General features: G+C 50.2%; 94 protein-coding genes and 2 tRNA genes (1 of these 96 only partly in view). 42 read left to right on the forward strand and 54 right to left on the reverse strand.

Going from position 1 to position 115,343, the window contains the following annotated elements:
• Positions 1–356 precede the first annotated feature (356 nt).
• Complete coding sequence (locus J3P35_RS14220) at positions 357–1,475, reverse strand: glycoside hydrolase family 43 protein (protein ID WP_210465241.1); 1,119 nt, start codon at positions 1,473–1,475, stop codon at positions 357–359.
• Here J3P35_RS14220 and J3P35_RS14225 point away from each other — a divergent pair.
• The 3 genes from J3P35_RS14225 (at position 1,469) to J3P35_RS14235 (ending at position 4,848) form a co-directional block, all read left to right on the forward strand.
• Positions 1,469–1,750, forward strand: a complete 282-nt coding sequence (locus tag J3P35_RS14225; protein WP_210465242.1) for a hypothetical protein — start codon at positions 1,469–1,471, stop codon at positions 1,748–1,750. The two genes, J3P35_RS14220 and J3P35_RS14225, sit on opposite strands and share 7 nt — an antisense overlap.
• Positions 1,751–1,970: 220 nt before the next feature.
• Positions 1,971–3,911 carry a glycoside hydrolase family 2 protein gene (locus tag J3P35_RS14230; RefSeq protein WP_210465243.1) on the forward strand — a complete coding sequence of 647 codons (1,941 nt, stop codon included), beginning with the start codon at positions 1,971–1,973 and terminating at the stop codon, positions 3,909–3,911.
• A 172-nt stretch (positions 3,912–4,083) separates the two neighbouring features.
• Positions 4,084–4,848, forward strand: coding sequence for an MBL fold metallo-hydrolase (locus J3P35_RS14235; RefSeq protein WP_210465244.1), 765 nt, complete (start codon positions 4,084–4,086; stop codon positions 4,846–4,848).
• Between the two features lie 137 nt (positions 4,849–4,985).
• Here J3P35_RS14235 and J3P35_RS14240 read toward each other — a convergent pair whose 3' ends face one another.
• Positions 4,986–5,372, reverse strand: a complete 387-nt coding sequence (locus tag J3P35_RS14240) for a hypothetical protein (protein WP_210465245.1) — start codon at positions 5,370–5,372, stop codon at positions 4,986–4,988.
• 167 nt (positions 5,373–5,539) lie between these two features.
• Entirely contained in the window at positions 5,540–5,863 is a 324-nt protein-coding gene (locus J3P35_RS22010) for a hypothetical protein (protein ID WP_246850217.1), read from the reverse strand.
• Positions 5,864–6,101: 238 nt separating this feature from the next.
• Here J3P35_RS22010 and J3P35_RS14250 point away from each other — a divergent pair, with 238 nt between their 5' ends.
• From J3P35_RS14250 to J3P35_RS14260, 3 genes are all read left to right on the forward strand, one after another.
• Positions 6,102–7,229: a transglutaminase domain-containing protein gene (locus J3P35_RS14250; protein ID WP_210465246.1), complete on the forward strand. Its 1,128-nt coding sequence runs from the start codon at positions 6,102–6,104 to the stop codon at positions 7,227–7,229.
• A gap of 134 nt (positions 7,230–7,363) precedes the next feature.
• Positions 7,364–9,832 carry a prolyl oligopeptidase family serine peptidase gene (locus tag J3P35_RS14255; protein ID WP_210465247.1) on the forward strand — a complete coding sequence of 823 codons (2,469 nt, stop codon included), beginning with the start codon at positions 7,364–7,366 and terminating at the stop codon, positions 9,830–9,832.
• Between the two features lie 155 nt (positions 9,833–9,987).
• On the forward strand, positions 9,988–10,431 hold the full coding sequence (locus J3P35_RS14260; protein WP_210465248.1) for a hypothetical protein: 444 nt from the start codon (positions 9,988–9,990) through the stop codon (positions 10,429–10,431).
• 96 nt (positions 10,432–10,527) lie between these two features.
• Here the strand turns inward: J3P35_RS14260 and J3P35_RS14265 are convergent, their stop codons facing one another.
• The 6 genes from J3P35_RS14265 to J3P35_RS14290 form a co-directional block, all read right to left on the reverse strand.
• Positions 10,528–11,571 (reverse strand): ferredoxin--NADP reductase, encoded by a 1,044-nt coding sequence (locus J3P35_RS14265; RefSeq protein ID WP_210465249.1) that lies wholly within the window; start codon positions 11,569–11,571, stop codon positions 10,528–10,530.
• A 258-nt stretch (positions 11,572–11,829) separates the two neighbouring features.
• Complete coding sequence (locus J3P35_RS14270; RefSeq protein WP_210465250.1) at positions 11,830–14,331, reverse strand: outer membrane beta-barrel family protein; 2,502 nt, start codon at positions 14,329–14,331, stop codon at positions 11,830–11,832.
• A 526-nt stretch (positions 14,332–14,857) separates the two neighbouring features.
• Entirely contained in the window at positions 14,858–15,595 is a 738-nt protein-coding gene (locus J3P35_RS14275; RefSeq protein WP_210465251.1) for a head GIN domain-containing protein, read from the reverse strand.
• Between the two features lie 6 nt (positions 15,596–15,601).
• Entirely contained in the window at positions 15,602–15,979 is a 378-nt protein-coding gene (locus tag J3P35_RS14280; RefSeq protein ID WP_210465252.1) for a GntR family transcriptional regulator, read from the reverse strand.
• A 16-nt stretch (positions 15,980–15,995) separates the two neighbouring features.
• Positions 15,996–16,772 carry a hypothetical protein gene (locus J3P35_RS14285; RefSeq protein ID WP_210465253.1) on the reverse strand — a complete coding sequence of 259 codons (777 nt, stop codon included), beginning with the start codon at positions 16,770–16,772 and terminating at the stop codon, positions 15,996–15,998.
• Positions 16,756–17,610 (reverse strand): ABC transporter ATP-binding protein, encoded by an 855-nt coding sequence (locus J3P35_RS14290; protein ID WP_210465254.1) that lies wholly within the window; start codon positions 17,608–17,610, stop codon positions 16,756–16,758. The genes J3P35_RS14285 and J3P35_RS14290 overlap by 17 nt, the downstream gene beginning before the upstream one ends.
• A gap of 319 nt (positions 17,611–17,929) precedes the next feature.
• Here J3P35_RS14290 and msrA point away from each other — a divergent pair, with 319 nt between their 5' ends.
• On the forward strand, positions 17,930–18,655 hold the full coding sequence (msrA, locus tag J3P35_RS14295) for a peptide-methionine (S)-S-oxide reductase MsrA (RefSeq protein WP_210465255.1): 726 nt from the start codon (positions 17,930–17,932) through the stop codon (positions 18,653–18,655).
• A gap of 421 nt (positions 18,656–19,076) precedes the next feature.
• On the opposite strand, the gene J3P35_RS14300 is transcribed toward msrA, so the two are convergent.
• The 8 genes from J3P35_RS14300 to J3P35_RS14335 form a co-directional block, all read right to left on the reverse strand.
• Complete coding sequence (locus tag J3P35_RS14300) at positions 19,077–19,397, reverse strand: peptide-methionine (R)-S-oxide reductase (RefSeq protein WP_210465256.1); 321 nt, start codon at positions 19,395–19,397, stop codon at positions 19,077–19,079.
• Positions 19,366–19,845, reverse strand: coding sequence for an AAA family ATPase (locus J3P35_RS14305; protein ID WP_210465257.1), 480 nt, complete (start codon positions 19,843–19,845; stop codon positions 19,366–19,368). Before J3P35_RS14305 ends, J3P35_RS14300 begins: the two co-directional genes overlap by 32 nt.
• A 15-nt stretch (positions 19,846–19,860) precedes the next feature.
• Complete coding sequence (locus J3P35_RS14310) at positions 19,861–20,244, reverse strand: methionine-R-sulfoxide reductase (RefSeq protein ID WP_210465258.1); 384 nt, start codon at positions 20,242–20,244, stop codon at positions 19,861–19,863.
• Positions 20,245–20,567: 323 nt separating this feature from the next.
• On the reverse strand, positions 20,568–21,230 hold the full coding sequence (locus tag J3P35_RS14315) for a DUF5025 domain-containing protein (RefSeq protein WP_210465259.1): 663 nt from the start codon (positions 21,228–21,230) through the stop codon (positions 20,568–20,570).
• A 51-nt stretch (positions 21,231–21,281) separates the two neighbouring features.
• Positions 21,282–21,662 (reverse strand): PH domain-containing protein, encoded by a 381-nt coding sequence (locus tag J3P35_RS14320; protein ID WP_210465260.1) that lies wholly within the window; start codon positions 21,660–21,662, stop codon positions 21,282–21,284.
• Positions 21,663–21,666: 4 nt separating this feature from the next.
• Positions 21,667–22,062 (reverse strand): hypothetical protein, encoded by a 396-nt coding sequence (locus J3P35_RS14325; RefSeq protein WP_210465261.1) that lies wholly within the window; start codon positions 22,060–22,062, stop codon positions 21,667–21,669.
• A gap of 417 nt (positions 22,063–22,479) precedes the next feature.
• Positions 22,480–23,946, reverse strand: a complete 1,467-nt coding sequence (locus J3P35_RS14330) for a carbohydrate-binding protein (RefSeq protein WP_246850218.1) — start codon at positions 23,944–23,946, stop codon at positions 22,480–22,482.
• A 5-nt stretch (positions 23,947–23,951) separates the two neighbouring features.
• The gene (locus tag J3P35_RS14335; RefSeq protein ID WP_210465263.1) at positions 23,952–24,113 is read right to left on the reverse strand and encodes a PH domain-containing protein; all 162 of its coding nucleotides are present in this window, start codon (positions 24,111–24,113) and stop codon (positions 23,952–23,954) included.
• 142 nt (positions 24,114–24,255) lie between these two features.
• Between J3P35_RS14335 and J3P35_RS14340 the strand changes: the two genes are divergently transcribed.
• Positions 24,256–26,349, forward strand: a complete 2,094-nt coding sequence (locus J3P35_RS14340; RefSeq protein WP_246850219.1) for a S9 family peptidase — start codon at positions 24,256–24,258, stop codon at positions 26,347–26,349.
• An 18-nt stretch (positions 26,350–26,367) separates the two neighbouring features.
• On the opposite strand, the gene J3P35_RS14345 is transcribed toward J3P35_RS14340, so the two are convergent.
• The 4 genes from J3P35_RS14345 to J3P35_RS14360 form a co-directional block, all read right to left on the reverse strand.
• Positions 26,368–27,873 (reverse strand): serine hydrolase, encoded by a 1,506-nt coding sequence (locus tag J3P35_RS14345; RefSeq protein ID WP_210465264.1) that lies wholly within the window; start codon positions 27,871–27,873, stop codon positions 26,368–26,370.
• Positions 27,874–27,976: 103 nt separating this feature from the next.
• Positions 27,977–28,903: a GlxA family transcriptional regulator gene (locus J3P35_RS14350; RefSeq protein WP_210465265.1), complete on the reverse strand. Its 927-nt coding sequence runs from the start codon at positions 28,901–28,903 to the stop codon at positions 27,977–27,979.
• A 264-nt stretch (positions 28,904–29,167) separates the two neighbouring features.
• Positions 29,168–31,147, reverse strand: a complete 1,980-nt coding sequence (locus J3P35_RS14355) for a S41 family peptidase (protein ID WP_210465266.1) — start codon at positions 31,145–31,147, stop codon at positions 29,168–29,170.
• A gap of 197 nt (positions 31,148–31,344) precedes the next feature.
• Entirely contained in the window at positions 31,345–31,713 is a 369-nt protein-coding gene (locus tag J3P35_RS14360; protein WP_210465267.1) for a hypothetical protein, read from the reverse strand.
• A gap of 312 nt (positions 31,714–32,025) precedes the next feature.
• Between J3P35_RS14360 and J3P35_RS14365 the strand changes: the two genes are divergently transcribed.
• The gene (locus J3P35_RS14365; RefSeq protein ID WP_210465268.1) at positions 32,026–33,867 is read left to right on the forward strand and encodes a glycoside hydrolase family 15 protein; all 1,842 of its coding nucleotides are present in this window, start codon (positions 32,026–32,028) and stop codon (positions 33,865–33,867) included.
• 143 nt (positions 33,868–34,010) lie between these two features.
• On the opposite strand, the gene J3P35_RS22125 is transcribed toward J3P35_RS14365, so the two are convergent.
• Together J3P35_RS22125 and dnaB are read right to left on the reverse strand one after the other, a co-directional pair.
• On the reverse strand, positions 34,011–34,661 hold the full coding sequence (locus J3P35_RS22125) for a TlpA family protein disulfide reductase (RefSeq protein WP_210465269.1): 651 nt from the start codon (positions 34,659–34,661) through the stop codon (positions 34,011–34,013).
• A 311-nt stretch (positions 34,662–34,972) separates the two neighbouring features.
• Entirely contained in the window at positions 34,973–36,547 is a 1,575-nt protein-coding gene (gene dnaB / locus J3P35_RS14375) for a replicative DNA helicase (protein ID WP_210465270.1), read from the reverse strand.
• Positions 36,548–37,005: 458 nt separating this feature from the next.
• Between dnaB and J3P35_RS14380 the strand changes: the two genes are divergently transcribed.
• On the forward strand, positions 37,006–38,388 hold the full coding sequence (locus tag J3P35_RS14380; RefSeq protein ID WP_210465271.1) for a UDP-N-acetylmuramate--L-alanine ligase: 1,383 nt from the start codon (positions 37,006–37,008) through the stop codon (positions 38,386–38,388).
• 10 nt (positions 38,389–38,398) lie between these two features.
• Positions 38,399–39,220, forward strand: coding sequence for a 3'-5' exonuclease (locus tag J3P35_RS14385; protein ID WP_210465272.1), 822 nt, complete (start codon positions 38,399–38,401; stop codon positions 39,218–39,220).
• A 143-nt stretch (positions 39,221–39,363) separates the two neighbouring features.
• Here the strand turns inward: J3P35_RS14385 and J3P35_RS14390 are convergent, their stop codons facing one another.
• The 6 genes from J3P35_RS14390 to J3P35_RS14415 form a co-directional block, all read right to left on the reverse strand.
• A complete protein-coding gene (locus J3P35_RS14390) occupies positions 39,364–39,858 on the reverse strand; it encodes an XrtX-associated membrane protein (RefSeq protein ID WP_210465273.1) in 495 nt (164 codons plus the stop codon).
• Positions 39,851–40,399, reverse strand: a complete 549-nt coding sequence (gene xrtX, locus J3P35_RS14395) for an exosortase X (protein ID WP_210465274.1) — start codon at positions 40,397–40,399, stop codon at positions 39,851–39,853. The genes J3P35_RS14390 and xrtX overlap by 8 nt, the downstream gene beginning before the upstream one ends.
• Positions 40,400–40,500: 101 nt before the next feature.
• Positions 40,501–41,322 carry a hypothetical protein gene (locus J3P35_RS14400; protein ID WP_210465275.1) on the reverse strand — a complete coding sequence of 274 codons (822 nt, stop codon included), beginning with the start codon at positions 41,320–41,322 and terminating at the stop codon, positions 40,501–40,503.
• A gap of 24 nt (positions 41,323–41,346) precedes the next feature.
• The gene (locus J3P35_RS14405) at positions 41,347–41,607 is read right to left on the reverse strand and encodes a PID-CTERM protein-sorting domain-containing protein (protein WP_210465276.1); all 261 of its coding nucleotides are present in this window, start codon (positions 41,605–41,607) and stop codon (positions 41,347–41,349) included.
• A gap of 63 nt (positions 41,608–41,670) precedes the next feature.
• Complete coding sequence (locus tag J3P35_RS14410) at positions 41,671–44,919, reverse strand: T9SS type A sorting domain-containing protein (protein ID WP_210465277.1); 3,249 nt, start codon at positions 44,917–44,919, stop codon at positions 41,671–41,673.
• A gap of 1,070 nt (positions 44,920–45,989) precedes the next feature.
• Positions 45,990–46,778, reverse strand: coding sequence for a M48 family metallopeptidase (locus tag J3P35_RS14415; RefSeq protein ID WP_210465278.1), 789 nt, complete (start codon positions 46,776–46,778; stop codon positions 45,990–45,992).
• Positions 46,779–47,020: 242 nt separating this feature from the next.
• On the opposite strand from J3P35_RS14415, the gene J3P35_RS14420 reads away from it, so the two are divergent.
• The 12 genes from J3P35_RS14420 to J3P35_RS14475 all read left to right on the forward strand — a co-directional run bounded on the left by J3P35_RS14420 (position 47,021) and on the right by J3P35_RS14475 (position 59,954).
• Positions 47,021–47,632 (forward strand): fumarylacetoacetate hydrolase family protein, encoded by a 612-nt coding sequence (locus J3P35_RS14420; RefSeq protein WP_210465279.1) that lies wholly within the window; start codon positions 47,021–47,023, stop codon positions 47,630–47,632.
• Positions 47,619–49,535, forward strand: coding sequence for a M23 family metallopeptidase (locus J3P35_RS14425; RefSeq protein ID WP_246850220.1), 1,917 nt, complete (start codon positions 47,619–47,621; stop codon positions 49,533–49,535). The genes J3P35_RS14420 and J3P35_RS14425 overlap by 14 nt, the downstream gene beginning before the upstream one ends.
• Before the next feature lie 172 nt (positions 49,536–49,707).
• Positions 49,708–50,154: a thioredoxin-dependent thiol peroxidase gene (gene bcp, locus J3P35_RS14430; protein WP_210465280.1), complete on the forward strand. Its 447-nt coding sequence runs from the start codon at positions 49,708–49,710 to the stop codon at positions 50,152–50,154.
• 144 nt (positions 50,155–50,298) lie between these two features.
• Positions 50,299–51,156, forward strand: a complete 858-nt coding sequence (locus J3P35_RS14435) for a transketolase (protein ID WP_210465281.1) — start codon at positions 50,299–50,301, stop codon at positions 51,154–51,156.
• A gap of 54 nt (positions 51,157–51,210) precedes the next feature.
• Entirely contained in the window at positions 51,211–52,605 is a 1,395-nt protein-coding gene (locus J3P35_RS14440; RefSeq protein WP_210465282.1) for a vWA domain-containing protein, read from the forward strand.
• Between the two features lies 1 nt (position 52,606).
• Complete coding sequence (locus J3P35_RS14445) at positions 52,607–53,563, forward strand: transketolase family protein (protein ID WP_210465283.1); 957 nt, start codon at positions 52,607–52,609, stop codon at positions 53,561–53,563.
• Between the two features lie 178 nt (positions 53,564–53,741).
• Entirely contained in the window at positions 53,742–54,281 is a 540-nt protein-coding gene (locus J3P35_RS14450; protein ID WP_210465284.1) for an RNA polymerase sigma factor, read from the forward strand.
• Between the two features lie 56 nt (positions 54,282–54,337).
• Positions 54,338–54,760, forward strand: coding sequence for a hypothetical protein (locus tag J3P35_RS14455; protein ID WP_210465285.1), 423 nt, complete (start codon positions 54,338–54,340; stop codon positions 54,758–54,760).
• Positions 54,761–54,770: 10 nt separating this feature from the next.
• Positions 54,771–55,226, forward strand: a complete 456-nt coding sequence (locus tag J3P35_RS14460) for a hypothetical protein (RefSeq protein ID WP_210465286.1) — start codon at positions 54,771–54,773, stop codon at positions 55,224–55,226.
• Between the two features lie 878 nt (positions 55,227–56,104).
• Positions 56,105–57,298, forward strand: a complete 1,194-nt coding sequence (locus tag J3P35_RS14465; protein ID WP_210465287.1) for an aspartate aminotransferase family protein — start codon at positions 56,105–56,107, stop codon at positions 57,296–57,298.
• Positions 57,299–57,459: 161 nt separating this feature from the next.
• Positions 57,460–59,217 carry an SLC13 family permease gene (locus J3P35_RS14470; protein ID WP_210465288.1) on the forward strand — a complete coding sequence of 586 codons (1,758 nt, stop codon included), beginning with the start codon at positions 57,460–57,462 and terminating at the stop codon, positions 59,215–59,217.
• 104 nt (positions 59,218–59,321) lie between these two features.
• A complete protein-coding gene (locus J3P35_RS14475; RefSeq protein ID WP_210465289.1) occupies positions 59,322–59,954 on the forward strand; it encodes a hypothetical protein in 633 nt (210 codons plus the stop codon).
• A 9-nt stretch (positions 59,955–59,963) separates the two neighbouring features.
• Here J3P35_RS14475 and J3P35_RS14480 read toward each other — a convergent pair whose 3' ends face one another.
• Positions 59,964–60,395 carry a tellurite resistance TerB family protein gene (locus J3P35_RS14480; protein WP_210465290.1) on the reverse strand — a complete coding sequence of 144 codons (432 nt, stop codon included), beginning with the start codon at positions 60,393–60,395 and terminating at the stop codon, positions 59,964–59,966.
• 301 nt (positions 60,396–60,696) lie between these two features.
• Between J3P35_RS14480 and pfkA the strand changes: the two genes are divergently transcribed.
• From pfkA to J3P35_RS14495, 3 genes are all read left to right on the forward strand, one after another.
• Positions 60,697–61,668 (forward strand): 6-phosphofructokinase, encoded by a 972-nt coding sequence (gene pfkA, locus J3P35_RS14485; protein WP_210465291.1) that lies wholly within the window; start codon positions 60,697–60,699, stop codon positions 61,666–61,668.
• 108 nt (positions 61,669–61,776) lie between these two features.
• On the forward strand, positions 61,777–62,520 hold the full coding sequence (locus J3P35_RS14490; RefSeq protein WP_210465292.1) for a hypothetical protein: 744 nt from the start codon (positions 61,777–61,779) through the stop codon (positions 62,518–62,520).
• A gap of 136 nt (positions 62,521–62,656) precedes the next feature.
• Complete coding sequence (locus J3P35_RS14495) at positions 62,657–63,709, forward strand: aldo/keto reductase (RefSeq protein ID WP_210465293.1); 1,053 nt, start codon at positions 62,657–62,659, stop codon at positions 63,707–63,709.
• Between the two features lie 116 nt (positions 63,710–63,825).
• Here the strand turns inward: J3P35_RS14495 and miaA are convergent, their stop codons facing one another.
• Together miaA and J3P35_RS14505 are read right to left on the reverse strand one after the other, a co-directional pair.
• Positions 63,826–64,752 carry a tRNA (adenosine(37)-N6)-dimethylallyltransferase MiaA gene (gene miaA, locus J3P35_RS14500; protein ID WP_210465294.1) on the reverse strand — a complete coding sequence of 309 codons (927 nt, stop codon included), beginning with the start codon at positions 64,750–64,752 and terminating at the stop codon, positions 63,826–63,828.
• Positions 64,752–65,834 carry a glycosyltransferase gene (locus tag J3P35_RS14505; protein ID WP_210465295.1) on the reverse strand — a complete coding sequence of 361 codons (1,083 nt, stop codon included), beginning with the start codon at positions 65,832–65,834 and terminating at the stop codon, positions 64,752–64,754. Before J3P35_RS14505 ends, miaA begins: the two co-directional genes overlap by 1 nt.
• A 138-nt stretch (positions 65,835–65,972) precedes the next feature.
• Here J3P35_RS14505 and J3P35_RS14510 point away from each other — a divergent pair, with 138 nt between their 5' ends.
• The 5 genes from J3P35_RS14510 to J3P35_RS14530 are packed head-to-tail and all read left to right on the forward strand — an operon-like array spanning position 65,973 to position 74,245.
• On the forward strand, positions 65,973–71,237 hold the full coding sequence (locus tag J3P35_RS14510; RefSeq protein ID WP_210465296.1) for a PAS domain S-box protein: 5,265 nt from the start codon (positions 65,973–65,975) through the stop codon (positions 71,235–71,237).
• A 2-nt stretch (positions 71,238–71,239) separates the two neighbouring features.
• Positions 71,240–71,617 carry a response regulator gene (locus J3P35_RS14515; protein ID WP_210465297.1) on the forward strand — a complete coding sequence of 126 codons (378 nt, stop codon included), beginning with the start codon at positions 71,240–71,242 and terminating at the stop codon, positions 71,615–71,617.
• Between the two features lie 26 nt (positions 71,618–71,643).
• Complete coding sequence (locus tag J3P35_RS14520; RefSeq protein WP_210465298.1) at positions 71,644–71,922, forward strand: hypothetical protein; 279 nt, start codon at positions 71,644–71,646, stop codon at positions 71,920–71,922.
• On the forward strand, positions 71,919–72,680 hold the full coding sequence (locus J3P35_RS14525) for an MBL fold metallo-hydrolase (RefSeq protein WP_210465299.1): 762 nt from the start codon (positions 71,919–71,921) through the stop codon (positions 72,678–72,680). Before J3P35_RS14520 ends, J3P35_RS14525 begins: the two co-directional genes overlap by 4 nt.
• 2 nt (positions 72,681–72,682) lie before the next feature.
• On the forward strand, positions 72,683–74,245 hold the full coding sequence (locus J3P35_RS14530) for an NFACT RNA binding domain-containing protein (protein ID WP_210465300.1): 1,563 nt from the start codon (positions 72,683–72,685) through the stop codon (positions 74,243–74,245).
• Positions 74,246–74,337: 92 nt separating this feature from the next.
• Here the strand turns inward: J3P35_RS14530 and J3P35_RS14535 are convergent, their stop codons facing one another.
• Positions 74,338–74,766, reverse strand: a complete 429-nt coding sequence (locus J3P35_RS14535; protein ID WP_210465301.1) for a response regulator — start codon at positions 74,764–74,766, stop codon at positions 74,338–74,340.
• A 124-nt stretch (positions 74,767–74,890) separates the two neighbouring features.
• Positions 74,891–74,973, reverse strand: a tRNA-Leu gene (locus J3P35_RS14540).
• Between the two features lie 1,699 nt (positions 74,974–76,672).
• On the opposite strand from J3P35_RS14540, the gene J3P35_RS14545 reads away from it, so the two are divergent.
• The 3 genes from J3P35_RS14545 (at position 76,673) to J3P35_RS14555 (ending at position 79,879) form a co-directional block, all read left to right on the forward strand.
• Positions 76,673–77,476 carry a DUF1206 domain-containing protein gene (locus J3P35_RS14545; protein WP_246850221.1) on the forward strand — a complete coding sequence of 268 codons (804 nt, stop codon included), beginning with the start codon at positions 76,673–76,675 and terminating at the stop codon, positions 77,474–77,476.
• A 164-nt stretch (positions 77,477–77,640) separates the two neighbouring features.
• Entirely contained in the window at positions 77,641–78,570 is a 930-nt protein-coding gene (locus J3P35_RS14550) for a PhzF family phenazine biosynthesis protein (RefSeq protein WP_210465302.1), read from the forward strand.
• Positions 78,571–78,589: 19 nt separating this feature from the next.
• A complete protein-coding gene (locus tag J3P35_RS14555) occupies positions 78,590–79,879 on the forward strand; it encodes a metal-dependent hydrolase family protein (RefSeq protein ID WP_246850222.1) in 1,290 nt (429 codons plus the stop codon).
• Positions 79,880–79,967: 88 nt separating this feature from the next.
• Here the strand turns inward: J3P35_RS14555 and J3P35_RS14560 are convergent, their stop codons facing one another.
• The 4 genes from J3P35_RS14560 to J3P35_RS14575 all read right to left on the reverse strand — a co-directional run bounded on the left by J3P35_RS14560 (position 79,968) and on the right by J3P35_RS14575 (position 83,455).
• Positions 79,968–80,855, reverse strand: coding sequence for a TolB family protein (locus tag J3P35_RS14560; RefSeq protein ID WP_210465303.1), 888 nt, complete (start codon positions 80,853–80,855; stop codon positions 79,968–79,970).
• A 182-nt stretch (positions 80,856–81,037) separates the two neighbouring features.
• Positions 81,038–81,736: a DUF2461 domain-containing protein gene (locus J3P35_RS14565; protein ID WP_210465304.1), complete on the reverse strand. Its 699-nt coding sequence runs from the start codon at positions 81,734–81,736 to the stop codon at positions 81,038–81,040.
• Between the two features lie 331 nt (positions 81,737–82,067).
• Positions 82,068–82,907 carry an anti-sigma factor gene (locus J3P35_RS14570; protein ID WP_210465305.1) on the reverse strand — a complete coding sequence of 280 codons (840 nt, stop codon included), beginning with the start codon at positions 82,905–82,907 and terminating at the stop codon, positions 82,068–82,070.
• Positions 82,908–82,909: 2 nt separating this feature from the next.
• A complete protein-coding gene (locus tag J3P35_RS14575; protein WP_246850224.1) occupies positions 82,910–83,455 on the reverse strand; it encodes an RNA polymerase sigma factor in 546 nt (181 codons plus the stop codon).
• 210 nt (positions 83,456–83,665) lie between these two features.
• Here J3P35_RS14575 and J3P35_RS14580 point away from each other — a divergent pair, with 210 nt between their 5' ends.
• Positions 83,666–85,045 carry an NAD-dependent succinate-semialdehyde dehydrogenase gene (locus J3P35_RS14580; RefSeq protein ID WP_210465306.1) on the forward strand — a complete coding sequence of 460 codons (1,380 nt, stop codon included), beginning with the start codon at positions 83,666–83,668 and terminating at the stop codon, positions 85,043–85,045.
• Here J3P35_RS14580 and J3P35_RS14585 read toward each other — a convergent pair.
• Positions 85,036–85,728, reverse strand: coding sequence for a YdcF family protein (locus J3P35_RS14585; RefSeq protein WP_210465307.1), 693 nt, complete (start codon positions 85,726–85,728; stop codon positions 85,036–85,038). The genes J3P35_RS14580 and J3P35_RS14585 overlap by 10 nt on opposite strands.
• A gap of 163 nt (positions 85,729–85,891) precedes the next feature.
• Positions 85,892–86,131: a DUF2905 domain-containing protein gene (locus J3P35_RS14590; RefSeq protein ID WP_246850226.1), complete on the reverse strand. Its 240-nt coding sequence runs from the start codon at positions 86,129–86,131 to the stop codon at positions 85,892–85,894.
• 347 nt (positions 86,132–86,478) lie between these two features.
• Between J3P35_RS14590 and kdsB the strand changes: the two genes are divergently transcribed.
• The gene (gene kdsB, locus J3P35_RS14595) at positions 86,479–87,228 is read left to right on the forward strand and encodes a 3-deoxy-manno-octulosonate cytidylyltransferase (protein WP_210465308.1); all 750 of its coding nucleotides are present in this window, start codon (positions 86,479–86,481) and stop codon (positions 87,226–87,228) included.
• Between the two features lie 81 nt (positions 87,229–87,309).
• Here the strand turns inward: kdsB and J3P35_RS14600 are convergent, their stop codons facing one another.
• The 3 genes from J3P35_RS14600 to gap all read right to left on the reverse strand — a co-directional run bounded on the left by J3P35_RS14600 (position 87,310) and on the right by gap (position 89,741).
• Entirely contained in the window at positions 87,310–87,654 is a 345-nt protein-coding gene (locus J3P35_RS14600) for a translation initiation factor (protein ID WP_210465309.1), read from the reverse strand.
• Positions 87,655–87,658: 4 nt separating this feature from the next.
• A complete protein-coding gene (locus tag J3P35_RS14605; RefSeq protein ID WP_210465310.1) occupies positions 87,659–88,564 on the reverse strand; it encodes a diacylglycerol/lipid kinase family protein in 906 nt (301 codons plus the stop codon).
• 181 nt (positions 88,565–88,745) lie between these two features.
• Positions 88,746–89,741 carry a type I glyceraldehyde-3-phosphate dehydrogenase gene (gap, locus tag J3P35_RS14610; protein WP_210465311.1) on the reverse strand — a complete coding sequence of 332 codons (996 nt, stop codon included), beginning with the start codon at positions 89,739–89,741 and terminating at the stop codon, positions 88,746–88,748.
• Between the two features lie 179 nt (positions 89,742–89,920).
• On the opposite strand from gap, the gene J3P35_RS14615 reads away from it, so the two are divergent.
• Positions 89,921–89,992 (forward strand) — tRNA-Glu (locus tag J3P35_RS14615).
• Between the two features lie 241 nt (positions 89,993–90,233).
• On the opposite strand, the gene J3P35_RS14620 is transcribed toward J3P35_RS14615, so the two are convergent.
• The 5 genes from J3P35_RS14620 to J3P35_RS14640 form a co-directional block, all read right to left on the reverse strand.
• The gene (locus J3P35_RS14620) at positions 90,234–90,962 is read right to left on the reverse strand and encodes a hypothetical protein (RefSeq protein WP_210465312.1); all 729 of its coding nucleotides are present in this window, start codon (positions 90,960–90,962) and stop codon (positions 90,234–90,236) included.
• 110 nt (positions 90,963–91,072) lie between these two features.
• The gene (locus J3P35_RS14625; RefSeq protein ID WP_210465313.1) at positions 91,073–91,300 is read right to left on the reverse strand and encodes a hypothetical protein; all 228 of its coding nucleotides are present in this window, start codon (positions 91,298–91,300) and stop codon (positions 91,073–91,075) included.
• Positions 91,301–91,511: 211 nt separating this feature from the next.
• Entirely contained in the window at positions 91,512–92,000 is a 489-nt protein-coding gene (locus tag J3P35_RS14630) for a GyrI-like domain-containing protein (protein ID WP_246850227.1), read from the reverse strand.
• A gap of 141 nt (positions 92,001–92,141) precedes the next feature.
• Positions 92,142–93,296 (reverse strand): NTP transferase domain-containing protein, encoded by a 1,155-nt coding sequence (locus J3P35_RS14635; protein WP_210465314.1) that lies wholly within the window; start codon positions 93,294–93,296, stop codon positions 92,142–92,144.
• Positions 93,297–93,783: 487 nt separating this feature from the next.
• The gene (locus J3P35_RS14640) at positions 93,784–94,071 is read right to left on the reverse strand and encodes a hypothetical protein (protein WP_210465315.1); all 288 of its coding nucleotides are present in this window, start codon (positions 94,069–94,071) and stop codon (positions 93,784–93,786) included.
• A 385-nt stretch (positions 94,072–94,456) separates the two neighbouring features.
• On the opposite strand from J3P35_RS14640, the gene J3P35_RS14645 reads away from it, so the two are divergent.
• The 4 genes from J3P35_RS14645 (at position 94,457) to J3P35_RS14660 (ending at position 106,019) form a co-directional block, all read left to right on the forward strand.
• Entirely contained in the window at positions 94,457–95,212 is a 756-nt protein-coding gene (locus J3P35_RS14645) for a hypothetical protein (RefSeq protein WP_210465316.1), read from the forward strand.
• A gap of 11 nt (positions 95,213–95,223) precedes the next feature.
• The gene (locus J3P35_RS14650; RefSeq protein ID WP_210465317.1) at positions 95,224–96,909 is read left to right on the forward strand and encodes a hypothetical protein; all 1,686 of its coding nucleotides are present in this window, start codon (positions 95,224–95,226) and stop codon (positions 96,907–96,909) included.
• 91 nt (positions 96,910–97,000) lie between these two features.
• Complete coding sequence (locus tag J3P35_RS14655) at positions 97,001–98,140, forward strand: radical SAM protein (RefSeq protein ID WP_210465318.1); 1,140 nt, start codon at positions 97,001–97,003, stop codon at positions 98,138–98,140.
• Positions 98,141–98,837: 697 nt separating this feature from the next.
• Entirely contained in the window at positions 98,838–106,019 is a 7,182-nt protein-coding gene (locus J3P35_RS14660; RefSeq protein WP_210465319.1) for an MBG domain-containing protein, read from the forward strand.
• A gap of 222 nt (positions 106,020–106,241) precedes the next feature.
• Here the strand turns inward: J3P35_RS14660 and J3P35_RS14665 are convergent, their stop codons facing one another.
• The 5 genes from J3P35_RS14665 to J3P35_RS14685 form a co-directional block, all read right to left on the reverse strand.
• Entirely contained in the window at positions 106,242–106,382 is a 141-nt protein-coding gene (locus J3P35_RS14665) for a hypothetical protein (RefSeq protein WP_210465320.1), read from the reverse strand.
• 367 nt (positions 106,383–106,749) lie between these two features.
• On the reverse strand, positions 106,750–107,613 hold the full coding sequence (locus J3P35_RS14670; protein WP_210465321.1) for a pirin family protein: 864 nt from the start codon (positions 107,611–107,613) through the stop codon (positions 106,750–106,752).
• Positions 107,614–107,756: 143 nt separating this feature from the next.
• Entirely contained in the window at positions 107,757–109,169 is a 1,413-nt protein-coding gene (gene aspA / locus J3P35_RS14675) for an aspartate ammonia-lyase (protein WP_210465322.1), read from the reverse strand.
• Positions 109,170–109,342: 173 nt separating this feature from the next.
• Positions 109,343–109,603, reverse strand: coding sequence for a hypothetical protein (locus J3P35_RS14680; protein WP_210465323.1), 261 nt, complete (start codon positions 109,601–109,603; stop codon positions 109,343–109,345).
• 74 nt (positions 109,604–109,677) lie between these two features.
• A complete protein-coding gene (locus J3P35_RS14685) occupies positions 109,678–110,571 on the reverse strand; it encodes a DMT family transporter (RefSeq protein WP_210465324.1) in 894 nt (297 codons plus the stop codon).
• Between the two features lie 351 nt (positions 110,572–110,922).
• On the opposite strand from J3P35_RS14685, the gene J3P35_RS14690 reads away from it, so the two are divergent.
• Positions 110,923–112,815, forward strand: coding sequence for an amidophosphoribosyltransferase (locus tag J3P35_RS14690; RefSeq protein ID WP_210465325.1), 1,893 nt, complete (start codon positions 110,923–110,925; stop codon positions 112,813–112,815).
• Between the two features lie 128 nt (positions 112,816–112,943).
• Here the strand turns inward: J3P35_RS14690 and J3P35_RS14695 are convergent, their stop codons facing one another.
• A protein-coding gene (locus tag J3P35_RS14695; protein ID WP_210465326.1) for a T9SS type A sorting domain-containing protein crosses the window boundary here: on the reverse strand, positions 112,944–115,343 show its 3' portion. The gene runs 1,134 nt beyond the window's last position; the window shows 2,400 of its 3,534 coding nt (coding positions 1,135–3,534); its start codon lies beyond the right edge, outside the window; it ends in the stop codon at positions 112,944–112,946.

Raw genomic sequence — 115,343 nt, forward strand, 5'->3', positions numbered from 1 at the left:
AATACGGCAAGCCGTTCATCTAATTACTAGTTGTGCAAGGCGGTTAATAGAGACAAGGCGGTGCCTGGTCTCTACTTGTGCTGATATGTAGGGGCAATCCCTTGTGGTTGCCCTGGCTCTTGGTGAAGGTAAACGGTTCTTCCTCCGGCTTCGTCATCCAGGGCCTTCAAAGGGGGACGGAATGGGTGCCAAAAGTTGTCTCTGAAGCATCTGTTGCCGCCGTTGTTGGTGATATCACCAACAACCAAGATCGAGGTGCAACGCGCAAGGGCAACCACAAGGGATTGCCCCTACAAAACAAAAGGCCCCGCTTCTCAGGAGAGAAGCGGGGCCTTTATAGCTTAGCTGAATCAGACTTATGATTTCACAGCGGTGATGGTTTTGATGGTGCCATCTGGCTGGTGAGTCAGTTCGGTTACTTTTACATTACGCAGGTGCGTTTTACCCGAAGTCTGGGTGTCATGGTAGAACAGGTACCACTTGCCTTTGAACTCAACTACGGAGTGGTGGTTTGTCCAGCCTTCTACGGGGTTCAGGAGCACGCCTTTGTAGGTGAATGGTCCGGTTGGCGAATCGCCGATGGCGTAGGCGATGTTGTGGGTATCACCGGTAGAGAAAGAGAAGTAATACTTGCCGTTGTACTTATGCATCCAGGCCGCCTCAAAGAAACGCTTGTTATGCTCGGTAGCCGGGAAAGGCTTGCCGTTCTCGTCCAGGATCTGCACATCTTTCACAGGGCCTTCAAAGCCTAGCATATCTGCACGCATTTTGGCCATTTTAGGCGCCAGGGCATTGCCGGAGGCTGGCTCGGGAGCAACAGTGGAGTCATACTTGCCAGTGGCCCAACGCTGCAGCTGTCCGCCCCAGATTCCCCCGAAGTACATGTAGGAGGTTCCATCAGTATCGGTGAAAACGGCCGGGTCAATACTGAAGCTGCCTTCAATGGGTTTAGGCTCGGCTTTGAAAGGACCAGTGGGCGATGTAGAGGTAGCTACCCCAATTTTGAAGATGTCCTGCTTGTCTTTTACCGGGAAGTACAAGTAATACTTGCCATTCTTGAAAGCGGCATCGGGCGCCCACAGCTGGCGCTTGGCCCACGGAATGTCTTTGATATCCAGGGCTACGCCATGGTCAGTGACTTTACCGTTGATGTCGTCCATGGAGAAGATATGGTAATCGCGCATGTCAAAGTGATCACCGTTGTCGTTCTCAGGAGTACCCGCCTCAATGTCGTGCGATGGGTAGATGTAGATCTTTCCGTTGAAAACGTGCGCCGAAGGGTCTGCGGTGTACATGCCCGGGATGAGCGGCTGCGACAGGTACTTGGAAGAAGTGGTATCTGCAGAAGCAGTGGCGCCACTTTGTCCATCGGCAGTCTTGGAATCTGCTCCACCCTGCTTTTGGCAGGCGCTGGAGAAGGCAGAAGCGGCAACAAATACCAAAGGCAGGTATTTTGCGGTTCTAAACTTTGTCATCTTTCGTTTTAGGTTTGGATTGTTCTGGTGAATATAGGCATAACTGCAGCCTCTTTGCAACCGATTTCAATAAAATAAGCCGAAAGCGCCAGGCCATCCCCCCCAAAACAGACCTGTTCATTTTTACCCGTGCCCCACGCGCTCTTTTTTCAGCCCCCAATCCTTCAAATGGAAACCTCCTTTCTGATGCCCTGCTTCAGGAAGGCAACGTGCCCCGCTCCCCTTCTATTGAAACCGCATTTCCAGAAATGGGATTATTTAGCCCTTTTTCATGAACCACAATCCTTAGGAGCCGTATCCAATAGCTTCTTCAGGTTTCTGATAAGGCTTTGTAAGTAAATATTTTACGGCTATTTCCTTGAAAACAGGCCCAAAACGATGGTTAAATAAAAGTGCATTTTTCAATACTCATTTCCCTCCCAGACAACCTTACCAGAAATAAACCTCGTTTAAGAAAGAAGTAAACAAGACACCTCTATAAATTAATTTACGACTATGACTTCTAAACACCCCAACCTCAATGTAACCGAGAGCTTTGAAGAATCCATTGTTTCTAGTATTGAGGAGTCCATAGAGGCTGAAATTGAAGAGGAAGACGTTGCCTCCAGGAGAACGGAAAACCCCATCCCCAGGGTAGTCCTCCGGCCCAACACCTATTCTTTGTTGGACGGGGAATGGAAATTCTCCCTGGACCAGGAAGACCGTGGTATCAGGGAGGGCTGGTACCTGGGGCACAAATACGAACACACCGCCAACTGGCCCGGCTCTGTGGAAGAACACATGGCCAAAACCAAAGGAGAACTGGAAAGTACGCCCGCCTGGCAAGACAAACTCATTGCCTGGTACGAGCGCGAGTTCACCCGTCCCGAGAAACTGGAAAGCGGGGGGAAAAGGATTTACCAGATCACCTTTGGGGCCTGCGGTTACGAGACCAGGGTTTGGCTTAACGGCCGCCTGCTCACCGACGTGGAAGGTGGCGACGTGCACTATGGCGAATACAACTCCTTTTCCTTTGAGATAAACGAAGACCATCTGCTACCGGTGAACTTCCTTACCGTGCGTATCTCGCACAGCATGGACGCCGAGGTACCCCGCGGCAAGCAGGAATCGCATGTGTACAAGCGGGGCGGTATCTGGTACCAGACCTACACCGGCGCCGTAAGAAGCGTGTGGCTGGAGACCGTTGAGCGGAACAGGCTGCGGTCCAGGGTTGGGGTACAGGGATTAATTGAAGACTCCCTGGTGCGTTTCAACTTCACCACCCGTATCCAGGACCCAGGGCAGTACACGCTCAGGCTGAACATCTTTGAGCGCGATGCTCCCGATGACGCCATCCCCATTGCCACCTCAGACTATGAACTCAGGTTGGAGGCCGGCCAAAGGTCGCAGTACGTGGTCATTGAAGTACCCAACGCCGAGCTCTGGAGCCCCGAGAACCCGCACCTGTATAAATTTGAGGCCCAGTTAATTGATTCCTCCGGCTACGCCTCTGAGATTGCCGGCCACTTTGGCTTGCGCAAGATTGAGGCCCGAGGCCGTCACCTGTACCTTAACAACCAGGAGATCTACATAGACGGCATCCTCTACCAACCAGGTACCGCTACTTACGAGGAGATGAAACGGCACATGTACGCCATGAAGGAACTGGGCTGTAACCTGGTGCGGGTGCACATTGCCGGTATTGATCCACGTATTTACAACCTGGCAGATGAAATGGGCATGCTGCTGTGGGTAGAAGTGCCCAGCCCGCACTCCTCTACCCGGCGCAGCCGCGAGAACCACAAGATAGAGCTCCTCCGGATGCTGGCCCTGATTGAAACCAACCCCTCGGTGATCATCTGGAGTTTATACAACGAGGACTGGGGCGCCCAGGACATCGCCACGAACCCCGAGACCCGCCAGTACATCATGGATACCTACCACTTTATGAAAATCAGGTATCCGCAGTTCCTGGTGGTGGACAATGACGGGTGGCAGCACATCTCCTATGAAGGCAAGCTCAAGACAGATTTGCTCACTGCCCACTTGTACACGCCTAAGCTGGGCAAATGGAAAAAGCTGCTGGACAAGTTGACGGCCGGTGAGATGGAAGGCGTGGCGGTATTGCCGCTGGTGATTGGTGACCAGTATTTCTACCGTGGCCAGACGCCGCTGATCGTGAGTGAGTGGGGAGGCTTCGGGTTCTCAGATTACGGTGGGCCCGAAGGTTCTGAGGAGCGTACCCAGAGAATCCTGGACTTTAAGCGGGAACTGCGCAAGCGCCGCATTGCCGGTGATGTGTACACCCAAGCCACGAACATTGAAGAAGAGAAAAACGGTCTTATTGACTTCCACACGGGGGAACTGACCGTGCCACCCGGGATTCTAAGTACCAAAGGCAGCGACTTCAACGCCAAGCCCAGTAAGCGGCTCCTGAAGAAAAAGAAAAGTGAGTAACCCATGGTGACTTAGCCAATGGAAATGAACCTGTTTAGGAGGCGTTTTCTAAAGAACTCCTCCTAAACAGGTTTTTTGTGTGATCCCCTTAAATCTTTTCCCTAATTAGCCTTTAAACATTACCGCTGGTAATCTGTCTTTCCACTATCCGTCTAACCTAAAAAACAACAAGATGAAAAAACTCCTGATTTTACTTTTCTGCGTGTGCACCCTGCAGGCCTGGGCGCAGGGACTTGCCCAGCCAGACCGCATAAAAACCGAGAAAGGTGACCTGGTGATCCAGCCGGTGACGCACGGCACCGTGGTGTTGCAGTGGAATAACAAAACCATCTGGGTAGATCCTTACGGCGGCGCCCAGCTGTTCACCGGCCTCACCGCCCCAGACCTTATCCTCATCACCGACATCCACCCAGATCACCTGGACCTGAAAACCCTGGAAGCGCTGCCCACCTCTAAAGCCACCATCGTGGCGCCCCAGGCCGTGGTAGATAAACTGCCCGAGGCCATGAAAGCCAAAGCCAAGGTGCTGGCCAACGGCGCTAAAACAAACCAACTTGATATAGACATCACCGCCGTGCCCATGTACAACCTGCCCGAGGCAGCGGATGCCATGCATACAAAAGGCCGTGGCAACGGCTACGTCCTGAGAATCGGGAACAAGAACGTCTACCTTTCCGGTGACACAGAGGACATCCCTGAAATGCGGGCCCTTAAAAACATTGATGTGGCGTTTGTGTGCATGAACCTGCCCTACACCATGGATGTAAACCAGGCAGCATCGGCAGTGCTTGAGTTCAGACCCAGGGTTGTTTATCCTTACCATTACCGCGGCCAGGGCGGCCTCAGCGATGTGAATGCCTTTAAAACCCAGGTAGATGCCGGCAAGAAAAATGTAGAGGTGCGCCTGCGCAACTGGTACCCAGAAAACAAAAGCTAAGTCTTGATCATCCTGTCTCCTTGCCCTATGAGGAAGGATTCAGTTTTTAAGGCAATGTTCTCAAAAACGGCCCTAAAAAGCAGAAGCTGGTTTCCAAGGATTAAGGAAAACCAGCTTCTGCTTTTTGCTTATAAAGGCTACAGGCGGTTGTAGTCGGTTTCTTCAGAATCGGCTTCTGAGCTGTCCAGGGGCTGGTCGTGCATTCTCAGGCCGTTGGCGCTGCCGTCCATGGCATCGTAGCTACCTTCGTACTCAAAACCGGGCCCCTGTGAGATAGACTCTTTTTCCTCATGGTCGTTGGCGCCGTAACCGGTCAACTCGTTCCCGCCTATGTGCAGGTTCTCCAGTTTGTCTTTCTGGTCGTTGCGCTCGGTGTCTCCGTTCACGTTGATGTTGCGCTTGGCAGATGGGTCTGGATGATTCCCGGGCGCGTTCCGCTGATGATACTCATCGTTTATATTGTTGGCGGTATTTGCCTTGTCTTTATCTTTATCGTCGCCGTTGAAAATATCTGAAATAGCCATAGTCTAAAAGTTAAGTTATACGTAAGTTATACGCCTGTTTACGAGGACAAAGACAGGTGGTTTGCCGCCGGGGCGCCCGGGACTTAATTAAACTGGTTTACCTATAAAAAAAGAGGGCCTGCCGCAGCAAGCCCTCTTTCATTTGTTTTTATCGGGGTAAAAGCTTCTTAGTGCTTTTTACCTTTTTTCTTTTTACCGCCTTTGTGGCCGTGGCCGTGTCCTTTGCCGCCTTTTTTCTGCTGGCCTGGCGCATAGTCGCGGGCAGACTGGTCACCGTTGACCTTTTTGGCTTGGCCCGGAGGAAGCCCCCTGGTAGAGGTTCTGCTCTCGCCAAAGATTACCCCCGGAAAGGAGTCTGAGGTTCTCTGGCTTTTGGAGGTACGGGTGCCGGATGGGTACCTAGAACTGCTGGTGTTTTTAGAGCTGGAGCAGGAGGCCACAGTCGCCAGAACAAACACTAATAAAAAGAATTGTACAATCTGTCGTTTCATAATTTCTTCTGAATAGCCAAACGTTTGGAAACTCGGCTGCAAGTATAAAGCCAATTATTTTAGTGAGAGCCTAAATATGGCTATTTTTAAAAACAAACCCGGAAACGTTATCCTAGCGACGGTTGTTTCATCGTTACAGAAAGGCACACCGCCTTTATTTTCAGGGTACTACAAGATGGCTAGGCTGGCTTTAATTTTTACCATTTTTTTCATAGGTTGGCAGACACGGGCGCAGGTAATGCAGCCCCAGAGAAATGCCGTGCCCTCCGGCGAGGTGGTTTCCGGTGCGCCGGTTATCCCGATGTCCCAATCCAGAACCACTGAGGGCTTGGCGCAGTTTCTGAGCGGCCACTATAAAACGCCGCAGGAAAAAGTGAAAGGCCTGTATGACTGGCTGGCCACCAACATTGCCTATGACGTGCAGGCCCTGGCCAGAAAAACCCTATATTATGAAAAGCAGGCCCTAATCGCGCAGACACTGAGCTCCAGAAAAGCCCTTTGCCAGGGCTATGCCGAGGTGTTCCAGGAGGTCTGCGCTAAGATGGGTGTTCCGGCCTACCTGGTGACCGGGTTTGTCATTCCCAGGGGTATGTCCCAGCCGATGACGCATGCTTGGTGCGCCGCCCAACTGCAAGGCCAATGGTATTTGTTTGACCCCACCTGGGGAGCGGGCGTGGTGGAGAAAGGCGTGTTCATCTCCCGGGCCAATACCCGGTACTTTATGGTAGCGCCCGCTAAGATGATTCAGACGCACATGCCGTTTGATCCTTTGTGGCAGTTACGGACGCAGCCGCTAACCTATAGTGAATTTATCTCCTCCAGAAGTGCTTTGCCCAAACCCAAACCGGCCTTCAAGTTCCTGGATACATTGGCTACTTACAGATCTGCTACAGAGAAAGCGCAATTGACGGGCACCATCCGGCGGATGTCTGCCAACCCCGTGATTCCGGCGGTGGTTTTGGACCAGTTGAACCATCTGAAGAAGAACCTTTCTGTCATTAAGGAAAACGAAACGGTAGACGCATACAATGCGGCCGTGAACACCTTCAATGAGGGCATCAACGCACTGAATCAGTTCATCAGGTACCGGAATAACCGCTTTCTGCCGGCCCGGTCAGATCAGGAGTTGCGGCTGATGGCCAGCAGCTGCGCCGGAAAGTTCAGTGAGACCAGGCGGCTGCTGCAGCAGGTGAACCCAGCCGACAACACCAACCTTTTTCTTTCTCTGCAGAACATGAAGGTTTCCCTGGAGAAAGCCGTGGCCATGGTGCAGAAACAGGAGCAGTTCCTGCACCGATACCTCAGCACCCCGGTGAAAAAACGCGAAGCCCTTTTCTACAAGCAAGCTCTGGCAGAGCGCCAATAAACTGGCGGATTTGTTCATTTTCCCACTGTGGTGAGTGGGGGGTTTAGCGGCTGTTTTACTGAAATCAGCCGCTAAACATATATCAGAAGTTTTGTATATCTTGGCTATCACATCCTTCCACCAACCACACAAACATGAACAAAATCATTTCCCGGCGCTCCCGGCTGTCGGTGCTGCTGCTGCTGGCTTTGTCGCTGGCCGGTCCCGCCGTCATGGCCCAGGGGGCCAAAGACCTCAACGTCCCCTACCAGCGCCCAGCTGAGTCTATTGCCAAACTGATTGAAGCCCCGGCCACACCCTCGGTGCTTTTTGATTCCAAGGGCGACTGGATGCTGCTTATGGAGCGGGCCGGCTACCCGTCCATTGAGGAAGTGGCCGCGCCAGAGGCCCGCATTGGGGGGCTCCGCATCAACCCGGCGGTAAACGGCGCCAGCCGTGGTACTTCTTTCCACAACCTCAAGTTCAAAAAGGTCTCCGGCGGACAGGAGTTCAACATCCAAGGATTACCGGCCAAAGCCAAAATCACTGATGTCACCTGGTCTCCGGATGAAAAGCAGATTGCCTTCCTGAACACCGTCTCCAACGGCATTGAACTGTGGGTAGTGAACGCCGCTGACAGAACCGCCCGCAAACTCACCACTGCCAGTGTAAACGATGCCTGGGGCAACGCCTTCAGCTGGACCCCGGATAGCAAGAACCTGTTGGTAAAACTGGTGAACCCCTCACGCGGCGAGGCGCCGAAGTCCAACACCACGCCGGTGGGACCGGTGATCCAGGAGAACCTGGGCCGCCCCGCCCCTTCCCGCACCTACCAGGATCTGCTCAAGAACCGCCAGGACGAGGCCCTGTTTGATTACTATTTAACAAGCCAACTCGTGCAGGTGTCCCTGGACGGCAAGGCAACGAACCTGGGCGAGCAAGGCATTATCCGGTCTTTCAGCATCTCGCCGGATGGGCAGTTTGTGCTGGTCTCCACCACGCACCGGCCTTACTCCTATCTGGTACCTTCCAGCCTGTTCCCCTACACGGTGCAGGTGTGGGACCGCCAGGGAAAAGTGGTGAAGCAGATCGCTGATATTCCGCTGGGCGAGAACATTCCCGTGGGCTTCAATGCGGTGGCAGCCGGCCCCAGAAACGTGAACTGGCGCGCAGACCAGCCGGCCACCCTGTACTGGGTAGAAGCCCAGGACGGTGGCGATGACAAGAAAGACGTACCCGTACGGGACATCGTCTACACCCAAACCGCGCCGTTCACTCAAAAACCAGTGGCGCTGGTGGGTACCAAACTGCGCTTCAGCGGCATTACCTGGGGAGACGATGACCTGGCCCTGGTGACCGAGCGTTGGTGGAAAACCCGCCAGGAGCGCCGCCTGCGCGTGAACCCAAGCCAGCCGGGCGCTGAGCCGGTGTTGCTGGTAGAACGCTCCTACGAAGACCTGTACTCAGACCCGGGCTCACCAGTGATGACCAAGAACCAGTTCGGCCGCAATGTGCTCATGACGGATAAATCTGGGCAGAACCTGTACATGATCAGCGAAGGTGGCTCGCCGCAGGGTAACCGCCCTTTCTTGAGCAAATTCAACCTGGCCACGAAGAAGGCCAATATCCTGTGGCGCTCTGAGGCGCCGTATTACGAGCTGCCGGTGGATGTTTTGAACCCGGAGAAAGGGCTGTTCATCACACGCCGCGAGTCTGAGAATGATCCGCCCAACTACTTTTTGCGCCAGATTGGGACTAAGAAACTCACCGCGGTGACCAAGTTCCCGCATCCGTCGCCGGAGTTGATTGGAGTAGACAAGCAGCTATTGACCTACAAACGCAACGATGGGGTAACGCTTACGGCCACACTGTACACACCCAAAGGCTACAAGAAAGAGCAGGGTCGCTTGCCTATGCTCATGTGGGCGTATCCGCGCGAGTTCAAAGACGCCGCCAGCGCCGGCCAGGTGAAAAGCTCGCCGTATGAGTTCACCCGTATCAACTACGGTTCTCCCCTGTTCTGGGTGACCCGGGGCTACGCCGTGCTTGACCGCACTGATTTCCCGATTGTGGGAGAAGGAGACGCAGAACCGAATGACACATACGTAGAGCAACTTTTGGGCAGCGCGAAAGCCGCCATTGACGAGGTGGCTAAAATGGGCATTGCGGACCCGAACCGGGTGGCGGTAGGCGGCCACTCTTACGGCGCTTTCATGACGGCTAACTTATTAGCGCACTCAAACCTGTTTGCGGCCGGTATCGCGCGCAGTGGGGCCTATAACCGCACCCTTACCCCGTTCGGGTTCCAGGCCGAGGAGCGTACTTTCTGGCAAGCCCCCGAGGTGTACGCCAAAATGTCGCCGTTCAACTACGCAGATAAAATCAAGACGCCTTTGCTCATGATCCACGGCGAGGCCGACAACAACTCCGGTACTTTCCCTATCCAGAGCGAGCGTTTCTACAATGCCCTCAAGGGCCATGGGGCCACCACCCGCCTGGTGTTTCTGCCCGCCGAGAGCCACGGCTACGGCGCCAAGGAGTCAATTATGCACATGCTGTGGGAAATGGACCAGTGGCTGGAGAAATATGTGAAAAACAAGCCGCAACCGCAAACCATGCGGTAAGAAGTAGCTTCCCCTTAAAAAGGTGGTCTTTGGTAAAACATAGACCACCTTTTTTTGTTCTGCGTAATAAAACTTAGATTTCCACGACTAACCTTAACCGGGAAGCAGGAAAGAGAAGAACGGACCTGGACTATCCGTTGCAACAGACAAACCAAATGACAAAAGTAGAACTAAAGAAGCCCAACGGGGATGTTTTCCTCATTGCGGAGCGTATGCCAGACAACCTCTACATCCATGCACAATGGATTGGAATTCAGACGCTGGACACCGTGATGCAGGGCGGCAGTCACTATATCAAAATGCTGCAGGAGCAACCTTGCTCCCGCTTATTGAACAATCACAAAGAATTGATAGGCCCCTGGGAAGTGGCCAACGACTGGATTGTAAGTTTCTGGACGCCTAAAGTCATGGAACTGGGCCTGCAGTATATGAGCCAGGTGTTGGCCCCCGGTATTTACGGCAAAATGTCTTTTCACCACCTGCACCAGCACATTGGAGACAAATTCCAGATCAAAATGTTTGAGGATGTGCCTCCGGCCCTGGATTGGCTTCTGAACGTGGGCAAAGAAAATCCCCTGCAGACTACTACTATTAGATAGATAAGGCTTTTACTCCAACCGGAATTCACCTGTTGGAGTATTTTTTTGCTCCCCCTTTTAAGGCCGATTTCCTTAAAACACCCCCAAATCAAATTCTCACCCAATCTTTAACACCACATCCCCTCCCACCGGGTAACCCACGCAGGTTAACACCAGCCCCTGGGCCACTTCCCTATCCGTGAGCACCTCATTGTAAGACATCCAGACTTTGCCTTGCAGGCAGGTTGCCGCACAGTTTCCGCAGCGGCCCGCCTCACAGCTGTACGGCAGGGAAAGGCCAGCCTTTTTGGCGGCCTGCAGAATGGTATCAGGGTATTGGGCCGGAAGCTGATGCACCTGGTTTTGGTATTGGATGCTGACGGTATGCGGATCAGTATCTGGTGGGGTTTCTTTGGTAATGACTTTAACCGTGCTGAACGTCTCCTGCCGGATATTGGCTGCGGGTACCCCTACCTCCCTTAGACCATACAAGCACAAGCGCCGGTAGTTCTCAGGGCCACAAACATAACATAACATTTCCGATACAGACACTTTGCTGTATTGGCGCACCAGGCTTTTCAGGAGCTCTTTGTGCAGCCGGGCTTCACTTAGCCTGGGTGAAATACTGAACAGGAACTTTACCAGGAACCGCTCCGGGTATTGCTCGGCGAGTCGATTTAACTCCTGCAGAAAGATGGTGGTTTGGGGCGAGTGGTTGCTGTACACCAGAACCACAGAAACATCTGGATGCGCGTGGAGCAGGGTTTTGATCAAAGCGTAGATGGGGGTAATGCCACTACCGGCCGCCCAGAAAAACACCTGCCTGTAACCTGTCATGTCTTGGGGCAAAGTAAAAAATCCGGCGGCTCCTATAGTCTGCAAGGTGTCCCCTACCCTGGCATGGTCGATCAATTGACGGGACAGAAACCCGTTCTCAATCCTCTTTACCCCAATGGCCAGCGGTTCTCCTAAAGCCGGAGCCGAGGTGATGGAATAAGACCTTCTGACTTCCTCCTGCTTGTTTTGCGCCACCAAGGTTAGGTACTGACCCGGCAGGTAAGCGATGGCCTGGGCATCTTCGGCCCCGAAAACAAAGGTTTTTACATCGGGTAGTTCTTCCTTTATCTGGGTAATGGTGAGGGAATGGTACGTAGAACTCATGCAGACGGCACTTTCAGATCAAATTCCTCTTAACGGATTTCACCGCCCCAGAGATAAGGCCAGTAAACAGGAAGGCTATTTTAGGCTAATTTATCAAAAAAGAACCCCAAAGCAGCTTTCCCTCCATGGGAGGAAAGCTGCTTTGGGGTTCTGGCCTCATGGCAAGCTGGTCTTTGCTGTCTACAGGCAACTCAGCAGGATGCCTAACAACACAAAAACAATGATCATAGAACCATGAGTTTAGTTGCTTGGCAAGGCTTATCCGTTGGCATCTCCGTCTGATTTGGCGTCATCGTTGTTGATTTTCTTTTTGCGGCGGGGTGCCTGGGCCTTGGTGTTGATCTTACCGAACTTGTAGCTGGCGTTCACCCGCACCTGCCGGTTGTACAGATACATGGTGCTAACCTGCTCCGCATTCTGGGTTTTGAAGGTATTCCGCTGTTTCAGGGCTTCAGAGAATGGGTTATCAATGCCCACGCTGATGCTGCCGTTTTTCTTGAGAATGTCTTTTTTCACCGCGATGTTGTACATGGCCAGCGCCGAGGCTTTGCCCTGCAGGGTTACTCTGCGGGAATTAAACTGGCTGAACACCTGCGCGCTGAACCCTCTATTAAAACTGTAAGAGGCGTTGATATTGGCATTGTACATCATGCTGGCGTTGGAGGCATTCAACAAGGAGGTCTGGCTTTCCAGGTCACTGTAGAAGATGTTGAGGTTGGTGCTGATGTTGCCTTTCTGCAGAAACTTGGTGCTTCCAAACAAACTCACCCCATAGCTGGCGTTCCGCCCTATGTTCCCGAACCGCGTGTAGTTCACGCCTCCCTCCGTGGGCAGGGTGTAAGCCTCAATAGAGTTGTTCGTTTGCCGCCAGAAGAAAGAGGCGTTCACCGAGGTACCGCTTTTGAAAAAGGTGCTGTAACCCAGTTCATAGGCGTTGGTGATCTCGGCCCGCAGGTTAGGGTTCCCTACCTGGATGTTGAAGGTATCGGCGCGGTTCTCATAGGGGTTCAGCAAGCCCAGTTGCGGCCTTTGAATGCGTTTGGTATAGTTGAACTTCACCGTCTGGTTGTTCTTGAGCGTTCTGGAGATAGCCAGGCTGGGAATGAAATTGCCGTACTTCTGCCCTACCGAGGTCTCTGAGGAGGTGAAGTCACCGTCAATGCGGGTGTACTCATAGCGCGAGCCCAGCTTGAAGTTATACTTCTTATCCAGGCTGAACTCATACGAAGCATACGCTGCGCCCACGTTCTGGTGGTACTCAAATATATTGGTACGGCTTGGATCCACCACAAAAGGACCGGTGGCCGGATTGGCAAATAAAAGCTGGTAATCACTCTCGGCGTAGCGCAGGATGGCTTTGGTACCCAGTTCCAGCAGGTGCTTGTTTTTGAAGGGGTGCGTGTAGTCTACCTGAAAGGTTTTCTCCTCATTGTAGGCGTCATTCAGGTTTTGCTCCCGTAGGGCCAGTTGTTGGTCCAGGTTCAGGACATCGGCGAAATTATTGTTCTGGCGGTTGCTGCGGCTCAGTAGTCCCAGAATGCTGAGTTCCTGGCCTGGTTTTTCAAATCTGCGGGTAAAATCAAGGTTGAGGTCATAGTTGGCGTTGTCAAACTCATTGTTGTTGGTCCGGGTGTTGCCGCCCATCACCTCGCCGTTAAGAAACTGCGTGGAGACCTGCGAGGTCTTATAGGCGAACTCCGCGCTCTGCATCCTGAACCCCGCCGACACGCTGGTTTTAGGGCTTAGGTCATAATCCAGCCCCAATTGCACCATCTGGAAAACACCCTCCCGCTTGCCGTCCATGGTTTGGTGCAGCCGGTCAATTCCCGGGATGCCATTGTAGTAGGTGTCGCGGATGCTCTCAGCAGGATTGTTCTTCCAGCTTTGGCCCAGGGCCGTGGTCAGCCCGAACTTGCCTTTGCGGTAGTTCACATTGCCATTGATGCCTGTGTTCCGGTTGCCGTAGGTGGCATTCACCGTTCCGTTTACGCCTTGCAGGTTGTTTTTCTTGGTAATGATGTTGATGATACCGGCCGTTCCTTCGGCATCATACTTGGCCGAGGGGTTGGTGATGATTTCCACGCTTTTGATCTGGTCTGAGGGAATCTGCTGCAGGGCATCGGCGATGCTGGTGGCCATGACTGCCGAGGGCTTGTTGTTGATCAACACCCGCAGGTTGGAGCTGCCCCGCAAAGCCACATTGCCCTCCAGGTCTACCGTAACCCCGGGTACTTTCTTCAGGACATCACTGGCCGTGCCGCCCGCGTTGGTGATGTCTTTCTCGGCGTTGTACACCATGCGGTCTACTTTGTCTTCCACCAGCAATTTATCTCCTTCCACGGCCACCTCGTCCAGCATTTTGGAATTGCCTTTCAAGGCCACTGCCCCAATGTTGACTTCATCTTTGTTGCCGATGGTGATGTTGTCTACCTCCCGGGTCTCATACCCCAGAAATGTCACCGATATTTTGTATTGCCCGGCTGCCACGCGCCCCAGCGAGAATCTTCCCTTTTCATCAGACACTGTTCCGTCCACTGTTTTGCCGGTGGTTTTGTCAATGAGGCTGATGGTGGCAAACTCCACCGGTTTCTTGGCTACATCATCAATAACCACACCCGCTATTTTGCTGTTTCCTTTGGGGGTTAGCGCCGGTGCGGCGGATTGAGGAGGGGCGGAATTGGGCTTGTTTTGCGGAGCCTGGGCAAAAGTAAAATGCGCAGCCAAGCCGCTGGCCATCGCCAGGAGTATAACGTTTTTCATGTTTTTATTTTAAGAGTTTAGTTAGATATCACTATTCAGAAAAAGCCCTGTATTCTCCCAGTTTGCCTATTTTATGAAATGTCTAAAAAGGCTGCAGGAAACCAGTACAGTAGGTGCTTTGCTATGGTACAAGGTTAGCCAGCACTTAGCGTTTCAAAAATTAAATGTGATGAAAGACAGGAAAAATGTGATGAATGGTACTCTACCCCCGCAAAGGGGATTCTTGAAGTTGAAAAACATGCAAAGTAAATCCAGTAACATCCGGGAGGGATGAAGTCGCAATGGAGAAAAAAGCAGGGTACTACTGCAATAACCAGGCAGCTTTTCCTATTCGGGAAAAGGATTATATAATATTCTGTTTGGAGGCTAGTCTCTAGAAAACAACCTCTAAACGCTGGGATGAACTATTTACTTTGATCTATTTAAAATCCGTTTTGAAAGAATCGGGTGGAAAACGAGAGCAGCGGGATTTTATCATTGGAAGGAAGTACCCAAACCAAAAAGCACCTCCTCCCTTTGATAAATACTATTTCTTACTTATGGCTGTTAGCGCCGATCCGGTAAATTCTGCTTTTGCGGTATTGGAGAACTTATATGAGAGCGAAGGAATCACCACATCAAACATATATAAAGAACTTTGATTCCTGATGTCCAGATCAGCAGCATTGATCTGGTTGTCTTTCCTGATAAGGAGCATACTGTTGCTTTCCGGAGTAGGGCCCACTACTGCATTCAGTTTCCCTAGGTTGGTTTTGAACAGTTCCACCGCGGTAGCATGGTCCATCTGGATGTTCAGGCTGTCCTGCTTGAATTCTTCTAACAATACTTTTTTCAAACCATAAGGGTATACACTGGCCAACTCTTGGTGGGGCTTTCCCAGAAGGGTGTAACGAGAGGTAGTATTCAATGTTTTTAGATTTGGACAGGAAACATACACCACATACCGGCCATTAGACCAGATACCCTTCTTTTCCAAGTTAACGTCAATCACCAATTTCTGTCCTTGTTGCCTCACTTGCACAAGACCCAAGACCCGGTTGTGCAAAAACACCTTGAAAGGCCCCTGTACAACCTTCACCGATATTAGACTGCCTCCGTTCACTTCTAAGGCATTGAACCCGGTAAAATCCTGCTTCACAAAATTATTCAACGGATCTTTGTAATTGCCTTTGTCATATTCTGTTTTCATCACAAAATTAAAAGCAGTTAATGAGCAGAGGAAAAAGGCCAGAGCAGACACAATGAGAATATTACTCTTTTTCATGATCTTCTAATTAAGGGTGAAATGTTCTGTTTTGAATTGTTCATAGCGCGCCTGCAGTTCTTCCAGGGGAATATCCAGCAGGAAGACATTGCGGAAAAACTCGGGCAGATCCTGCTGCAGGAAACGCTCTTTCCGGTGTTTTTTTACCTTCTCCACTCCTTCCAGGGCCACAAAAAAGCCTATCCCCCGCTTGTTATAGATGACTTCCTGGTTCTGAAGGTACTCAAAGGTGCGCATGACGGTGTTAGGGTTCACCTGCAGTTCTACCGCCAGCTCCCGCACAGAAGGTATTTTATCTTCGGGGAGCCATTTGCCCAGCAGAATGTTCTCGCTCACGTACGCGGCTATCTGCAGGTAAATGGCCTCATTGTTTCTAAATTCCATAGTGATTCTCTTAAGCCTACACTTCTTTCTCTTTCAACCTAAAGTAGGCGCTTACCCATAATATGAGGGCCGTTCCTAAAAGAGCCAGCGCCATCACATACTCCTGACCTTGCGGGAACTGGATCTGGAAATACTCTCCCTCCTCAGAAAAATTCAGATTTGAAAACGGAAAAGCGTCATCAAAACTGTGGCCCAAAATAGATTGCAGAATGGACTTATTCAGTAAGGTTACCATTAAGCTAACCGTAATGAACATGAAGGCGGTTTTAATAAATTGCCATTTCTCAAAGAAGACTGAACCCAGAAACGTCACCGAGTGCAGGAAAAAGAACAGTACCAAACCAGTCACCTGCCCTTCATCATTGGTGAACAAACCCATGATTTCAAACTCCTGCCCTTGCCAATCATCCAGCGGTACCAAGATGAAGGTCACCAGGTAAAAACAAGCCAGGTAAACCAATTGGAAGATGACGTAAGAATAGATCCAGGCAACCAGATACTTCTCAAGATGAGATGCCGGCAAGGTAAGCGACGCGATAGCTTTTCTCTTGTCTCCTAAGTGGGCAAAAATAGTACTGGTGAAAATAGCCCCAGCCGCAAGAAGCAGGAAAATGAAAACAATGGCTTGTTTGTCTGTGGTGAACGGTTGTGTTTCCATCATGATCAAAAAGCCCGTGAACAAAACCATGATGCCCACCAGAACGGCAGCGCATAGAAGGTAGAATTTGTAGTTCTCTGCTGTATGTTTCCTGAACAACCACCTGAAGCGGGTAAAGCTAAATTGCGTTTTCATATTGTTCTTGTTGTAAGAGTTGAAGCAATGGTTGGTTTTCTGAGATGATGGCGTTAAAGAATAGCTCCATGTCTACCCGGCTGTACACGCCCTCGTGGTTGGGCATGATCACGTTTTTGCCCCGGAAAGATTCCTCCTCATAAAGCACTTCGTAACCGTCGGTGGAAGGAAGGGTGGCAAAGACCAGTTTTTCCGCAATCCGGTCCATTTCCTGGTTCACCACTATCTCGCGGTTGTGGACCACCACCAAAGAATCAATGAGGCTGTCCAGATCGCGAACCTGGTGGGTGGAAATGATCACGCAACGCTCCTCTGTTAGCGCCGAGGCGATGATTTTGCGGAACTGAACTTTAGAAGGGATGTCTAGTCCGTTGGTGGGTTCATCCATGACCAAAAGATCAGTGTTGGTGGCCAGCCCGAACGCGATCATCACTTTCTTCTGCTGCCCAAACGAAAGCTTATCCAACACGGATTCCCGCGGTACGTCAAACTCAGCCAGGTAGGCGTGGAATTGCTCCTCGTCGAATTTAGGGTAAAACAGAGCCGTGTTGGCGACGAACTTGGCGGTGGTGGTGGAAGGCACGTAGATTTCCTCGGGGATGAAGTACAGGTTAGCTAGCACTTCCGGCAACCGTTTAGCGGCATTGGCCCCATCAATGGTGCAGGTTCCGGCGGTGGGATACGCCAACCCGATGATGTTTTTCAAGAGCGTGGACTTTCCGGCCCCGTTCTTCCCCAGCAATCCATAGATGTGCCCCCTGGAGAGAGACAAATTCAGGTTCTGGAAAAGCAGGTGGCCCTTCTTGTACCCGAAACTTAAGTTGTCAATGTGTATCATAGCGTCACTGTTTACTGTATTAGTTACATAGTACACTACAAATGTAGAAACAGTTTTGAGAAAAGCAACGCGGATGCGGAAAAAATTTTGAATGATTGATCCTGTTTACTGCCCAATTTTCAAAAAACCGCCTCTAAACCCTATGGAAGGCGATTTTTGCAGAAGCAGAAACCGATTTAGATCAACCACTTTCCCCGGAAAAGCAGGACGTTTACTCATAATTTGGGCTCTTGGATCAGCCAAAGAGGTGTACCAGGTGTATAGGTGAGGTGTACTAGCGGCTCATTCACGTCCTTCAGAATTATCCGTAAAAGAACCTATGAACCCATTTGAAGAAAGCAAGATCCCGCGCCTTGACCAGCTCAGCTATAGCAACATCCAAACCGCCACGCTGGCCATGGGTTGTTTCTGGAGCCCCGAGGCTTTGTTTGGGGCCATAAAAGGAGTTATCAGAACCAAGGTTGGCTTTGCCGGAGGAACTACCCCCGCCCCTACCTACCGCAACCTCGCCGACCATATTGAAACCGTGCAGGTGGAGTTTGATCCAGAGCAGGTAACCTATGCCCAGTTACTGGAAAAGTCCTTTGCGAAGCATACCCCAACCCAGGAACCCCGCAAAAGGCAGTACACCTCGGCCATCTTCTACCATTCACCAGAGCAGCAACAGGCCGCGCAGTACGCTATTAAAGCCGCAGAAGAGCGTTTCAAAGCGAAAGTGCTCACCCAGCTTATCCCTTACGAAACCTTTCACCTGGCTGAGGAACGGCACCAGAAATGGAAATTGCGTCGGCATCCGGAGGTCCTGCGCGAACTGCAGAAGATTTACCCTGGTTTTGAAGCCTTCAATAACTCCACCGCGGTGGCCCGGGTAAACGGATATGTGGGTGGCTACGGAGAACAGGACATCTTCATGGAGGAAATCTCAAGCCTGGGTCTTTCTGCTCCCGTACAGAACATCATGCTGGCTCTCTTCATGGCGCAAGGCACCCTAGGCTTTCCTTTTAGCCATGGATTAAGCCCCTCCAAAGGTACAAATGCGCTATAAAGCCGATTTCCCAAAAAAAAGGCAAAAGCTCGAATCTGGATTCAAAACAATTCACCGCTGGCGCGAGCCTCCGGCTCGTGGCCGCACGCATTCCTGATCTTTTTTTGCTTCCTGCTTTTACTTGTTCAGGTATTCTGATGCCTTGTAAAGCAACTCACCGTATAGCAACTTCCCTCTCTTGTCATCTTGGAAAGATCTTGTGGGCAAACTAGAAAAACGTTAAAGAAATGCCGTTGCCTTTTGCCATCAAGGTCCTTTCAGGATGACAAAATGGGGTGAGAAATGACTTATAAAATGTTATGAGACAATGGCAAACCGAACCTAAAACGGAAGGGAAAGCATCCGCAATGCGTGCGGACACGAGCCGGAGGCTCGCGCCAGCGAAACCCCATAAGTTAGCTTACTTTAGCTCAGGCACTTCTCAATCTTCCTTTTGCAATTGAATGGAATCTGAATTGATGCAGTAGCGGACTTGGGAGGGGGTTCTGTTGTCCTGGAACAGGTGGCCCAGGTGCAGGCCGCATTGGTGGCAGAGGAGTTGGATGCGGTCTCGGCCGTAGGTGTCCAGGAGTTGTTTTTGGACGTTCTGCTCCAGGTGCCCCCAGAAGCTGGGGAAACCGGTTTTGGAGTCGAACTTCTGGTGAGAGGAAAACAGGGGATTGCCGCAGCGGCTGCAGACGTAGATGCCCACTTCCTGGTTCTGGCCGTTTTTAGCCCAGTCTATCTTGCGGTTCTGGAACATGCCCTTCTTCTTTTCTCCATTCGGTTACCTCAAAACCATCGCCGTGGATGCGTACGCTAAAAAGCCGGTCGAAGCCTTCTGCGAAAGAGGGCGGCTCCAGCTTTTTGCGCACGTCATACAAGGCAACGTCTTTGACTTTGTCTTTCCCTTCGCGGGCGCGGTTTCGGGCCAGCGCCTCGGGCAGCGACGTTTGGAAATAATACCCAATCACCTGGTAGCGCCGCTCCTTCAGCAGCGGAATGTACTGCTGGCGGTCTTCCTTGCGGGGGTTGGTGTTGTCAATGACCAGTTTTGCGGTCGTTTTCAGGCAAACCTGCAAAAACTGGCGCTCCCGGTTGCGGGTCTTGAGCAGGTCCATGCTGATGCGCACGTGGGAATTGAAGAAGTGCTTCTTGTAGAACGTTGACTTCCCCGATGCCTGCATGCCTATAAACAGAATGGCCTCCACCCGCTTCGGTTTTGGTTATTTTTCCTGGGCCGGCACAAAGGCCATGGAGATGGAATTAACGCAGTGGCGGGTATTCTTGGCGGTGAAACGCTCTCCCAGAAACACGTGCCCCAGGTGTCCGCCGCAATTGGAGCAGACAATCTCGGTGCGGCGGCCATCGGCATCCGGTACGCGGGTCACGGCACCCGGAATCTCATCGTCAAAGCTGGGCCAGCCGCAGTGCGACTCAAACTTATCTTCTGAGCGGTACAGTGGGGCGTTACAGCGGCGGCAGATATAAGTGCCGGGTTCCTTCACGGTGTACAGTTTGCCGGTAAAAGGGCGCTCCGTGCCTTTGTGCAGGATCACGTATTCTTCCTCGGGAGTGAGTTGGTTGTATTTTTTATCTTCGTTTTCCATGGTTCTCTTGCTGTTTACTTCTGCTACTAATACTGACTTTGGCCAGGTCTCGTTGTTGATTAGGTAACAAGGCAAAAGTAGGGAGAATTCCGGCATTCTCTTTTGGCGGTATTTTTTAGGAAACTGCCTTAAAACAACAAACGCCACCTCAGATGATGAAGTGGCGTTTGTTGTTTTAAAAACCGGCTTTGATCATGCTCCCTCGCAAACCGTAACCGGTAAAAACCAAAAATAAAAGACAAACAGAAGAAGAATCAGCATCCCACTGACTAGCCAGGTAACGGAAGTGGACGATAAATTGGGCAGTCTTTTAATAGTTTCTGCTACTCATTTTCAGGAGCACATTGGTCGAAATTATACCAATTCACTTTCCCGAAGGAAAACTTTCCTTGTTCCACCACAAGTGAATCTGAGAGATCCTGCTCGTTGTACAAAACGCCTTGGAAGGTTCCGTTGATCCCTTTCAAATGTGCGTTCTCAATACGGTAAAGCTCCTCTACCCTAATGGTAAAATTAGGCTTGTCAGTTCTGTTCACGTAATGTTTGGTAGGCTGTCCGGGCTTGTTAACGTTAAATGCCACGTAAGAGGTAAATTCCTGTTTATATGTACCCAAGATGGGGTAAGCTCCCTTGCCTTTTACATTCATGAACTGCATCCGGAGGTTGTTTTCGCTATTATAGTTTCCTAAAGCTCTGGGATCTTTGTAGGCCAAAATGGTGAAAAAGGGTTGCTCCTCACCATCTTTTGTTAAGGCTGACCATGCTCCATGAAAGGTACGGAGGCATGTATTATCCCCAACTTGGCTAGGCTCCCAATGACTTTCATTCACCTTCATACTGAAAGAGGTTAGAGGTGTAGGTTCAGGCTCTGGGTCAGGGGCATCTTTCTGGCAACCAGCTAAACCTAAAATGAGAATTGAAGCGAAGGTGGCTTTTATTTTCATAGGAGTATCTCTTCCTTTATTTAATTTTGATAGAACTATCATATTTAAACAGGCTTCCGGTCACTTGAAAGCTATTACTTAGATTACCTTTTGTTACCGCAGCACATGCATAGCCAGCACTTTCTGCACTTCGTAGACATCTACGGCCTTGTTGAATTTCTTCCGGATGCTGGGCTCCACCTCACTTGAAACCCAGATCTTGAGTTCGGCGTCCAACTCAAAGGTCCCGGCCGTTTCCACACTGAACCTGGAGATGCTTTTGTAGGAGACAGAAAGGTATTCCACCTTATTTCCAGTGAGGCCCTGCACTTCAATGAGGATCAACCTTTTAGACGTAAAAATGAAGGTATCCCTGATGAGCTTGAATCCCAGCTCAATCATCTCACCCTCGGCCAGCAGTTTGCCATAATCTTTAATTAAGGTTTCCTGGTTCACCGCTCCGGCGTTCCCGAGCAATGCTGAAAATAAGCCCATGTTTCTAGAATTTAAGGTGGAAGGAGATAGAAGCAGAATTGAAAGCCCTTGAAGCTTTGGTATATACATCCGGACTCCTCCGGATTTCAAGGGAAGTGTTGGCGTTTTTGGCTCGCTTCTCATTTTCCACCGCAGAGGCAAAGAACGGAAGGCTGGTCAAGGTAAAAACCGATCCTCCTAGCCAGACAAAGGGTAAGTCTTGTTTAGAAAGATCCCCAGTAGCTCCATAGAGGGCTAATACTCCCCCTACTGTCAGGAAAACAAACCCTGCGGTTTTATTCTTTCTGCTCACCTCCACGTAGTCTGCTGGAGCCCCTGGCACCTCCGACTCAGGTATCTGGCTATAGACCGCTGGGCTACAAAAAAGGAGCAGAAAAACACAAATCAATCTATAATTCATGGCTGCTCCTTTTTATTCAGGTTTATATGCTTTGGTAAACCAATCCCCAGCAGGAGGAATAATTAGCGGGGAAAATTCACGGGAGGTTCCTTCCACCAATCCATTCTGTTTTCTGGCCATTATTAAAAAAATGGGGCTAAAACAATTATTTAGTTTCAATTTACCCTTCTCTCACCTGCTATATTAAAAGTACCAGATATTACCTATTTACAAGTAAAGTTTTAATTTATTGAGTACAAGCTATTTAGAAGCCAAGCCACAGAGTGTGCTAAATCAATAGCTTGCCAGTGCCACCAGCCTCGACTAAACGAATAACGCCTATGGTACTGAGTTTTGGCTTCCCGCGGCGCAGAGGCGCTGCAGGTCACAAAGAACGAAGCAGCCCTCTCTCATTTTCAGGAACAGTAGTTCTCCACCTCACGGATCAATCATCATCATTTTCTCTATAATGGTGCTCATCTCTGACGTGCTCGCATTAAGCTTGATCAAGTGGTGATTTTTGTCTGGGTGAGTGGCCGACGGATATTTCCAGGAGACGTTGCCGCCCGAATCAGATCTCAGTTGGCCGCTAGTCACGGAGGTCAGCTTCCCGCCCCAGAGGCCCCGCACTGCAACCAGCACGCCCATCTGGTCCCAGCTCGGCCGGAAATCAGGGCCGTCGTATCGGCTCTTTGCTATTTCATAAGCCTTGCGCACGGGATTAGAGTTGGATTTAGCCGCCAGCAGCCGATTTCCTGTCGCGATGTTGTCACCCACCTGGTTGGGCACAAACCAGACCTCTCCCGGCCAATGGTTGATGACCCGTTGGGTGCTGGCGCCCGACATTTTGTAATTAAAGGAAGTCCCGGTAGAGCCGTCTTCGCTGATGCGGCCGCCTGCGGCCACCCACCTCCTCACTTTGCGCCGGATCAGGTCCATTCCGCCCGACGATAACATCAGGTTATCCAGGTTGCGGAGCGGCCCTATGCTCGCGATCACGACACTCTTATCCGGCTGTTTAGATAGAATTTTATGGTAGAGTTCCGTCGCATTGGGGGCGTGGGAAAGATCGTGGGGAAAGTTGTGGGAAATTTGATTGTACCAGCCGCCAGTGGCGAGTAGTGTATTATCCTTCAGGATCCCTATCGGGATTTTGGGGCGCCCGAAGTAAGTATTGATCGCATCGGTGGCCAGGGCGCTGTGCGGATAAGACACCGTGATCATCATCGCGAGGACATTGACCTCGCCGGACCGCATCAGGCTGTGCACCACGGCCAAAGCCCCTGCATCGTCAGAGTCGTTGATGATATCCAGGTCAAGGATCAGGTTCACTTTGGCGGTAGGCGGCGGCGGATCAGTGCTTACTTTTTTGAATTCGAAGAAATCAACATCAAAATATTCAGACTGAGTCTGGAAACGCAGCAGATGCTGACCAGCGCTCAGTTTCACGCGTTTGGGGTCGGTGAGAGAGTAGCTATGATAGCTGCCCCGGTTGGGGACCATGATATTCCCCATTAGGTTGACACCGTCAATGAGCATCTGGAAGCTCTTGCCGGCAGCGGTGGTGGCAACGGATGCCGTAAAATCATACTCGCCGGAGGTCTCAACCTTGACCGTGTATTCCAGCCACTCGCCGCTCCTGATAGCACTGATGTGAAAGCCATTGGTGAGGACGTTACGGGCAATGTCCACGTCCTCCTTCCTGCGATAAGCACGGTCGCGATTTCCACGGGTAGTATCATAGTAAGCGACTTTCCTGCCGCCGCGGTCGAAGTTCTCCCCTTCCACCCGGGCCGGAAGCTCAAGTGGTGCACCGAAGTAGGGTCTCTGCTTAGCTTCGGCGGGGATAGGATATGTGCCGAGAGCCAAGAATGTCAACGATAGAAGTGGCTTGAGTTTTGTCATAGTTCCTATGAAGATGACTCTTTGGTGGTGAAAATAAACGTGTACCGGAACAATCTGAAACCCAATTCTATTTCTTCCCGGTCGGTGAGAAGCTTGCCAAATTTCCTAAATAATTCTTCCTGGCTAACAGCACCGGCGTTTCCAAGAATGGCAGAAATTAAGCCCATGTTCTCAGAGTCTTAGTTGGAAGGATAGAAAAGTACCAAGTTTATTAATAGTACGATAAATTAGCCTTTATGCAACAAAATTGTTTAATTTATTAATGTTAAAATCCTGTGCGCACAACTTCTTCCAAGACAAACCAAATCTATGGCCACCTTTTTGAAATTCGGGTTCGTTTTCCTTTTGTTCCTGGGGCTTACAGGGCAAGGAATGGCCCAACAGGGTTCCTCCATCCCATTTGAGAAAGTCATCAGCCTGAAGCAGGTGGGTTCACCCCTTATTTCGCCGGACGGCAAAACCGTGGTCTACAGTGTCACCAGCACAGATTGGACCAACAACGCCTATGACACCGAGTTGTGGCTTTCACGCAATGGCGCCGCTCCCCAGCCCCTCACCCGCACGGCCAAAGGCAGCAGCACTTCGGCCCGTATTACCCCAGACAGCAAGTTCGTGAGTTTCCTGGCCGACCGGGGTGAGAAAAACCAGCTGTACATCATTCCAGTGACCGGCGGTGAGGCGCTGCAGGTCACCAAAGATGAGGACGGCGTGGGCAATTATGAGTGGAGCCCCGACGGTAAAAGGCTGGCCTATACCAAAGCCGAAGCGGAAAGCAAAAAGGATAAAACCATGAAGGAACGCTACGGAGCCTTTGCTATTGAGGGCGAGGAATTCAAGCAGAGCCATCTCTGGTTACTGAACTTCCACTATGACTCCATCGCGCTGGCCGGACAGGTGCCGTGTTACCCCGCTAAGAAAGACTCTCTCCAGACAGCGACCACCCCGCCATCTCCGCCGCATGATTGCATCAAGCTACCGGTAGCCAGGAAGCTGACCTCCGGCAATTTCCACGTCACCAGCTTTGCCTGGAACCCAGACGGCAAAACCATCGCCTTCAATAAGCAGCCTAATCCGCTTATCAACAGCAGCCTACGGTCAGACATTGCCACCATCAACGCAGATACCAAAGAAGTCAAAACCCTCATCTCTAACCCAACTGGTGATTTCTTCAGCAAATGGAGCCCAGACGGGAAGGCTTTTGTGTACAGCAGCTCCCTGAATGATTCCACTACCTATTTCTTCAAAAACAACCGTCTGTTCATCTATGACACCCAATCCGGCAAAAGCCACGAGATAGCGCAGGCCATAGATGAAAACAAATCTGTGCTAGATTGGAATAAGAACGGCCTCTACCTCAATGCCCTGGAAAAAACCAAGCAGAAGGTTTTTGAGGTAAATCCCAAGACCGGCAAAACCAAAGCCCTACCGCTGGCCCTGGATCTGGTCAACAACGTGGCCTTCAGCAAAAACACCGACCTGGTGGCGGTAAGCGGCCGTAACCACGCCGATCTGGGTGAAATCTACACCGGTAAACTGACCAAGTCCCTGAAAAAACTCTCTAACTCCACTGATCAGATCAAAGGCTGGAACACGCCCGTGAACGAGGTCATTACCTGGCAAAGCACCGATGGCTCCTCTATTGATGGCGTGCTGCTGAAACCCCGAAACTTTGACGCCACAAAAAAATATCCTCTGCTCATTGTCATTCACGGCGGCCCCACCGGCATAGACCTGCCAGATCCTACGCCCTCTTACGTGTACCCCATGCTGCAATGGGTGGAGAAAGGAGCACTGGTTCTGCGGGTGAACTATCGGGGCAGTGCCGGCTACGGTGAGAAGTTCCGGTCGCTCAACGTGCGCAACCTGGGCGTGGGCGATATGTGGGATGTGATGAGCGGCGTAGACTACCTGGCCAAGAAAGGCATGATTGACACCACCCGCATGGGCTCTATGGGATGGAGCCAAGGCGGCTACATCTCGGCGTTTCTCACCACCAACACCAACCGCTTCAAAGCCATCTCGGTGGGCGCCGGTATCTCCAACTGGATTACCTATTACGTCAACACAGATATCACACCCTTCACTCGTCAGTATCTGCAGGCCACTCCCTGGTCAGACATGGAGATTTACCTCAAGACCTCGCCTATGACCAATATCAACAAAGCCAGCACGCCCACTCTGATCCAGCATGGCGAGTTTGATAAACGGGTGCCTATTCCTAATGCCTACGAACTCTACCGCGGATTACAGGACCGGGGTATCCCCTCCAGGCTCATCGTCTACAAAGGCTTCGGGCACGGCATCAACAAACCCAAAGAGCGGCTGGCGGCCACCTGGCACAACTGGCAATGGTTCAATCATTACATTTTTGGTGAGAAAGAACCAGAGTTGCCGGTGGAGTAGAAATAGAGACAGACTGAATTAATCGCGGGAAAACTCAATGGGCTTTATTCCATCTTCAAATTGGATGGAAAGGGAGACTACCTTGCCCTCTGGGTTATTTTTGAAGTGCAGCGGTGGCATCGCTGTCCTATAGGGAGGAGTTGTTGTGATGGCTTGGAAAACATCCTTTCCTGTCAAGGCAGGGACTATCATAAGCTTCCTTTTTCTAAAGTAGGTGTACGGCTCGCCATTCTCGTAATAGATGGTAATTGTTCCATAACCGGGATTCGTATAATTGCCAGCCAATCCCTTATGGGATGGAGTGGTTGCCAACGGCGCAGCTTTTTGATTTAATGGTGGTTCAGAAGCAGGTTGGCTGGGCTCCTGGCTCTTCAGGTAGATAGCCAACCAATCCGTTGATTTTGCCTCCAGCAGTTTGTCAGCAAAGGTATTTCTGATCATCATGGCTGCCTCGTAGTTTGCTTGGTTCGTTAAAACCACCACGCCAAACTTTTCATTCGGGAAAAATGCTACGGATGCCCTGAACCCGTCAATACTGCCCCCGTGCTCAACCCGGTAATGTCCCTTATAATCAGAAAGAATCCATCCGTAGCCGTAACCTGCCTGATACATGCCTGAGAACTCCTCATCAGGCAAATAGCCTGTTGGCATGACTGCCTGTGGGGTTATGGCTTCCGCCACATACTGCTCCGGCAGGACCTGTTGTCCCACGAGGTTTCCCTTGTTGACCCAGGCCAGCAGCCAGTTGCCCATGTCATGGGCATTGCTGTTGATTCCCCCGGCCGGGGCCATTGCTGTAAGGTTTAAGTACTCAACCTCTTCTGCTTTACCGTTGGTGGAAATATACCCTAAGGACACATTCTGGGTCTTCGATAATCCTTTTATCCCAAAGCTTGAGTTGTTCATCCCTAAAGGCTTAAAGAGAGAAGATTCCACGTTTTCTTCCCAGGTTTTTCCCGTAAGCCTCTCAGCGATGACTCCTAAGGTAAAATAGGAGAAATTACTGTAATTCCATTTTCCCCTCAGTTTATGAGCAGGCTCAAGATATTGAATCCTTCTTAGCAGACTGTCCCTGTCGTTCACTGGAATACCTGACCAAGCCTTGTCATGTAGGGCAAGGCCTGTCCGCATGGCCAGTAGGTCTTGGACTATCAGTTCACGGTTTAGCTGCTCATTGTAGAACTTTAGATTCTGGATATATCTCAGTGGGCTTTCCTCAAACGAAAGCTTTCCTTTATCCCTAAGCTGCCCTAGGAGCGCGGCAGTGAAGGCTTTGGTAACAGAACCAATTGGAAACAAGGTATGGGCGTCCGCCTTTATTTTCCGTTCGAGATCACGGTAGCCAAAACCCTGGGTATAGAGAACCTTGTTGCCCTCCACTACCGCTACTGCGCAGCCGGGCGTATGGGTGGTTTCCAAAATTTTTTCTATCTGTTTTTTTATACCCCGCACACGAGGATCAACCTGGGCGTGGATGGTGGTGAGAAGGAGGAGTAAAAGGGAGGTGGTAAAGGCTTTCTTCATGTAAATGCTTATTATGAGGCAAAGCTACCACCAAAGGAAAACGGGCGGAAGGACATAAACGGCTTCTATCCGGACAAAACAAGAATGCCGCTCAATAAACCGTCTAATTAACGACCGTCTTGAGAATTTTCCTGAGCTGGCTATCACCCTCAAAGCCACATTGCGCTGCTACGTAGTCTAGCTTATAGCCTTCTCTAAGCAGATGGCCAGCCTTCTCTGCCCTTACCTTGTTAAGGTACTCGCCAATGGTCAATCCGGTCGCTTTCTTGAAAAGGCGGGTGAGGTTCCGTGGGCTCATGTTGACATGGTCGGCGATGGTTGCGGTCAGCAGTTTCTCTCCTAGGTGTTCAAAGATGTACTGCTGGGCAGCGTGTACCCTGTCTTCCAGATGGTTCCCGTGGCGCAGGAAAACACTCAGCTGCGGGTCATCAGCTCCCCTTCGGGAATATACCACCGTGATCTTGGCGACCTCATAAGCCAGTCTCTGCCCAAACAGCCGCTCCAAGATAAACAAGGAAAGGTCAATGCCGGAACTTACGCCCGCGCTGGTGAAGACTCCCCTGTCTTCCACAAAAAGACGGTTGCGCTTCAGTCCCGCCTCCGGGAACCGGGCGGTAAACCTGGAGAAATACCCCCAGTGGGTGGTGCAAGACCTCTGGTTCAGCAGGCCCGCCTCAGCCACAAGAAATGCACCCGTGCATACGGAGCAGATGTTCGCCCCTGAGGCATGCTGCTCTCTTATCCACCCAAAGAAATCTTGCGCAGAATCCAGGAAAGTGGGATTGGACAAGATGGTGTAGTCTATGCCAGGGATGAAAATATAGTCACCTGTGCTTAGAGAATAAGAGTTGAAGGGGACGAGCCTAGAGAAGAAAAGTCCGGCGGAACTCTCAACCTCAGCTGATGAGCCAATGGAGGCGAAGCACAACTCAAGTTCAGGGTGGAACACCTTAGCCTCATAGAAAATATGAGCAGGACCAGTGATGTCAAGCAAGTGAACTTGTGGAGGGACTACGAAGACGATTTTCATGCGTGGGGAGGGCAGCCTCTTACCTGTTTGAAGGTTACCTCTAAAGCGACATGCGGCTCTTAGCTCCTTTGTCTTATTTGTGCAAGCAGGTAGGTAGGCGAAAGGTAACGGGTTGTAATTCTTTGTAAATATACAAATTTGGAAAAGCTAACCAGTCTTAGATTAAAGCGGAGCTTTCCAGGTTCTTTTGGACATACGTCAAAAACACAGCAGTTTAACCTACTCATGAACAGTTAGCTATATTTTGGAATGGAAGCTTTTACCTCAGGATGAAGCCTTGCTTTTCTTAAGCTCCGCCTTCTTCGCTTCTATTTTCTTCGTCTCGGGCTTTTTGGCATCCGTCTTCTTGGTCTCTTCCTTTTTAGCCTCAACTGGCTTGTCATCCGCTTTCTCCTCTTCCCCAATCAGCTCAATGGCTTTCGCCAGTAACTCGTCTTTTTTGGCGAGCACGCCTTTTAGGGTGGGATGCACCTGCTCATCCAGGCGTACGCCCAGGCGCTGGGTTACATTGTTGTTGGGGTAATAGATGCCGTTGCCCGAGAGCGCCACCACGTATTTGCCGGGCAGGTTTATGCGCTTCACATCACCGTCGGCGCCGGCAGACTGCTCGCCTAGAGTGATGCTGTTGGGGAACAGGCGCTGCAAACTCATGGTGTGCCACTCGCTGATGCTTTGGGTGGTACCGTCCACCAGAATCACCACCTTGCCGTTATAGGTCTCCTCATCGGGGGTGATGTCTGTGGGGTAATAGACCTCGGGTTGGGTAAGCAGGCGGTAAGAGCCTACCTGGTACGGGTTCAGCTGGAAGTAGCGGGCAAAGTAGTGGTTCTTCTTCCCGAATTTCTTGTACACGTAATGGAACACGAAATCACTGTTATCTGGCTCGCCGCGCATGTCAAAGATGATGCCTTTGGCCTTGGTGGCGCGGGTGAAAAGTGAGTCCATGAGGCGGTAATCCTCCTCTGAGGTCTCGTCTTTAATGAGGCGGAAAGTATCGTCAATCTTGAAGTGCACAATGCCTTTAGCGGCGTAGGCCAGGCCTTTGCTCTTTTTGGCGGGTACTGCCTGCTTCTTTTTAAAGTAAGCGTCAATGAGTTTGGCTTTGACGGCCTGCGAGGGGTCCATGAGCCGGAGGGTGGTACTGAGTTGTTCCTCGCCGCGGGTGAGCTGCACATTCATGGTGGCGTCTTCTGAGCGGAACAGCAGGTTATCGCCCCACTCTCCTACCCGTGCCCATAGGCTGGACTCATTAGACACCGACAGCAGCGCATCCAGGGCCCCCACCCACTCAGCCACTGAGACACTGTCCAGGCCTTCTATGATATCGCCCCGGCGGATGTTGGAGCGCTTGCAGAGGGCCTCATCAATAACGGCGGTAACCACGATCTTCTTCTCGGCCACCTGGTAGTCAAAAGGCGGGTAGTAATGGTTTTTGAAGAGCTTCTCGCGGTGGTGCAGTTGCCGGAAAAACGAGTAGGCCTGGGTATCATCCAGGCGGGCGTTCACGCCCAGCAGCAGCCGCTCGTACTCTTCGCGGGTCTCGCACTGGGCAAACTGCGGAATGTACAGACTGATGACCGCATCCCAGTTCTCGTCCATGAGGTGCTTGTAGGGGTACAGGTAGTCTACAAAGGCCTTGAACTTGGCCAGGGCCAACATCCGGAGCGGGTACGGCAGGTTCTCCTTCGGGTCAAAGGCGTATTCCGGTTCATGGGGCATGGTGCCGCCGTACGGGTTATTGCGGATGTAGGTGTAATAGTGCTTATCCCCGGTGTAGCGGCGCTCAAAAATCTGGTTGAGCATTTTCCGGTTATCAGAGGAAAGGAACTTCGATTTGGTGCGCCAGGAATCGTCCAGGTTCTTGAGCAGGAAAGCGCCTTTGGGGTTGTCTTTCTGCGGACCGGCTTTATCTCCGGCCGGCACGCCCACTTCGTTCAAAAGCTGCTTGAACACGGCATTCACCTGCTTCTGGGTTTTGGCTGAGTCTACCTTGGCCAGGTTGGCCAGAAACAATGAATCGGCTTTCAACTGCCCCATGGCAGAGGCCGGATGGTAGTACTTCAGGTGGCCCCAGATGCGGAAGAAGTACAACTGCTTTTCGGTGTCCAAGTTATCCTTATCCTGAGCCCAGGCGCCGCTTTGGCTGAGTAGCCCAAAGCCCAGAACCCAAAGCAGTATCTGCAGCCTGAGCCAGAGGTTGTATGTTCCTAAGACAAGGGGAAGTTTTCTGTAGCTGTTTCTCATAATGAATATCTTTTCCTGCCTCGGCCCAATTGGCAAGTATCCGGTGGGTTGCCAACACTTTGATATTCGCCTACGCAAAAGGCAATACTAAGTGTAATTGCCTGTAGAAAGATCAAATCCGTTTTGCGCCTGTTTTTGGGAAACAAGCCCCAAACGGACTATTATCTGTTAAACGGTTTAAGGCTGGGCTTATTTTGCTATTCCACGATGAGTACGCCCCTCCCGGCCAGTGAATCTGCGAAGTGCAGGTCATCCAGGTTACTGAACTCCAGAGTCTTGCGTCGGTTGTCGTTCAGAAAGAGGGTGATCATGGGCACTTCATCTGAGCCGCGCAGCTTCTTCTGAGCCTTCACAATCTGCTTGAGGTCAATCTCATCGCGGCCGGGGTCTTTGATGCCGCGGGTGTAGCCCACGTAAAGCCAGAATACCACAATGGCCGCCGTAATGCCGGCAAAAATCAATTGGTACAATTGGTGCGTGAGCAGGTAGGTTTTATAGTGCTTCTGGGCTTGCAGTGAGAAAAAAACCGTCCAGCACAGGGAGGCCACCAGGTGTAGTATTTTCACATACTTGGCTTGCTCACCATTGATGAAGATCCGGTCCCCCTCTATTCGTAAACTTCCTCTTTTTAACTGAAACGTGTTCATCTGATCAAACTAAGCCCTCGCTACCACGAACATACCACAACTGATTCAAAAACGAAAACCAATGGGCATTTGCTATACGAAAATCAGGTACACAGGCTAAAAAGGCCCGCCTGTTTTTCACTTGTTTTCCCAGAATCAGGCTTAAAACAGGGCTGTCTTTCTGTGCTCCCTTCTCCGAAATATGAACACTCCCTCCCCTAAACCGTTACAGTAAAAATACTGCACCTGGACATGCAACATTACCTACCCCTTGAGAAATACGGCCTGATCGGGAATCTGCACACGGTGGCGCTGGTCTCCAAATATGGCTCCCTGGATTACCTTCCCTTTCCCCGGTTCGATGCCCCTACCCTTTTTGCCCGCCTGCTGGATTACAAGAAAGGAGGCTTCTGGTCTATCCAGCCAGAGGCCAAAGAGTTCCGCAGTCGGCAACAGTACATCCCAGACACCGCCATTCTGCAGACCCGGTTCTTCACCCAGGATGGCATGGCCGAGCTCCTTGACTTCATGCCTCCCAAAGAGCAGGAAAACAGTGGGGTCATAGTGCGCATGGTGAAAGTGGTGAAAGGCCAGATGTCCTTCAAAATGGACTTCAAACCTGAGTTTGACTACGCCCGCGCTCCCCACTCAGTCACCCGGCAGGGTTCCCAGACCTTCCTCATCCAGAGCGAAGGCCAGGACCAGACCCATATCAGGTTCTCGGCCAGTAAGCCCTGCACGGTGCAAAAAGGAGACATAAAAGGCGTCTGGACGCTGGCCAAAAATGAGACCGTCTGCTTTGTGCTGGAAGGGCAATCTGTTAGAGAAGCGGAACACCCTAAGGACCTGATGGCTTACTTTGAAGACACGCTACGGCAAACCTTCCTCTTCTGGCATGATTGGGTAGCCAAATCAACATACCAAGGGTACTGGCGCGAGATGGTGATGCGGTCGGCCATCACGCTCAAACTGCTCACCTCCCGCACCTACGGCTCCACGGTGGCGGCCGCCACGTTCAGCCTGCCCGAGGCCATTGGCGGCTTACGCAACTGGGACTACCGTTTCACCTGGATCAGAGACGCGGCCTTTACCATCTACGCCTTCTTGCGCCTGGGCTACATGGACGAGGCCCGGAAATTCTGCCTTTGGGTTATGGACCGCTGCCAGGAAATGCCCCAGCCTTCTGACCTACAACTGATGTATGCCGTAGACGGCTCCACCGATGTGCACGAATCCACCCTAGACCACCTGGAAGGCTATTTTCAGTCGGGGCCGGTGCGCATCGGGAACAAGGCCTCCCAGCAGTTCCAGCTGGATATCTATGGCGAGCTCATTGACACCATTTACCTCTACAACAAGTACGGAGGCCCCATCACCTATTCCTTCTGGAAAGCCCTTTGCTCTCTGGTTGATTTTGTTGCCGATAATTGGCAGCGACCCGACCACGGCATCTGGGAAGTGCGCAGCGAAAAGCAGGATTTCACCTACTCCAAGATCATGGCCTGGGTAGCCCTGGACCGCGGCATCCGGATTGCGCAGAGCCGCTCTTTTCCGGCTCCCCTGGATAAATGGATCCGGGAGCGCGACACCGTGTACGAGGAAGTCTATGAGAAACACTGGAGTGAAGAAAAGCAGGCCTTTGTGCAGTACAGAGACGCCACCACCCTGGATGCGGCTGTACTCCTGATGCCCCTGGTGCGCATGATCAGCCCCGTTGACCCCAAATGGCTGTCTACTCTCAAAGCCATTGAAGAAGAACTCATGGCCGGTTCGCTGGTTTACCGCTATAACCTCACCGACGGTGCCCAGGACGGCCTCTCCGGCGACGAAGGCACCTTTAGTATGTGCTCCTTTTGGTATGCCGAGAACCTTTCCAAAGCCGGTCAGCACCACAAAGCCCGTCTCCAGTTTGAGACCATGCTGGGCTATGCGAACCACCTGGGCCTCTACTCTGAGCAGATAGGAAAACAAGGCGAACAACTTGGCAACTTTCCCCAGGCGTTCACCCACCTGGCCCTCATCAGCGCCGCCTACCAACTCAACCGCCAGATCAACGGAGAAAAGAAAAACGGCTACCGGGATCTGTTTGTCTAAAAGCGGTTAGGTTTGAGGCCGTTTTCAGCAAAACAGCCTCAATACCGAGATCCGATTTAGTCTATTCTAAGCCCGATTTCTGGAAATGGCCTTAAAACTTGTAGTGGATCATCACCCTTTGTATCCTGTTACAGAACACCTGATCAGAGATTGTGCACGGCAGATTTCTGCAGCAAGTCTTTGATCTCGGCTTCTAAACGGGCAAAGTTCTGGCGGTTTGCCTCGTCCTGGGTGATGATGACTTCTTTTCCATCTTCGCCGGTATAAGTCCTTGGAGCCTGGGCTCCCTGAGTGAAGTTGATGACTTGGTTCTCAGGGGTGATCAGGTAGGTGCTGGGAAAGCCCATGGTGTGCCTGAACCCTGCAATATCAATGGTGTTAGGGTCTGATACTACTTTATTGGAAGGTACCAACGTAATAGTAGGGTTGTACTCTTTGGAAAGGGTTGTAAGCCTATCTGCCGGGTCCTGGAACAGCAGGACAAAGTCTACCTGGTCTTGGTACTTTTCGGCAATCTGGTTTAAAGCGGGGATTTCCGCACGACAGGGTACGCACCAGGAGGCCGTCACCTGCAGGAACATGGGGTTGTCCTGATTGGCGGTTTCAAATGCAGAACCATTCAGGGCGGTAAACCTGTGCTCTTTAATGTAAGTGTTGACAATGACTGCCTTGATGGAATCACGGTACTTCAGGGCATTCTCTGCATCTCCCTTGTCCCAATACTTTTGCGAATCCACCCGGTATTGCTGGATTCTGCTTTCGGTGCTTCCTAAATAGATTTTTTCTGGCTGCACAGGGTCAGCCGTTTTTTGTACTTCCTTAGTGCAAGACCATGACAATGAAGCTAATAGAATGGAACAAGCGATTCTTTTCATGAAGGTGTTATATGGTATTAAATTTTAAATAGTAAGAAAATGAGGTAAGACCCGGATAACTGGCAGCTTCAATCTCAACGAAATATTCAATGCTTCTAATATAAAGCCATTATCATCTAATTCATTGTTCTTCCGCTTGTTTTAAGCCTTGTTTTTCAGAACCGCAGGTAAAACGAAAGGCCGCTCCTCAACAGAAGCGGCCTTTTATACCTGATTTCTCTAAAATAGCCTTAAAACGGAGGAGCGTCGTCAAACGAGGAGGCCGGGAATCCGCCACCCTCGTTCATCTTGCTGCCCAGCCTGATGGTGCTTGGTCCGCCGCCCGCCGGTGGTCCGTCGAAGTCAGAGGTTGGGAAGCCGCCACCGCCCTCAATGGCACCACCGCCACCAAAGCCGTCTTCCAGGTTCCCGAACTTGGTGTACTTACCAATGAATTTAAGGTACACGCTGCCCACCTCACCGTTCCGGTGCTTGGCAATGATGACCTCACCTACGCCTGTGGTTGGATTACCCATCTCATCCTCAGTGATACCGTAGTATTCAGGGCGGTACAGGAATACCACCATGTCGGCATCCTGCTCAATGGAACCAGATTCACGTAAGTCAGAAAGCATTGGTTTCTTGTCACCACCGCGGGTTTCCACGGCCCGGCTCAGCTGCGAGAGCGCGATTACCGGCACGTTCAATTCCTTCGCCAGCTGCTTCAGAGCCCGCGAGATAGACGCGATTTCCTGTTCACGGTTACCGCCGCCTTTACCCTCGGTGTTACCGCTCATGAGCTGCAGGTAGTCAATGATGACCATTTGGATGTCATGCTGCGCCTTCAAACGACGGCACTTGGTCCGGAGCTCCCGGATGGAAAGACCCGGGGTATCATCAATAAAAATTGGAGCCTGGCTCAGGCGGGAGATTTTGTGGTTCAGCTGCGCCCACTCATAATCCGCCAGGTTTCCTTTTTTGATCTTCTCCCCTTCCAGCTCGGCCTCAGCGGAGATCAAACGGTTAACCAACTGAATTGAGGACATCTCCAGGGAGAAGATAGCCACGCCTTTGTTGAAGTCCACGGCGGCGTTCCGCATGGCCGAAACCACGAACGCCGTCTTTCCCATCGCGGGACGCGCGGCCAGGATCACTAAGTCAGACGGCTGCCAACCGGAGGTCACGCGGTCCAGGGCATTGAAACCACTGGGCACCCCGGTCAAGCCTTCTTTCTGGCTCTTTTTGGCTTCCAGTTCCTTGATGGCTTTGTGCATCAAAGACTGCATGTCATCAAAGTTCTTCCGGATGTTACTTTCAGACACCTCAAACAGCTTGGCCTCAGTAGAGTCCAGCAGGTCAAAAACGTCGGTGGTGTCTTCGTAGGCGCGACCCAGCACCTCAGAGGAAATACTGATGAGGTCACGCTTGATGGCGGCCTCAGTGATGATACGGGCGTGGAACTCAATGTTCGCCGCCGAGTTAATGCGGGTGGTGAGCTGCGTCACGTAAAAGGCCCCGCCCACAAACTCCAGTTCACCCTGCTCGCGCAGTTCCTGGGTTACGGTCAAAATATCTATTGGCTCCGATTTATCAAACAGGGCCAGAATCGCTTTGAAAATGCGCTGATGCGCGTCTTTGTAGAAACTTTGGGGTTTTAATAAGTCAATAACGGCCGTGAGGGCGTCTTTCTCCAACATGAGCGCACCCAACACCGCCTCTTCCAGCTCCAGCGCCTGCGGCGGAAGCTTTCCTAATCCGGGCGTTACGGTCTGCTTGGGATTCCAGGCAGCCTTACCCCGCGTCGCTTTTAATTTCATCTCCTCCATAAAAGCAAATGTAAGAATGTTACCGCCTCCGGTAATCCACAAAAAGGGCTACATATCCACAATTTTTAAGGATAAAATGGCAGGTATCTTAGAATCAGTTTATTGCCGTTTTGCCCCTGTTTCTTAATAAATGGGCCTAAAACAGATCTCTAGGTGCGTAACACCGTTACGCCGGGTTCCTATGCAACAGAACCGAAGCCAATCTTTAATAACTGTTCTGCGACTTGAAATTTACTATTGCTCTGAAAAACGGTCCTCCATCTTTCAGCTGCGCCTTCCTCAAAGCACCACGGCGTTACAGTGTAACGCCGCTACAGAACGGTAATTGAGGGCGGGTTTCTGATTACCATATTTCATCTATCCACAAATTTTAGGGGAGATATCCACAAATCCGTTGCTCCACTCGTAGAAGGTCGTATTTTAAAATCATTACATTTGCTCTCTTTGATTGAGACTACATGAGTACAGAGGCGTATCAACACATTCACATGATTGCCATTGGGGGTAGCATAATGCACAACCTCGCCCTGGCATTGCACCGGAAAGGCCTGAAAGTTACAGGCTCAGACGATGAGATTTTTGAACCAGCGAAAGGCCGCTTGGCTGCCGAGGGGTTGCTCCCCGAGGCCGAAGGCTGGTTCCCTGAAAAACTCCATTCCACCCCCGATGCCGTGATTGTGGGCATGCACGCCCGCCCGGACAACCCCGAGCTGCTCTACGCCCAGGAACACAACATTCCTATTTTCTCCTTCCCGGAGTTCATCTACGAGCAGTCCAAAAACAAGCAGCGCATTGTCATTGCGGGGAGCCACGGCAAGACCTCCATCACGTCCATCATCCTGCACGTGCTCAAGTACCACAACCGCTTGTTTGATTACGCGGTGGGTGCCCAACTGGAAGGCTTCGACCTGATGGTTAAACTCACCGAAGATGCGCCTATCATCGTAATTGAAGGCGATGAGTATCTCTCCTCGCCTATCCAACGGGTGCCCAAAATTCATAAGTACCACCACCATATTGGCGTCATCAGCGGCATCAGCTGGGACCATATCAACGTGTTTCCTACCGAGGAGAACTACCGCGAGCAGTTCCGCATTTTCGCGGAGATGACGCCCAAGGCCGGTACGCTTATCTACAACCAGGACGATGAGCAGGTGCTGGACGTATGTGTGCCCAATAACTCAGACGTGAACTACATTGGGTACACCATCCACGAGCACAAAATCAAGAAGAGCGGCAAAACCGTGCTCAAAACCAAGAAGGACGATGTAGAAATCCAGTTGTTTGGCGAGCACAACCTGCGCAACATCAGCGCAGCCAAAGAGGTCTGCAAACAGATCGGCATCAAAGGTCAGGCCTTTTATGAGGCGCTGGCTACCTTCAAAGGCGCCGCCCGCCGCCTGGAGAAAATCGGCGAGAACGAACACACACTGGTCTACAAAGATTTCGCGCACGCGCCATCTAAGCTGAAAGCCACCTCCGAGGCCCTGAAAAAGCAATTCCCTGACCGCCAGTTAATCGCCTGTTTGGAGCTGCACACCTTCAGTAGTTTGAACAAAGACTTTCTGCCGCAATACAAAGGCACGTTCCTGTCTCCAGATGTCAAGATTGTCTACTTCAACCCGAAAACGCTGGAGCACAAACGCATGCCTCCGCTGGACCCTCAGGATTTAAAGGCTGCCTTCGGCGACGAGGGTATTGAAGTGTACACTGATAATCAGGCGCTGCAGGAGTTTCTGCTGAATAATAACTGGAAAGACAAAAACCTGCTCATGATGACGTCCGGCAACTTCGGGAACCTGGACCTGCAGAAACTGGCAGATACTATTACCGCTTCTTAATTCCTGGTTCATGAAATTACATCTGCGCAAACCCATCGTCTTCTTTGACCTGGAAACCACGGGCGTGGACATCTGCCGCGACCGCATCGTGGAAATAAGCATGCTCAAGGTGATGCCCAACGGTGAGGAAATCCTCAAGACCACACGCGTCAACCCCACCATCCCTATTCCCATTGAGTCCAGCATGATCCACAAGATCTACGACGATGACGTGGCCGACTGCCCTACCTTCGCAAAGCTGGCGCGGTCGCTGGATGATTTCCTGAAAGGCTGTGACCTGGGCGGATTCAACCTCATCAAGTTCGATATTCCCTTGCTGGCCGAGGAGTTTCTTCGCGTAGACATTGACTTTGAAATTGAGAACCGCTCCATCGTAGACGTGTGCCGCATCTTCCATATGATGGAGCAGCGCACCCTCTCGGCGGCTTACAAGTTCTACTGCAACAAACCCCTGGAAAACGCCCACAGTGCTGAAGCAGATAATATTGCCACCTACGAGATCCTGAAAGCGCAGGTAGAAAAGTACGAGCAAGTACCTCTTCCTGGTGCTGAGGACCAAGCCATTTTCCCGGTTCAGAACGACATGCAGGCCCTGCACAAGTTCACCTTCCAGAAAACCGCTGACCTTTCCGGCCGCATTGTCTACAACAGCAACGGCGTGGAGGTCTTCAATTTCGGGAAGCACAAGAACGTGTCGGTTGAGGATGTTCTCAAGAAAGAACCCAGCTACTATGACTGGATGATGAAAGGCGATTTCCCGCTCTACACAAAGAAAGTACTCACCCGTATTAAGCTTCGCGGCGCTTTGCAGCAGACGGCATTGAAACTGTAGGTTTGTAGCACGTGGCGCGTATCAGGTAGCACGATTTTTATTCTATTACAGGGCTGTTTTCTTAAAAATGGCCTCTAAACAGAACGGCCTCTTTCAGTGGAAAGAGGCCGTTCTGTTTTGTGCTTGAATTCAGCGAATAAGCACTAATACAGCTGTGTCTCAGCCTTTTCAGGAGGTGATACTTTAAACAGCACCAACAAAGGAGTGATAAATAAAATAGAGAAAGGTGTGAGTAGTATGTAATCAATAATGGCTCTAGACCGCATGCGCAAACCTGGATCATCTCCGGTTAATTTAACGATTAACGCAAAAAACAGGGGAAGAAAGAAGATTCCAGCAGACAAGTAGATGATTATTTTTCGCTTAGCCTTGTCTGTGAAAATTGTCCATAGAATCAGAAAGCAAAAGAAGGCATTTAACAAAATCAGGGTCAGGACCTTTACGTCAAAGGCCTTCTTGGCAAGCTGATCGTACAGAGAAGGTGTTCCCAAAAAGCTGAAAATGCTTCTGTATACAACCTCCATTTGGTCAAAAAGAAAATCTACCGCTGTGCCAAGAATCAGTAGTGCCAACCCCAAGGCAAAAGGCAGGTAAAGCTTTTTGAGGGGAGGCAGATTGTTTGTTTGCGTTTTATCCATGGGTACTGCTTACCTGACCTTCTAACTCAAATGATAAATTTGAATACCTCTTTACCCATATAATCCACATTGAGAATATAAACGCATATACCACAAAGGAGAAGGTATATTTATGGTTGAAGTCAACAGTTCCATGGCTGTAGATATGGTTTAAAGACAATGCTGCCACCCGCAATACGTTGATCAGGTAAATAGCCAGAACGCCTAAAGGAATAAAGAAGAGCTTTTTGTTTAGGCTACCTGGAAAAGCACCAATAAGGCCTGTGAAAGTCGCCATTAAAGCCAAACTATTGCAAGGATTCCCAATGAAAACCGTAGGTCTTCCATTCACTACAATAGTGGTTTTTTCCACTGACGTAACGTAACCCAGCAAACTTAGCGCCCTAGCACCAGCATGCGCTACTCGCTCTGACAGCCAGGTGTCCACATAATCATTCGGGCCAATCCAACACTCATAAACCAGGAACCAAAGCGCGTATAGCCCTCCAATAGCTCCAAGGAATTGTATAAGGTTCTTCTGCTTTCTATATAAATCTTTCATTTTCTAAATTCTATTTTGGCTGCCCTCTGCAACTTACAGATCATTCATCGTTCGCCAGAAATATCAACAACTGCCCTATAGTTGCTAATCAGGACCTATATCTATAAAAGTATTTTAACCAGGATGGATAAAATGACTGCGGCCATTACTACCTCCCAAGCCACTATTGTTCTCTTGGGGGAATTTACTAAATCATTCACCAGCATGCTTTTTCCTCTGACATACATGGGTATGACAAGTAAAACGAAACTGCACCCAAGTCCCAGATCATAATTTGCAACCGGAAATTTAAGAAGGAACACAAAGGCATTTCCAAGAATCCAGGGGAACAGGAGCATTGCATTTAACAGCAAGGATCTGTTGCCCTCCTTCATGAGCGTTAAAGAATCACAACTCATGAAAACCAAAACTGAGGCCAAATATCCTATAACCACAAGTAAAAGGATACAAAAACCCGCTAAAGCAAAGATCAACGGTTCAGGAAGTGAGGACCACTTTAACGAGAACCAGATTCCATCCTTAGCAACAGTTCCACTAATGATTGCTCCAAGGCTAAGGTTCACTCCATGTAGAAATCCCCAGAAGAAGAACTGTTTCCAGATTGTACCTGTAGTCTCCAGTTTCAAAAGGGCTCTAAGGCAAAAACAGCCTAATATAAATGCTACAGCAGGTGAGGTGAGAAAAACGGGAACTACGCTTTCTGGCGACCAGGACTTACCGTGCAGCAAAAATTCTAATCCACTAAAATGAAGCGAAGCGTTTATGCCAAATGCTAATTCAGATACTAATCCAGTGGCAATCTGGGCAATTAGGTAAACTCCAAGGTAGCTCAAAATGTACATGGACCACCCATTAAGAGTGGCCCATAACAAAATGCTTTTACCTGTGGTGTCTTTATTTAGGAACGAGGAGGCAATTGACATTCAGGTCCAGTTAACTGATCTTAATTAGTTCAAGGGTTTCTGTGCCTTTCGCTTGTCGCGAAGTTTTTTAACGCCATAACCTGCTCCTGCAGTTAAAAGTAAAGTTGCCCCCCCATCAATGGGTACTCCGGTTGGGGGAGTATTAGGGTCTTCTTCCTCCTCTTCTTCTTGAGGCTTTGGTCCCCCACTTCCTGGGGCCTGGCCAAACGAAAGTGAGGCAGCAACCAAAATCAATGAACCGGTCAACAAACAGGCTTTGTAAATATTGTAAAATGTCTTTTTCATCTGTGTTTCTTAAATGGAAGGCAAGCACTTGATGTTTCCAACAGTGCTTGCCTTCTCAATGATTTATTTTTGGAGAACAATCTTTTTAGTGATGGTTTTACCCTCGGTTGTGATCTGCAGGTGATACACACCAGCAGCCAAAGAAGAAGTTTCTACTTTAACTCCTGACTCTGTCTCTCCACCTTTATAGGTTTTGGAAAGCACCTGCTGTCCGTAGCTGTTGAAAACGTTCACCAGTACCTTCTCACTAGAGGATTTCAAACCAGAAAGCATAAGGTTAGTGTCTCCTTTTGAAGGATTAGGGAATACTTGAACTTGCAAACCTTTCACTTCTTCTCCGGCACCTAAGGGGTTGTTTGCTACTGAGGCGAAGCGTAAAACAAATCTGGTTGGGCTAGTGGTAGTGGTAAGGGCCACACTGATTTCTTTCCCCTTGGATAAATCATAAGTAACGTTTTTCTCTAAATCTATCAACTGTACCTGGGCAGAAGAAGAGAAATTTGCCATTTCAGCCACGGAAAAGATATAGGTTCCGTTGGCAGGCACATAAAACTCCAGAGGTAAGGTTTGTAAGGCGTTATTTAAAGGTAAACCTTTGATAGAAAGAGGTTCCTGACCTGCCCTGGCAAATAATGTTGGCCGATCATAATTATAAGTAAGAACTTTAAAGGCATCGTATCTCCCATCTACTTGACCTGAAATACTCTCCTGGAAATACACATATAGTTCGTCTGACAGATTACCTGAATTTTTCAAGTTCAACTGTAATTGTGGCCGTAGATCTGGCCCTGTCCGGTACATGGCAGTTTCAACATTGTAAACTCTGGCTTCATCCGTGAAAGTCAGGCTTTGTCCATTAGAGGAGGCATGAACAAAGAATCCTTGCATTGGGGCAACGTACCGGGCATCTGCATCACCTACTCCATTAACAAATGCAGCATATGTTCCAATATATTGACCAGAGGACCGGTAAACATAAATGGCGTTATCTATACCACCTGAGAGGTTAAGTTTTTCCCAGTCTATAGGAGAAGGGTATGGATTCCCTAATAAATGCCACCCGGAAGCTGCGCCTATTCCTTGATTTCCTAACCCAGAGATCTTGATATTCCCAGAATTCAGTTGTCCGCTTAGGGTCACTTTTGCCGAAGCAGGAATATTCACGGAATACCCTTTTCCAGGCTCTAAGGAAGAAGAGAGAGAGGAAGGAGAATACCATCCGAAATCAAAAGCGCTGGTGGTGGCATTTGTAGAAGCCAATCTGCTTTGGTCGTAGCCAAATATGGTAGGGAATGGCTTTACTGTATAAGGATTGGATGCACTGTTGTAAGCAGGATTGACCGTTGGAGCATAATTCCCGGCTGCTAAATCACCAACCGTAGTGTTGTTCACGGGAGAAGCAAAATGACGATAGCCCGGACCAACATTGAATTGGTTATCAATGTAGCGTTCCATAGAAGCTTCTCCAATCACTTCTCCACCTTCATTCTTTACATAGGCCGTTCCTGTTTCGTCAGACAACAACATAAGCCTATTGTTATTAGTCTTTAAGTCACCTTTTAAGGTCAATACCCCAGCTATGGCCACGTCTCCAGCCAGTTCTGTGCCGGTGGTACTAACCGTAAAATTGTTTAATTGGGTTAAAGAACTTCCGCCAATAGAACCCACGGTTAAGATTCCATTTTCATGAATGAAAACTCCATTGTTGGTAAAATTCTTCCTTACATTCAAAGTCCCGCCAGTGGCAAGGGTAAAAGAAGCTCCCTGATTAATGAGGAAATTCCTGGCGTTAAAAGTACCTGTACTTAACTTAGGAAACCGGGCGGCAGTTTTGATGATAACATCAGTATTCACATTGGGAAGCCCCAGTGTCCAGTTTTCAGCATTACCGAAATCGGCTGATTTTGCCCCGGTCCACTCTGTAGGCGCAACGGTTATATCCCCTGCGGGGTTGACTGATCTATCAGAAACATCAGGATTTCTAGCCTCCACAGTAATGGTGTAAACTCCGTTGGCCATTTCTGCAGGTAGGTTAACTTCTATTTCTTCTTTAAGGGGAGCTCCGGGAACAGTGGTAGCCATAATACTGCTATTGTTTCCATTTCTGAAAATCACCTCAAAAAAGGTTTGGGAGTTATAGAAACCATTATAAGTGAACCGCACGGTGACTTTGTCGCCGGGTCTGGCAACTGCTGGAGATACACTATTGAAATTAATTGTAAAAGGAGGCTCAACACTTTTTGCCCCAAAGCTTCCTGCGGCCATTACGCCGTAAGTGCCATATCCATCCAAATCATAGATGACATCAGTACTTTCAATGCCGCTAAAGGAACCATTACGAAATCCAACAATCCCGTTTTCACCTATGCTAGCATACCCGAAGTCGCCACCAATTAAAACCTGGCCGTACCTTACGGTGATAGCTCTTACAGTTTTCATTGAAGATGGATCAGGATTATAACTTGAGATAACAGTTCCATCGGTTTTAACACTGGCGAAATGTTTTCTATCCAAGCCGTTAAAAGTTGTAAATGCCCCGCCAATAAGCAGATTACCATTCATCTCAATAGCATAAACGGTTCCATTGGCGCCACTACCTGGGTCAAAACCATTATCCAGCGTTCCATTTGTATTTAATCTGGCAATACGGTTAATGGCAGTTCCATTGTAGGAGGTAAAATCCCCACCCACATAGAATTTACCATTATACTCCAACACCGTTTGAATACTGCCATTAGCTCCTTCCCCATCCAAATTGAAGGACTCGTCCAGGGTTCCGTCAGTGTTTAACCTGGCAATATGATTAACCGACTTCCCATTATAGGATGTGAAATCACCAGCAATTATATATTTATCCCCATTCTTCGTAACGGCACGAACTGGTCCATTAGGCCCGGTCCCGGCCTTGAATGATTTACTTATGCTTCCATTGGATTTCAGCAGGACGATTCTATTTACTAGGGTATCATTGTAGGTGGTGAAATTTCCGGCTACCAAAAAGTTGTTTCCCAGGTCAAGGGTTGCGTAAGCCGGACCATTCAACCCAGTTCCAGATTTAAAGTTGGAAACCAAATCTAATGAGCTATTTAGAACAGCTACCCTATTCACACTGGCATCGTGCCAGGAAGTAAAGTCTCCTGCTACTAAATAAAATGGTCCAGGCTGATTATAAGCTTGAAAGTCACCAATGATATCGGTTATGGAGTAAGCGGTCTTTTCCTGGCCACTTACTGTAAAACAGACAGAAAACAGCAATATGAGCAGCATACTTGCTCGGGAACAAATTGCTTTAATGGTTGTAAAAAAATGCATAGGCAGATATTTAATTTTAATTTATTAAGGTTGAAGTATGATTATAAGTAAACCATTATATAAAGCATCCAAATAGCATCATCTAATCCTTTTAAAATCACTAAACCTGTTGAGAAGGATTTCTAGTCAAAGGCAGAAAGAAGATGTTGAACCATGGATTCCACCAAAAGAGGTTAACAGAAGTGGGTTCGATGATCCCAGTTATTAAATTTTTATTATATATTAGAAAATCAACATAAACCTTTTTGACATTAACTTTCCCGCCTGTGATGTTAGGAAAATCAATATCTCATGATGAATTATAAAGCGTTGAAGTGGAATTAAGCTAAAGACAACGCGGGGGGATACATTGCACTGCAAAATTATGTTGGTTTCAACCACCTTCCAATACTTACAAATAAGTATTGGAAGGTGGTTGAATGATATTTATGAATGATTGACTTCCAAAGGTCAAGAAAATATCATTATTCAATTCGTATTTTATCCTATGACAAAGGAAAAGTATAAGCTGGAACTGCTACTTTTCACCAATTTTTCCAAAAGGAATTAACTTCTTTTTCTGAAAACACCATTATAACGGAACGGCCTCCTTCAGATAAAGGAGGCCGTTCCGTTATAATGGTGGCAATGGCGGGACTTATTCTCCTCGCACAAGTACCTCGTTACAGTATAATGAGGCTACATTTCCGGATTGTCCCGTAGCGACGTTACAATGTAACGTCGCTACGGGACAATCCATCCTAACCTTAACAGGTTTTGTGTTCAGTAACCTACCTAAGGTGTCACGCCTAAGGGCAACAACAAGGGATTGCCCTTACATTGAAAAGATAACATGAGAACAAGGCAGTGCCTGGCCTCAACTGAAATGCCAGTCGTTTCCAGCTCTTTTCACCAAAACGGGCCTAAAACAGAACGGCCTCCCTTGATCAAGGAAGGCCGTTCTGTTCAAATGGTCATTCATCGTGCTATGTGATACGCACTAGGTGGTACTACCTTGCTTTGTCAGACTTCAGCAAGAGCGCTATTAAAACAGCGCTGAATACAAACCATTTGGTTCTGGCTTTCATGGCTTAGCGGGCTTTGTAATATTTCTTCGCTTCTGGCATGTTCTTCTTGATATCCGCGATACGGGTCTCGTTGGAAGGGTGGGTGCTCAGGAACTCAGGTGGCGACTGTCCGTTGCTGGAGGCGGCCATCCGCTCCCAGAAAGAAATGGCACTTTCTGGGTTGTAACCGGCCATGGCCATGAAGATCAACCCTAACCGGTCAGCTTCAGATTCCTGGGTTCGTCCGAATTTCATAAGACCAACCCCGGCCCCGATACCGTAGGCAGTATTCAACACCTGGGAAGAAGCACCTCCGCCCAAAGAACCAAGGGTAGCTCCGCCAAACTCGGCAGCCAGTTGCTGGCTGATGCGCTCATTGGAGTGCTTGGCAATGGCGTGGGCAATCTCGTGACCCATTACCACGGCTAAGCCGGTCTCGTTCTGCGTGATGGGCAGCAAGCCGGTGTATACCGCGGTTTTTCCGCCGGCCATGGCAAAGGCGTTCTGTTGCTTGTCGTCCTGGATCAGGTTGAACTCCCATTGGTAGCCTTCCAGCTGTGCCGAGGCTCCCTGCTGGCGCATGAAGCTTTCCACGGCACCTTGGATCCGCTGGCCTACCCGCTTCACCATGGCGGTCTGGGTAGCGTTTGTAGAAAGTTTACTTTGTTTCATCAGGTCACTGTAGGCCTGGAAAGACATCTGGATCACCTCCTGGTCACCCACCAGCGATAGTTGCCGGCGGCCCGTGATTGGAACTGTGGTACACCCTACCATCAGCAGAACCGCCAACGTGAGGAGTGCATTTCTAAACATGCTCATTTTCATAGATAGGTTAAGGTAATACAAAATAGATCCTGCTCCGGCGCTGCCCTCTGCATAGGAACGATGACCTATACGGAGAAAAATTAACAAAGTGTTGGCCGCTCAGAAATCCGGGGCAAATCTATGTTTATTCCCACATACAATTCCATGCCAATTTTATTTTTGGTCAAGTCTTTTTGCCAGACTTGAGGCGACCACGAGAAAGTCCTATCTTTGAAAACAAAAGATAAGTCATGAAAATACTTGCCATAGGCCGTAACTACGCTGAACATATTGCTGAGCTGAAAAACGAGGTTCCGGACGAGCCCGTGATTTTCTTTAAACCAGATACCGCCGTTCTGCGCAACAATGAACCGTTCTACTTCCCAGACTACAGCACTGATATTCATTATGAAGTGGAGCTGGTGCTGCGCATCAGCAAGGAAGGCAAGAACATCCAGCCTAAGTTCGCCAGCAAGTATTTTGACGGCATCGGGATTGGCATTGACTTCACCGCCCGTGACCTGCAGACCAAGGCAAAAACCAAAGGCCTGCCCTGGACTTTGGCTAAAGGCTTCAACGGCTCCGCTCCTGTCTCAGACTTTCTGTCCGTAGAAGAGTTTCCGGCGTTTGACAACATCAACTTCAGCCTCAAACAAAACGGCGAGTTGAAACAGCAGGGAAATTCAGGCATGATGATCCATGACTTTGGCGCTATTCTGGCGTATATGTCCCGGTTCATCACCCTCAAGAAAGGAGATCTTATTTTCACCGGTACGCCGGCGGGCGTGGGCCCCGTTAAAATAGGAGACAGAATTGAGGCGTTTATAGAAGACAAAAACCTTTTGAATTTTGAAGTTAAGTAGCGTACGTTCCTTTTTCATTGCCTTATTACTGGGAAGTAGCGGAACTGCCCTGGCGCAGGCCCAGCCTACTCCCCAGGCCTCTTTTTCGGCCAACCCGTTTGCGTTCCCCATCAAACCAGGCACCCAGAATTTCCTTTCGGGCAGCATGGGTGAGATCAGGCCCAACCACTTCCACGGTGGCATTGACATCAAGACCGAAGGTAAAATTGGTTTACCAGTCTACTCCGCCGGCGATGGCTATATCTCCTATGTGAAGATCTCCAGCTACGGTTACGGAAACCTGGTGTTTGTGACGCACCCTAACGGATTGGTAACCACGTACGGCCACCTGAACCACCTGGTACCGGCCCTGGCTGATTACATGCTGGGCTTGCAGTACCAGAAAAAGTCCTTTGACGTGGAGGCGTCCTTCAACGAGGCCCAGTTCCCGGTGAGGAAGGGTGACGTCATCGCTTTCTCCGGCAACACGGGAGGCTCTGGCGGTCCGCACCTGCACTTTGAGGTACGTGACACCAAAAACAACCTGCTCAACCCGTTGCGCTACGGATTCCCCGAGATTGTAGACCAGATTCCGCCTACTGTGTACAATTTCGCCCTTACGCCGCAGAGCATTGATGCCCGCGTGAAGGGTGAATTCAAGCGGCAGGAGTTCACGCCGGTAAAACAGGGTAACATCTACACCATCGCAGATACGCTCACCGCGTCGGGTTTGCTGGGGCTGGAGATCCAGGCGATAGACCAGTACAACGGTGCGGCCAATACCAACGGCGTGCAGGCCATGGAACTGAAGATCAACGGAGAGACCATCTACCGCCATAACATTGATGGCGTTCCGTTTGAGAAGCAGCGGCAGGTATCGGCGCACATCAACTTTCCGGTGCTCAAGATCAACAACCGCGCTTTTCAGCGGCTGTACGTAGCCGATGGCAACTCCCTACCCATTTATGAGATTGACCACAACCGCGGCCGGTTCAGAATAGAGGAAGGAAAAGTCTACGAGGTAACCGCCGATCTGTACGATTCTTACAAGAACACCACGCAGCTGCGTTTCTACCTCAAAGGCGAAAGCAGTGCTTATAAATCCATAGGCACTCCTGTGGTCTCCAAACCTAAAATCGGGCACGAAATTGTAGAGAGTTTCCTGAAAATAACCGTGGCAGATACCGCCAAAGAAGCCCGTAACCTGGACCTGTACATCGGGAATTATAAGTACGCGGTGATTCCGTCTTACACCACCAAAGCGGGATCGGTGTACCTCTACAACATGATAGGCGGCCTGCCAGATTCGGCCGAGGTAAGCGGCACCCGCGTGCGTTTCCCTTTCAGCCACCTCATTCCTCCGGGCACCGAGTACCTGTACTCCAACCGTTTCATGGACATCACCTTTGGGAAGAACTCGTTGTATGATACGCTCATTCTGCAGACCTCCCGCGATGCGCAGGATGTCTTCAGCATCAACAACCCGTTGACCACTTTGTTCCAGCCGGCCAAAGTCACCATCAGGCCCGCTAAGTTGCCGCTGGATAAATCTAAAGCGGCCGTGTATGCGCTGGGTTGGGGCAAAGGAGCCGGATTTCTGGGTGGTACCTGGAACGGAGATGCCATTACCTTCAGCGCGAAAGATCTGGGCAAGTTCAAAGTACTAAGTGATACCGTGGCGCCTACAGTCAAATTGGTAAGTAAATCACCCAACCAGATCAGCTTCAGAATCTGGGATAATCTCTCGGGTATCGCCAGCTGGAACTGTGAGGTAAACGGCCAGTGGCTCCTGCTCAAATGGGAACACAAAAACTCCACCCTCACCTCAGAGAAACTGGATAAAACTGTACCTTTGGCTGGTGACGTAGTACTGCGCGTAAAAGACGCCATGGGCAACGAAGCCGTTTACACTACCAAGATTTAGTGTTTAGTTGTTGGTTGTTGGTTGTAAGTTTCTTCACAACTACCGGGTTTGTTTTAGTGCTCTTTTCCTGAAAACAGCCTAAAAACAGCCTACAAACAGCCGTATGTTTCCAGACTATCAACTAATCGCTGAACACTAACAACTAATTACTAACAACCCATAACTACACAAAATGCTACAGATAGGTGATGCGGCCCCAGACTTTGAGGTGAAAGACCAGAATGGTGCGCCGGTGAAAATGAGCGATTTCAGAGGCAAAAAGGTGGTACTTTACTTCTACCCCAAAGACGATACACCGGGCTGCACCGCCCAGGCCTGCAACCTCCGCGACAACTATGACGCACTGCTGGCCAAAGGCTACGTGGTACTGGGCGTGAGCGTTGACGATGAGAAATCGCACCAAAAGTTCATCCAGAAGTTTGATTTGCCTTTCCCACTGCTAGCCGATACCGAGCACGAGATCGTGGAAAAATACGGTGTATGGCAGGAGAAAAGCATGTACGGCCGCAAATACATGGGAACCATGCGGTACACCTTCGTGATTGACGAGGAAGGCAAGATAGAAGATATCATCACCAAAGTAGATACCAAGAACCACACCGCGCAATTGCTGAAATAACGATTGAAGAGCCGCCACTTCCGTATTTGGGGTGGGCGGCTCTTTTCTGTTTAAAGCCTATTTTCCTAAATTCTGGCCCAAAACAGATTTAACGGAAGGCGCGCTTTCCTATTTTCAACCTTTAAAACCTCCTCCTATTCTCATATGAACCCATTCAACTACGACGCGGAACAACTGCTGAACGTGGCCTACCAGGTACGCCGCGACATCGTGCGCATGGTGCATGCCGTGAACTCCGGCCACCCGGGTGGCTCACTGGGCTGCACCGAATTCCTGGTATCATTGTACTTCCGGCAGATGACGCACAAGCCAGAGTTTGACATGAACGGCATCGGGGAAGACCTGTTCTTCTTGTCTAATGGGCACATCTCCCCGGTTTGGTACAGCACCCTGGCCCGCGCCGGCTATTTTGATCCTAAAGAACTGGCTACTTTCCGGAAACTGAACTCCCGTTTGCAGGGCCACCCGGCCACGGAGGAAGGGCTGCCTGGCATCCGGATCGCTTCTGGTTCATTGGGTCAAGGTCCATCAGTCGCCATCGGCGCCGCGCAGGTAAAGAAACTGAACGGCGACGACAAACTGGTGTACGTGCTTACCGGCGACGGTGAGTTGGAGGAAGGCCAGGTTTGGGAAGCCGCCATGTACGCCGCCCACCACAAAGTAGACAACTTTATCTGGACCGTGGACTACAACGGCCAGCAGATTGATGGTCCGGTAGATGCCGTAATGAGCCTGGGTAACCTGCACGCCAAGTTTGAAGCCTTCGGCTGGAAAGTGCTGCACTGCGACAACGGTAACAACTTCGCCAGCCTGCTGCCGGTACTAGATGAAGCCAAAGCCTTGACCGGTCAGGGCCAGCCTATCTGCATTCTCATGAACACCCAGATGGGTTATGGCGTGGACTTCATGATGGGCTCACACAAGTGGCACGGCGTAGCGCCTAACGATGCCCAATTGGAACAGGCCTTGCTGCAGCTGAAAGAAACCCTCAACGATTATTAATTCATTCACCGGCGGGCAGGCGTTTAGGCGTCTGCCCTTCTACCCTTCCTAGGTATGACGTTCCTGCGCTCCGTTTATCTGTGGCTCATCTGCTTTCTCTTAGGAAGCATGACGGTTCTGCCTGCGGCTGCGCAAAACAAGGCACCGGCGCCTAAGAAGACGCGTCTGCTGTTCCTGCTGGATGCCTCGGGGTCTATGCAGGCTAAATGGGAAACCAGTGATCGCTGGAAAGTGGCCCAGCGCATGCTGGCCCGCATGGCAGACTCGCTGGACTCTTATGCCAACCTGGAGATCGCGCTGCGGGTGTACGGCCACCAGACGCCGGTAAACCTCAAAAACTGCAAAGACACCAAGCTGGAGGTTCCGTTTGCCGCCCACAATGCCGCCGCCATCAAAAAGCGGCTGCAGCAGATCACACCCAAAGGCAACACGCCCATCACCTACTCCCTGGAGCAATCGGCGAATGATTTCCCGGCTGATGCAAACTCCCGGAACGTGATCGTCATCATCACCGATGGCCTGGAAAGCTGCGGCGGTGACCCATGTGCTACCTCACTGGCACTGCAGAAAAAGCGTGTTTTCCTGAAACCGTTCATTATTGGCCTGGGCGATGACCCCGGGTACGCGCAGCAGTTTGGTTGCATGGGCCAGTACTACAACGCCTCAGACATCAAAACCTTCCAGAAAGTGCTGGATAACGTCATTAGCATCACTTTGAAGAAGACCACGGTATCAGTAGAGCTCACGGATGATGCCGGACGCCCGGTGGAAACCAACGTGAACCTCACTTTCTTGAATAACGTGACCGGGCAGCCGGAGTACAACTTCGTGCATTACCTTGATCTGGCGGGCAAACCTGATGTGCTGGAGATTGATGCGCTGCTTTCCTATGACCTAGTAGTGAACACGCTACCGGCCGTGGGCTTGCAGAACCTGAACATTAAGCCGGGGCAGCACAACGTCTTCAAGGTGAAAGCACCTCAGGGCTACCTGTATCTGCGGCAGGATGCGCCTACCTCCTACGGGTCCGTGACGGCACTCATCCGGGAGAAAGGCAGTCCGTACATTCTGGAGACCCAGCGTTTCCCCAGCCAGCAGAAATACCTTACCGGCACTTATGAGGTGGAACTGCTTACGCTGCCGCGCATCAGGAAAACGGTGACCATTAAACAGGGCCAGGCCTCGGAGATTACTTTTGCCCCGCCGGGCGCGCTCAACATCACCCAGGACCTGAAGGGCTACGGCAGTTTGTACCTGGTGAACAATGACGGTACCCAGGACTGGCTCTGGAACCTGCCCGAAGGCAGCAGTAAAATAAGCGTACCTTTGCAGCCCGGGAAATACCGTGTTGTTTATAGGCTGAAATCTGCGAAAGGCAGCCAATTCACCGATGTGAAGAATTTCACCATTAAATCGAATTTAACGACGACGATAAAACTTTTCAACTAAGATGAAGGACTTCCCTTATTCAGAATCTAAAGATACCCGCTCCGGTTTCGGGGCCGGCCTGTTGGAATTAGGCCGCACCAATCCTAACGTGGTGGCCCTGTGTGCCGACCTGGTTGGCTCCCTTAAGATGGGCGACTTCATCAAGGAGTTTCCGGAGCGTTTTTTCCAGGTGGGTATTGCCGAGGCTAACATGATTGGCCTGGCCGCCGGGATGACCATTGGCGGAAAGATCCCTTTCACCGGTACCTTCGCCAACTTCTCCACGGGCCGGGTGTATGACCAGATTCGCCAGAGCGTGGCTTACTCGGGCAAGAATGTAAAGATCTGCGCCTCGCACGCGGGTCTTACTTTGGGCGAGGACGGCGCTACCCACCAGATTCTGGAGGATTTGGGCATGATGAAAATGCTGCCCCACATGACGGTGATTAACCCATGTGACTATAACCAGACTAAGGCCGCTACCATCGCCATCGCTGATTATGAAGGTCCGGTGTACCTCCGTTTCGGTAGACCGGTAGTGCCTAACTTCACCCCTGCTGATCAGAAATTTGAGATCGGGAAAGCTTTGATGCTGAACGAAGGCAAGGACGTGACCATTCTGGCCACCGGCCACCTGGTTTGGAAAGCCATTCTGGCGGGCAAGCTACTGGCCGAGCAAGGCATTGATGCGGAAATCATCAACATTCACACCATTAAGCCATTGGATACCGAAGCTATCCTGGCATCGGTGCGCAAGACTGGTTGCGTGGTAACCGCCGAGGAGCACAACTACAACGGTGGCCTGGGCGAATCTGTGGCCCGCGTGCTGGCCCAACAGTTACCGTCGCCTCAGGAATTTGTGGCTGTGATGGACACCTTCGGGGAAAGCGGCACGCCTGAGCAGTTGATGGAGAAATACGGCCTCAACGAGCAAAGCATTGTTTCTGCCGTGCAGCGCGCCATCTCCCGCAAAAAGTAATCTCAGGGTGTGGCTAGCCAATTATTAACTTACTAATTCCGCTTCTGTTCAGGGTCTGTTTTCCGGAAATCGGCTCCTAAACAGAAGCGGTTTTTCCACCTTAACCCAGCAGGAATTTGGTTATACCTCTACTCTGAGCCAAACACAATAGTCACTTACCCTGAACCACGCCCTTCCCTTGGAAGACAAAGAGATTTTAGAGAAATTCCAGCACCCAGATTCCCGGAACCTGGCCTTCAACCAGCTTGTGCGCAAGTACCAGCAGAAGGTGTATTGGCACGTGCGGAAAATGGTCATTGACCATGACGATGCCGATGACCTGACCCAGGAGGTATTTGTGAAAGTCTGGACTAACCTGGAGAATTTCCGGAAAGATTCTCAGCTCTACACCTGGATCTACCGCATTGCCACCAATGAGTGCCTCAACTTCCTGAGCGCTAAAAAGAAACGTTTTTTCCTGCCCATCCATGACGTGGCCGCTGAGCTCACGCAGAAGCTTGAATCCACAGACACGCTCTCCGGCGATGAGGTGCAGCTGAAACTCCAGAAGGCACTTCTGCGTCTGCCTGACAAGCAACGGCTGGTCTTCAACATGAAATACTTTGATGATCTCAAATACGAGGAGATCTCTGAGATTCTGGGCACTTCTGTAGGCGCCCTCAAGGCTTCTTACCACATAGCAGTAAAAAAAATTGAGGAATATTTGAAAAAAGATTAAACCTCTTCAAGCAAAACACATCTAAGAAACAGATGGATAGGAAAAAGGAGCTAGATATGGCAGATTTACCAAAAGACCCGGGCTTTAAAGTTCCCGAGCATTATTTTGATACCCTGCCCACGCGCATTATGCAGCGAACGGCCTATGCCGCGCCAGCTCGTTCAGCGTCCCCGGTGGCTTGGTTCTGGCAGTTCAGGACGGCGGTAGCCGGCGCCTCTTTGGGCCTGGTGTTTGCCGTGTCTTTTCTGGCCACCCAGTACTTTGACGCCAACCCGTCTACAGACGCGGTGATGGCCCAGATATCGCAGCAAGATATCTTACAGTACCTGGTGAACCATGAAGAACTGGAAACCGCTGACCTGGCCGAGGTACCGGCCGTAAAGCCGAACCAATCACTGGAGTTCCTGGATGTCCGCCGCACCGATCTGAATGAAACCCATACCCAGGAGTTGTTGGAAGAAGAGTATGATTACCGTTAACCCCATAAGAATGAAATTGACCAAGTTGCTGTTTCTGTTTTTCCTGTTCACTGGCACCGTTAACCTTGCCCAGGGCCAGAACAAAGAAACGCCCGAGGAACGCAAAGCTCGCATAGAGAAAATAGAGACGGCCAAGATTGCCTTCATCACCGATAAGATAAACCTCTCCGGAGACCAGGCCCAGCGTTTCTGGCCCGTTTACCAGGAACATGACCGTAAAAGGAACGAACTGCGCCAGAAAAGCCGCCCCTACAAAGAGCAGAACCTGAACGCCCTCACTGATGAGCAGATCCAAGCCGGCTTAGAGGCCCGTTTAAACATCCGTCAGCGGGAATTAGACCTTGAAAAAGAATACATGGACAAGTACCTCCGCATCATCAGCCCCCGCCAACTGGCCTTGTTTTACCGCGCTGAGCGCGAGTTCACCAAGCTGTTGCTGGAGCGTTTGCAGACGGCTAAGAAATAAAGATTTGGTTTTAGTGTAGAGAGGGAGACGAAAGTCTCCCTTTTTGTTTTCAGCTTGTTTTGAAGGAGTTCTTCCTCATTCACTGGTTCAAGTCTGGGACTTTACCTTTTCTCCTTATCTCTGGTTCAAGTCTGTGACTTGGACCTACCATGGCCTGCAGTTTGCAACTGCAGTAAGGCGTTAGCCTCAGGGGCATTTTCTGGGCAATTACCTCCCACTTCATTCCTACTCTGCTTTTAGGGCTAGTTCCTCCGCTTGGAGGTTTGTCACTTTTCTCCTTGATGAGAAAAGTAACCAAAAGAATCAAGAAGCCTCAAACTCGCTGACGCTCGGACAGTGAGGCTTCAGTAAAGGTACCACCTGGCCAATGCTATCTGTTCCATTGCCAACGCAGGCCATTACTGCTTGAGCAGTTCATCCGTGCTGCAGACCGGTGCTCGGCCTCACTGTAGGCCTTCGCCCCGGCCTGCCGCAGGTAAAGAGATGGTTATGGTGTCTGCTCGGATTACCTAATCATGTAGAGACAAGGCATGCCTTGTCTCCAGCGGGTTTCCTTCGCAAAGGACAGACGCTACCTGAAAGGGCACCCACAAGAGGTGCCCCTACATTCCTTATCGTCTTACTCCTCTCAACTTCGTCTGTCGTGCCCGCCGTTGTTGGTGTTATCACCAAGGACCAAAACTGCGTCCCCATCCACTTACTCATGGATTGCGCGATTCCCCTCTTCGGAAGGGTTAGGATGGTTCGTTTCTACCCTGATTTCTGAAAAACTGGCCAGAAACAAATCCGCTACTACTCTCCTGGTAGGTACAGACTATACCAATCGAAAGCCCTTACGCTCTTCTTCGTATCTTTGCCCCGGATTAACCTAAAACATTATGCTTTCACCCCGCCAACTCTTCCTGCAACACCAGGCCCAGACCACCGATTTTCCTTTGCTTTTAGAAGTGGAGCGGGCCGAGGGGGTTTACATGTATGGACCAAACGGCGAACAGTACCTGGATCTGATCTCGGGGATTGGGGTGAGCAACGTGGGCCATCGGCACCCAAGAGTGCTGCAAGCCATCCAGGGTCAACTGGATAAATATCTGCACTTGATGGTGTACGGCGAGATTGTGCAGGCACCGCCGGCCCAATTGGCGCACGCGCTGGCGCAAACCTTGCCGGCTGGGCTTGATAACGTCTATTTTGTTTCCTCCGGCAGCGAGGCAGTGGAGGGAGCCTGCAAACTGGCCAAGCGCTTTACCGGCCGCACCGAGCTAGTCGCGTTTGAGAAGGCTTACCACGGGTCTACTCAGGGTTCTTTATCCCTAAACGGTTCTGAGAGCTTTAAACGGGCTTTCCGGCCGCTCCTGCCGGACGTGCGGCACATCCGCCATAACCAGGTGGAGGATTTGGCGCAGATCACTTCTCGTACGGCTGCGGTGATCCTGGAAACAGTGCAGGGTGAGGCGGGCGTTCGGGTTCCGTCAATAGACTATATGCTAGCGTTGCAGGCCCGATGCCGAGAAGTTGGGGCGCTCCTGATTCTTGATGAGATCCAGAGTGGTTTCGGGCGCACGGGTACCTTATGGGCGTTTGAGCAGTTCGGTGTGGTGCCGGATATCCTTACATGTGCCAAGGGCATGGGCGGTGGCATGCCCATTGGGGCGTTCATCTCCTGCCAGGAAATCATGCATTCGCTTAAGAACGATCCTATGTTAGGGCACATCACCACGTTTGGAGGGCACCCTGTTTCCTGCGCGGCCTCTCTGGCCACGCTGCAGGTGATTCAGGAAGAAGGACTGCTGCTGCAGGTGAACGCCAAAGCTGCCCGGTTCAAAGATCGGCTGGTGCACCCGGCCATTAAAGAAATCAGGAACCTGGGCCTTATGATGGCCGTGGAGTTTGAGTCCTTTGACATCCTGAAACCCATCATTGACAATGCCATACTGAAAGGCGCCCTCACCGACTGGTTCCTGTTCTGTGACAAGTCCATGCGCATTGCCCCTCCGCTTAACATTACCTTCCCGGAAATTGACGAGGCCTGTGACATTATCCTGGCGGCTATTGCCGAGGAAGTCCGTTTTTAGGCCCTTTCTCTTAAAATAAGCATTAATCACCCTAAGTTTATTCCTGAACCTTTTAAACCCTGTTGCAGTACAAGACACGAATTAGTTTAAGCTTATTCTGCTGCCTTGACTTACCTACCTGTAGATACAACAACCCACCCTTTTAACCTGGTGCCTGCCTCATGGAGATAGCCTTAGTTCTGTTCTTACTTTTGGCTGCCGTCGCCCTGTTTGCCTCAGAGAAACTCTCTGTGGACATTGTCACGCTCATTCTCCTCATCATCTTAACCGGCACCCAGATCATCTCACCAGCCGAGGCCTTTGCAGGTTTCAGCAGTGACTTTATCATCATCCTGGCCTCCATCTTCGTGATTGGGACGGCCCTGGAAGACACGGGTATTCTGGATTTTCTGGTGAACTGGCTCATGCGGCACGCCGGGCACAGGCCCAACACGCTGCTTTTCTCCATCATGTTTTTCCCGGGATTGGTGTCGGCGTTCATGAACAACACCACCGTGACGGCCCTCTTTGTGACACCTATTGTGGGTGTGGCCAAGAAAATGCGCGCCAGTAGCTCCAAGTTTCTCATGCCTTTGGCCTATGCCTCTATTTTGGGCGGAACCTGTACTCTGATCGGCACTTCTACTAACGTGGCGGTAAGCGGGTACATGAGCAAAGCGGGTTATGAGCCGTTTGGGTTCTTTGAGTTTTCCGGCATTGGTATGGTGATCTTCCTGGTGGGGATCGCCTACATGATGACCATCGGGAAGCGCATGCTGCCCCAGACCGCTACGGTGGGCCTCACCACCCGCTACAACATCAAAACTTACCTTACGGAGATCCTGGTGCAGGAAGATTCCCCCTTGATAGGCCAGGTGGCGTTTACCTCCGATCTCTCAAAAATGGGGTTCCGCATCCTCAACATTATCCGGAGCAAGGACAACTTCCTGCCCGATTACCGCACCCGTATCAGGAGCAATGACGTGCTGCTGGTGGAGGGCGAGATGGAGGACCTCATCAAGGTGAAGGAAACCAAAGGCATCCAGATTCTGGCCGATGTGATTGTGGAGGATGATCTGGAGGGCGGTGACATCCGACTGGCGGAAATCCTGATCACGGGTCAGTCTGACCTGCTCAAGAACACCATCAAGCAGGTGGAGTTTTTGCGGCGGTTCGGGTTGGTGGTGCTGGCTGTCTCCCGGCAGGGCGAAACCATCAGGACCAAGATTGGCGATGTGCAGCTCCAGTTGGGTGACCTGCTTCTGGTGCAGGGATCGGCGGAACGCCTGGAGTACCTGAAAACAACCCAGCACCTGGCGGTCTTGGGGGAGTTCAAGCCTATTCTATTCAAACGGCGCAAGGGCATCTTAACGCTCTCATTCTTTATCGTGGCCATTCTTTTGGGTAGCCTTAACCTTCTGCCCTTGTCAATCTGTTTCCTGGGTGCGGCGGTACTCAGTGTGCTGTTCAAATGCATCTCCACCGACAGAGCCTACCAGGTAATTGACTGGCGCCTGCTTATTCTAATTGGGGGGATGACTGCCTTTGGGATGGCCATGGAGAACACCGGCGCCGATAAATTCCTGGCCAACGCCATTGTGGACTTCCTGGAACCCTTCGGGACCATTGTGATCCTGGCCGGTTTCGTCTTGCTTACGGTTTTCCTTACCCAGCCTATGTCTAATGCGGCGGCTGCCTTGGTGGTGTTGCCGGTGGCCTTGCAGACGGCCATCCAGTTGGGAGTGAACCCGCGTACCTTTGCCATTGCCATCATGCTATCGGCATCGGTTTCTCTGGTAACACCGTTTGAGCCTTCCTGTATTCTGGTGTATGGCCCGGGTAAGTACACGTTCAAAGACTTTCTCAAGATTGGCTCGGGGCTCACCATTTTGCTCGTGATCCTTATTCTGGTGATGGTGCCTATTTTCTGGCCGCTTTAGGTTGTTTTGGCTCTGTTTTTAGAAAATAGGCTTTAAAACACTTCCTTTCCACAGCCGGTTTCCAGATTCAAGCGTACAGAAAAGCTGACTTTTGTAAACGACGTATGAACCGCGCTGCCCTGTTTGCCTCTCTCTTGCTTTTAAGCTGTTCACCGGAAAAAGCCCGCGAAACGCTGGCCGAAGAACCTGTTGCCACCGCTCATACTCCTTTGGAAGAAGTTGCGGATTCAGTGACCGATGCCTCTCTTGACGGCACCGCCACCAGTACGGTACCCCTGGACGTAAGACAGCAGCTTCCCGCCGAATTGGAGGTGCACCTGGACCGCACCCACGGATTATGGCAGTTCCCTACCCTCACCTCCACTGACTCTCAGCGGGTCCCGCAGGAAGAGCAGGGGCCTTACTACGTGCAGGCAGATTTCAACGGGGATAATAAACAGGATTATGCCATCCAGCTGGTAGAGCGGGACTCAGCGTTTGTATATGCCTTTGTGAAGCGTTCTGAAGGTGATTTTCAGGAATTCCTGCTGGAACGTGATAAGCTGTATGACATGGATGGTAAAAAGAGAAGCATCCATTACCTAAGGCTGGCCAAGAAAAACGACCGGTTATATGACCATGCCACCCGCCAGCAAACCATTATTGCGCAGGACGGCATTTCTGTGGGGGCCGAGAACTATACCGCCACCTATGTATGGGAGAAAGGGAAATTCAGGAAAATAGAATCGGGTGACTGAGGTCTCTGCTTACTGAAGCTCCAGGAAATGGATAGCTTCGTCTTTTATTTCTTCCCGCGAGAGGCCGTCTTTTACGCCCGTGGTGATTTTCTTTACCAGCACCCCCACCACCGCTTTTCTGAAGCCCATTTTGGTGGCAATGTCAATGCAGAACTCCATCTCGCTGTCATCTACAATACCATCGGCGAGCATCATCTCCACCAGGTCATAGACCTGGTCAAAGCGGTCAATGTCATTGTTGGGCATGGTTAGTTTCACGTTTCCGCAGTTGGCCAGCAGCGCCCGCACATCCTGCGCCCGCATTCCCTTCCGTTCGCCAATGGCAATGATATGCTCCATCTCGGCAGAATCTATGTGCCCATCAATTTTAGCCAACGCCCCTAAATTAACAATATGGCTCTTGAGCCGTTTTGTTTCTTCACTCTCAAAAATTGAAAACATAGAGTTACATGATTGGTGGAAGAAGATATTTTATGGTGATTGCACGGACTTTGCGCAAATTATTGCACCCGTCCATTTTCACGATATAATTTACGGACTTTTGAAAAAAATCGCTGCACCATTTCCTTAAAAGTATTTATATTTTTCTTATTGGCCTTAAGAATCGTACAACTGAGAAAAAGTCCTGAATTGTGAGGGATGCCTCAGAGGCAAGAATGGTGGTATTTGGCAGATGTGTGACCAAAAAAGCTTGAGTTTTGTAAGGTAATGCCTTACTTTGCGATTCGTTTTAGATGTTAAGATGAAGAAAATAGCTGTTTTTACGTCCGGGGGAGATGCTCCGGGCATGAATGCTTGTATCCGTGCGGTTGTGCGGACAGCAGTTTACCATAAATTAGAAGTATACGGAATAGGCAGAGGCTACAATGGCATGATCCAGGGAGAGATTTACCGGTTGTTCTCCCACTCCGTGAGCAATATCATTCAAAAAGGCGGGACTATCCTTAAATCGGCCCGCTGTCTGGAGTTCCAAACTCCCGAAGGCAGAAAAAGAGCCTTTGAGCAGATTTCAAAGTTTGGGATTGAGGGCATCGTGGCCATTGGCGGAAACGGAACCTTCACCGGCGCCCAGATTTTCCACCAGGAGTACGGTATTCCAATCATCGGCTGCCCCGGCACCATTGACAATGACCTTTACGGCACTGATTACACCATTGGGTATGACACCGCCGTGAACACCGCCCTTGACGCCATTGACAAGATCAGAGACACCGCCGACAGCCATGAGCGCGTTTTCTTTGTGGAAGTGATGGGCCGTGACTCAGGCTACATCGCCCTGCCTTGTGCCATCGGTGGTGGTGCCGAGATGGTGATGATCCCCGAGACAATCACGTCCATGTCTGAGGTGATTGAGACCCTGCAACAAGGCTGGCGCCGCTCCAAGACCTCCTTCATCATCATCGTGGCCGAAGGCGACGAGGAAGGCGGGGCCACTGAGATTGCCGCGAAGGTGAAAGAAGCATTGCCGCAGATGGATGCCAAGGTGACCATCATCGGGCACGTACAGCGCGGAGGTACCCCAACCGCCGCCGACCGCCTTTTGAGCAGCCAGATGGGTATGGCCGCCGTGGAAGGCCTTATTGCCGGCCGCTCCAATGAAATGGTGGGCGTAATGAACGGGGAGCTGGTGTACACCCCGTTCCATGACACCATCACCAAGAAAAAACCAATCAGCGAGAGCTTCCTTAAGTTAGTGGAAGTACTGAGCGTGTAAAGCGCCTTTCAACCGCTGAAACCTTTCTAATGCGTTTTCAGCCTGATTTCTAAAAATCGGGGTGGGAACGCATTCTCTTTTTAAATTCAATGATTAGCCATTCAATGAATGAAATTTAAATCTTTGTTACTGCCTGGTTTGGTCACACTAATCGGCTGCACAACAACTTCGCCCAAAATTGAAGTTGCGGCCGAAGAAGTCACCCATGAGAAAATGATTGAAGACTATCTCAGGGCTTATGCCATCAAACCAACCTTGGTTTACAAAAATGATGGAAGTAAGGCATTTACGCTCTTAAACCACAAAATTATTTGGAAGGAGCTAAACAGCGGGGTGGAGATTTCTATTGACGGACATTCGTTCTCAACGAGTGATAAAGTGACGTTCAATTCTGTCGAAAAATCTGGAAAGGACAGTTTAAACTTCGCCAATTCCTTAATGCAGGTAAAGGTTTACGAAAAAGAATCACTGATTGGCTTCGTCCTTGATTTTGAACCTTGCACAGGAACTGGTTGCAGCATAAGCTACCAAATCATCTATGACTTGAAGACACGGAAACAAAGTTATTTTGGCAGATTCCGGACAGGGTTTGAATTTGAGCTCTATGACTTCAACAAAGATGGAAGGTTAGATTATTTGACGACCGAAACAGAGGGCCCTAACGCTGATGGAGTGTTGGCAAAAGAATACATCCTGTATAGCCAGGCTAAGGGCGGAGAGTTTGAGGAATTCTCGACAGAAAGGCAAAAAAGGTTTTGGTTCAGGTATACTTCAAATGAAAGTGGACCAATGCCCCAAGATGAGAAATTTGAGGAAAGCTGGGTGGAGAAAATAAATAAATCGGGCAAATAACAATTTTCAGAAGCCCGGCTACGCCTAATGGCCTTACTCAGGGGTGCGTGTCACCTAGAAAAAACCAAATCTGCCTTTGACAATAACCAATGGATTTAAATGCCGTTTTCTAATCCAACATCCTAAAAGAACAGCAATGGAATTTAGACAACTTGGGGCATCGGGGTTACAGGTGCCGGTGCTCAGTTTCGGGACAGCGACTTTTGGCGGCGGCGGTGAATTCTTCAAGGCCTGGGGCAGCACCCAGGTAGAGGAGGCTACCCGCATGGTCAATCTTTGTATGGACGCTGGCGTGAACTTCTTTGACACCGCCGACATCTACTCTCAGGGCATGTCTGAGGAGATCTTGGGGCAGGCCCTGAAAGGCCTTGGGCGCTCAGAAGTGATCATCTCCACCAAGGGAACGTTCCCTTTCGGGGAAGGGCCCAACAACCAGGGCTCCTCGCGGTTCCACCTACTTAAACAAGTAGAAGGCAGCCTCAAACGTCTCAACACCGATTACATTGACCTGTACCACATGCACGGCTTTGACGGGAACACGCCCGTAGAGGAAACCCTGCGTACCCTGGATGACCTGGTGCAAAGCGGCAAGGTCCGCTACATCGCGGCCTCCAACTTCTCGGGCTGGCACCTGATGAAATCACTGGGGGTTTCTGAGAAGTACGGCTGGAACCGCTACGTAGCGCACCAGGTGTATTACTCTCTCACCAACCGGGAATACGAATGGGAACTCATGCCTCTGGGCCTTGACCAAAATGTAGGCGGCATCGTCTGGTCTCCCCTGGCCGCCGGCCGATTGGGCGGGAAATACCGCAGAGGTCAACCATTGCCCCAGGATAGCCGCATTGCGCAGGGTGGCAGCCCCGTACCAGAGGCTGTGGTGAACGAAGAGATTTTCTACAACATCATAGACGCATTGGATGAAATAGCCGCAGAGACAGAGAAAACGGTAGCCCAGGTGGCACTGAACTGGCTTCTGCAAAGACCTACCGTCTCCAGCATCATCATTGGCGCCCGGAATGAAGAACAACTCAAGCAAAATCTGGGAGCCGTGGGCTGGAACCTGACGGTGGACCAGGTAAAGAAACTGGATGCGGCCAGTGAGGTCCCTCCTATTTATCCTTACTGGCACCAAAGACAAAACACCAAGCTCAACCCATTGCCCCCTTTCTACCCAAAGAGAAAGTAAAATCGGGTTTTAGGATTGAAACAAATCCACTCTGCTTCGGGGCTATTTTCTGGAAAATAACCCCGAAGCAGAGTGGATTTTAAGTTTTAATGTATTTATGGCCGGGGAGCGCGAAATCAGTCTTTCTGTGCCTTGACCATTTCAGCCTGAATGTAGGTCAACACCTCGTTGAACTGGTTTGGATGGAACCAATAGATTTCAGGGTCGCGGGTGAACCATGTTAATTGGCGCTTGGCATAACGGCGGCTGTTGCGTTTGAGTAGTCTTACCGCTTCTTCATGGGGATAATCGCCGTCTAGGTAATGGAACAACTCGGTATAGCCCACGGTTTGCAGGGCCTGATGCTGACGGTACGGAACCATGCTTTTCACCTCGTCTAGAAGTCCCTGTTCCAGCATCAGGTCCATGCGCAGGTCAATGCGGTCATAGAGTTCTTGGCGATCGCGGTTCAGGCCTATTTTGATGATCTGGAAATCGCGCCCGCGTTCCTTGCTTTTGGTCCGGAAAGAGGAATACGGCTGGCCACTGCTCAGGCAAACCTCCAGGGCTCTCACCACCCGCTGCGGATTCTGAACGTCCACCTGAGCCGCATACATGGGGTCTAATTCGCGCAGTTGCTCCACCAGCCTGGGAAGTCCCTCCTCTTCTAACCTTTTCGTCAACTCCTCCCTGATGCCAGGCAGAATCTCGGGCATTTCATCCAAGCCTTCGCACAGCGCCCGCACATAGAGCCCAGATCCGCCCGTGGCGATGACCACCTGGTGCTCTTTGAACAGGTTTTGCAGCAATTGTAGCGCATCTTCTTCAAAGGCGCCGGCATTGTACTCCTCCTCAATAGAATGCGAATCAATGAAATGGTGGACTACCCCACCCTGCTCCTGAGGGCTGGGTTTGGCCGTGCCGATGCTCAATTCTTTGAAGAACTGCCGGGAGTCCATAGACAGGATCTGGGTTTGGAAGTGGCGGGCCAGCTGCACACAGAAATCGGTTTTTCCAACGGCCGTAGGGCCTACCACTACTATTAAGAATCTATGTTGTTCCATCACAATCCGGCATAAAGACTGAGCAGTTGCTTTTCCTCGGTTTCCCAGTTCCACTCCTCCCGCGCTTGCAGGCAGTTTCGCTGTAACCGCTGGTAAACCTCCTGATCATGCAGCAAAGTTAACAGCGCCGTCCGGACTTCCTCTACTTGGTTTTCTACCAGCAGCGCCACTTCGTGCCGGGCGTTCAGCTCCGCGTACTCCGGGAATGGCACACAGACCTGCGGAATGCCCGCCTGCACATAGTCAAAGAATTTATTGGCCAATGAATAGTAATAACTCAGGCCCTGGTTATCCAGCAGCATGATTCCGGCCCAGGCGGCTGCGGTAACTTGGGCCAAAGCTTTTGGTGCCACGTTGCCTTTGAATATGATTTTATCCTGCAGGCCAAGGTGCTGGGTCAGTTTTTTAAGTTGGGGCATGAGCGGGCCGGTGCCGCAGATGACCAGTTGGGCAGGTACCTCCTGCATGGCCTTGATGGTATTCTCCAATCCGCGGCCCACGTTCAGTGCTCCCTGGTAGATAAAGTATGGCGGCGAGGACGGCAAGGCGGCGTAAGACTGCCGTACCGGCATGTTCCGGACCAGGTGTACTGGGCGCCCGTACTTCTGCTGGAAGTAGGTCACCAGCGAGGCACTTACGGTATAGGCCAGCGCAGCCCGTTTAAAAGCCATTTTGTCTAAAAAAGCCCAAAAACGCCTCACCAAAGGTCGGTTCACCACCTCGGGCATCTCGGGGAACAGCTCATGGGCATCATAGACCAGCGGCTTCCGGCGCCAGGTAATGGTGACCAGTCCGGCCAAAGCGGTATCGGCGTCCACGGTTCCGTAAATGTCAAACCTGTTAGAGAAAAACCAGGTCACCAGCCGAAGATTGTACTCCAGGTAAAACAAGGGCCCTTTTAGAAACCGACATTTAATGCGATGGCTTCGGAAAGGAAGCGCAGGTACTTCTGCCGAACCAGGCAGCAATCTTCCTACCAAGGTTACTGCGTATCCGGCTGATGCTAAAGAGTTGGCAATCCGTAGCATGCGTTGGTCATGGCTAATGTCAGTGGTGACCGTAAAAACAATAGATTTAGCCATGGCTGGGAATATGCAAGGTTGCGCGGCGCTTAAGTGTAAAATACCAGTTTTTAGGATAGATTTGCTAAATTAGGCTTTTTCCAGCCAAGTGCCACTTTCAGGAAAAAAGCCAACACCAGCCAAAGCAGAAACTCGGAGATGAATACTAGTAACACCATGGTAGACAGGACAGCACAGGAAGCAGCCGCCGCGCGTTTGATTGATTTTGCGGAGCATGTGAGTGGCAGCCGAAAATACATGTTTGTGTGTACGCCAGATGGCACGCTCCTGAGCATAAACCAACAGGCCAAAGACATTTTCTTCGGGGGCAAGGATATCCCCGCCGATATGAACGTGAAGGAGCTGCTGGATGAAAAGCAGCAGTTTGAGTTTGACCGTAATGTGCGCCTGCTCCGGACCCGCAAGAACATCAGCGGCTTTTTCCAGCCCAAAGACAAGATCCTGGACACCAACCTGCTCTATTTCAAATCCAGCCTGGTGCAACAAGAGGGCTTTGAGTTGCTGTACATCGCGGTTCGTGCGGCCTCCGCAGAGGTGATGCCTGCCGGCGATATGTTTGCGACGGAATCTAGCTACCGGACCATTTTTGAGGAAAGCAATGAGCCCATGTTCATCCTGGACAAAAAGGGCATGTTCATTGACATCAACAAACAGACGGTTTCCATCACCCAGATTGAAAAGCAAAACCTCATAGGCAAAAGCGTTTTTGAGGCGTTTGACTTAAATCCCTCTGAAAGAATCGCGTTCAGAACCCGGATTCTGCAGGCCTGCGAGGGTAAAACCCAGCGCTTTGACTGGTGGTTCAAGAATAGTGATGGCACGCACTACCCCCTCTGGCTTTCTTTCAGATGCGGTAAATATTTTGGGCAAGAGGTGATTTTGGGCACGGCCAAACCCATGGAAGACGCTCGCCTCCCTATTGAGGGCGGGCGCCAGCGCCAGGAGCAGCAGGAATTCATGGCCAGGCTTCTGCCGCAGCTTAACAACCTGAAAACCGCCGAAGACATTCTATCGGTGGTATTGGGTGAGCTCATCAATTTACCCAGCGTTTGTGGGGGCGGGGTTTTTGTCTACCAACCTTCCACCCGCATGGTGCAGTTGGTTTGCAACAAGGGAGATCAGTCTTACTTACTGAAAGAAAAAAGCGTGCTTGCTTTGAACCCCGAGTTCCTGGCGCAGTTGGAGAACAAGAACAAGAACCGGTCGCTGCTCAGTATCTCCCGCAATTTTCAGCACCTATTCAATAAGCGCGAGGTGCTGGCCATGCCCATCAGCACCGACAAGCAATACCTGGCCACTATCATTCTGCTGGTAGATGACGCCATGAACATGACCAGCAGCCTCACCGAGTTTGTAAACCACGTGGGGTTTGAGGTGAGTTCTTACCTCTCCCGGTTCGAGCTCCGGCAAGAGTTGCATTACTCAGAAGGCAAGTACAAAACCCTTTTTGAGTCCAGCAATGATTCTATTTTCCTGCTCAACCATACTTTAATTGCCGACTGTAACTTCCAGGCCACCGTTTTGCTGGACTGCGACAAGCAAGACATCATCGGTAAACGGATAGCCGATTTCTCGCCCGCGCTCCAGGCTGACAACTCCTCTTCGGTGGAGAAGTCCCTGCAGTTGATTGAGAGCACTTTGGAAGATGGCCAGCCCCGCAGCCTGGAATGGCGCATTGAGAAATCAGACGGGAGCATCATTGACGGGGAAATCAGTTTCAGCGCCATTATTCTGGAAGGCGTCAATTTTGTACAGTGCATTCTCCGCGACATCACCTCCCGCAAAGAAGCCCAGGCGCTGATCAGGCGCCAGGAAGTGCTGCGCGAGTCCATGCATCAGTTCCGGTCTTTCCTGAGCCAGGTGAACCTTGCTTACGTGAGCATGGACCTGGATCTGCGCGTGGTGTACGTAAATGACTATTTCCTGCAATACACCGGCTACAAACGCGAGGAGGTGGTAGGCCAAAACTACTATGACATCTTCGTGCCGGAAAAAGAACGGGCCACCCGCATCCAGGAAATCAGAAAGGCGCTGCAGAACCAGACACTACGCAGTTACTATGAGTGGGACCTGATCACCAAATCACAGTCGGTGAAGATCCTGCGCTGGAACATCATGTTTGAGATGGACGTGGAAGGCAATGTGGTAGGCATCACCGCCGTGGGCAAGGACATGACCGACAAACGCATTGCCATGGAAGCGCTCAAGGACAACAAAATCCGCCTCCAGGATTTGTTTGACAACGCCCATGACCTTATCCAGAACATCTCCACCGATAACAAGTTCATCTTCGTGAACCGGGCCTGGAAAGAGAAGCTGGGCTACAACGACTTTGACATTGAGAACCTTACCCTCAATGACATTGTCCACCCATACTACAAAGCCAAGCTCATTTACCAGCTTCGCAACCTGTACAAAGGCGACGATGTCAACAAAATAGAAACCGTATTCCTGACCAAGAGCGGCAAGCCGATTCACTTGATAGGCAGTATCAACTGCAGTTGGCAGGATGGTAAGCCCATTGCCACCCGCGCAATCCTCCACGATATCACAGACCGGATCAAGGCCGAGCGGCTGCAGAAAGTATACTACAGTATCGCTAACCTGGCCATCAGCTCCAAAGACTTACCGTCTCTGTACAGCGCCATCCACCGCGAGCTGAGCAAGATCATTGAGACGCATAACTTCTACATTGCGCTGTTTGATGAAGAGAAGGACCTTATCAACTTTGTGTATTATGTAGACCAGATCTCCAATGTGCCGGCGGCGCCCAGACCGTTCTCACTGGGCATGACCGAGTACATCATCAAAACCGGCAAACCGCTGTACGCCTCCAAAGCCGATTTCATGGACCTGGTGGAGAAAGGCCAGATAGAGGTGAACGGCGTGGTGCCTGAGGTGATGCTCTCCTCCCCGCTCTCCATTGGCGAGCGCATCATTGGCGTGATTGCCGTGCGCGACTACAAGAACCCAGAGGCCTACGTGCAGACCGATATCGAAATCCTGCACTTTATCTCCAACCAGGTAGCCCTGGCTATTGAACGGAAACGAAACGAAGAGCAAATCACCATTCAGAACGCCCGCCTCAAGGCTATCTTTGAAAGCGGCAACCATTTAATGTGGTCCATTAACCGTCAGTTCCAGTTAACATCCTTTAATCAGAATTTTCAGAGTGAGATCCAGTCCTGGACCAGCGTCTTGCCTTCGCTGGGCCTGAAGCTGAACCAGATGGTGGGCGACTATGTCACCCAGGAGAATTTCAGGTTGATCAAGGAGAAATATGAATCGGCATTTACCGGCCACCCAGAGCAATTTGAGCTTGAGTTGCACCACCCTAACGGTACCAGTGCCTGGCGGGAAGTACTGCTCAACCCTATTTACCTGGAAGACGGCAGTTTTGAAGACGTATCTGCCATTGCGCTGGATATCACGGAGAAGAAGATCTCTCAGCTGGCAGTTGCGGTAAACGAGGAGAAATTCAGGCAGATCTTTGAGTCTTTCCAGGACCTGTACTACAAAACAGACATGGAAGGCTCCTTCCAGTTGATTAGTCCTTCGGTGCAGGAGGTATTGGGCTTTGTCCCCGCTGAGGCGATGAAATTGAATGCCCAGGACCTTTACGCCCACCCAAGCGACCGCGATGAACTGCTGCGGATGCTCTTTGACCAGAAAAGCGTCCGGAACTTTGAGACCTCGCTGCTTACCCAGCAAAACCAGCAGATTGAGGTATTGATCAACTCGCGCCTTATCCTGAATGAAAATCAGGAGCCGGTAGCCATTGAAGGTGTTGCCCGGGACATCACCGAATTGAAAGACACCCAGCGGGAACTCATCAGGGCGAAAGAACTGGCGGAGAACTCATTGCAGGTGAAAAACCAGTTCCTGGCCAACATGAGCCACGAGCTGCGGACCCCAATGAACGGCATCATCGGCATGATTGACGTGCTGCATCACTCGGCCACCAATGAGGAGCAGATGGATTATATTGAAACGCTTCGGACCTCCTCTAACGCGCTCCTGGATATCCTGAATGATATTCTGGACCTTTCAAAAATACAGGCCGGAAAACTACAGCTGAACAAAACGGGCATTGACCTGTCTTACTCACTGGAGAAAATCCATAACCTGTTCGCGAACCGGGCCACCCAGAAAGACCTCACGTTCACGTATGATATCTCTGAAGACACGCCGCGGTACATCATCACAGATGAAACCCGTCTTTTACAGATACTCTCCAACCTGACCTCCAATGCCATCAAATTCACCAATGAGGGCAGCGTGCGGGTAGAGGTTAGCAGGATGGGCGGCGAGGGCGACGAGCACCTGCTCATGTTCCAGGTGAAAGACTCGGGCATAGGCATCTGCGAGGAAGACATCCGGTTGCTGTTCACCAATTTCACGCAGTTAGACAACTCCTCGTCCAAGACGTTTGGCGGTACCGGCTTAGGCCTGGCTATCTCCAAGCAGTTGAGTGAGTTATTGGGCGGCGAGATTGGCGTGGAGTCTGAGGCCGGCAAGGGAAGTACCTTCTGGTTTACCATCCTGTGCCAGGAAGCGGAGAACGTGAAGCAAATCCATGACCAGCTGCAATCTTCCAAAGAACTGGAGGAAATTGGTGAATTTGATCCCGAACCGGTTATCTTGTTGGTAGATGATAACCAGATAAACCAAAAAGTAGCTTTAAAACTACTGGAACGGATGGGTTGCCATGCCGATGTGGCGTCTAACGGGTATGAGGCCATTGAAAAAGCCACCCAAAAGCGGTATGACCTTATTTTCATGGACATCCAGATGCCAGAAATGGACGGGGTCACCGCCACGCGTGAACTCAAAAAGCTGAAGGGGACAGATTGCCCGCCCATTATTGCCATGACCGCCTACTCCATGAAAGACGATGCGGAGAAGTTCATCAACGAGGGGCTGGATGATTATGTATCTAAACCGGTGAAGATCTCTGACCTGCATGACCGCATAGTGAAATGGTATGGAAGCAGCAGTCAGGAAAGCACCCAAACGGCTCCGAAGGTTGCAGAAGCGCCACAGCAGCAAGCCAGTACTGAGTGGTCACTGGATATGAATGTGGTGGAGCAGCTCAGAAGCATTGGCGGCGATGACTTTGCCTTGCAGCTGTACGTGGAATTTGAAGAGGAAACCTCAGAATTGTTGGAGGAAGCCAAAAAAGAAGTGGCTGCACAACATTATGAAGGTATTTTAAGTACACTGCATCAAATCAAGGGAACTGCTTCCACATTAGGTCTGGATTCTGTTTCCAGTTTGGCACAAGAGCTGGAACATGACATTAAAAAGGGGAAATTCACATTTGTTGGGACTACCTTTTCTGATTTAGAATCAAGTTTTACTAATTTTAGAGCAAACTATCGAAATAAACTCTTATCGAACTAACCATGGCCGATTCTAAAACCATATTGATTGCAGAGGATAGCTCTGTTATTCTGAATCTTACGAAGAAAATACTGGAATTGCAGAACTACACGGTAGTGTCGGCGAAAAACGGCGGGGAAGTTCTCAAGAAGGTACAGGACCAGAAAATTGACGCTATTCTCATGGATTTAAACATTCCGGTGAAAAACGGGATGGAATGCACGAAAGAAATCCGGGCGAGCCAGGATCCGCAGATCGCCAAAATTCCGATCATTGCCGTAACCGGGAACGCGAACAACTACACATTAGAACAATTCAAAGAAGCCGGTATCAACGCTTACTTGCCTAAGCCTTTGGATTTTGACATGCTGGTGCAGACCGTAAAAGAATACGTGCACTAAGACAGCTTTACTTTTTTTACAAGCATATGCAGCTGAAGTATACCCGGCCTTTTTTAAACCGGTTAGAAGATATTTTTGCCGAGTCTGAATACATGCTGCGGTATGAGAAAGGTACTTTCAAATCTGGGTTCTGTATTTTGAAAGACACCAAAGTAGCGGTAGTAAACAAATACTTCCCCTTGGAGGGGAAAATCAATTGCCTTGTAGAGATTCTCCGGGCGGTGGACCTAAGCCCGGAGAGCCTGCGCCCTGAAAGTCAGGAGCTGTACCTGGCTATAAAACATCAAACCATAACCTCTGCGTGAAAGTAACTTTCTTAGGATCTGGCACCTCACAGGGCGTACCCGTCATTGGCTGCGAATGTGAGGTTTGCCGTTCCTTAGATTACAGAGACAAGCGCCTGCGGGTCTCTATCCTAGTGGAGGTTGACGGTAAATCCCTTATTGTGGATACCGGGCCCGATTTCCGGCAGCAGATGCTCAGGGAACGTATTAAGCGGGTAGATGCCGTGCTTTTCACCCATGAGCACAAAGACCACACCGCCGGGCTTGATGACATCAGGGCCTTCAACTTCATGCAGCACATTGACATGCCCCTCTACGCTGATCAGCGGGTGCTGAACCAATTGCAGCAGGAATTCAGCTACATCTTCACCAACCACACCTACCCCGGAGTGCCCCGCGTGGAGCTACACCCTATCCAGAACGAACCGTTTAAGGTGCACGGCATTACCATCACCCCTATTAATGTGTTGCACCACAAACTGCCGGTCTTCGGGTTCAGGATCGGGGATTTCACCTACATCACAGATGCCAATTACATCTCGGCCGCTGAAAAGGAGAAAATAAAAGGTTCTAAAATAGTGGTGCTGAATGCCCTGCGCAAAGAACCGCATATCTCCCACTATTCCCTTTCAGAAGCCATCTCTGTATTGGAGGAACTGGCGCCTGAGCAGGCTTACCTCACGCATATCAGTCATTTATTGGGCCTGCACCGGGTGGTGGAGAAAGAACTGCCTTCTTTTGTGAAGCTGGCCTATGACGGGCTGGCCCTTACCTTATAAACGTGCACCAGAATTACTTCTTTTTACGAAAACTAGCCCAGAAACTGGACTCAGAACTGCGCGGCTTTACCCTGCAGGCGGCCTTCAGCCAGGAGAAAGACGAGCTGATGCTGGCTTTCTTCCAGGGTGAGCGGGAGTTTTACATCAAAGCCATCCAGACCTCAACGTTTTCCAGTCTACAGTTTCCGCAGACTTTCAACCGGGCCCGGCAGAACTCGGTAGACCTTTTCCCGGCTTTGCTGGGGCAGGAGGTAATGGAGGTGCGGGTCCACCGGCAGGAAAGAAGCTTTTTCATCCGGTTCACGAACAACCTGGTCCTGCTGTTCAAACTTTTCGGGAACCGGTCAAACGTGGTGCTGTTTGACCACGACGTAGCCGTAGAGCTTTTCCACCGGAAACTCTCCAAAGACCTGGAACTGGATTACCGCCAAATGGACCAGGACTGGCACCTGGAAAAGGAGGCCTTTCTGCAGGCGCCTCAGAACCTCAGGAAGATGCTGCCCACCCTGGGCGACGTTCCCTGGTTATATCTGCAGGAGAATGGGTATGCAGCGCTACAGGCGGAGGAGCAATGGGAAATGGTTCAGGAGATGCTGGCCAAACTGGAGAACCCCTCCTACTACCTTATTTCCCACCAGAAAATGCTGCGGCTCTCCTTGCTTCCTTTGGGAGACATCCTGGAGACTTTCTCTGACCCTATCAAGGCCCTGAATGCGTTTGTACCGCAGTACCGGTCTCAGGAGTACTTCCAGAAGAATTATGCGGCCACACACAAGCAAATTAGCCGCCAACTGGAAGGCGCACAGAAAATATGGTGGCAGATACAGGAACAGCTGGAAAAATGGCACCACGGCACCCCATATGCCCAAACTGCCGATGTCATCATGGCCAACCTCACCAACATTCCGGCGGGCACCAAAGAGATAGAGCTTTATGACTTCTACCAGGATGCTTACCGCCTGATTAAGCTGCACCCCACAGAAACGCCGCAAAAAACTGCCGAGCGGCTTTACCGGAAGGCTAAAAACCAGAAGATTGAGCTTCAGTTGCTAGAGGAAAGGGCTACCCGTAAGGAAGAGGAAGTGGAACGCCTTACCCGCCAACTGCAGGAACTGGAGCGCCTGGAGACCGCGCAGCAATTGCGCCAATTCTTGAAACAGTACACGCCCACCCAAGCGGCTACGCAGGTGGACTTGCCCTATTATGTCTTTGAGACCATGGGGTTCAAGATTCTGGTAGGCAGAAATGCCAAGGCCAACGACAAGCTCACTCTGAAACACACGCACAAAGATGATCTCTGGCTGCATGCCAAGGATGTGCCCGGCTCGCACGTGGTCATTAAATTCCAACCCGGGAAAGCCTTTCCGGCGCCCGTGCTGGAAGCCGCGGCCCAATTGGCGGCCTTCTACTCCAAACGTAAAAACGACAGCCTCTGCCCCGTGCTGTATACCCCAAAAAAATACGTCAGGAAGCCCAAAGGGGCCACACCGGGGTCTGTCATAGTTGAACGCGAGAAAGTGCTTCTAGTGAAGCCTGAGAACCCTTTCCGGCAACATATGGGTTAATTCTTAATAGTAGCTTTAAGCATCATTTGAGAAAAACAGCCATAAAACAGAAGCGCCCCTTGGTTTACCATGGGGCGCTTCTGTTTTATGGCTTAAGATCGGTTAGGAATATTGCAGCAGTTGAAGTGTTTAACCAGGATTTCGGTAAGGCTATCCTCCGTGAGGGGCTTGGTAAGGATGCCCGCCAGGTCAAACTCATCAGCCAAAGCAAGGTCTCTTTGATGCCTGGAAGACGAAAGGAGAACCACCTTAGGAGCGCACCTGAATTCCTTTTCTTTGCAGGCCTTCAGGAAATCAAAACCGTTCATAATTGGCATGTTGATGTCCAGCAGCACCAGGTCAAGCCAGCACTCCTTTACATGTTCCGTGGAGCAGTCCTTTAGAAGCATCTCACACGCTTCCTGACCATTACTGGCGGTTATGATACTTTCGGCGCAGTCTAACTTCTCCAGTAGATTAGCATTAAGAAAGGTAGCAATTTCATCATCATCCACCAGAAGGACTCTCTTAAGTTTATTCATCAATATCTTATTAACCTAAGCCTGAAAGTTAAATAGCAATATGCCCAATCACAAGACTCCCTCACCAACCCGAAACAAAAAAGCCTTGTGACTTTTGAGTCACAAGGCTTTTTTGTTTTAACAGTGCGCGCGGGGAGATTCGAACTCCCACACCCGTAGGGCACCACCCCCTCAAGATGGCGTGTCTACCAGTTTCACCACGTGCGCAAAGCACAAACAAGGCTTTTCCTCATTTGGTGGTACAAATGTATTGTATCATTTTTTTTCCTGCAAGTGGTTTTCAAAATCTTTTGAAAGGTTTCGGATTGGTTTACTAACTGCACCACTTGGACCAGCCTGCAAGCCTTACCTTGGCTCTTCAATTTAAAATTGATTTTGTTAGTGATAACGAGGCAGCATTCATCGCACTCTCATTCAACTAATATATCCATCTCTTACGGCTAAACATTCTTGCCTGAAGCGCGTCAAAATACAAATACATGCGGGTTCCTTGAGTACTTAAAATAATACATCCTTTTTATCTCCTTTTTGAAAAGTAAGCTAAAAATGAACATACACGAGTAATAACAAAATTGAAACTTCAATTGGACTACACATATCTCAAACACTTATAGCATAGAAACCTTTGAACAAAGAATATTTTTTAAATTTTCAACTGCATTATTAAGGAACATACAATACATATTATACAACACAAAGAATAGTCATTTTTACTAATCAACCCTTGTACACTTTACCTACAAACATACTTTCAGCCCATACACAAACAAGCACTTGTATATTAACTTCCTCAATCATTACTACCGAATATAACATAATGTATTTAATAAAAATTATTTCATTAAATTCTTATCATTTGAAAAAATTTCAAACCTCGCCGAAGCAAATTTTTAATAAACAATTCAACTTAACAAAGATTGTAACATACATAAAATTTCAACACTACAGCAAATCATCACAAACACAAACTGTTAAAAAAATAAAATGCTTAATTATTATATTACAACATTAATCAAATAACAAAATAATATCAGATAAAGCAAACAATAGTTTACTAAGTGAGTTTTATAAGAATGAAATCATCAAAAGGTAAACAGGCTTTCAATTCCATGAAAGACTTCTACCAAAATCCCATATCAATATTTATAAATAAAAAAACAAAATAATCTTCTCCATAATTTTAATTTAAACCACCTTTTAGCTTTTGGCAAAAATCAATTTGTCTACAGCACCTTACAGGATGTCAAATGTTCGTCAATTTTTTTAATCAAAATGGTTTGTGCTTAATATAAAGACTAGTACCAATAACTTCTAAAAACTTATTCCGTATAAAATGAATCATCAAATCAGGGCTATCCATTTGGCGTCCAAAGCCATCATAGTTGGTGAACCAGGGTTGAGGAGTCCTTTTCCTCCTCATTTCTGAGGCTATTCAAAATCAAAGGCTGTACTACTTAAACTTGTTTTCCAAGTACACCAACTCTATGGGCTTATCATCAGTAAATTATACATAAACACCTAATACTTCCCTTTAAGTTTTAACTAGCAGTGTTCTTCAGTGTATGCCTGCCAAATCGCTTTGCATCCTCACATCAAGATGTATTTTGCTAATTTCTTTGACAAATCTGCTTTTGAATAAGACCTCAGAAATTATTTTCTATTGAATTTCAAAAGAATTAGGAAACCAGCCTCCATCACGTTGAACTTACAAGCTTCTCTTACCAACAAACCGAACCCTAGTATCGTAAGACCACTATCTGGAATTAAAGCTCCTTATCATCACCTGGCATTTCTGTTTATTCCTTAAATACTAGTTTTAGATTTAAGTTAACATTTTGTTTAATCAGGAATATTCCTGTTCAATATTATACATAGAGAGGTTTAAATAAAACCAATAGCAATACACATGAATCAGCAGAGAAAACATTGGATTGAGTCTTTTGCGAAGGCTGGCTACATTGCAAAAGGATTCGTATATATTTTAGTGGGGGCGTTAACGGCCATGGCAGCCTTTGGAATTGGGGGCAAAAAAGCATCCAGTTCAGACGCCTTAACACAAGTAAAAGACTTTCCTGCCGGGGGATTGTTATTGAGTATATTAGCGGTTGGTTTAGTGGGATACAGTATCTGGCGTTTTGTACAGGCTATTAAAGACACCGAGCATAAAGGAACCAACGCAAAAGGAATTGGCAAGAGATTGGCTTATGCTTTTAGTGGTGTTATCTACGGCTCTTTAGCGTTTGCTGCTTTTAAAATTCTATCCAGTGGAGGCAACAACTCGGGCGGAGGTGGCTCAAAGGAGAAAGACTTAGTATCTGGTTTATTGGACCAGCCTTTCGGGAAATGGCTGGTAATTATCATCGGTCTAATTACCATAGGTAACGGAATTCGCCAATTGATAAAAGGTACAACAGCATCTTTCATGAAGGACGTGAGAGGCTTACCAAGAGACCGTTTTGATGTCTTAAAAAGGGCTGGTCAGGCAGGGTTTACAGCTAGGGGAATTGTGTTCAGTATTATTGGTTTTTTATTTGTAAGAGCAGCCTGGCTACAGAATCCCCAGGAGGCAGGGGGTACCCAAAGCGCCTTCTCTTTTCTACAAACTTCTCCCTTCGGTAATGTGTTATTAGCCGTAGTTGCGCTGGGTTTAATTGGCTATGGAGTGTTCATGTTTGTGCAGGCCAAATACAGTGATATCTCCATAAATTAACCTGGACCACCCTTGAGACCGGCGGCTCTTGTTCCAAAAAGGACAGGAGCCGCCGGTTTTGTTTTAAGCCAGTTTTTGTAAAAAGAGGCTTAAAATTTCTGTACTCAGTACGCCAGCACCCTCCTCCAGTATATCTTCTGCCGGATACTTGCTAACTTCCGGCCATGCAAACTTTCCCCTTTTATATAGTAGACGTTTTCGCCAGTGCTCCTTACAAGGGAAACCAGTTGGCGGTTTTTCTTCAGGCCGGCAACCTGACCACGGCGCAGATGCAAGGAATTGCCCGGGAGATTGGCTTCGCAGAGTCTTCCTTCATTTTATCAGACGTACCCAAAGCGCAGGGCTTTGACACCCGGATTTTCACGGTGGAATACGAGGTGCCTTTCGCCGGTCATCCTACCTTGGGCACGGCCTACGTTATTCAGCGATTCATCCTGCAGCAGCCGGTGCCGGACCTGCGCCTGAACGTGAAAGTGGGGCAGATTCCTGTGTCACTCTCCTACCAGGATACCCAACTTGATTTCCTGATGATGCGGCAAATCAACCCCACCTTCGGGGAACCGATTTCCAAGGAAAGCATCGCTGACCTGCTGGGCCTTCCCGTGGAGACACTGCATCCCAATTTTCCGGTGCAGGAAGTGTCCACCGGCTTGCCGTTCCTCATCATCCCGCTGCAAAAATTGGAGGACATGAAACAGCTCCAACTGCAGCCCCAGAAACTTCATGCCTTCCTGCAGCAGCACGGCCTCTACAAATCCCAGCGGGCCGATGGGCTTTCTGTGGCTCTTTACTTTTTTTGCCCTGAAACCTATTCCGCAGACCACCAACTGAACGCCCGCATGCTGGCCCTGGAGAACGGCCAGGTGATTGAGGATGCCGCGACCGGCAGCGCCAATGGGTGTTTGCTGGGCTACCTGCTTAAGCACCGTTATTTATCCCAGGATAACCTGGAGCTGCTGGTAGAACAGGGCTACGAGATCGGGCGCAATGCCACCATCAAGCTGCAGGGTCGGGCCCTCGGCGAAGACCAGTTTGAACTTAACGTGGGTGGCCAGGTACAGCTCATCGCGAAAGGAGAATGGTATGTCAAATAGCAAAGCCTTAAACTCACCTATGAAAAAGATTTTTCGGCTCCTGCCGATGATGATACTGTCCGCCGCGTTTTCCAGCAGTTTTGCCCAAACCAGCCCCAAAACAGACTCAGTGTTCGTACTCAGGCCCAGCCAGGTTTTCGATGGGCGCGACCTTCAGAAGAACTGGGTAGTGGTGGTGCAGGGAGAACGAATCCTATCGGCCGGACCTGCCTCTTCGGTTTCAGCGCCGCAGAACGCCCGCACCATAGATCTCTCGGGACAGACCCTGCTGCCTGGATTGATTGAAGGCCATTCCCATCTGCTGCTGCACCCCTATAACGAGACCTCTTGGAACGATCAGGTCCTGAAGGAAGCCGATGCCCTGCGCGTGGCCCGCGCCACTGTGCACGCCCGCAATACGCTGCTGGCGGGTTTCACCACGGTACGTGACCTGGGCTCGGAGGGTGCGGAGTACGCTGATGTTGGCTTGAAGCAGGCCATTGACCAGGGCATCATTCCCGGCCCGCGCATGCTGGTGGCTGGCAAAGCCATGATTGCCACGGGCAGTTACGGCCCCAAGGGGTTTGATCCGGCGTTTGAGGTACCGCAAGGCGCCGAGGCCGCCGATGGTATTGACCACATCACCCGCGTGGTGCGCGACCAGATGGGCAAAGGCGCCGACATAGTGAAAGTGTACGCCGATTACCGCTGGGGAGCCAACGGCGAAGCCTTGCCCACCTTTACCTTAGCCGAACTGAAGCTGATTGTGGAGGTAGCCGCCAGTGCTGGTCGGCCGGTAGTGGCCCACGCCAGCACGCCGGAAGGCATGCGCCGCGCCATTGAGGCGGGGGTAGAAACCATTGAGCACGGCGACAATGCCACCGCCGAGGTTTTCAAGCTGATGGCCAAAAAAGAGGTAGCCCTCTGTCCTACCCTGGCCGCCGGCGATGCCATCCTGCAATATGGCGGTTGGCGCAAAGGACAGGACCCCGAACCGGCCCGCATCTCGCAGAAACGCGCTAACTTCAAAGCAGCCCTCGCGGCCAGAGTGCCCATGGTGGTAGGTGGTGACGTGGGCGTTTTCACGCACGGCGACAACGCCCGGGAACTGGAACTGATGGTGGATTACGGCATGCCTACGCTGGAGGTGCTGCGCGCCGCTACCTCTGGCAATGCCAAACGGTTCCACCTGGACCAGAAACTGGGCACCGTTAAAGCCGGTCTGCTCGCCGATCTCATCTCCATATCCGGTGATCCTACCCAGGACATATCTGCCTTGCGTAAAGTACACCTGGTTATGAAGGGCGGCCAGATCTTCCGCCAGCCATAACCCAGGTTTTCCTAAAAAGAAGAATCCGTTTCAGGCCACCTTTTGATAAAAAGGGTCTGAAACGGATTCTTCTTTTTAGGAGGTTCTTCTAGGGATTCGCGACAAAGGAAAGGTAGTCTCCGTTAGGACTTACCGCCAACCGGGTGATGTTCTTCACCCCTTGCTTTGTAAAATCTGCCACCTCTTTCCAGCGTCGATTGGTACCGGGCCGGTAAACGTATACTTTAGCACCTTGGGCCATCAGCAACCGACCATCGGGGAGCCAGGCGTAATCCTGGGAACCGGGCAGCGCCTGAATGAGGCTCTCCCGTTCGCCGGTTTTCACCTGCACTTGCTTGATCTCAGCCACCGAGTCTGACACGGGCACCAGATAACTCACCGCCTGCTTCCGGGGTACTTTATGCAGGCTCCGCCCGATAGATTCTTCCAGTTTCTCGGTTTGTTTCGCGCCCGGCACGGCCAGGTACATGCCCATGGGCGGCTGATCTGGGAAGGCGGCCACAAAGAGTGAGTCTTGGTTGTACCAGACGTGGTAGCCTATGAGCTGCGGCATGGCCAACAGCAAAGTTGGCTGGCTACTCCCTGCGCTGAGCGGAAAGCGCCACAGTTGCTGTTCCTTACCGCGTACCACTGAAAAGCTCTTCCTGTCCGGCGTGACCAAAGGTGAGTATTCCGCCTCCGGTGTCTTGGTGAGCTGCATGGTTTTCTTTCCGGCCAAAGTGTATTGGTAGATATCGGTTTGCTGCCCATCGCGCTGGGAGGTGAACAGAATGGACTTGCCGTCTGGCGTGAAGCTGGGCTGGTTGTCATAGCCTGGCCGTTGGGTGATGTTGGTGGGCGTGCCTGCCTGGAAGGTTTCTTTGCCGGCTTTCAGCTTAACCAAAAAGATCTCAGTGTCTGGTATCCCCTGCGCCCTAGCAACCGAGGCGAACAGGGTTAGACAAAAAGGAATGAAGCTTTGTTTAAGTGTTATCATGTGGTTGGGTAAAATGCGAGTTCTTTATTTAACATATATATTAAGCCAAAGACACATTCCTACCACAAATCATCTCCCTCCATCTGCTTTGCTTTTCTATCAGCTTCTAATTTAAGTAAACGCGAGAACAAGGCTCCATAAAAGTTTGGAGGCCGTTTTAAGAAAAACGGCCTCCAAATGATTTACACTTCCTCAGCTTTGAATTCTTTCAGTTCCTTCATGGGGCGAAGGAAGAAGTCATTTAGCGGTTTCACTGCTTTCATGGCCTCCAGCACCTCGTCATAGAGGCGGTCGCTGGTAACTACTTCATCTGTGAGCATGTAGGTGGTGTTCCAGCTCTTATGCCGAAGCAAATCTATGGCCGGATTGTCGCTGTCGTAGCCTTTGGGCGTTGTTTTCAGTTTCTCGCCACCAATGCCCGCGTAGTATTTCTTGAACGATGGGTCATTAAGCAGGCCCTTCAACTCCTCATAGTTATAATCGATTTCCTGACGAATTGCCTTCAATTCAGGAGCCGGGGGCATCCAGACCCCACCAGCCAGGAAAGAGCCGTCATTAGGGCTGATGTGCAGGTAAAAGCCAGGGTTAATGGTCTTGCGGCCACCCTCGGCCATGTAGGCGCAGATATGGTCTTTGTAGGGGCGTTTGTCATTAGAGAAGCGCACGTCGCGGTAAATCCGGAACATGAGGTCTTTGGGTTCCTGTCCTTCCAGGGCAGACTCAAACTGAGCGGCTCCCTGCAAAAGGGTTTTCAGGAAAGAAATGAAATCCTGGCGGGCGGCTTCGTAGCGACTGCGGTTCTGCTCAAACCACTCGCGCTGGTTATTCTGGCGCAGATCGCGGATAAAATCTAAGGTAGAAGGTTCTAAATGCTTTTTCATGAGGTCTCGTGAGATAGGCAATTTGCCATGGGTGAGAACAGTTGCGCTGCAAAGTAAGTTCTGCAGGCTTCTGGCGCAAACTGCTTAGGGGATAAAATAGCAGGAACCTGTTCTGTGGGTTATTTTTAGAAATCAGGGCTAAAACAAAGTGTTTCAAGACCTAGCCCAAATTGTCATCTGGCTTCTATCCCACTACAAGTGTATCAGAAAAAAAAGAAGGCCCTTTAGAGGCCTTCAAAAGTGTATCTGATGTTGGTAGAGTTTAATGCTTGTTTTGCCTGAATCGGCCTTAAAGGAACAATGCCAGGTAGAGTTGGCCATCAAAGGAAAGTTACCTTCCGGCGCTGTTGCCCATCACGTACATTTCCTCCAAGGTTGGGTTCACGCTGCCGCCCTCGGGCTCCAGGGTTACCGCGAAGGCCTGCGCCTCTTCAATGGACTTCATTTTGAGCAACGTGGTGTCGGTGGCTTTTACTACGCCGGCGTCAATGGGTTTTCCTTGCGCCAAGGCCCAGAGTTGGTATTGTTTGCCGGTGGGGGCAGCGGGCAGTTTGGCGGGGTCAAAGTAGACTTCCTTGGTTTCCTGGTTCCAGAAAACGGTAGCCTGGGCTTCTGGGTGCTGGGTAACGCCCTTTAACTTTACGGCCAGGGTCTGCGGGTTGCGCAGCATGCCCAACAGGTTCTCAGACTGAAGGCTGCGGGTTTCCAGTTGGCTTACCTGCAGGGCGTATTGCCGGGAGGTCTGCCGGGCACTGATCAGTTCACTGCGGGTCTCTCTCAGATTACTGTACAGGTACACGTTGGCGGCGGCACTGATCAACAGCAAAATCACGGCGGCTATCTGCCACCAGCGGGTGCTTTCTCTTTCTGGGTATTGGGCGGGAGAAGCCGCATTCATGGGTACCACCTTTCCTTCCGAGGCACCGTTGGGCTGTATCGGGGCAGTCTGGGCTTTCAAATGGCGTAGGATTTGGTCTTCAAGCTCAGGGCGGGGCGCTTGGGCATGGGTAAGCGCATAGGCCTCCATGGTACGCAGGCATTCTTCCAGGGCCGTGCGCACCTCCGGATGCCGGGCAGCCATTTCCTCCACTTCCCCACTTTCTGAGGGCGTGAGACCACCGGCTGCGTACAGCTCCAGTACCCCTGAATCTATATACTCCTGTGTATTCAATTCTATTTGATTAATTTGCTCAAAAACTTGATGGCCATCCGGGCCCTGGTTTTTACCGTACCCAGCGGGATGTTCAGCTCTTCGGCCACCTCACTTTGCGTGAACCCGTTGAAGTACATTAAATCTATGATTATCTTTTGGTCTGGGTTCAATTGCTCGGTCATCTCCTGCAACCCAATGTGGTCTGGCTTGATGCCCTCACTGCTCACCATGTGGGAGGTCACGGTGTTTTCCATGGGTTGCGTTTTTGAACCTACGCGATATTGCTTTGAGCGGATTTTATCAATGGCTAAATTACGGGAAATGTTGAGCATCCAGGTAAAGAGACGCCCTTTCTGCTCATCATAGGTGGGGAATGCGGTCCAGATCTTCACAAAGCTTTCCTGCAGAACGTCCTCCGCCACCTCCTCCTGCTTCACTATCCGGAGGATGACCCCGTACAGCGCCGCTGAGTAATTACGGTATAGAAGAGTAACGGCCCGTTGGTCTCGCGCCCGCAATTGCGCAACCAGGTCCTCTTCAGAGGTAATGTGTAAAGTTGTATCCAACAATAAATATCGTTAAGCCAATTGGCGGTGGAGACTAGGCAGGGGCGTGAAAGTTCCATGCTTTACGTAACTCTTTTAACCCAGTTATGTAAAATATGTTTTGAAGAATCCAAACATAAGCAGGAATATCGTCCGTATTATTACGGACAATGCACCAGTAAGTTATTTATCTACTACCTGTAAAGTCCCTGCCAAATATAGTAAAAACCTATGCCTATCCAATCCATCAACCCATATACCAACCAGGTAGAGAAAACCTTTGAACCCGCCTCGGCGCAGGAGATTGAAGAAACGCTGCAGCGCGCCCAAACCGCCTTCCAGGCCTGGCGCACCACCTCCTTTCTGCAACGCTCTACCCTGATGCAGCGCGCCGGCGATGAACTGGCCGGGAACACGGATTACTATGCCAAAATCATTTCCCTGGAAATGGGCAAGCCGCTGGCCCAGGCCCGGGGCGAGATAAGCAAGTGCGCCCTGGTCTGCCATTACTACGCCCAGCACGCCGAGGAATTTTTGCAGGACGAGGAAATCAGGACCAGTGCGGTACGCAGCTTTATTTCCTTTGAGCCGCTGGGCGCCATCCTGGCCGTGATGCCCTGGAATTTCCCGTTCTGGCAGGTGTTCCGGTTTGCGGCGCCGGCGCTTATGGCCGGCAACGTGGGCTTGCTCAAACATGCCTCCAACGTGCCGCAGTGCGCGTTGGCTATCCAGGAGGTATTTGACAAAGTGGGCTTCCCGGAGGGTTGTTTCCAGTCATTGCTCATTGGCTCCAAGGAAGTAGAGCAGCTCATCAAAGACGAGCGCGTGAAAGCCGTGACTCTGACCGGTAGCGAGGGTGCTGGCGCCAAAGTGGCCTCGGTGGCCGGCAACGAGATTAAGAAAACGGTACTGGAATTGGGTGGCTCTGATGCCTTTGTGGTCTTAGCTGATGCCGATGTGGAGGCTGTGGCCAAGAAAGCCGCCAGCGCCCGCCTCATCAACACCGGCCAGAGCTGCATCGCCGCCAAACGCTTTATCCTGGAGAAACCCATTGCCGAGGAGTTTCTGGCCGCTTTTGCCAAAAACATGCAGAAAAAGCGCACCGGCGACCCCTTGCATGACGAAGACATAGACTACGGTCCTCTGGCCCGCGTGGACCTGGCCCGGGAACTCACCGACCAGGTGGAACGCTCAGTTAAGGCCGGCGCCAAACTGTACCTGGAGGGCGGCCAACCCGATCCGGACAAAGCCCTCTTCCACCCTGCCATCCTCACGGATATAAAGCCCGGCAACCCGGCGTACGAAGAGGAGTTCTTCGGGCCGGTGGCTTTGGTGTTTGTGGCCGAGGACGCGGAAGACGCCATCCGGATCGCCAACGACTCTCCCTTCGGGCTAGGTGGTTCCGTCTGGACAAGCGACATCAAGCGCGGGCAGGAACTGGCCCGTAAAGTAGAAGCCGGAGCGGTGTTTGTGAACGCCATTGTGGCCTCAGACCCGGCACTGCCTTTTGGGGGTGTGAAGAAATCCGGCTACGGCCGGGAATTGTCTTATTTGGGCATCAGGGAGTTTGTGAACCAGAAAACCATTTGGGTCAGCGACCCTCAGGAATAACCCAGCAGTTTATAGGTGACGTAGCCCACCCACTCATGGATCAGCTTGGACCATTGCTGAAGCGCCTCGGGGTTAGGGATGAGCAGGTCATCTAAATGGAAACTACGGTCGTGGGTCTGGAAGTCGACGGGGAAAGTGTCGGGTTTCAGGCCCACTTTTTCAAAACAGCCCTTGGCCCTCCGCATATGGAACGCCGAGGTAATGAGCAACAGCTTCCGCAGGTGGGGCTGGGTCTGCAAGAGTTCTTTGGTGAATTGGGCATTCTCGCGGGTATTGCGGCTGCGCTCCTCCAGCAGGATGTCGGCGGCGAGCACGCTGGCGTAGAGCGCCGTTTGCTGCAGGTTACTGGCCTCGGTTCGCTCCACTTCTTTGATGGCCCCGGAACCTCCCGAGATGATGATTTTCTTCAGTTTGCCCATTTTGTAGAGCTGAATGGCATCCAGAATCCGCTCGGCTCCCTCCTGGTAATGCACCCGGTCATGTGGTGATTTATTTACCTCGGTCACACCCGTGAGCACAATACCTGCGTCATAGGTAGGCACGTCTTTCATGAGCACTGCCTCGGGCTCCCAGGCCAGCCAGGCCTCGTTGCTCAGAAATGGGTTGGTGAAAAACAGCATCAACACCAGGCCCGTGCGGAAGGCTAGTCGCTTTTTAGTCTGATTTCTCAGTAGAAGCCCCAAAACGAAAAGGGCAACAATCCAAAACAAAGGGGAAACAAGGTACTGAAGGAGCTTGGAGAGCAGAAAGAACATAGACTATAATAACCTCAACCAAGCCAAACAAGGGTGCACCAGGGCTTCTGGGGCAGCATGGTCTTGGTAGGAAAAGTGCTTTTTAAATAAACTACCCAAAGAAACGTCGGATAGCCCAAAGCACCAAACTGAACAGGATGCTCAACAGTAGCATGGTAGTGAAAGGGGCGAAAATTTTGAAGTTACGCCGCTCCACATGCACATCGCCGGGCAGGCGCCCGAACCATCCTATGCGAGGCCCCGCCAGCCAGATGATCACCCCGATAACCACTATGATCACCCCTAGGATCATGATGTACTTACCAAGCGGCTGTATGTCCATTGGTTCCATTTTGCCAGGTTTATGGTTATACCTGAGTAATTTATAAAAATTTATCAATAAATAATCATATTAATTAACAATCTCTTTATACTTCAATTTGCTTTGGATTGTACAGAAAAGGCGGCCAGAATTTGAACTTAAGAAAGAGAAGAACACCTTCCCATTTCTGGGTTGTATTTATAAAACCGGTGCTAAACGGTTAAGAAGCACTGCTTCCCTAAGAAAGTAGCTGCGGCAGATTACATTACCTGCCTTGGCTGCCTTTCCCTTGGCCCTACTGAAATATTGATATCTTTGGGCAAACAAGAACTTGTTTCCCTAGTTTAAGAACCTTCACCCAGAAAAGACCTGCTCCTATGAAAGCTGTTGGAATCATCCCCGCTAGATTTGCCTCCACCCGGTATCCCGGTAAGCCCTTGGTCATGCTGGACGGGAAATCCATGATCCAGCGGGTGTATGAGCAGGCTACAAGCGCCAACCTGCAGGAAGTGGTGGTAGCCACAGATGATGACCGCATTAGGCAGCACGTAGTTGATTTCGGGGGGAAGGTGGTCATGACGGCGACGCACCACCAGAGCGGCACCGACCGCTGCTATGATGCTTACTCGCAATTGGGTGACGAGTTTGAAGTAGTGGTGAACATCCAGGGCGATGAGCCTTTCATTCAGCCGGAGCAGATAAACAAAGTGCTGGGTTGCTTTGCGCAACCGCAGGACCAGATTGCCACACTTATTAAGCTGGTGCAGTCACAGGAGGAACTGTTCAACCCCAATAGCCCCAAAGTGGTAATAGGCGCGCAGGGACAGGCCTTATATTTCAGCCGCCACCCCATCCCCTATTTGCGCGGCGTGGAGCAGCAGGATTGGCTTAACCGGCATGCCTATTACAAACACATCGGAATTTACGGGTACCGCAGCAACGTGCTGGCCCAACTCACCCAACTGCAGCCCTCCAGCCTGGAGAAAGCCGAGTCACTGGAGCAACTCCGGTGGCTGGAGCACGGCTTCAGGATCATCACCGCGGTGACCGAGCTGGAAACCATTGGCATTGACACCCCCGAGGACCTGGAAAAGGCGCTGCAATACTTAAGAATTAGGAATTTGTAATTGAGAATTAGGAATTTCTGATACACTGCTGACTCAAGACTCAAGACTCAGAACTCAGGACTTGCGCCCCTTTGGGGCGCATCAGCCTCCGGCTTTCTTTGCTTTGTAGCCCAAGTCCAGCAGCAGTTGCAGCACCTTGTCCCGGAAATCGCCCTGGATGGTGATCTCACCGTCTTTAGCCCCGCCGCCTACGCCGCATTTGGTTTTGAGGGTTTTGCCCAGGGTCTGCAGATCACTGTCCTGCCCTACGAAACCGGTGATAAGGGTTACCTGTTTGCCGCCCCGGCTCTTTTTATCCAGCTGCACGCGTAGGTTCTGCTGTTGCGGCGGCAGCGTCTGGATTTCTTCATCCTGCTGGTATTCGTATTCAAAATCAGGGTTGGTGGAGAAGACCACCCCCTCGCGGTTCTTTTTGTTTTTGCTCATGTTTTTATGCTTTGGCCCCCAAAGAGGCAATCACTTCTAACGACTCTGGAAACAACTGCACTTCAAATTCCTTCGCCTGCCCAATGAACTCGCCATCGGCGTGGAAATACTGCGGCTCTTCACTTTGTACGCGAACAGTGGCGCAAGTGTGGAACTCAGCCAAGCCTGAGTGCGCAATCTGTTTGGTCATAAGACCATACCCCAACTGAATGGCCTCAGCCACGCCCACGTGCCGGATAAGACAAACATCCATGAGTCCATCCTGGATATTGGCCATGGGCGCGATGTAGGCGTTGTTCCCGTATTGCGAGGCATTCGCGAAAGCTACCACAAAGAACTCAGACGTAAGCGCCCGCCCATTGATGCTCACCGTTGCCTCATGGGCCTTAAACGACCGGAACTCCCGCACCACCAACTGGACGTAACTGCTCAACCCTCGTTTGGTGCTCTTGGCAAATACAGAACTTACCAGTCCGTCAAACCCGATGCCGGCCGTACAGAAAAACGGGTGTCCGTTGATGGCGCAGGAATCTATCCGGTGAAAGGTGGGCCGGTTGAGCAATGCCAAGGCCTGCGATAGCGCCAGGGGAATACCCAGATGCCGGGCCAGCCCGTTACCCGATCCTTTGGGCAGAATGCCCAGGGCAGCCGACGTGCCTTTCAAACCTCGGGCTACCTCGTTCACGGTACCGTCCCCACCCACGGCCACCACCAGGCGCGCACCATCGGCGGCGGCCTGGCGGGCCAGGTCAGGGGCGTGCCCGGCATATTCCGTGAACACGATCTCGGGCGTCCAGCGGGAAGTATCCAGGTGCTGCGCAATGAGGTCGGGCACCGATATATTGTTCCGCACCCCAGACTTAGGGTTCAGGATAAAAAAGGCTTTCTCCGGGGCGGTTGGTTTTTCCATGGCAAGCAGGGATTTCTTAAGAAAACAAGGCAGACTGCGGGCTTTACTGGTTACCCGGAAAAGGTGCGCAGCCAAGGTTAGTTTCCTTTTATGTTTTAGAGCCGATTTGGTAAAAATACACAAAAAAAGTGGTGCCGCCGGAAGGCAGCACCACTTCAATATATTTTGCTCGGCTAAGAAATTAACCGATACGGGAGATCAGGTCAGCGGCGCGGTTAGAGTAACCGAACTCGTTGTCATACCAGCCTACCACTTTCACCAAAGTACCGTTGGCAGCTGTCTGCTGGGCATCAAAGATGCAAGAGTGCGGGTTACCCACGATGTCAATGGAAACGATTGGATCCTCGGTGTACTCCAGTATGCCTTTCATTTCGTTCTGGGCGGCCTTCTGCATGGCAGCGTTGATCTCAGCCTTGGTCACCTCTCTTTTCAGGATCACGGTTAAGTCGGTCAAAGAACCATCCGGAATTGGAACGCGCATGGCCACGCCGTCTAGTTTACCGTTCAGGTGCGGCAATACTAGGCCAACGGCTTTGGCGGCACCAGTTGAAGTTGGGATGATAGAGTAAGCAGCGGCACGGGCTCTGCGTAGGTCAGAGTGCGGCGCATCCTGCAGGTTCTGGTCTGCAGTGTAGGCGTGGATGGTGGTGATATAGCCTTTCTCAATCCCGAATGCCTCATCCAACACCTTCGCCATTGGGGCAAGGCAGTTGGTGGTACAAGAAGCGTTGGAAACGATGGTTTCCTGGCCGGTCAAGATATCTTCGTTTACCCCTAATACTACGGTTGGGATGTTTCCTTTGGCCGGAGCAGAGATTACCACTTTCTTGGCGCCTGCCTCTAAGTGCCCGCCGGCACCTTTCTCGTCCACAAAACGTCCGGTAGACTCTAATACTACGTCAACGCCTAATTTGCCCCAAGGCAGGTTCTTAGGCTCACGCTCCGCGAACACCTCAATGCGGTTTCCGTTCACGGTAATGCTGCTCTCATCTGCAGAAACGGTTCCGTTGAAACGGCCGTGTACAGAGTCATATTTCAATAAGTGTGCAAGGGTGGCATTGTCCGTCAGGTCGTTAATCCCTACCACTTCTACATTTTCGTGCTCGATCAGAGTCCTAAAGGTAAGACGGCCGATACGGCCAAAGCCATTGATGGCTACTCTTATTTTCTTAGACATTTTACTTAAGGTTTTATTCTGGTTTAACGGCGGCAAGTTACATGTTAAGACAGGCAAAACAAACTAAAAATTTACCGCCTCATTTTGAGCCAATTACCGTTTAAACGCATTTATTTTAACAAAGATGCTTGTCAGATAAAAAACCGCCTTCTATATTTGCACCATCAAAACCGAAAGATGGTCCGTTCGTCTAGGGGTTAGGACACCAGATTTTCATTCTGGTAACAGGGGTTCGATTCCCCTACGGACTACTCAATAGCCTCTCAGTTCACACTGAGAGGCTTTTTTGCTTTTGTACCGTACGCATGCACGTACAATCTACGCTTTCCTCTGTTTTCCTTTACCTCCTAACGGCGGGCCTGAAGGCGGGTGATTTGCTGCGGCGGCTCTAAACTCTTTTTCACTTCAATTAGCAAAACAATTGTAGCTTAAAAGAAATGGGCCCCGCGATATACTACCGCGGAGCCCATCTCTTTTAATGCCCAAACTGGACTAGATCATTCTGCTAATCTTTGCTTTCACAACTTCCATTGTTTGGCGCATGATTTCCATTTCCTGTTGCGCCACCTCCTGCCTGATCAGCCATCTCTGAAGTTTCTTGTTCATCTCATTCAGCTCGCGCTCTTTGGCTGCCAGGGCTAGTTCCTGCCGGTCCAGATCTTTCTGGATATTTTGGTTCAATTGCTCCAACTCCCGAGTGCGGCTAGCCAAGGCGGCTTCCATGGCGGCCTTTTCCTCCAGGTTTTGGACAATTTTGGCCTTGATTTTACTTGCTGACTTTGACATCCACTCAGCTTCCTCCTTAGAGTAAACCACAACGTCCTCGGCATAGTCTACTTCAGACTGGATGTCTTCCAGGTAGAGGTTGCGGGCAAACTGCTGCAATAGCCCCGCGCTGTGGTCCCATTCTTTGGGGGTGTCTCCCTGGCTCAGGCTCTTGCCGCCTATTTCAATTGACCACCAGACAACGGTGCTGTCCTGGCCGCCCGCCACTTTGGAGAAAATGTTGATTGGTTGGCTGCTGATGGTGTCTATCTCCCCCTTTTTAATGGTATAGATTCCCTTTGGCTTATTGGCTTTGTCAAATGGCCAGAAAGATACCCCATTGACCGGGCTTCCGGATTGCTTTTTCAGGTAGGCTTTCCAGGCACGCTCCACTACTTCACGGTCTAATTGGAGGGTGGTGCGCTGTCCCTTGCGGCTGATGCCATTGACTACCATTTCGGATTCTTCTATGCGAGGGCCTTGCGCCCAGACCGGAGCCGATGCTCCCCAGAATGCCGCTAAAAATGCAATTGTGAAAAGTCGAGTAGAAGTTTTCCCCATATTTATCAATTTTCCTTTGTTGATGAATTCAAATCTAACATTATTATCGACATTTCAACAGTATCAGCCAAACTTTTCCAGAATGATTCTTGCAATATATCAACATAACAAAGCCAAAATACAGAAGTCTCCACCCTATCATTATCTGGTTTAATACCAAAAACCTGTACTTGGCATGATACAATGCCGGGCAAAGAATCAGCAAGAAGCATTTCTGGGAAATCAGGAGGCATGTAATGAACAAGCGTTTTGAGCTTGTCCTTAATGAAAGGGAGGTCTGGGCCAAAAACCTGTTTTTGGGGTTGGGGTATACTTAATTAATCAAGAAGGTTTGATTCAGGCCAAGTGGTTAGCATGCTTACTTTTTGCTAAGCGCACGAATGGCAAAGAACAAACACATAAAGCCATTGGTTTTAGGCTCCTTTACAGACCAATTCGGCTGATTTATTCTTTGGGTTTGATGGGGATCCAAATTTCTTCTTCAGAATCTGGGTGGTTGTTCCGGTATTTCTCGCCTAAAATTTCAAAATGTGGCCTAATGTCTAAAGAGTAGTTGGAGTTGGGTAACCAGGAGGAAAAGATGTACTGGAAGATGGAGGTATCAGTGCTCAGGCCTTTGTAATGGAAAACGGCATATAGCCCTTCGGGCAAAATATAGGTTTCCATTCCATTAGGTACCAGGTCAAAGTCTTTGACTTCAATGGTGGCCCATTTCTCAAATTCTCTCTGCAAACTGAAGGTATGGAAATAAGAAGGGTCATAAACCTGCATAGAATACAAGTCAGCGCCTATGCTGTTCTGGATTTCCCTACGTCTTGGCAAAAAGCTTCTCCAGAGTTCACCTGTTCTATTGTCTGCCAATGACATGGCCAACCGCATACCCATCAGCTTCTTCTCAGGTAGCAGGGCAATTCTTGGTTCTATGGTCTCCATGATTTTAATTATGACAGGTTAGTAAAGGAGGTGCGCCTGTGACAATGCCCATATCTACAGAAAGGGTTTACCAAAATAACCTAGTGGGAAAAGCAGTCAAAACAAGGGCTACCTCTTCCAGAGAAGGTTAAGACCAATAGGTTATCCTAACTTTTGCTTTACCTCCTCTACTTCCTGGGGAGTGTTCACATTGATAAGCGCATCTGGGTTTAAGGGCTTGAGCATGTGAATGGGGCTGTTCCTCAGGACTTTTCTGGGGCAGGTGTAGCCTTGCGCCAAAAAGGAAAGCAGGACCAGATAGCTCTTCGGCTCCCAGATGGTGATGAGGGGTTCCGGGAAGCCATCGTGCGGACTCTCAAAAGTAGTGGCAATAGCAGAAACCGCTCTGTTCTCTATGAGGTGCTGCAGAGTCTTGGCATCCAGCAAAGGGAGATCACAGGCAACAACCAACCAGGCGGCATCGGGTTGTTCCCTGAAGGCCGAAAGGATGGCGCCAAAAGGCCCTAGTCCGGTGAAGGTATCGGGAAGATAGCGGTAGGCGTCATTCAAGGAAGCCTGCTGTTCTGGCTGGCAGGAGATAAACACGTACTGGCATAGCTCCTGCAGCAGGTCTGCCACAAAGTAGCGCTGCTCTTTCCCGTGCCACTCCATGGCTCCTTTATCCTGCCCCATGCGCACGCTTTTTCCGCCCGCCAGCACAAGACCGTTCAAGACAGGCGATGCGTTTTGCAGCTGTTTTCTGAAAAATGAGCCGATTTCGGCAGTGTCGGTTAATTTATAAATAGGCAGATCTTGCCAGTTCGATACTGCCTGCTGCACAAAGTCAAACACCTCTGTGACCGAATCTGTAAGCAGGATCAACTGCACGTTGGTAAGTTGAGACACCCTTTTCTGCAAGGAGGCTCTTTTGTTCTCGTCCAGGATGATTACCTGCGCCTTTGCCTGCTGGTGGTTTCCGTTCACCAAAACCACATCCATTGCTGAGAACATCTCCCGGAACCGGAAAGAACTCAATGGCTCCTTATAATTGAATTGGCCGTACGTAATCTGGTCTGTGTACTCGGCCAGGGCACCAGCCTCCAACCGGGCGGGCAAGGTGGCTTCCTCCTCGTCTTTCAGGTGCTGGGCATCTACATACCCGCAGGCATACTCCGGGGACAAGGCCCCAATGATGCTATCGGCTAGGGTCTTGATTGCCCCGCAGGAGGTGCCCAGAAAAGCCCATTCCAGCCGACTGTAATTCCCGTAAGATGGCCGCGCTATATCGCTATGTTTTTTGTGTTCCTGTAAATTCATGCTGCTTAATGCCGCTGGTTTTCTGGTTCTATTACGGTGCGCATGGCCACGTATCTGAAAACCCAAAACCAATTGATGTTGGCTGTTTGGCAATATGCTAATAAAAGAGAAGGTAAGAAACGAATTACCCTCAAAACACACTAAGTGCAGTTTTGAGATAATCAGATACCTGTCTTACTGGAAAAAGGGCAGAAGGAATATTAGGCAAACCATTTTACAAGCTGCAGACCTATTGAGCCTATTATCAGCTACTCTTGCAAAAGATGGCTTTTATGCGACGGGCTTCCATGCATGAGATTGAATTAATGCGGTATTCAAAGAAAATATTCTCCTATTGTTAAACTCAGGGCACAACTTGCAGGACCACCAGGCAGTTTTTGCCAGGGAATAGACAAAATACCATAAATGCGTTTGGGTGCTGTTTTCAGGGAAACGTTGCAGAAAGACACAGGCGCGTTGAATGTGGTTGCCCCTGAAATATTTCTCCCTAGATGGCCAACTTGTTCCAGAAGGAATTGAGAGGGTTTTGTATGAAAGCATTAGTGCTCTCTGAAATAAGCTCATTGTACACGCCATTCCTGATTTCCAGTCTTATTTCAACCAGATCGGGGAATTGTTCGGTGTCCCGAAGGAACTGCAGTTTACCGTCAAGGTGAAAGGCATGGTGGTAGCGGCCTGTTCTGGCGTTGTAGATCAGCTTATTGAAGCGGCCGTTGTTGTTATGCGCTATAAGTTCATCTACGAGGTCAAGTGTGGTTGATTTTCTGCCTTTCATCTTAATATGGAGCTATAATTACCTTATCAAAAACCCAGGAAGCCTTATAATTAGAAAAGGCCCGCTGCGTGGCATTGTGATTTTTAAGGATGCTATATAAACTTACCTCCATTACTTCAATTAAAGGACCAAGGTTTTGCTAATATTCTTGTACCCTGATGATCCATTCTGAAAGGTAGAGGCGATCACTTAAGCAGAGGCTTCCTCCAGAAACCACTGTTTTTAGCCTTTATTTTTCACAAAGGCTAAAAACAGTGGTCCTAATAATAAATTTCATATTCTATAAAATATTATTTATATTTAATATCAATCCCCCTGCAACTTATTAAAGACCTAATAGATGGTAAAAGGTACGCTTTTGACAGTATGCCTTCTAAGTTCCGTCATGCTTGCATGGGGGCAGGATCTTATTACCCGTACCGATGGGGTGGTTTTGAAGGCTCAGGTTCTGGATGTGAAACCCAACCTTATCCGCTTCAGGCTATTCAACGCGGCAGATTCTTTGGTGTACCAAATCAGCCCCCAGGATGTAAGGTCCATTCAGATGGCCGATGGTACGGTTAAGACTTTTACCGCTGCTTCAGCTGCTGCCCCGGCGATGGAAAGAACTGAGACGTCATCCTTCAATTATGAAACAGAATATGGGCGGAACGTTGTTTCCGTTTACCTCCTGGACTTTTTCTACACTAATCTCGCTTTCGCCTACGAACGGATTGTAGCCTCGGGGAAAATAGGCCTGAAATTTCCAATTATGATTGGCTTATCCAAGGAGACGGAGTACTATACAGATGCCTTCCGGGAACAGGTTAATTATGGCTTGGGTCTTGAGGTGAATATCTACCCAGAGCGGCAGGGAAGATTCAGGTACTACTTAGCTCCTGCCATTCATTACCGGTCCTTTGATTTTTATAACTACAACTATCGTAATGGCTCCGAGCCCGGGCTGGACGAGGCATTCATGACTACCCTGAATTTCAAAATCGGGGCTTACTACCAGTTCACCAGGTTCTTCATGGTTTCCGCCGATACCGGAATCGGGTACCGGTTCTTCCATCTACCCGATAATGTAGAAGACACATATTCTTCTTACAACAACAGATTCTTTGTTCCTGGCAACTTAAACCTGGGGTTCCGTTTTTAGCCTAAAATCCTATGAATGACTCAAAAGCAACCCTGTCCGGTCTTCCAAAAATTTTCAGAAACAAGTTTATCCAGAGATGTCTGTCCTGGCTCCTGCTGTTTTCTTTTTTGCCCCTGGCGCTCAGTTGTAATTACTACCGCCTGAAAGAGGAGAAAGACCTCACCCCGGACAAAGTGGCCAGCCTACCCAATTACAAACGGTTTATCCTGCACCAGGACAATAACGCCTGGGAAATAAAGAATCTAGCGGTAAAGGAAACCTCCATGACCGGGACGCTAAGTACTGTGCCCGAAGACCTGCTCCAGTATATTGATCCCAAGCCAGGCTCCGCCAACCGCTACAAAAGGGTAAACCAGGCAGTAGCCCTTAACGTGGTCCACCTATATGTAAATGAGTTCGCAGAGCAAGGCAACCAGGCTATTATCCCGCTTTCGGCGCTTAAACGAATTGACATTGCGGACAAAGACACCGGTGCCACCGTGGCCTCTCATGTACTAGGCACCATTGGCATACTGGCCGGTACCCTGGCCCTTATCACCGTTATTGTGGCGCTCACAAAGAGCTCCTGCCCTTTTGTGTATGTGAAGAACGGCTCCGGCTACCACTTTGTAGGCGAAACCTACGGAGGGGCCATCTTCTCTCCCCTGGAGCGGGACGACTACATGCCTTTAACTGGCCTGGAGCCCACCGACGGAAAAGTGCAGTTGAAAATCACGAATGAACTGAAAGAGCGCCAGTACACCAACCTTGCCGAGTTGCTGGTGGTGCAGCACCCAACCGGCACCCAGGTACTGCTGGACCAAAAAGGACGGCCCCACTCCCTGACGCAGGTACTTCCTCCCCAGAAAGCCATTACCTCTGCAGGTCAGGATTACACCCAGGTTTTACAAACCCGGGACTCCGCGGCCTTTTACTTCAATGATGCAGGGGCAAATTCCAGTTACGTAGATCTCCAATTCCCCAAACCGGCCGGCAGTTCAATGGGCAAACTGGTCTTGCACGCGCAGAACTCCCTTTGGCTTGATTACCTCTACGGTGAGTTCATGAAGCAATTCAAAGGCATTTACAACCGCTGGGCCGTAAAGCAAAAAGACGTTCCGGCCGCTGATTTGTACAAGTGGCAGCGAGAACAAGGCATTCCGTTGCTGGTAGAAGTAAAGACTTCTGAAGGTTGGCAGGAAGTGGAGCGGATACAACCCATAGGTCCTCTCGCCAGCCGCGACTTGGTGGTGCCAATAGATCTAACCAAGATAAATAGTCCATACGTGCAGGTACGGCTGTCCTGCGGCTTCATGTTCTGGGAGGTAGACAGGGTTGGCATGGACTTCACCCCAAACGAACCTTTGTCTGCGCAGAAAGTACCGGCTGCCACTGTTATTGAGAAATCAGGCCAGAATGTTAAACACCTTTTAGCCGACTCAGATGCCCAATACTTAAAACAGTTTTCAGTGGGTGATGCGGTAGAACTCACCTTTCACTTGCCCAGGAAAGCCGGGGCGCAATCCCAAAGCATTTTCCTGCATACGCGCGGCTACTATGAGCACCTAAGGGATTATACCGGCATCCCCAACCTGTTCACCCTCCGGGACTTTGAAAAACCCGGGCATTTCATGCAGTTCTCCCGCCAAAGGTATAACCAGCTAGCAGAGGCCAATAATTTCCACAACTTAGTTACCGCCTATGCCAGCGCCCAATAAACCACTCTCCCGGGAGATTCTTCCTCAGGAGAATGAAGTGCCTCTGACTGGCTCAGAACCGATTTCAACCTCCGGGTGGAAAGCAAAACCTGTGCTGTTAACCCGTTGGCAGAGTTTCTGGGCCATGCGGCGAATCAGGTGGCATTTGCTGAAACTTATCCTGAAACAGGTACCGCATCCGCTGAAAGCCATCAAAGCCTTACGAACTTTAGCTGCCATCCGGAAAAGGTTTCTGGGTAATTCCCCCTTCAAGAAGGTGGCCAAGGTTGACGGGCGCTATTATTATGAGTACAACACGCCGGGCTGGCCTTCCCAAGCCTATGATGATTACCACCTGGCCGAGTTAAACCGGATCATGCCGTTCCAGGACAAGCCTTTTGCGTTCAAGAACGTCATCATGGCGGTGACTAAAAAATGCGCAATGCGCTGCGAACACTGCTTTGAATGGGACGCTCTCAATGGCAAGGAGAAGCTTGCGGTTGACAACCTGCAAAACATGGTGCGGCAGTTCCAGGAACAAGGCGTGGCCCAGCTGCAATTCTCGGGTGGCGAACCGATGCTCAGGATGCCTGCACTGCTCTCCGTGCTAAAATCCGCTAAACCTATCACCGATTTCTGGGTCCTTACCTCGGGGCACCTGTTCACGTTGGAGAATGCCCAGACTCTAAAAAAAACCGGGCTCACGGGCGTTACTATCAGCCTGGACCATATCAATCCCCACTTACATAACCAATTTAGAGGCTTTGGAGAGGCTTACGCATGGGTGGAAAAGGCGGCGGAAAATGCAGCAAGCGTAGGATTAGTAGTGGCAGTATCCCTGTGCGCTACCAAGGCCTTCGTCACTCAGGAAAACCTCATGGCCTACGCCCAACTGGCAACCCGCCTGGGAGCCGGTTTCATTCAGGTACTGGAACCAAAAGCGGTAGGACACTATACGGGTCAGGAAGTTGGGCTTGCTCCCCACCAACGTAAAATGCTGGAAGACTTCTACACCAACCTCAATTTCAACTCGGCCTACCACCATTTGCCCATGGTGGCCTATTATGATTTCCAGCGTCGTCGCGCCGGGTGCGCCGCCTCCGCAGACCGCCACGTGTATGTAGACACCGATGGTCAAATACAAGCCTGCCCCTTCTGCCAAAAAACCATCGGCCACACTCAAGCCGCAAACTTCCAATCCTCCCTAGCTTCCCTGCGGCATAGTGGCTGCCCTATGGCACCCACCCAATAGGTAATCACTTCTTTCTTATAATAAAGCTTCAGCTCCTTCCATTCTTTATAGGCTAGTTGAACAAGTAAATTCTTGTTCAACTATAGCTTGAAGTCACTTTTAAGAAAACAGCCGAGAAACACATATCTCAAAAATATTTAACCACTACTCTCTTATTGTAATTTACCTGTTCTTAATTTGCTTTCACTAATAAATAGATTATATTCGCTATATAATATTATATTAAAAAAAATAATATTACCAATATTCATTCTTTTGGAACTATATGATAGCAATCAGGTGTATTCGCATAAGGAAGGCCTATAAAATATAATCATATTCTTTTTTTATGTAACATTACAATTAGTAAACTTTGATTTCAGAAATAGAGACTTTTTGTTTCTGAATTCTGCTTTAAGTACTCCCCCTCTTTTCACCTCCCCCTATTAAGTAGCTTTCCCATTATCATTATTTTGCTTCCGGCATCTATTGTCCAGGGCAAACCATACCCATAAACCACTATAAACAAACTCTTTAACCTAACCTAAATTTGAAAAGCTCAACTAACCAATACCAAATTTCAACTTGCAACTCATATAACTCAACCCTCAAAAGCTTTCACTTACCGAATAAAAGGATAAAATTTTATTAGCAGGTTTAAATTTGTACAAACCGAATACCAAATCATATCAACCCTTTTCATCTAAACAAAAATCATATGAATGTAAACTTACTTGCAATGGCAAAGGCAAACGCCAGGCGATACGGTATCCTGCTTTGCCTTTTGATTTTAGGCACGGTTGGCGCATTTGCGTTAGGCGATGCCTATGTAGACGCAGGCTTACCCGCTCCTTCAGTAACTTCTGATAAAGATGACTATGCGCCAGGGGAAATAGCTCATATCACAGGATCCGGCTGGACCTTGGACAGTGTGGTTCATGTGGAGTTTAAGGAGGAGCCAGATTATCCAGATTATCACGTCTATGATGTAGTTGTGGACGCTAATGGGAATTGGAAAATTGATTATCAAGTGGAGCAAAGACATTTAGGTGTGAAGTTTACTGTTACATCTACAGGAAAGCAGAGTAATTATGCAACAATTACAACCTTCACTGATGCCAATATTACTAGCATATCGCCTTCTTCCGGATTACCCTCAGGAGGCTATCAAGTTGAAATAACTGCGAGAAATTCATTTAGTACTGGTGGAGAGCCATACAAAGTTTTCTATGGGACAACACAAGTAGCCATAGGAACTATAATAAGTGGTGATGTATTGTCTTTTACAGCACCTGCAAGAATTAGTGGAACTGAAGTTACTATTACAGTAAAGGATAAGAATAACAAAGACGCAGCTGTAACTCCAGTAACAAATGGACCAACTTTCAAATATTTAAAAGGTTCTGCAAGTGTAACCTTGTCCAATCTAAATCCAATATACAACGGTAATCCTATTTCTGCTACCGCTACCACAACGGCCACTGGAGCAAGTAGCTTTACTTTTACTTATGCTCCAATAAATAATAATGTATTAGGTACAGCGGTGTCAACGCCACCAACTAATGCAGGGTCATACCAAGTGGTTGCCACTTTGGTAAACAATGACTACACCGGTTCAGATACTAAAATCATGACCATTGGCAAGGCCGGTGCCACCATCTCCCTTTCCAACCTGGCCCACACCTACAACGGCTCGGCCAAGGCCGCCATTGCTTCGACCTCGCCGGCTGGCCTGAGCGGGGTGACCGTCACCTACAAGCAAGGTGAGACTGTTGTGGCTTCGCCAACCAACGCCGGCGACTACACTGCATCAGCCACTTTGGCCAACGCCAATTATAAGTTGGTGGATTCTAAAGGTACCGATCTACCCGCTCAAACTAGCACCCTAGTAATCGAGAAAGCCGCTGCCACCATCTCGCTTTCTAACCTGGCCCACACCTACAGCGGCTCGCCAAAGGCGGTCACCGCCACCTCCTCGCCTGCAGCAGCCGGTGTGACGGTAAAATATTTAAAAAATAACGCCGAGGTAGCTTCATCAGAAGTTGTTGGTGCTGGCTCCTACAACGTGGAAGCAATCACCACCAACGCCAACTACAAACTGGTGGATGGCAATGGCGCGGCCATCGCTAAGCAAACCGGAACCCTTATTATCGAGAAGGCTGCTAACACCATTTCCTTCACTAACCTAGGCACCAAAACCTTCGGTGACGCAGCTTTTGATCTGACCGCTTCATCCACCTCCGGTGCTGCTGTAACCTTTGCAGTAGTAAGCGGTCCGGCTTCGGTGAGTGGTTCTAAGTTAACCATCACTGGTGCAGGCAGTGTAAAGGTAAAAGCCTCTTCTGCTGAAACCGCCAACTACCTGGCTGCCGCTGACGTTGAGCAAACCTTCACCGTGAACAAAGCAAACGCTACCTTGGCTCTGGCCAACTTGGTTCACGTTTACAATGGGGAGGAGAAGAACGCCACCGTTACTACAACCCCAGCGGGTCTGTCTGGCGTGAGCGTGAGCGGCTCCGGCACCAATGCCGGTGACTACGCTGCCGCCGCCTCTTTAGACAACCCTAACTACCAGGCCGATCCTGTTAGTGGTACTTTGAAGATTGAGAAAGCATCTTCTGCCGTAGCCATGAGCGATGTGACGGCTACCTACGATGGTGAAGCCCATGCCGCTGCTGCAACTGCAACTGGCGCTGGCAACCTGAGCACTACCTCCAATATCACTTACAGCTATGTGGGCACGGGCTCAACCACCTACCCGGCCAGTGCAACTGCGCCTACCAATGCTGGCACATATAGCGTAACGGCAACCTACACCGGGGACACCAACCACACCGGCAATAGCAATACTGCTACCGTAACCATCAACAAAGCAACCGCTACATTAGCCTTAAACAATTTAACCCATAATTATAATGGTTCTGCTAAATTGGCCACGGCTACTTCTTCGCCAGTTAACTTATCTGGAATAAGCATTAGCAACAACGGAAAAACCGATGCTGGTTCTTACAAAATAATTGCTTCATTAGACAACCCGAACTATACTGCTCCTGATGCTTCTGGTACTTTAGAGATAGCTAAAGCTGACCAGACAATTAGCTGGACTGCTCCAACTGCTATCACCTATGGCAAGCCCATATCTGCTGCCCAACTTAATGCTACAGTAGCGGGTGTTGAAGGAGGATCGGCTGCTGGTGCGTTGACTTACTCAGTTGAAGCCGGCACTATCGTAGATGCTGGCACGCATACCTTAACGGTGAATGCCGCTGCCACTAATAACTACAATGCGGCTACTAAGACAGTTAGCTTAACAGTGAACAAAGCTGAACAGGTGATTACCTGGTCTGATCCAGCTAACATTGTTTACGGTACACCTTTGTCCGGAACGCAGCTCAATGCTACCGCATTAGGTGGTGCTACTTTGACTTACTCGCCTGAAGCAACCACGGTATTAGGTGCTGGCACTCGTACCTTAACTGTAAATGCTGCCGAAGCTGCTAACTTCAAGGCTGGCAGCAAGTCAGTAGAAATTATTGTTGAAAAAGCGACTGTGTCGCCCGTTTGGACAGCAGGAACTTTAGAGCAAACCTATGACAACAAGGTAAAAACAGTAGTAGCTACTACTACACCTGCTGGCTTGACTTTGAGTTATGACTTTGGCTCAGCAACTCCGAAGAATGCTGGTAGCTACCCGGTTACAGCAACTATTATTGATGACAATTATTCAGGAAGCTTAAAAGGTACCCTGGAGATTGCTAAAGCAAATCAAACCATCACTTTTGCTGAAATTGAAGATAAGACTTATGGTGATGCAGCTTTTGCCATCAGCCCAAGTGCCTCTTCTAACCTTCCAGTTAGCATCTCCACCACAGGAAACATAAGCTACAATGAAAGTACTGGTAAAATCACTATTAACGGTGCTGGTCCTGCCAGTGTAACCGCTACACAGTTAGGAGACGACAACTACAATGCTGCTTCCTCTGTAACCCATAGCTTTAAGGTAAACAAAGCCAATCAGACTATTACAGTAGTTACTTCTGCTCCAGAAAAAGCTGTTTACAACTCCACCTTTACTGTAGAAGCTACTGCATCTTCTGGTCTGCCTGTAAGCTACGGTAGTGCCGGTAAACTTAGCAACGTTGGTGCGCAATTCACAATGAACTCAGGCACTGGAACAGGTACTGTTAGCTACAGTCAGGATGGTGACGACAACTACAATGCCGCGACTGTAATAACAGAAACTGTAACGGCGGAGAAAGCCAATCAGACCATCACCGTAACAACTGCTTCTCCGGCCAGTGCCGTTTACAATACCAGCTTCAAGGTAGAAGCCAATGCCACTTCTGGTTTGGCAATTGAATACAGCAGCTCTGCTCCATTAAGCAACATCGGTGATACCTACACCATGAACTCCGGAACTGGAACAGGGATTGTGAAATACAACCAAGCTGGTGACGACAACTACCATGCAGCTCCTGAAGTTACGGCAAATGTAACTGCCCAGAAAGCTGCTGCCACCATTACTTTAACTATGGCTGATCTGTCGCAGACCTACAATGGTTCCGCTAAGACTGTAGGTTACAGCATTAGCCCTGCCGATGTAACTGGCGTAAGCGTAACTTATAGCCAAAAGGGAGCAGCAGTTTCTAGCCCAACCAATGCAGGCTCTTACGAGGTTCTGGCTTCGTTAACAAATGAGAACTACAGCGGCTCCGCAGAAGGTACCTTGGTCATTGCCAAAGCCTCTACTAAAACGGAAGTTGTTGCTAGCGATGCCATCTATAACGGATCTGCTCATGAAGGTTCTGCCACTGTGGAGGGCGACGGCGGTTTAAATCAGTCTATCACCGTTTATTATGCCGGTGTAGCACCAACTGTTTATCCTTCTTCTACCAACGCCCCAGTTAACGCCGGTACGTATTCCGCAACAGCTTCCTATGCTGAATCAGCTAATTATCTTGGCTCATCGGACGAAAAAGAATTCACCATAGGTAAAGCTTCCTCCATAACTGAGGTTACCGTTCCAGTTGGTCCTTTCACCTATACTGGAAAGGCACAAACGCCAGCAACGGTAAAAGTAACCGGTGCAGGTAACCTGGAACTGACATCTACTGCCACTTACGTTAATAACATTAACGCTGGTACTGCCACAGCAAGCTATACCTTTGCTGGTGACGATAACCACACAGGGTCTGAGGACAGCAAGTCTTTCATCATAGAAAAGGCCTCCTCTGAAACAATTGTTACCATCAATGGCGGCCCGTTCACCTATACCGGCTTACCCATCACCCCGGCCACAGTTGAGGTGACCGGAGCAGGTGGCCTGAGTTTAACACCTACGGCAGAGTATAGTAACAACATCAACGCTGGCACCGCAACCGCCTCCTTCTCTTTCTCTGGCGATGAAAACCACACTGGCTCAGAGGGCAGCAAGACCTTCATTATTGGTAAGAAAGCAGCTTCTGTAGTAGTAGCTCCAAAAACAAAGGTGTATGGTGCTGAAGATCCTGATTTCACTGGTACCCTGACTGGTTTCATTGAAGCAGATAAGGTGGTAGCTACCTACAGTCGGGTAGCCGGCGAAACAGTTGCCGCTGGTCCATACCCTATCTCTGCTACATTATCTCCTGTTTCTGCATTGGGCAACTATGATATCACCAACACTCCGGCTACGCTGACCATCAGTGCCCGCCCTATCGCTGTGAAAGCAGATGACAAGCAAAAGACCTATGGAGATGCAGATCCTGAGTTGACATATGCCATTACCGCCGGCTCTCTGGTGAACAAGGATGCCTTTGCAGGCGTACTTTCCAGAGCTGAGGGCGAGAAGGTAGGCTCCTATACCATTGACAAGGGAACTCTGGCTTTGGGCGATAATTACGACCTTACCTTCCAAGGCGCCAAACTGACTATTGGTAAGAAAGTCGCATCTGTGGTAGTGGATACCAAGACGAAGGTGTACGGCAACAATGACCCAAGCCTAACCGGCACCCTTACCGGCTTCCTGGCCGCTGATAAAGTAGTCGCCACTTACAGCCGCGCTACCGGCGAGAATGTGGGCACCTATGCCATCACAGCAGCCTTGGCACCTCAGAATGTGCTAGATAATTACGAGATCACTAACACTTCTGCTACCTTTAACATTACGAAGAAGGCTGCTTCAATTACTCCAATTGCTAACAGCAAGACCTATGGTAGCTCTGACCCAACCTTAACCGGTAATTTAGCAGGCTTCTTGACTAGTGACAACGTGACAGCTACTTATAGCCGTGCCACGGGCGAGACGGTAGCGGGAGGTCCATACCAAATCTCTGCTACCCTTGCTCCAGTTAGTGTCCTGGGCAACTACGACATCACCTACAACACGGCCAATTTTACAATCGGCAAGAAGGCAGCTTCTGTAGTTGTAGCTGCTAAAACGAAGGAGTACGGCGCTGCAGACCCTGAGTTTACAGGCACACTAACCGGATTCCTGGCCTCTGACAATGTGCAAGCTGCCTACAACCGCGTTGCTGGTGAAACTGTTGCCAATGGTCCATATGCCATCTCTGCTTCGTTGACTCCCGCCACTGTGTTGAGCAATTACGAGATCTCCAATACCCCAGCTACCCTTACTATCACTAAAAAGGCCCTTGTGGTAACTGCACAAAATACAAGCAAGTATTGCGGACAGGCTAACCCAACCTTCTCCGTAACCTATGACGGATTTGTGAATAATGAAGGTTCAAGTGTATTGGGTGGAACATTATCCTACTCTACCACAGCAAATGTTAGCAGTGGACAGGCTATCTATGATGTTACTCCTAGTGGATTAACTTCTAGCAACTACGCTATTACCTTCAAAAATGGCGTAATAACTGTAAATGGAGTAACAATAGATGCATCTGCAAGCGGCAACCCTGTCCCAGTAGGTACGGCAGCAAAACTCTCTGCAACTGTTTTCCCTAAAGTTTCTGACGTTCAAATCACATTCAAGCTGGATGGTGTTGTTAAAGGTTCCGCTTTAACGGATGCCAATGGAGTGGCAACACTTCAGGTTACAGGCCTGACCGTTAATGTATACCAGGTAGAAGCATCTACAGGAAGCGGATGCGGTTTGTCTACAGCTTACCTTCCGGTTTATGATCCAACAGGTGGTTTTGTGACAGGTGGTGGCTGGATTAACTCTCCAGCAGGAGCCTATGTAAAAGACCCAGCAGCAGTGGGTAAAGCAAACTTTGGCTTTGTGTCTAGATACAAAAAGGGTTCTACTGCTCTGGAAGGCGAAACCGAGTTCCAGTTCCAGGCAGGTAACTTGAAATTCAATAGTACCTCTTATGAAGCAGCAACCCTCGTAATCAGCGGAGCCAAAGCAAGTTATAGAGGTGTTGGAACCATAAATGGTACAGGTACTTATAAGTTCACATTGAATGCTATTGATGGTCAAGCCTCTAGCGCTGGTGGCTCTGATAGGGTACGTATGAAAATTACTGATGCAGCAGGAGCTACTGTTTATGACAACATGATTGGCGCTCAAGACAATGCAGATATAAGCACGGTTACAAATACCACCCTGGGAGGAGGATCCATCGTAATCCATGAAGTTAAAACCACTACTAAATCTTCCAGCGCCATTGCGGTGGCTGAGTTGCCGGTTAACCAAGAGGTGAAGTTCACTTCCTACCCTAACCCGCTCACAGACGAAGCTTCAGTTGAGTTCAGTGTGGCCCAGGATGAAGCGTACAGCCTTGATATCTATGACATGAAAGGTTCACTGGTTAAACAACTGCAGAAAGGCAAAGCAAAAAATGCTGAAACCATCACTGCCAAGTGGGATGCCAGATCCGCAAATGTTGGGGTATACATCATCCGGTTGACAAAAGGAAATGAGGTGAAAACTTTGCGGGTAGTCCGTCAATAACCTTTCCTTGCCTTAATAAGAAAGCCCCTTGCAAATTTGCAAGGGGCTTTCTGCTTTATGAAAGATTTGGCTTCGGTAGCTTTTCCCTTGTTCAGTCAAAAGGAAAAGGCATAAATGGCTGTTATTTTTACTTTGGCATTAACCAACCCCTACCCTACAAAAAACAGCCGCTGGGGAAATCATTCCTCGGCGGCTGCTTTTGAAATTTTATAGCCAAAAGGATTAAGACTCTTCCGGCACATCCAACACGTGTATATATGGCTCAATGATGTCCATATAGCTGACCGCAGAATGGAAGGAGCCAATAATCTCCAGGTCCTTCTTAGACCAGACTTCCAGAAATTGGTTCTCTAATGAAAACAAGGTGATAGCCCATCCATTAAGATGGCGCTTAGTAAGCACTATCCCTTTCTTCTCCAATAATTCTGCCTGGTTTTTAGGTGGGAGTTTATGAAAAAGAGAATGTTCAAACATTATGATTATTTAAAGCTAGGGTTCCCCTTCTTAAGGATAGTTGACTGGAGAAAGTTTCATTTATCAAGAACAAGTTCCGCAAAATCTCTGGCTATGAAAGTAGCTGGATTTACACCCAAATGCTTGGATAAGAAAGCTCATATCCAATTGTGTAATCAATTGTCCTTTTGGCGTTTGTGGCTGGTTTTTAAGAAAACAGCCACAAATCGCCAATTCTTTGACTTTAGATGAAATTAAGGCCGCAAGATTCAAAAACTTAATCCGCGAAGCTGCCCATCTGGCCGTTCTCGTAATCAGCGATAGCTTGCACCAGTTCCTGGTTGGTGTTCATCACGAAAGGGCCATAGGTGGCGAGCGGTTCTTCTATGGGTTCTCCGGCCAGTACCAGGAAGGTGGTGTCTTCCTCAAAGGTGAGTTCTATGCCTTCCGCGTCCCAGCCGAATACCACCAGTTGCTTTGTCTGGGCGGGTCGGTTCCCGTGCAGCAGTATGCTGCCTTTTACCACGTAAATACCCACATTGTAGGTCGCTGGTAAGTCTAGCTGGAGCTTTGCGCCTTTAGGCTGCCAGATGTCTAGGATGGTGATGGGCGAAAAGGTCTCGGCGGGGCCTGCCACTCCCCCGTAGTTCCCGGAGACAACCCTTATGGTTCCCTTTCCTTCTGCCGTGGGAATAATCGGAATGCTGCCGCTTCTCAGTTCCTGGTAACGCGGCGGCGCCATTTTGTCCTTCCTAGGTACGTTCACCCACAACTGAATCAACTCCAGAACGCCGCCTTGCTTGGCAAACTCCTTCTCGTGCCGCTCTTCGTGGAGCAAGCCGGCACCGGCGGTCATCCACTGCACATCGCCCGGACCAATTTTGCCGCTGTAGCCGGCCGTATCGCGGTGGGCCAGGTAGCCCTGATAAACAACGGTGACAGTTTCAAAGCCGCGGTGCGGGTGCGGATCCGCGCCCAAAGGTTTATCGGTAGGCTGCACCTGCATGGGGCCGGTATGGTCAATGAGCAGAAAAGGGCTCAACTGCCTGATGCGGGACCCGGGCATGGGACTGGTGACCGCAAACCCCTCTCCCACCTGTTTCTGCACGCCATCAATGACCTGAAATATTCTTCTATTCATAAAGTTATTTATATACCGGCTTGTACATTCAAGTGCTTGCATGAAGCAAATGTTGTTTTGGGCCTGTTCTTTCTTAAACAGGCTAAAAACCACAGCGCTCCACTTCCCTCAACAAAGAAACACCTTTATGCCTCACGGCAAAATTAGCCGTTGATGTAAACCGGGTGAATCATGTTCTCAAAGGAGTAGATCTCGTCCCATTTAGCCTGGTCAATGAGTTTCCGCTCCTGCACCACAATCTGGTGAATGGCTTTGCCGGTAGCCAGAGCCTCTTTGGCAATGGCGGCCGAGGTCTCGTAACCCAAGATCGGGTTTAAAGCTGTGACAATACCGATGCTGCGCATAACTTCCTCACGGCAAACCTCCACATTGGCGGTGATGCCATCTATGCACTTGGTACGCAGGGTGGCAATGGCATTGATCATGTAGTTCATGGAAGTGAACAGACTGAAGGCGATGACCGGCTCCATGACGTTGAGCTGTAACTGCCCCGCCTCGGCGGCCATGGTGATGGTGACATCGGCCCCAACGACATAGAAAGCGGTCTGGCTCACCACTTCCGGAATCACCGGGTTTACCTTACCTGGCATGATGGATGAGCCGGGTTGCATGGGTGGTAGCCGGATCTCGTTCAGTCCGGCGCGGGGCCCCGAGGACAGCAGTCGCAGGTCATTACAGATCTTGGAGATTTTTACGGCACTTCGCTTGAGCATACCCGATACCAGCACGTAGGAACCCATATCGGAGGTAGCCTCAATCAGGTCAGGGGCCAAGGTAATGGGCAGTTTGGTGATCTGGGCCAGGTACTTGGTACACAGCTGGGGGTAGCCTTGTGGGGCGTTGATGCTGGTGCCTATGGCAGTGGCGCCCATGTTGCACTCGGTGAGTTTCCGCTGAGCTTCACGCAAATGCTTGATATCATCATTGATGGTGGTGGCAAAACCATGGAACTCCTGGCCCAAGGTCATCGGTACGGCATCCTGCAACTGAGTGCGGCCCATTTTGAGCACGTTTTTGAATTCTTTGGCCTTTTTTAGAAAGGACTCCTTTAGATCCGCCAGGGCCTTCAGGTACACATCCACCTTGAGGTGCAAGGCCATCATGATAGCCGTGGGATAGGTATCGTTGGTGGATTGGGAGCAGTTGACGTGGTTGTTGGGGTGCAGGAACTCGTACTGCCCTTTCTGGTAACCCAGGTACTCCAGGCCTATGTTGGCGATGACCTCGTTCGTGTTCATGTTAACCGAGGTGCCCGCCCCACCCTGGATCAGGTCCGTTACGAACTGGTCACGGTACTTGCCGGCTATGAGCTCGTCACAGGCAAAAATGATGGCCTCGGCTTTTTTCTTGTCCAGCACTCCCAGGTCACGGTTGGCCATGGCGGCGGCCTTCTTCACATAGGCAAAAGCCACAATGAAGAGCGGCTCCGAGGCGTTGGTAATACCCGTGATATTGAAGTTTTCCAAGGCCCTGAGTGTCTGCACGCCATAGTAGACGTTGTTGGGGATCTCTTTCTCGCCCAGGAAGTCGTGTTCTATTCTGAAGGTCTGGTTCATGCAAAGTGGCTTTGGTGACAGATGATGGGGATCATTTGTTTCCTTACCGTATTTGCAGAAACTTTGTTTTATTACCGTCCTAGATGGCTGGCAACTCGATATTATCGGCTCAGATAGAATTCTCCGTTCAGCGCCCGATTTCCTGAAAACAAGCCCTAAACGGCACGGAGGGATTACACCGTCACAAACTTCACCTTGATAATGGTGGTGAGGTAATCATAGATCTCGGTTACTTCTTTGTCATAGAGAAACATATTGTAGAAATCTGCTTCTACTTTACTTACGCGGCATCCGTTCTCTACCATCTGGAAAACAACTTCCCTGATGCGGAGCGGGTGCCCCGCCAGGTTAAGCATACAGGTGGCATCCTGGGCCTCTACCAATAAAAAGAGATGGTGCAGCGCGTCATCTTCGTAGTGGGTCTGGTCAGTCATTTTGCATTTTTTTGTAATCCCTTCAACGCCTAAGCCTAAGACAAGGTGCCATTTACCCTGTAATTTTTTGCGGCTTATACCTCAACCGTCTGTTTTTTAGGCTTGCTCACCAGGTACACGCCCCCGAAAATCATGGCCGCGTACAGCGCTTTCTGCCACGTAAACAGGTCTTTACCCAAGCTCACCGCAATGAGGATGGCGAAGACAGGCTGCAGGTAAATATACACGCCCACCAGCGCCGGGCTGGCGTATTTCATGGCCCAGACGTTGAGCAGATAAGCCAGAATGGTCATCCCGATGATCACAAATGCGATGGCGCCCCAGATAGAGGCCGGGAATGTGGCGTAGTGCGGTTTGATCACCTGCCCCAGCCCGAAGGGAATCACCCCCACCGAGCCCGCCAGGAAGATCCTGCTCACCACCGTGATAGGATTATAGCGTTGCATGAGCGGTTTCACCAGCACCAGGAAAGCCCCGAAACAGGCCGCATTCACCAGCATGAGGATGTCGCCCAGGATGTTCCCCTGCGCGTTGCCGGCTTTGCCCGAGATGAGCATCATGGCGCCCAGCCCCGCCAGCAGAATACCCACCATCCTGAAAACCTGGATCCGTTCTTTCAACAGATAAGCAGAAAGCAAAACCACCACCACCGGCGACACCGTCTGGATAAGCGAGGCATTGATGGGCGAGGTTAGGTTGAGGCCGCTGAAGAACGAGAGCTGGTTCAAGGTGATCCCGAACAGGCCGCAAAGTACAATCCGGACCCAGTCGCTTTTACTCTGGATCTTTTCCTTCACCACCCACAGAGACAGAGCCCCGAATACCAGCACCGCGCTTACCACCCGAATCACGATGAGCCCGAACGGCCCCACGTAATCTGGCATGATCTCCTTGGCGATGCTGTAGTTGGCCCCGTAAATGAGCGCCACCAGAAACAAGGCCCCGTGGACCTGTACTTGTTTGTTCATGGCCGCAAAGGTAGGCAACAACCGCCCGCGCCACCTAATGCTGCCACCTGTTTTAGCGGTACTTTCTAAAAAGCGGCCGCAAAACAGATTTCATAAAATACTAAGTATCAATAAGTATATCACTTTAAACAGCCTTGGTATTACATTCTTGAGAGCTTTTGGGGTTAAAGTCACATGGGCTCATTTTTCTTCGTAAGCAGGGGAAAGAAGGGCTATAGAAAATAGATTTTAGCTAGTGCGATACGTGTTTTTACTCTTACCTTTGCATGCCTTTTCGGCCGAACGATTTGACCAGCCGCCTGGGCCACCGGATGCCATTGAACACGCGCCTCCGGCTTAAAACCAATTACCATGAGTGATGCGATAAAACATGAGTGCGGAATTGCCATTGTCCGCCTCCGCAAACCCTTAGAATATTATACCGAGAAATACGGCACTCCCATGTACGGCATCCAGAAGATGTACCTGCTCATGGAGAAACAGCACAACCGCGGGCAAGACGGCGCCGGATTTGCTAGCATCAAAATCAACGCGAAGCCCGGTACAGAATACATTGCCCGGTACAGGTCGGTCAAGACCAAAGCGATTGACGCTATTTTTGGGAAAATAAGCGAGAAATACGGCAAACTGAAACGCAAGTACCCCGAGGAAGCAAAGAACATCAACTGGCTCAGAGAGAATCTCCCGTTTATGGGCGATGTGTATCTGGGCCATTTGCGTTACGGGACCCACGGTCTTAACAGCGTGGACAACTGCCACCCCATGGTACGGGAGAACAACTGGCGCAACCGCAGCCTGGCCGTGGCCGGTAACTTCAACATGACCAACGTAGATGAGCTCTTTGACGTGCTCACTGAGCTAGGCCAGCATCCGCGCCAGAAAATTGACACAGTAACGGTTTTGGAAAAGATTGGTCACTTCCTGGATGAGGAAAACCAGCGCCTCTTTGACTATTTCAAACCAGACCACAACAACGAGGAAATCACCGCCCTCATTGAAGAGCACCTGGACCTGCAGCGCGTCCTGCGCCGGGCCTGCAAAGACTTTGACGGCGGCTATGCCATGGCGGGACTTACCGGTTACGGCGCGGCCTTCGTGGTACGCGACCCTTCCGGCATCCGCCCGGCTTATTATTACATGGACGATGAGGTAGTGGTAATCGCCTCGGAGAAGCCGGCCATTAAAACCGCCTTTGGGGTAGATTACAACCAGATCAGGGAAATCACCCCGGGCCATGCGCTCATCATCCAGAAAAACGGGGAAGCCGCCGAGAAAGAGATCCTACCGGCGCTAGAGAAGAAATCCTGCAGCTTTGAGCGCATCTATTTCTCCCGCGGCAATGACCCAGAGATTTACCAGGAACGCAAAGCTCTGGGCAAACTGCTCTGCCCGCAGGTGTTGAAGGCCATTAACTACGATCTGGAAAACACCGTTTTCTCTTACATCCCCAACACCGCCGAGACTTCTTTCCTGGGCATGATGGAGGGCGTGGAAGATTACCTGCGCGCTTACCGCCGCAAAGCCTTACTGGAAGTAAACTGCGATGAAGAGAAACTGGACAACATCCTCTCTTTCCGGCCTAGGGTGGAGAAACTGGTTATCAAAGATGCCAAACTGAGAACCTTCATCACCGATGACAACTCCCGCGACGACCTGGTGGCCCACGTCTATGACACCACCTATGAAGTGGTAAGGAAAGGCGTTGACACCGTGGTGGTGATTGACGACTCTATTGTACGCGGTACTACCCTGGAGAAAAGCATCATTAGAATGCTGGACCGCTTGGGCCCTAAGAAAATCATCATTGTGTCCTGCGCCCCGCAAATTCGTTACCCAGACTGTTACGGCATTGACATGTCTAAGATGAAGGAGTTTGTGGCGTTCCGGGCGCTCATGGGCTTGCTCAAAGACCGCAATCAGGAGTGCCTGGCGCACGAAGTACATAAGAGCTGCCATCTGGCCCTGAAAACCGGCGAAGCCAGAACCCGCAATTTTGTGCAGGAACTCTACGGGCAGTTCACCCCTGAGGAAATCAGCGAAAAAGTAGCCCAGATAGTAAAAGCGCCTAATGTAAAGGCCGAGGTGCAGGTGATCTTCCAAACGGTTGAAGGCCTCCACGAAGCCATCCCTAACCACATCGGCGACTGGTACTTCACGGGTAACTTCCCTACCCCTGGCGGTATGAAAGTGGTGAACCGTGCCTTCGTGAACTTCATGGAAAACAAAGAAGGACGGGCCTATTAATGTGCTGATTTTCTAATGTGCTGATGTGCTAATTAGAATGTAACATAAATAAAGAGAGGCCTGATTCAGTTTGAATCAGGCCTCTCTTTATTTATTGTGAGTTTTTTGGGAAACGGCCATTAAACAGTTTACAGCTTCACAAACCTTTGCTGGATGATTTGGCTGGCGTTTTGTACCCGTAGGATGTAGTTACCAGCTGGTAAATGCTGCACCGGTATTTTGGGCGTGGCTCCGTTTAACGCAGGCCTGATTTTATTTACCTGTCTCCCCTGGGCATCAAGAATCTCCACTTGGGCATTTGAATCAAGGGTTACGTTGCCCAGGTGCAGGTAATCATGGCTGGGATTCGGGTATAGCGTGATTTGGGCCAGGGCAGCAGCACCGCCTTGCACAGCTACCACCTTGCTGTATTCAAATTGGCCGTCCAGGTCTACCTGCTTCACCCGGTAATAAGCTGTGCCCTTGGCTGGAGAAAGATGGTCAAAGCTGTACTCCTTCTGGACATTGCTGTTACCGGCTCCTTTAATGATGCCTGCCTGAGTAAATGTCTTGCCGTCTAAAGAGAACTCCACCTCAAAACGGTCATTGTTGATCTCAGTAGCGGTAGCCCACTGCAACTGCACCTTCTGGCTTTTCCGCTCGGCTTTCACGTACAACCAGGAAACCGGCAACACAGACTCCATGGTGGCAATGGCCAGCTGGCCGAACTGCGTCATGAAATTGCGTTTGGCGTACCCGCTCATCACTGTGCGGCCTTCCTTGTCCGGAGCATCCAAAGTACCCCCACCCGTGGTCCAATCTTTTCCGCTAGTAGAACTCACTGGTCTGGTAAGCAGGGCAAACTTATTGTCTGACAAATTGCTGAAGCCCTGCAGAGAGGCCGTGGCGGTAAAGCTTCCCGTTCCTGGTTTTGCATTTGGTTCCACATACCATACTCCGCCCGGTGCAATATGCGTGTAACTGTAAGAACCCTCGGTCAGGAACATATCTGTATCCTGGTGGTTGGCCAAGGGCCTGAAACCTACAGCAATGCTTTGGAACCCGTTGCCTGCCAAACCAATTGATACCAGATCCAGTTTCCGCTTCCCGTTAACATCCCCGATGGGGAAAGAATAAGTACTGCTGCCTCCTACCGCTCTCCGCAAATTACCCTGGATGTAAAAAGTGGAATCTGCTAACTGCAAAGCTGATGCTGCCTGATTGGCCAGAGACAACTCGTAACCATCGGTTTTAAAGAGTGCGCTTTTCATCGTAAAAACATCCGACACACTCACGCTTTTAGACAAGGACACGCCGCCTGCTATTTTAGAAACCAGTAGATTCTGCACCGTTGAAGGCAAGGCATCGCCGGTAACCATCTCAGAATTCCCGATGAAGCCGTAGTTGGCCTGCGCTGAGAAGCTCCTGGTTCCGCTGACCCGCACGTTTCCGTCCAAAGTACCCGTGCCGGACATCTTTATGCCCTGGGGAGAGCCATAGAGCAAGGTAGCGCCAGCCTCCAAGATAAAGTTTCCGGTTCCGCCCACCGCCCGGTTAGAAGCCAGTTGCAGGGCTGCCGGTGCTTTCACCGTGAGCGTACCCGTTACGTCAAAATTAGCGGTTAGCAGATGGTTACCCTGGTCGTTCAAAGTGTTGGCTTCGGTGGCTGTCAGCAGCAGGTTGTGGTAGGTTACTTTCTGGGAGGTCCCGTAAGTGCCCCTGATTGATTGACTCTGCCCGTTTATTGACCCGTAAAATTCAATGGTGCCGCCTGTGATATTGTAAGGCATGTTCTTCCCGGTGAGTTCAGGTAGAGTGTTGCTGGTTCTACTTGTCCTGAATAACCCTCCGGCCATGGTAAGGCCGCCCTCGCCCTTCAGGCTCTTGTTCCCGATATCAAAAATGGCATTGGGTAGGATAGTCAGGTTCTGGTTAATGGTGGTAGTAGAGGAAATGGTTTTGGCGTCACTACTTCCGCCGATGGTTACGTTATGATACGTATCGCCTCTAAGGGTTTGCGCACCGGCTCCGGTAAGTTCAATAATTCCACTGGTCAAGGTATAGGTTCCGGATAGTTGAGGCACCATGTTCACATTTAAGGTCCCAATCTGGTAGGTGCCGCCACTCATTACCAAGGCCCCGGAACCTGATACATCCGCAGAAGCCGTAGAAACCAAAGTGCCTTGTTTTATCTCCAACCTCCCACCAGATGGATAATTTGTTTTACTGCTGGAGATTCCAATGTTCCTGGTGATGGTAACGGAAGTAGGGTTATCAATGATGATGATTTTGCCGCTGGCGGTTACAGGTAGGGCGTTGCCCGTTTGCTGCGGTGCTTTCGCGTTATAGATGAAGGTAGCCAGGTTGTTGAAAGTTCTTCGGCTCTCGGTCACTACTACGTTACCGGTTGCGCCGGTGGCATTGATGCCTTGGGCACTGGTGATATGCAAAGTGCTGCCCTGGTTTGAATTGAAGTAACCCTGCCCCTGCACCTGGTACCCGTTGTTGTTCGCATCTGCCCCGAAATCCAACGTAGCACCATTTTCCAC

Source organism: Rufibacter roseolus (assembly GCF_017916365.1).
GTDB lineage: Bacteria > Bacteroidota > Bacteroidia > Cytophagales > Hymenobacteraceae > Nibribacter > Nibribacter roseolus.

Coding starts and splice junctions, on each gene's coding strand:
- J3P35_RS14410 (WP_210465277.1), bottom strand. CDS start 44,919: ATGCATTTTTTTACAACCATTAAAGCAATTTGTTCCCGAGCAAGTATG.
- J3P35_RS14490 (WP_210465292.1), top strand. CDS start 61,777: ATGAAATTTAAATCTTTGTTACTGCCTGGTTTGGTCACACTAATCGGC.
- J3P35_RS14580 (WP_210465306.1), top strand. CDS start 83,666: ATGCCTATCCAATCCATCAACCCATATACCAACCAGGTAGAGAAAACC.
- J3P35_RS14400 (WP_210465275.1), bottom strand. CDS start 41,322: ATGTCAATTGCCTCCTCGTTCCTAAATAAAGACACCACAGGTAAAAGC.
- J3P35_RS14350 (WP_210465265.1), bottom strand. CDS start 28,903: ATGAAAATCGTCTTCGTAGTCCCTCCACAAGTTCACTTGCTTGACATC.
- J3P35_RS14345 (WP_210465264.1), bottom strand. CDS start 27,873: ATGAAGAAAGCCTTTACCACCTCCCTTTTACTCCTCCTTCTCACCACC.
- J3P35_RS14280 (WP_210465252.1), bottom strand. CDS start 15,979: ATGGAATTTAGAAACAATGAGGCCATTTACCTGCAGATAGCCGCGTAC.
- J3P35_RS22010 (WP_246850217.1), bottom strand. CDS start 5,863: ATGAAACGACAGATTGTACAATTCTTTTTATTAGTGTTTGTTCTGGCG.
- J3P35_RS14640 (WP_210465315.1), bottom strand. CDS start 94,071: ATGAAAGGCAGAAAATCAACCACACTTGACCTCGTAGATGAACTTATA.
- J3P35_RS14605 (WP_210465310.1), bottom strand. CDS start 88,564: ATGGAAAAACCAACCGCCCCGGAGAAAGCCTTTTTTATCCTGAACCCT.
- J3P35_RS14535 (WP_210465301.1), bottom strand. CDS start 74,766: ATGAATAAACTTAAGAGAGTCCTTCTGGTGGATGATGATGAAATTGCT.
- J3P35_RS14435 (WP_210465281.1), top strand. CDS start 50,299: ATGAACCCATTCAACTACGACGCGGAACAACTGCTGAACGTGGCCTAC.
- J3P35_RS14440 (WP_210465282.1), top strand. CDS start 51,211: ATGACGTTCCTGCGCTCCGTTTATCTGTGGCTCATCTGCTTTCTCTTA.
- J3P35_RS14340 (WP_246850219.1), top strand. CDS start 24,256: ATGGCCACCTTTTTGAAATTCGGGTTCGTTTTCCTTTTGTTCCTGGGG.
- J3P35_RS14555 (WP_246850222.1), top strand. CDS start 78,590: ATGAAAAAGATTTTTCGGCTCCTGCCGATGATGATACTGTCCGCCGCG.
- J3P35_RS14320 (WP_210465260.1), bottom strand. CDS start 21,662: ATGGGCTTATTTTCAGCATTGCTCGGGAACGCCGGAGCGGTGAACCAG.
- J3P35_RS14475 (WP_210465289.1), top strand. CDS start 59,322: ATGAACCGCGCTGCCCTGTTTGCCTCTCTCTTGCTTTTAAGCTGTTCA.
- J3P35_RS14650 (WP_210465317.1), top strand. CDS start 95,224: ATGAATGACTCAAAAGCAACCCTGTCCGGTCTTCCAAAAATTTTCAGA.
- J3P35_RS14685 (WP_210465324.1), bottom strand. CDS start 110,571: ATGAACAAACAAGTACAGGTCCACGGGGCCTTGTTTCTGGTGGCGCTC.
- J3P35_RS14265 (WP_210465249.1), bottom strand. CDS start 11,571: ATGAGTTCTACGTACCATTCCCTCACCATTACCCAGATAAAGGAAGAA.
- J3P35_RS14550 (WP_210465302.1), top strand. CDS start 77,641: ATGCAAACTTTCCCCTTTTATATAGTAGACGTTTTCGCCAGTGCTCCT.
- J3P35_RS14460 (WP_210465286.1), top strand. CDS start 54,771: ATGAAATTGACCAAGTTGCTGTTTCTGTTTTTCCTGTTCACTGGCACC.
- J3P35_RS14220 (WP_210465241.1), bottom strand. CDS start 1,475: ATGACAAAGTTTAGAACCGCAAAATACCTGCCTTTGGTATTTGTTGCC.
- J3P35_RS14240 (WP_210465245.1), bottom strand. CDS start 5,372: ATGGCTATTTCAGATATTTTCAACGGCGACGATAAAGATAAAGACAAG.
- J3P35_RS14385 (WP_210465272.1), top strand. CDS start 38,399: ATGAAATTACATCTGCGCAAACCCATCGTCTTCTTTGACCTGGAAACC.
- J3P35_RS14355 (WP_210465266.1), bottom strand. CDS start 31,147: ATGAGAAACAGCTACAGAAAACTTCCCCTTGTCTTAGGAACATACAAC.
- J3P35_RS14235 (WP_210465244.1), top strand. CDS start 4,084: ATGAAAAAACTCCTGATTTTACTTTTCTGCGTGTGCACCCTGCAGGCC.
- J3P35_RS14590 (WP_246850226.1), bottom strand. CDS start 86,131: ATGGAACCAATGGACATACAGCCGCTTGGTAAGTACATCATGATCCTA.
- J3P35_RS14690 (WP_210465325.1), top strand. CDS start 110,923: ATGAGTGATGCGATAAAACATGAGTGCGGAATTGCCATTGTCCGCCTC.
- dnaB (WP_210465270.1), bottom strand. CDS start 36,547: ATGGAGGAGATGAAATTAAAAGCGACGCGGGGTAAGGCTGCCTGGAAT.
- J3P35_RS14415 (WP_210465278.1), bottom strand. CDS start 46,778: ATGTTTAGAAATGCACTCCTCACGTTGGCGGTTCTGCTGATGGTAGGG.
- J3P35_RS14250 (WP_210465246.1), top strand. CDS start 6,102: ATGCAGCCCCAGAGAAATGCCGTGCCCTCCGGCGAGGTGGTTTCCGGT.
- J3P35_RS14275 (WP_210465251.1), bottom strand. CDS start 15,595: ATGAAAAAGAGTAATATTCTCATTGTGTCTGCTCTGGCCTTTTTCCTC.
- J3P35_RS14565 (WP_210465304.1), bottom strand. CDS start 81,736: ATGAAAAAGCATTTAGAACCTTCTACCTTAGATTTTATCCGCGATCTG.
- kdsB (WP_210465308.1), top strand. CDS start 86,479: ATGAAAGCTGTTGGAATCATCCCCGCTAGATTTGCCTCCACCCGGTAT.
- J3P35_RS14620 (WP_210465312.1), bottom strand. CDS start 90,962: ATGGTAGTCAATGGCATCAGCCGCAAGGGACAGCGCACCACCCTCCAA.
- J3P35_RS14270 (WP_210465250.1), bottom strand. CDS start 14,331: ATGAAAAACGTTATACTCCTGGCGATGGCCAGCGGCTTGGCTGCGCAT.
- J3P35_RS14290 (WP_210465254.1), bottom strand. CDS start 17,610: ATGATACACATTGACAACTTAAGTTTCGGGTACAAGAAGGGCCACCTG.
- aspA (WP_210465322.1), bottom strand. CDS start 109,169: ATGAACCAGACCTTCAGAATAGAACACGACTTCCTGGGCGAGAAAGAG.
- J3P35_RS14455 (WP_210465285.1), top strand. CDS start 54,338: ATGGCAGATTTACCAAAAGACCCGGGCTTTAAAGTTCCCGAGCATTAT.
- J3P35_RS14365 (WP_210465268.1), top strand. CDS start 32,026: ATGCAACATTACCTACCCCTTGAGAAATACGGCCTGATCGGGAATCTG.
- J3P35_RS14635 (WP_210465314.1), bottom strand. CDS start 93,296: ATGAATTTACAGGAACACAAAAAACATAGCGATATAGCGCGGCCATCT.
- miaA (WP_210465294.1), bottom strand. CDS start 64,752: ATGGAACAACATAGATTCTTAATAGTAGTGGTAGGCCCTACGGCCGTT.
- J3P35_RS14380 (WP_210465271.1), top strand. CDS start 37,006: ATGAGTACAGAGGCGTATCAACACATTCACATGATTGCCATTGGGGGT.
- J3P35_RS14300 (WP_210465256.1), bottom strand. CDS start 19,397: ATGTTCCAGAACCGCAAGATAGACTGGGCTAAAAACGGCCAGAACCAG.
- pfkA (WP_210465291.1), top strand. CDS start 60,697: ATGAAGAAAATAGCTGTTTTTACGTCCGGGGGAGATGCTCCGGGCATG.
- J3P35_RS14630 (WP_246850227.1), bottom strand. CDS start 92,000: ATGGAGACCATAGAACCAAGAATTGCCCTGCTACCTGAGAAGAAGCTG.
- J3P35_RS14510 (WP_210465296.1), top strand. CDS start 65,973: ATGAATACTAGTAACACCATGGTAGACAGGACAGCACAGGAAGCAGCC.
- J3P35_RS14600 (WP_210465309.1), bottom strand. CDS start 87,654: ATGAGCAAAAACAAAAAGAACCGCGAGGGGGTGGTCTTCTCCACCAAC.
- J3P35_RS14660 (WP_210465319.1), top strand. CDS start 98,838: ATGAATGTAAACTTACTTGCAATGGCAAAGGCAAACGCCAGGCGATAC.
- J3P35_RS14515 (WP_210465297.1), top strand. CDS start 71,240: ATGGCCGATTCTAAAACCATATTGATTGCAGAGGATAGCTCTGTTATT.
- J3P35_RS14310 (WP_210465258.1), bottom strand. CDS start 20,244: ATGGAAAACGAAGATAAAAAATACAACCAACTCACTCCCGAGGAAGAA.
- J3P35_RS14230 (WP_210465243.1), top strand. CDS start 1,971: ATGACTTCTAAACACCCCAACCTCAATGTAACCGAGAGCTTTGAAGAA.
- J3P35_RS14470 (WP_210465288.1), top strand. CDS start 57,460: ATGGAGATAGCCTTAGTTCTGTTCTTACTTTTGGCTGCCGTCGCCCTG.
- bcp (WP_210465280.1), top strand. CDS start 49,708: ATGCTACAGATAGGTGATGCGGCCCCAGACTTTGAGGTGAAAGACCAG.
- J3P35_RS14505 (WP_210465295.1), bottom strand. CDS start 65,834: ATGGCTAAATCTATTGTTTTTACGGTCACCACTGACATTAGCCATGAC.
- J3P35_RS14520 (WP_210465298.1), top strand. CDS start 71,644: ATGCAGCTGAAGTATACCCGGCCTTTTTTAAACCGGTTAGAAGATATT.
- J3P35_RS14445 (WP_210465283.1), top strand. CDS start 52,607: ATGAAGGACTTCCCTTATTCAGAATCTAAAGATACCCGCTCCGGTTTC.
- J3P35_RS14390 (WP_210465273.1), bottom strand. CDS start 39,858: ATGGATAAAACGCAAACAAACAATCTGCCTCCCCTCAAAAAGCTTTAC.
- msrA (WP_210465255.1), top strand. CDS start 17,930: ATGAACCCATTTGAAGAAAGCAAGATCCCGCGCCTTGACCAGCTCAGC.
- J3P35_RS14255 (WP_210465247.1), top strand. CDS start 7,364: ATGAACAAAATCATTTCCCGGCGCTCCCGGCTGTCGGTGCTGCTGCTG.
- J3P35_RS14560 (WP_210465303.1), bottom strand. CDS start 80,855: ATGATAACACTTAAACAAAGCTTCATTCCTTTTTGTCTAACCCTGTTC.
- J3P35_RS14420 (WP_210465279.1), top strand. CDS start 47,021: ATGAAAATACTTGCCATAGGCCGTAACTACGCTGAACATATTGCTGAG.
- J3P35_RS14625 (WP_210465313.1), bottom strand. CDS start 91,300: ATGCCTCCTGATTTCCCAGAAATGCTTCTTGCTGATTCTTTGCCCGGC.
- J3P35_RS14465 (WP_210465287.1), top strand. CDS start 56,105: ATGCTTTCACCCCGCCAACTCTTCCTGCAACACCAGGCCCAGACCACC.
- J3P35_RS14260 (WP_210465248.1), top strand. CDS start 9,988: ATGACAAAAGTAGAACTAAAGAAGCCCAACGGGGATGTTTTCCTCATT.
- xrtX (WP_210465274.1), bottom strand. CDS start 40,399: ATGAAAGATTTATATAGAAAGCAGAAGAACCTTATACAATTCCTTGGA.
- J3P35_RS14315 (WP_210465259.1), bottom strand. CDS start 21,230: ATGATAGTTCTATCAAAATTAAATAAAGGAAGAGATACTCCTATGAAA.
- J3P35_RS14285 (WP_210465253.1), bottom strand. CDS start 16,772: ATGAAAACGCAATTTAGCTTTACCCGCTTCAGGTGGTTGTTCAGGAAA.
- J3P35_RS14645 (WP_210465316.1), top strand. CDS start 94,457: ATGCTTGCATGGGGGCAGGATCTTATTACCCGTACCGATGGGGTGGTT.
- J3P35_RS14325 (WP_210465261.1), bottom strand. CDS start 22,062: ATGAATTATAGATTGATTTGTGTTTTTCTGCTCCTTTTTTGTAGCCCA.
- J3P35_RS14480 (WP_210465290.1), bottom strand. CDS start 60,395: ATGTTTTCAATTTTTGAGAGTGAAGAAACAAAACGGCTCAAGAGCCAT.
- gap (WP_210465311.1), bottom strand. CDS start 89,741: ATGTCTAAGAAAATAAGAGTAGCCATCAATGGCTTTGGCCGTATCGGC.
- J3P35_RS14405 (WP_210465276.1), bottom strand. CDS start 41,607: ATGAAAAAGACATTTTACAATATTTACAAAGCCTGTTTGTTGACCGGT.
- J3P35_RS14545 (WP_246850221.1), top strand. CDS start 76,673: ATGAATCAGCAGAGAAAACATTGGATTGAGTCTTTTGCGAAGGCTGGC.
- J3P35_RS14495 (WP_210465293.1), top strand. CDS start 62,657: ATGGAATTTAGACAACTTGGGGCATCGGGGTTACAGGTGCCGGTGCTC.
- J3P35_RS14330 (WP_246850218.1), bottom strand. CDS start 23,946: ATGACAAAACTCAAGCCACTTCTATCGTTGACATTCTTGGCTCTCGGC.
- J3P35_RS14335 (WP_210465263.1), bottom strand. CDS start 24,113: ATGGGCTTAATTTCTGCCATTCTTGGAAACGCCGGTGCTGTTAGCCAG.
- J3P35_RS14680 (WP_210465323.1), bottom strand. CDS start 109,603: ATGACTGACCAGACCCACTACGAAGATGACGCGCTGCACCATCTCTTT.
- J3P35_RS14670 (WP_210465321.1), bottom strand. CDS start 107,613: ATGAATAGAAGAATATTTCAGGTCATTGATGGCGTGCAGAAACAGGTG.